The following is a 110,238-nucleotide window of genomic DNA, read 5'->3' on the forward strand; positions in this document are numbered from 1 at the left end:
GAGCGGGGGTCCGGGGGCGGAGCCCCCGAAAGGGTCCGGGCGAAGCCCGGGGAACGGAGGAAGGGCGGGTAGGGGACTCGCCCCGCAGGGCAACGACCCGCACCCGGCAGACGGCCCGCACCGCACCCGGCAGACGGTCCCGCACCGCATCCGGCACGGGACCGGCACCGGCACGGGACCCGCATCCGGCACGGGACCGGCACCGGCACGGGACCCGCACCGCACCCGGCACGGGACCGCGCCCGGCACGGGACCGCACCCGGCACGGGACCCGCACCCGGCACGGGACCGGCACCCGGTGCGGGAGCGGCCTACGGCGTGACCGCGTACGCCTCCGCACCCCACAGCGAGCACCCGTACCGCGTGGCCCGCTCATCGCACAGCACCCGCACGAACCGCGTCCCCGCCTCGTCCATCCGCACCGACTCGCGCCCGCCCGCGGACGCGACCACGGCCGCGGTCCGCCACGTCACGCCGTCGCCGGAGACCTGCACCCGGTAGGAGGAGGGGTACGCGTCCTGCCAGTGCAGCACCAGCTGCCCCAGCCGCACCGGTCCGGCCAGCTCGCCCTGCCACCACGCGCCGTCCTCCGGCAGGGAGGACCAGCGGGTGGCGGGGTCCGCGTCCGTCACCGCCGACGCGGGGAAGGCGGGGGTCTCGTCCCCCGAGGACGCGGCCGGACGCCCGGCCAGCAGGTCGGCGCCGCCCGTCCGCGGGAACGCCCGCACCGTGAGGGTGCGCGACTCGGTGCCGAAGGACACCGGCACCTCGTACACGCCCGGCGGCGTGCCCTCCGGCACCACGACCTCCACCGGCACGGTCAGCTTCCCGCCCCGCGGCACCGTCGTCCTGGCCGGCACCTTCACCTGGATCCCGTGCGGCGCCCGCGCGGTCATCGCGCCCTGCACCCCACCGGGCTTCAGCGCCGCCAGCTCCGCGGTGACCCGCTGCGCCGACCCGCCGATCTCCGCGTCCGCGCGCCCGCTGCCCGCCAGCTCGAAGCGGGCCGAAGGGTCGTCCGCGAACCACGGCACCACCTTGTGCACCGCCGGCGCCTCGCCCGCCCACACCAGCCGTATGGCGTCGGCGCGCAGCCCCGTGGCGTGCGCCTGCGTCCAGCCGCTCGGCGAGACGTCGCCCACCTTCCGCCAGCCCTCGCCCGGCACGTGCGCCTCGACGGCCGCGCCCCGGTCGCCGGCCGGCGCGTCCGCGCGGGGCCCGGTCATCACGGTGACCGCCTCGACCGGCCGTACGCCGCCCAACTGCACGGTGTACGAGCGGTCGTCCCGCGACACCGTGCCCACGGCCCGGCGGCTCGCGCCGGTCCACTCGTCGGCGGCCTCGGCCGCCTCGGCCAGGAACGGCCCCAGCACACCCTTGCCGACCACCGCGGAGGAGTCCGCCGCCCCGACGGCCTTGCGGGCCTCCGCCAGCGCCAGCTGCGCCTTCCAGGCCGCCGCGCCGTCGCCGTGCCCCTGGGCCCGCAGCAGGTCGACGGCCAGTTCGCCGGCCGCGCCGTACCGGGCCAGCTGTTCGATCCAGGGCCCCGCCTCGGTGCCGAGCGTGCCGTCCGCCGGACCGCGCAGCCGCTCGGGCGCCTCCCGCATCACCGTGAACGCCGCCCGCAGCCGGTCCGCGGCCCGGTCCTGGGCCGCCCGGTCCGCACCGCCGCGCGCCGCCCAGAACTCGGCGAGCAGCGGCCGCAGGTACGCGGACTCGTCGGCGCCCAGCACGGAGGACGCGGTGTTCCCGGCCAGCGCCCCGAGGGCCTCGCGCGCCCGCGCGTCCCCGCCCGCCAGCTCGTCCAGGGCCGCGGCCCAGGAGGCGCCGGCCTGGTACCCCCGTGGGTTCCATGCGTAGTCGGCCGCGGTGAACAGCGGTACGCGGGACAGCGCGGCCTGCTGCATCGCGTTGCCCAGCACCGCCGCCGAGCCGTTGGCCACCGCGGGCTCCCGGCCCTGGTAGGGGCCGAGGAAGAGCCGCTCGGGCGCGTAGTCGTTGACGGGGTAGTTGTCCATGGTGACCAGCGCGTGCCCGAAGACCGCGCGCGTCCCGGCCAGCTCCCGGCCCGTGATGGTGCGCGGCACCACGCCGACGCCGGTCCACGCGATCTCGACCCGCTCGTCCAGCGCCCGGGCCAGCGCGGTGCGGTACTTGGTGGCGCCGTCCTGGTAGAACTCCGTCGGCAGCAGCGACAGGGCCTCGGCGCCCGGGTGCCGCCGGGCCAGCTCCGAGGCGACCGTGTTCGCCAGGTCCGCGTGGGCCCGCGCCGCCGCCTCGGGCCCCTTGCCGTACCGCTCCCGGTCCGCCCGGCACTGCCACTCGGTGTAGCTGACGTCGGGGAACTGGAGCTGGAAGGCGCGTACGCCCAGGGCCCACATGGCGTCGAGCTTGTGCATCAGGGCCGCGCGGTCGTCCGCCGAGGACAGGCAGAGGTTCTGGCCGGGGGCCACCGCCCAGGCGAGGGTCACGTGGTTGGTCCTGGCCCGGGCGGCCAGGGCGTGGAAGTCCTCGCGCTGCTCCTCCGGGTACTCCTCGCGCCAGCGCGCGCCGCGGTACGGGTCGTCGCCGGGGGCGTAGAGGTAGCGGTTCTGCTTGGTGCGGCCCAGGAAGTCGAGCTGCGCCAGGCGCTGTTCGCGGGTCCACGGCTCGCCGTAGAAGCCCTCGGTGATGCCGCGGACGGCGGCCGCGGGCCAGTCGCGCACCAGGACGCCGGGCACCCTGCCGCCCGCGGGGACGAGCTGGCGCAGCGTCTGGGCGGCGTGGAAGAGCCCGTCGGGGCCGGTGCCGACGAGGGCCACGGTGTCCCGGCCCGCGTACGCGCCGACGGCGAGCCGGTAGCCGCCCGCCGGCAGGTCGGCGGCCTCGGTGGCGCCGAGCGCGCGCAGGGCCTGTTCGGCGTCGGGGCCCTGGAGGCGGAAGACGGTGCCGCCGGCGGGCAGCGGGGCGTCCGGAGCAGCCTCGTGCAGGGTCCGTACCCCGGCCGCGCGCAGCGCCGTACGGACGACCTCGACGGCGTACGGGTCGGTCCCGGCCGGTGTGACGAGCACGGCCTCGGCGCCCAGCGGCACGCCGGGACCGGAGGCGAGCAGGGACTGCGGGCGGGGCCAGAGCGCGGGCAACGCGGCGCCGCGGACGGGCGGCTGAGCGTCCGTCGGCCCGGCGGCGGGCCCGGTCACGGGTGTCGGAGCGGGGGCCGCCAGCGCCCCGGGCGCCGCGAGCAGCCCGCCCACGACGGCGATCGCGACGGCGGTGGTGCGCTTCCTGCCCCGGATCGGCACCCGGGCCTCCTTCGTGTCGAGACGGCCCCCCCGCTCGTACGAATGAGCCCGAGCCCACCACCCGTGCGGCTGAAGTGTCAACGCCCATGGCCGTTGTGACCGTTATGACCCGAGATCATTTCGCCGGAAGGCGCCTGGAGTGCAGGAATGCGCGGCGAAGGGCCGGGGTAGGCCCCCGATGTTCCGATTCGGCACGAAGGAGTGCGCACATGTCCGGAAGGACCCGTTCCAAACAGGCCCGAGCGGTTTCTGCCGCCCCTCTCCCGCACCTGCCGCGGCAGGGTTCCCTGCCGCCCCTCACGAGCGAGCCGCCGCTCGCCGACGCCGCACCACTCACCAGCGAGCCGCCGCTCGCGGAAGCAGCCCCTCTGACGAGCGAGCCCACCGCCCCCGGTGCGGCCTCGGACCAGGGGCCGACAGGGGTCTAGATGGGCCTTGCCCGGCTCGCCGCAGTCCATGGAGTAGCCACCTCCTACGAGCCCTCCGAGGGCGTCAGCGTCCCGGTCGCGGACGCCACCGTCGTCGCGGTGCTCGCGGCCCTGGGGGTCGACGCGTCGACCCCGGCCGCGGTCTCCGCCGCCCTCCGGGCCGCCGAGGACGAGGCCGCAGCCCGGCTGCTGCCGGCGACGCTGGTGTGGTGGTGGGCCGGGCCGCCGGTGCCGCTCCCGCGCGGGGTGCCGGGCGGGGTGCCGGGCGGGCCGGCCGCCCCGCCGCCCGCCCTGGCCGGGCTGCCGCCCGGCACGCGGATCCGGGTGGAGCTGGAAGACGGCGGTAGCGTCGAGTGGGCCGCGGGCACGTCCGCTGCGCAACCTCCCGCGAGCGCGAGCGCGTCCGCGTCCGCGTCCGCGGGCACCGACTCGGGTGCGGCCACGGGCGCGGCCACGGCCACGGCCGCGGGCTCGGCCACGGATGCGTACACGGGCACGGGAAGAGGCGCGGGCGGGCGTACAGGCGCGGCTGACGGCCCGTCCGGCGGGCCCGGCGCCGTGCCGCTCGGCGTGCACCGGGTACGGGTGGTCGCGCCCGACGGGCGGCAGGGCGGGGCCACGCTGGTCGTCGCGCCGGAGCGGGCGCCCGCGCCGCCGGAACGGGCGCACGGGCTCCTCGTACAGCTCTACTCCCTGCTCTCGCACCGCTCCTGGGGCATGGGGGACCTCGGCGACCTGGCGGAGCTCGCCGCCTGGGCGGGCCGCACGCACGGCGCCGGCTTCGTGCAGGTGAACCCGCTGCACGCGGCCGTGCCCGGCCGCCCGACCGACCCCTCGCCCTACCGCCCCTCCTCGCGCCGCTTCCCCGACCCCGTCCACTTGCGCGTGGAGGACGTCCCGGAGTACGAGCAGGCCGGCCCGGAACGGCGTGCCGCGCTGGCGGAGCTGTCCGCCCGCGCCGCCGTCCTGCGCCAGGAGGTGCTCGACAAGGGCGGCCTGATCGACCGTGACGCCGTCTGGGAGGTCAAGGCCGAGGCCCTGCGGGTGCTGTACGCCGTCCCGCGCGCCCCGGGCCGCGAGGCCGAGCACCGGGAGTTCCTCGCCGCCCAGGGCCGGGCCCTGGAGGACCACGCCCGCTGGAGCGCCCTGGCCGCCGCGCACGGGCCCGATCCGGCCGCCTGGCCGGACACCGCCCCGGAGGCCGAGGTGGCCTTCCACCGCTGGCTCGCCTGGCTGACGGACGGCCAGCTCGCCACCGCCCAGCGGGCCGCCCGGGAGGCGGGGATGCCGCTCGGCCTGGTGCACGACCTCGCGGTGGGCGTCCACCCCGAGGGCGCCGACGTGTGGGCGCGGCCCGGGGCCTTCGCCGCCGGGATGTCCGTGGGCGCGCCGCCGGACGCCTTCAACGCGCGGGGCCAGGACTGGGGCCTGCCCCCGTGGCGTCCGGACGCGCTGGCCGCCTCGGGGTACGCGCCCTACCGCGGGCTGCTGCGGGGGCTGCTGCGGCACGCGGGGGCGCTGCGCATCGACCACGTGATGGGCCTGTTCCGGCTCTGGTGGGTGCCGGGCGGGCGGCCGCCCACCGAAGGGACGTACGTCTCCTACGACGCCGAGGCGATGCTCGCCGTGCTGGTGCTGGAGGCACACCGGGCGGGGGCGGTGGTGATCGGCGAGGACCTGGGCACCGTGGAGCCGTCGGTGCGGGAGGCGCTGGCGCGCCGGGGCGTGCTGGGCACGTCCGTGCTGTGGTTCGAGCGGGACTGGTCCGGTGACGGCCTGCCGCTGGCGCCCGAGCGCTGGCGGGCGGACTGCCTGGCCACGGCCACCACCCACGACCTGCCGCCCACGGCGGCCCGGCTGACGGGGGAGCACGTGGAACTCCGCCACCGGCTGGGCCTGCTGACGCGCCCGCTGGCCGAGGAGCGGGCGGCCGACCGGGCCGAGACGGCCGAGTGGCTGGCCCTCCTGGACCGCCTCGGGCTCGGGGCGGACGACGAGGAGGCCGCCGTCCGGGCGCTGTACGGCTTCCTGCTGCGCACCCCGGCCCGGCTGGTCGGGGTCTGGCTGCCGGACGGGGTGGGGGACCGGCGCCCGCAGAACCTGCCGGGGACCTGGGACGAGTACCCGAACTGGCGGCTGCCGGTCGCCGACGCGTCCGGCCGGCCGCTCGCCCTGGAGGAGGTGGTGGCCTCGCCGCGGCTGAACGCGCTGATGAGAGCCTTGCGGGAGGGGGCGTGACCTCGTACGGCACCCCCGGGCGCGCGAGCCGATCGGGTGTTCGCTACTTTGGCACCGTGGACAAGAAGAACGCTCTGCGCGCCGGTGCCGTCGCGGCCGGCTCGACGCTGATGATGCTGCTCATGACGTCTCCCGCGCTCGCGCTGACGCGCGACGACGGTGACGACCCCGGCCCGGGCCTGAGCGTGGGTGAGACCCTCGGTCTGTTCGTGTTCACGCCCATCGTGCTGTTCCTGGTCATCGCGGGCCTCGTGATGGTCGGCGACAAGTCCCGCAAGCAGGCCAAGCAGGGCTGACCCCCACCCCCATTTCGCGCCGGGGCGTCCAGGCCCGTACGCACACGTCCGTGTGCAGGTACGGGCCGGGGCGCCCCGTTCCCGTTTCCGGGGGCCGTCGGCTCCCGCGGGGTCTACCCGGGCAGGCCGGCGAGCAGTTTGCGCAGCAGGCCGGTGAGGACCGCGGTCTCCTCGCGGTCGAGTCCGGCCAGGCAGGCGTGCTGGGTCTCCAGGCCGGCCACCACGGCGGCCTCGACGAGCTCGAAGCCCCGCTCGGTCAGCGTGACCTGGAGCGCGCGGCGGTCGGTGGGGTCGGGGCTGCGCGAGAGCAGCCCGGCCCGTTCCAGCTTGTCCAGGCGGCCGGTCATCCCGCCGGTGGTGAGCATCAGGGTGGCCGAGAGCTGCCGCGGCGAGAGGGTGTAGGGCTCGCCGGAGCGCCGTAGCGTCGCCAGCACGTCGAACTCCCCGCTCGAGATCCCGTGGCGGGCGTACGTCTTCTCCGCCGCGTCCGTGACGGCGCGGCTGATCCGGTGGATCCGGCCGAACACCCCCATGGGCGAGACGTCGAGCTCGGGGCGGACCGTGTGCCACTGCGCGCCGATGGCGTCGACGGCGTCCTGGGGCTCCGGCTGGTCGGGATGGGGGCTTTCGTCCATGCGCCGCAGTATCTCCCGGCCGCCCGTCCGCGCCCGGGCGGACCCGTCTCCAGATTTAGCTTGCTACTAAGTAACTGAGTGCTAAGGTATTTCCAGCGACCTGCTCGATCACCTCCACAGGGGAAGCCGAGGTCCCGCCATGAACCGCGCCGCCGTCGTCGCACTGACCGCTCTCGCCCCGGTCGCCTGGGGCAGCACCTACGCCGTCACCACCGAGTTCCTGCCGCCGGACCGGCCGCTCTTCACGGCCACCATGCGCGCCCTGCCCGCCGGCCTCGCCCTGCTGGCCGTCTCCCGCACCCTCCCCAAGGGCTCCTGGTGGTGGCGGTCCGCCGTCCTGGGCGCCCTCAACATCGGCGCCTTCTTCCCGCTCCTCTTCCTGGCCGCCTACCGCCTCCCCGGCGGTGTCGCCGCCGTCATCGGCTCCATCGGCCCGCTGTTCGTCGCCGGCCTCGCGGCGCTGCTGCTGGGCGAGCGGGCGACGACCCGGACCCTGCTGGCCGCCGTCGCCGCCGCACTGGGTGTGAGCATGGTCGTACTCAAGGCCGGAGCCGCGCTCGACCTGGTCGGCGTACTGGCCGGCGTCGCCTCCTCCGCCTCCATGGCCGCGGGCACCGTGATGACCAAGCGGTGGGGCCGCCCCGAGGGCGTCGGCCCGCTCGCGATGACCGGCTGGCAGCTCACCGCCGGCGGCCTGCTGATCCTGCCGGTGGCCGCGCTGTTCGAGGGCGCGCCGCCCGCGCTCGACGGCCGCGCCCTGGCCGGCTACGGCTACCTCGCCCTGGTCAACACCGCCGTCGGGTACTGGCTGTGGTTCCGCGGCATCGGGCGGCTCACCGCCACTTCCGTCACCCTGCTCGGCCCGCTCTCCCCGCTGACCGCCGCCGTGATCGGCTGGGCCGCCCTCGGCCAGGCCCTCTCGCCCGTCCAGCTGCTCGGCATGGCGGTCGCCTTCGGGGCCACCGTGGTGGGCCAGCTGCCGGCGCGGCGGCGGACCGGGGCGGTCGCCTCCCCGGTGGTCGCCCGCCACGAACCGTTCAGTTCAACTGAACAGAACGATCGAAAGTTTTCGATGGACCTGAGCAATGGCGGGATGCGACGGTAGGTCCACGAACCGACACGACACCCCAAGGGAGAAGGGAAGGCGAACCGTGGCCGTCATGGACCGCGTCCGCACCGCACCGCAGCAGGCCACCGGAACGAGGGGGGCCCGCACGAAGAAGGGGGCCGCCGGCCTCGGACTCCTCCTGGCCCTGGTGGCGACGGTCGTCTGGTCCGGCAGCTTCGTCGCCTCCCGCGGACTGGCCGACAGCGTCCCGCCCGTACAGGCCGCCTTCTGGCGGTGGCTCGTCGCCATCGCCGCCGTGGCGCCCTTCACGGCGCGGGAGGCCTGGCGGCAGCGGGCCCTGATCCGCGAACACCTCGGCTTCGTCACCCTCGCCGCCCTGCTCGGCGTCACCGTCTACAACACCCTGGTCAACCAGGCCGGCCTGACCACCGCCGCCTCCAACATGGGCATGATCATGGCCGCCTCCCCGGTGGTCATGGCCCTCTTCAGCAGGCTCGGCGGCGAGCGCCTCGGCGCCCGCCGCACCGCGGGACTCCTCGTCGCCGCGCTCGGCGTGCTGCTCCTGGTCGGCAAGGGCTCGCCCGGCATCGACCTCGCCGCCGGCGACCTCTGGATGTTCGGCGCCGCCCTGTCCTTCGCCTCCTACAGCGCCCTGGTCCGGCGCAAGCCCTCCGGGATCGGCGGCCCCGCCTTCCTGTTCGCCACCTTCGTGCTCGGCGCCCTGATGCTGGCCCCCGCGTACGCCGTCTCCGTCGCCGTCCAGGGCCCCTTCGACGCCACCCCCGGCACCGTCGGGCCGCTGCTGTACGTGGGCGTGTTCTCCTCCGCCCTCGCCTTCTTCGCCTGGAACAAGGCGATCGCGCTGGTCGGAGCCGCCCGCGCCGGCGTCGTGTACTACCTCCAGCCGGTCTGCGTCGCCGTCCTGTCCTTCGCCCTCCTCGGCGAGGCCACCGGCCCCCTCCAACTGCTGTGCATGGCGCTGATCCTGGGCGGCGTGACGCTGGGGGCGCGCAGGTAGGTTGCGCTCATGACCGAGTGGGACCTCAGGAAGCTCCGGATCCTGCGCACGCTCAGCGAGCGGGGGACGGTGACCGCGACGGCCGAGGCGCTGACGATGACGCCCTCGGCCGTTTCGCAGGCCCTGTCCGGGCTCGCGAAGCAGCTGGGGGTGACGCTGCTGGAGGCGCAGGGGCGCCGGGTGCGGCTCACGGACGCCGCGCACCTCGTACTCCGGCACACCGAGGCGGTGTTCGCGCAGCTGGAGCGGGCGGACGCCGAACTCGCCGGGTACGCGCACGGGGAGGCGGGCGAGGTCCGCGTCGCCGCCTTCTCCACCGCCGTACCGGCCCTCGTGGTCCCCGCAGTGGTGGCGCTGCGCCGCTCGCACCCCGCCCTGGAGGTGCGGGTACGGGAGTCCGAGGCGGCCGAGTCGTACGAGCTGCTCTCCTCCGGCGAGGTCGACCTCGCCCTCTCGCTCGCGGCCCACGCCCCCACCGCGGCCGACCCGCGCTTCACCCGCGTACCGCTGCTCGCCGACCCCCTGGACGTGGCGCTGCCGCCGGGCCACCCGCTCGCCGGGGCCGGGGAGCTGCGGCTGGCCGACCTGGCGGGGGACCCCTGGATCTTCGGCGGCAGCGGCCCCTGGTCCGAGATCACCCGCGCCGCCTGCGAAGCGGCCGGCTTCGTCCCGGAACAGGCCCACTCGGCGGCCGGCTGGACCGCGATCCTCGCCATGGTCGAGGCGGGCATGGGCGTCGCGCTGATCCCGCGCATGGCCGCCGCCCGCGCCGCCGCCGTCGCCGTCCGGCCCCTCCCGCACGACCGGCCGCTGCGGCACGTCATCGCCGCCACCCGCCGGGGCGCCGACTCCGCCCCCGCCCTCTCCCGCGTCCTGACGGCCCTCCGCGAGGCGGCCGCACCGGACGGACACCCCGGTGATTGACCCTCGACCTGGTGCAGGCCCCAGGGTTCCGGGTGTGGAGAGCGAGATGCGCACGATCGGCGAGATGGCCCGCGACGGCGGACTGGGCGTGAGCGCCCTGCGGTTCTACGACCGGGCCGGCGTGCTGGTCCCCGCCTGGGTCGATCCCGTGAGCGGCTACCGCTGGTACGGGCCAGAACAGCTCGACGAGGCCCGGCTGCTGGCCCGGCTGCGCGGGGCCGGCATGCCCCTGGCGGACGTCAGGCTCGTCCTGGCCGGCTGGTCCGGCACGGACTCCAGCGTCGTACGGGAGCTGCTGGAGGCCCATCTGCGGCGCCTCGAACGGGGCCTGGCCGACGCGCGCGCCGAGTTCTCCGCGGTCCGAGCACTGCTGGAGCACAGGGAGAACCCCATGACCGCACACCCCGCCACCCTCCGCCTTTCCGTCCCCGCGGCCGGCCTGGCCGCCGCGCTGGACGCCGTCCGGTTCGCGGCCGGCACCGACCCGGACCTGCCGGCGCTGGGCGGCGTCCTGTTCGACGCCGAGGGCGAGCACCTGCACGTGGTGGCCACCGACCGGTACCGGCTGGCCGTGGCCCGCACCGGCGCCACCGGCCACGACGGGCCCCGCAGGCAGACCGTCGTACCGTCCCCGCTCGTGGACGCGATGCGCTCGCTGCTGGGCGACGACGCCGCCGAGGCCCGGCTCACCGTGGACGGCGGCCGGGTGACCCTGGAGACGGGCGACCGCCAGACCTCCGGCCGCGCCCTGGCCCACGACTTCCCCGACTACCGCCGGCTGGTCAGCCTGCCCGAGGGACGCCGAGCGCTCGTCGACGTGCCGGCCTTCCGCGCGGCGCTGTCGGCCGGTCCGGTCCGGGCGGGGGACGGGGACGCGGGGCGGGACGTCAGCGTGCTCACGGTGTCGGACGGCGCGGTCGCCGTCTGCGCGGACGGGGACGACGAGCCGGAGCGGGTGGGGGTCGACCGGGACTTCCTGCTGGAGGCGCTGGCTGCCGGCGGCGCGGACCGGCTGGTCCTCGAACTCGGCGCCCCGACGGCCCCGGTGGCCGTCCGCCACCCCGGCGCCGAGCACCGCTTCTCCCTCCTGATGCCGGTCCGCCTGGACGGCTGATACCGGGTACCGGTCCCGTGCCGGGTGCGGTGCGGTGCGTTGCCGGTGGCGCGGGTCCCGTGCCGGGTGGGGTGCGTTGCCGGGGGCGCGGGTCCCGTGCCGGGTGCCGTTGCGTGCCGGGGGCGCGGGTACGTATGTCGGGTGCGGCGTGGTGGGGGTGCGGGCCGTTGCCGCTGCGCGGAGCCGTTTCCCCACCCCGCCCCTTTCCCGAAACCGGGGCTCCGCCCCGGACCCCGCGCCTCAAACGCCGGCGAGGCTGAATACAGCCCCTCCGGCGTTTGAGGAGCGGGGGTCCGGGGCGGAGCCCCCGAAGGGTCCGGGCGAAGCCCGGGAAACGGAGAAAGGGCGGGTAGGGGAACCAGCCCCGCAGGGCAACGCACCCGCACCCGGCCCCGACAGGCACCCGGCAGCGCACCGCACCGCACCCGGCACGGGACCGGCACCCGGCCCGTGCGGCGGCCCCGTCAGGACAGGGCGGCGGCCAGGTCGGCCAGGAAGGTGACGACCGCCGGAGGGCCGTCCAGGACGAGGTCCGCCCGCTCGGCCAGCTCGGCGACCTCCGCACTGCCGCTGCACACCAGCAGCCCCGGCAGCCCGTTCTGCCGCAGCTTCTCCACGGCGGAGAAGGCCGCGAGGTCACCCAGGTCGTCGCCCGCGTACAGCACGGCACCCGCGCCGGTCTCCGCGAGGTACTCGGCCAGGGCGACGCCCTTGTCCATGCCCGGCGGGCGGAGTTCCAGGACGGCCCGGCCGGGCTCCACGATCAGCCCGTGGCGCTGGGCCAGCTCGGCGAGCGGCTCCCGCAGGGTCTCGAAGGCGGCCTGCGGATCGGCGGCACGGCGCGTGTGGACCGCGACGGCCCGCCCCTTCTCCTCGATCCAGGTGCCCTGCCAGGCCCCGATCGCGTCGAGGAACCCTGGCAGCTCGGCCCGGACGGCCGCGACGCCCGGGTGCGGGGCGGGGGCGTGGACGGTGCCGGATATCGCGTCCCAGCGTTCGGCGCCGTAGTGGCCGAGCACGGTCAGGTGTTCCAGGCCGGGTACGCCGGCGAAGCCGCCGTACCGCACGGCGACGCCCGCCGGGCGGCCGGTGATCACGGCCACGGAGCCGACGCGGGGCGCGAGGGCCGACAGCGCGGGGACCGCACCGGGGTGGGCGCGGGCCTGGTCGGGGTCGGGGACGATCTCGGCGAGCGTCCCGTCGAAGTCGAGGGCGACGACCGACCGCTCCGGTGTGCGGAGCAGCGCGTCGAGCGCTTCGCGGCCTGCGGGAGTGGTGGGCGTGGGCATGCGGTGCGGTTGGCTCCCCATGGCCCCGACCCTACCGGCGCACGGCCCACGGTGCGGGGTGCTTCCGGTTAACCCCCGGGCTTTATCTCAGCGCTAAGGTACCGACTACAGTGCGGTCATGACCGACCACGTAGACCGCGTCATCGCGCAATGGGCCGAGCAGGCCCCCGACGCCGACGCCTCCCCCATGGGCGTCATCGGCCGGATCAAGCGGCTCTCCCACATCATCGACGCCGAGCTGCGCTCCACCTACGCGGCGCACGACCTCGACGCCTCCGCCTTCGACCTGCTGGCGACGCTCCGCAGGAGCCCGGCCCCGCACCAGCTCACCCCCGCGGAGCTCATGCGGGCCTCGATGGTGACCTCTGGGGCCATCACCCAGCGGCTGGACCGCCTGGAGGCGCGGGGGCTGATCGCCCGTACCCGCCGGGAGGCGGACGGACGGAGCTTCCACGTCTCGCTCACCCCGGCGGGTCTCGACCTGGTCGACCGGGCGCTGGTGGACAACTTCGCGACCCAGGACCGGCTGCTCAACGGCCTGGACCCGGAGCGGCGAGAGCGGCTCGCGGGCGACCTGCGGACGCTGCTGGAGACGCTCGGGGACACCGGCAGGGCTGTCGGCGTGCGCCGATAGTGTGGAGGTATGACGGAACACGAGCAGGCAGGGGCCGCGCTCTCGGAGCGCGAGGCCGCCGTGCTCGCGTACGAGGGGCGCAGCTGGCCGGGGCCGGGCGCCAAGGAGCGCGCCATACGCGAGGGCCTGGGCATCTCCCCGGTCCGGTACTACCAGCTGCTCAACGCCCTGCTGGACGACCCGCGGGCGCTCGCGCACGCGCCGGGCACGGTCAACCGGCTGCGCCGGATCCGGGAGGCCCGGCGCACCGCACGGCGCTAGCCGGGCCCTCCTGGTAGCCCAGCCCTCCAGGTAGCCGGACCCTGCCGGTGGCCCGGCCCTCCCGGTAGCCGGCCGCCCTCCCGCTAGCCGGACCCTCCCGGGAGCCGGGCCCAGGCACCCCCCCGAGGGCGCGGCGTCAGCGCTGCTGGTCCGCTGCGCGGGCGGCGCCGGCGATCTCCTCCAGCGTCCGGTCGGGGCTCTGGCCCTCGTCCATGGACTTGCCGATCTTCTGCTTGATGTCCTCGCTCACCGCGGGCCAGGACTTCTTGCCGGCCGGGTAGAGCCGGGAGTTGGGCAGGGCGCCGAGGAAGGTCTTCAGCCCGGCGTCGGCGCCGGTCGCGTCCTCCATGGCGCGGGAGCCGCTGGTGGTCACCGGCAGCAGGCCGTACGTGGAGGTGAACCTGGTGACGTTCTTCGCCTCGAAGAGGTAGTCGAGGAAGGCGCCGGCCTCCTTGGGCCGGCCGTTCTTGAAGGCCATCACCCAGTCGGCCACGCCCATCGTCGGCTCCTCCTCGCCGCGGGGCGTCGGCAGGGGCACCATGCCGAACTTCACGCCCTTGGCCGTGGCCTGCTTCATCAGCGCCGGGTGGCCGTTGAGCATGCCCACCTCGCCGTTGGAGAAGGCGTCGAAGGCGGCCTGGCGGTTGAGCTGCGAGGGCTTGACCGGGCCGGTCAGCCCCGCCTCGACCAGGTGCTCCTTCACCCAGTTCAGGGTCTTGACGTTCTCCGCCGAGTCGATGGCGTACGCCTCGTCGTTGTCGGTGTAGCCACCGCCGCCCGCCAGCAGCCACTGCATGGTCTCGGCCTGGGCCTCCTCGCGGCCCAGGGGCAGCGCGAAGGGGGTCTTGGCCTCGCCCTTGAGCTTCTTCGCGGCCGCCTCCAGCTCCGCCCACGTCTTGGGCGGCGCGGCTATGCCGGCCTTCTCGAAGAGGTCCTTGTTGTAGAAGAGCAGCCGGGTGCTGGAGACGAAGGGGATGCCGTACTGCACGCGCTTGACCTTGCCGGCGTCCGCGAGCGGGGCCAGGAAGTCGGCCTCGGTGGAGACGGCGAGCAGCTCGTCGGCGGTGTAGAGCTTGTCGTCGGCGGCGTAGTCGGCGTACGCGCCGATCTGCGCGACGTCGGGGGCCTCGCCGTTCTTGACCATCTCGGCGACCTTGGCGTCGACCTCCTCCCAGGAGTAGACGCTGACGTCGACCTTGATCCCGGGGTGCTCCGCGGTGAAGGCGGCGGCCAGCTCCTTCCAGTAGGCGGTGGAGCTGTTCTCGGAACTGTCTCCGTAGTCGGCCGCGACGACCTTGAGGGTCACGTCGTTGTCAGAGGAGAGGCCTCCGCAGCCGGCCAGCGTCACGGTCATGCACACAGCGGCGCCAAGGGCGGCCAGGCGGTTACGGGCCTTCACAGCGGTATCCCAACATCGTCGTTCCACTTGTACCCGTAAGGTCTACACCACTCTCACGCCACCTTTACAGGGAGGGGAGGGTCCCGGTCCTCGTTTGTATGGCGAGTCAACAATCCTCCCAGTGGACTAGACCTTTCCCTCTCCGACACGCGAGACTGTCCCCCGTGAAACCCGTGAAACACGTCATCGCCCTCGATGTGGGCGGCACCGGGATGAAGGCCGCCCTGGTCGGCGCGGACGGCACGCTGCTGCACGAGGCGCGCCGCGCCACCGGCCGCGAGCGGGGCCCCGAGGCCGTCGTCGAGTCGATCCTGGAGTTCGCCGCGGACCTGCGCGCGCTCGGCCGCGAGCGGTACGGCGAGAGCGCCGCGGCCGCCGGCGTCGCCGTGCCCGGCATCGTCGACGCCGAGAACGGCATCGCCGTGTACGCGGCGAACCTCGGCTGGCGCGACGTACCCATGCGGGAACTCCTCAGCGCCCGCCTCGGCGGCATCCCGGTCGCCCTGGGCCACGACGTCCGCACCGGCGGCCTCGCCGAGGGCCGCATCGGCGCCGGCCGCGGTGCCGACCGCTTCCTCTTCGTACCCCTCGGCACCGGCATCGCCGGCGCCATCGGCATCGGCGGCCGCATCGAGGCCGGTGCGCACGGCTACGCGGGCGAGATCGGCCACATCGTGGTCCGCCCCGGCGGCCCCGAGTGCGGCTGCGGCCAGCGCGGCTGCCTGGAGACCCTCGCCTCCGCCTCCGCCGTCACGCGCGCCTGGGCGGCCGCCGCCGGCGACCCCGAGGCCGACGCGGCGGACTGCGCCAAGGCCGTGGCCTCCGGCGACGCGCGCGCCCTCGCCGTCTGGGGCGAGGCCGTCGGCGCGCTCGCCGACGGGCTGGTCACCGCGCTCACCCTGCTGGACCCGCGCACGCTGATCATCGGTGGCGGGCTCGCGGAGGCCGGGGAAACCTTGTTCACACCGCTGAGGACGGCCGTGAAGGAGCGCGTGACGTTCCAGCGGCTGCCGCAGATCGTTCCGGCGGCCCTCGGGGACACCGCCGGATGCCTGGGCGCAGGCCTGCTCGCCTGGGATCTACTCGCCACGGAGGTATCCGCCTGATGGCCACAAGCGCAGTCAGCACCGTTCTCTCCGGCGCCAGAGTGGTGCTGCCGACCGGAACCGTCGAGAACGGCCGCGTGATCGTCGCCGGTGACCGGATCGCGGGGAGCGCCCCCGACGGCGCGCCGGTGCTCGACCTGTCCGGCCACTGGCTCGTGCCCGGCTTCGTCGACATGCACAACCACGGCGGCGGCGGCGCCTCCTTCACCTCCGGCACCGCGGAGGACGTCCTCACCGGCGTCCGCACCCACCGTGAGCACGGCACCACCACCCTGGTCGCCTCCACCGTCACCGAGGACCTCGACGAACTGGCCCGGCGCGCCTCCCTGCTGGCCGAGCTGGCCCAGCAGGGCGACATCGCGGGCATCCACTTCGAGGGCCCGTTCATCTCCCCCTGCCGCAAGGGCGCCCACACCGAGGGCCTGCTGCGCGCCCCCGACCCGGCCGAGGTGCGCAAGCTGATCGACGCCGCGCACGGGCAGGCGCGGATGGTCACGCTCGCCACCGAGCTGCCGGGCGGCCTGGACTCCGTACGGCTGCTGGCCGAGCACGGCGTGATCGCCGCGATCGGGCACACCGACGCCTCGTACGAGCAGACCGTCGAGGCCATCGACGCGGGCGCGACGGTCGCCACCCACCTCTTCAACGCGATGCCGGCGCTCGCCCACCGGGCACCGGGGCCGATCGCCGCGCTGCTGGAGGACGAGCGGGTCACCGTCGAGCTGATCAACGACGGCACGCACCTGCACCCGGCCACCGTGGAGCTGGCCTTCCACCACGCCGGCGCCCACCGGGTCGCGCTGATCACCGACGCGATGGACGCGGCCGGGTTCGGCGACGGCACGTACAAGCTGGGCCCGCTCGCGGTCGAGGTGAAGGACGGCGTCGCGCGGCTCGCGGAGGGCGGCTCGATCGCCGGCTCGACGCTCACGCTGGACACCGCGTTCAAGAGGTCGGTCACGATCGACGGACTCCCGGTGGAGTCGGTGGTGCAGGCCATCTCCGCGAACCCCGCGAAGCTGCTGGGGCTGTACGACCAGGTGGGCTCCCTGGAGCCGGGCAAGTACGCCGACCTGGTGGTTCTCGACGCGGCCTTCGAGCTGAAGGGCGTCATGCGGCGCGGCGAATGGGTGGTCAACCCGTCGGCATGACGGCCGGCTGACAGCTGTTCAGGCGCCATTCGGATGCGATTCGCCCCGGATTGGCCGCTGTCGGGAAAGGCGGGTGGCCCGCGCTCTGGGCCGCCCGCCATCCTTTTGGCATGATCCCGCCTCTGGGGGCTGTCTCTTGGGGGTGCCGCGCAATGATCCTTACCGTCACGCTGAACACGGCGCTCGACGTCACGTACCGCGTGCCGCGGCTGCGCGCGCACGCCTCGCACCGGGTCACGGACGTGTCCGAGCGGCCCGGCGGCAAGGGCGTCAACGTCGCCCGGGTGCTGGCCGCGCTGGGCCACGAGGTGACCGCGACCGGGTTCCTGGGCGGTCCCGTGGGCGCGGTGGTGCGGGAGGGGCTGGAGGGGTCGGCGGTGGCCGACGCCTTCGTGCCGTGCGCGGGCAACACCCGCCGGACCGTGGCGGTGGTCGACGAGACCACCGGCGACACCACGCAGTTCAACGAGGCCGGGCCCGTGATCACGCCCGCCGAGTGGAGCGCCTTCCTGGCCCGGTACGCCGACCTGGTCGACGACGCGCGGGCGGTGGCCCTGTGCGGCAGCCTCCCGCCGGGCCTGCCGGTGGGCGCGTACGCGGTGCTGGTCCGCACGGCGCGGGCCGCCGGCACGCCGGTCCTGCTGGACACCAGCGGGGAGGCCCTGCGCCGGGGCATCGCGGCGCGGCCGGAGCTGATCAAGCCGAACGCCTCCGAGCTGGCCGAGCTGACCGGCTCCCGGGACCCGCTGCCGGCCACCCTGGACGCCCGGCGCCGGGGCGCGCAGGCGGTGGTGACCTCACTGGGACCCGCCGGCCTCCTCGCCGCCACCCCCGAGGGCACCTGGCAGGCCGCCCCGCCGCGCACCCTCTCCGGCAACCCGACCGGCGCCGGCGACTCGGCGGTGGCGGGCCTCCTCTCGGCACTGGCCGAGAACCTGGACTGGCCCGCCCGCCTCACCCGGGCGGTAGCCCTCTCGGCAGCCACCGTCCACGCCGCGACGGCCGGCGAATTCCACCGCCCCACGTACGAAGCCGTTCTGACGGGCACGAAGGTGACGCCGGGTTAAGTCCGGGTACGACAGCGGCCCGGTCCCTCCGAGAGGGATCGGGCCGCGGCCTCAAGGCGTCTTGGCGGAGAGGGGTCAGCCCTGCTCCAACACCACCTGGTCGATGATCGCGTCGCAGGAGTTGCCCTGCTCGCAGGAGACCTTGATGGTGTTGGTGCCCTTGTTCAGGGTGATCACCGAGTAGGTGTTGGTCCAGCCCTTGTCCCAGGCGCCCGCCGGCGCGTTGGACCAGTTCTTCATGTTTATCGGACGGCTCTCCGGAGTGCCGTTGATCGTCAGGGTCGCGTTGGCGTCCGTACCGGGGACCGCGTAGAGCAGCCGCAGCTTGTACTTGCCCTCGTCCTTCACGTCCACGGTCCAGGTGAACGACGAGCCGACCGCGTTAAAGCCGCCGAGGTACTTGCCGTCGGCGGACCTGGCCCCCGGGACCGTGTTCTGCGGGGTCGCGCCGCCGGCCAGGGCCAGGCCCGTGCCCGAGGCGGCGTCGGCCTTCGGGAGGGTGCCGGTGTCATCGGAGTCCGAGTCACCGTCGTCCGACTTCGAGGGGCCCGGCGTCGCGGGGGCCTGGCTGACCTTGTCGCTGGGGCCGGCCTTGTCGCCCTTGTCCTTGCCCTTGTTGTCCGTGATCAGCGCCACACCGATGCCGATGACCACCGCGCCGACGACCGCCACCGCCGCGATCAGCAGACCGCGCCGGCTGGAGCCCCGGCGGGCCGGCTCGGGCGCGTAGTGCTGAGGCGGCTGCTGTCCGTAGCCGTTCTGCTGCGGGACGCCGTACCCGGCCTGGAGCGTCTCCGGCGCGGAGTAGTGCGGCTGCGGCTGCTGCTGCGGTACCTGGCGCGGGCCGCGGCGCTCGCCCACCGTCCGCACCTGGTTGTACGAGGTCCGCGGCACACCGGGCTGCGCACCGCCGGCCGGGCCCGGGTAGCCGTAACCGCCGCCCTGCGAGGGCGGAGTGGCACCGGCGGCCTGGCCGTCCGCGTAGAGGTAACCGAACGGGTCGTCGTCTTCGGGCGTGTTCGCGCCGTTGTTCGGGCCGTTGTTCGCGGGCGTCATCGCGGGTCCATCCTTTCGACCCACGGGAGCCTACCTCGAACAGGCGCTCTCCCGGGCGGCCGATGGCCTCAGCCGGCCCTCCGGTGGGCCTTGGAACGCGACCTTTTCTCGATGTACATCCGCTGGTCGGCCGAGCGCAGCACCTCGTCCGCCGACATTCCGCAGCTGGCCCACCCGATGCCGAAACTGGCGCCCACCCGCACCGCCCGCCCGTCCACGCGGATCGGCGGGATGATGGCGTTCCGCAGCCGGACGGCGAGATCGGCGGCGTCCGCGGCCCCGAGCCCGTCCGCCAGGACGACGAATTCGTCACCACCCAGCCGGGCGACGGTGTCACCGTCCCTGACGCCCGTGGTCAGGCGGCGTGCCACCTCGATGAGAACCGCGTCACCCGTGTGGTGCCCGAAGCGGTCGTTGATCGACTTGAAGCCGTCCAGGTCACAGAAGAGGACGGCCAGGCCCTTGGTGCCGTCGTCGATGTCCGTGGCCGGGGCGACCGTGTGCACGTGGTGGTCGTACGGGCCCGCGTCCGCGCCCCCGGGCAGGTCGAAGGGATCGGTGTAGCCGTCGGCCGGAAACCCGTGCTCACCTGCCGTCCCGTCCTCCGGGCGGCCCTCGAAGGCCGCGTCCAGCGCCTCGACCGCGCTCGCCCGCACCGACTGTGGCCTGCGGCACAGCCGCGCCCCGAGCCTGGCCCGCAGCTCGGCGCTGTTCGGCAGCCCGGTGAGGGAGTCGTGGCTGGCCCGGTGCGCGAGCTGGAGCTCGTGCCGCTTGCGTTCCTCGATGTCCTCGACGTGCGTGAGCAGGAAGCGCGGCCCGTCGGCGGCGTCCGCGACCACCGAGTTCCGCAGCGAGACCCAGACGTACGTGCCGTCGCGCCGCCCCAGCCGCAGCTCGGCCCGGCCGCCCTCGGCGGAGGTGCGCAGCAGCGTGCCGATGTCCTCGGGGTGGACCAGGTCGGAGAAGGAGTACCGGCGCAGTACGGAGGCGGGGCGGCCCAGCAGCCGGCACAGCGCGTCGTTCGTGCGCAGCAGGCGTCCGTGCTGGTCACCGCCCATCTCCGCGATGGCCATGCCGCTGGGCGCGTACTCGAAGGCCTGCCGGAACGACTCTTCGCTCGCCCGCAGCGCCTGCTGCTCCCGCTCCAGGCGCACCAGGGCCCGCTGCATGTTCGCGCGGAGCCGGGCGTTGCTGATCGCAATGGCCGCCTGGAAGGCGTACATCTGGAGCGCTTCGCGCCCCCACGCGCCCGGGCGGCGCCCGTTGCGCGGTCTGTCCACCGAAATGACACCCAGAAGTTCCCCGCCGGACGCGTACATGGGGGCGTAGAGGCGGTCCTCCGGGTGCCACTCGTCCTCGAAGCGCGGATCGGGGCCGTCCGTGTGCCACTGGGGCACGTCGTCCTCGATGAGCACCCAGCCCTCGGTGTGCGGGATGAACCGCAGGCCGTCCCAGGACTCGCCCATCGAGAGCCTGCGCTCCCAGGACGCGCGGGAGCCGACGCGACCGGTGATGAGGGCTTCGGCGGAGGGGTCACCTGCGAAGGCGGCGACGACCAGATCCCCGTCGGGGCGTACGAGGTTGACACAGGCGAGCTCGTAGCCGAGGCCCACGACGATGCCGTCCACGACGGTCTGCAGAGTGTCCGCCAGGCTCCGGGCCGTGTTCAGCTCGGCCACCACCTGGTGCAGCTGCCGCAGGGTCGCAAGACGGACGTACGGCTCCGACTCGGTCTCCATTGCTCGCTCTCCCCGAGACCTCGACAGCAACTCCAGGTTTGTCATCGGCGTTTCGTTGCGGTGTCCATTCCACTGAATCACAGTGAGCTGTTCCGCCGGTACACAGGGTCAACAAATCTTGCCCTCTGTGACTCAAGTCACATGAGATGAAGAAGGAGCTCCACCGGGGCTGGGAGCGCTCCCTGTCGTTTTCGTGAGCAAACGATACGCCGGGGGACCTAGGACGGGGCCGCGTCACGGCTCGGACCGACGCCCGATGTGCCGCGCGGGGGGCCGAGACTAGCGTCCTGAGGGTGCCCAAGACGAGCCCCTTGCCCCGCGCCACACCCGCCACCCCTCATGCTGAGGGGGTGAGCAATGACGAGTTCCGCGCCGCGATGTCCCGGCTGGCCGCGGGAGTGGTGCTGATCACCGCCCACGAGCCCCCGCTGACCGACGACGGCCCGCGCGGCGAGGACGTCGGGATGACGGCCACCGCCTTCATGTCCGTCTCCCTCGACCCGCCCCTGGTGCTGGTGAGCCTGCGCGAGGGCTCCCGGATGGACGACCTGCTGGCCGAACAGCCCCTCTGGGGAGCGTCGCTGCTCGCCGAGAGCCAGCGGCACATCGCCGGCCGGTTCGCGATGAAGGGCCGGATCAGCGACCGCCTGCTGTTCGAGGACATCGCGTACGTACGGGGGGACGCGTCCGGCGCTCCGCTGGTCGGCGGCGCACTGGCGACGCTGGAGTGCCGTACCGAGCAGCGGGTGACCGCCGGCGACCACACCCTCGTCATCGGGCGGGTCCTGACGGCGGCTCTGCCCTCCGCCGAGGGCCGGCCGCTCACCTACTTCCGCGGGCGGTACCGGCAGCTCGGCTCCTGACCACCGGTCAGGCGGCTCCGGGCGTACGGGCGGACCGACTCCGGACGTACCAGGGAGCCGGCTCACCAGTCCCTGCCGGACCGCCCCCGCTTCGTCTCCGCACGCGCCTTCTTCTCGCGCAGCCGGCGCTCGTTGATGCCGCGCGGAACCTTCGTCGCCCGGCGCGGCTTGGGCGGCGGCGCGGTGGCCTCCGCCAGCAGCGAGGCCAGCCGGACCATCGCCATCTCGCGGTTGCGCCACTGCGAGCGGTGCTCGGAGGCCCGTACGGAGAGCACCCCGCCCACCAGACGGCCGGCCAGCCGCTCCAGCGCCCGCTGCTTCCACACCTCCGGCAGCGCCTTGGTGGCGGCCACGTCGAAGAGCACCTCGGCGGCGGAGTCCGAGGTGTTGACGTGCTGCCCGCCGGGCCCCGAGGAACGCGAGAAACGCCACTGGAGCTCGGCCTCCGGCAGGAGGACGGAGCCGCGGATGACGTGAGGACCAGGCATGCCCCCATGATCCCGCCCCCGCCGCGCCCCGTCACGCGGTTTTGCCCCCGGGGAACCGGCCCGCCCCCTCCCCGCGTTATCCAGATCAGCGGTAGCTTGACCGACGCACGGTCATCGCACCGGCTCACAGGACGAGGAAAGGGACATCCCAATGGCAGTAAGCCTGTCCAAGGGCGGCAACGTCTCGCTGACGAAGGAGGCGCCCGGCCTGACCGCCGTCACCGTCGGCCTCGGGTGGGACGTCCGGACCACGACCGGTGTCGACTTCGACCTGGACGCCTCGGCAATCGCGGTGAACGCCATGGGCAAGGTCGTCTCGGACGGCCACTTCGTCTTCTTCAACAACAAGTCCACCCCGGACCAGACCATCGTCCACACCGGTGACAACCGCACCGGCGAGGGCGCCGGCGACGACGAGGCCATCAGCGTCAACCTGGCCGGCCTCAGCCCCGACGTCGACAAGATCGTCTTCCCGGTCTCCATCTACGACGCCGACTCGCGCGGCCAGAACTTCGGCCAGGTCCGCAACGCGTACATCCGCGTCGTGAACCAGGCCGGCGGCACCGAGATCGCCCGCTACGACCTCTCCGAGGACGCCGCCACCGAGACCGCGATGGTCTTCGGCGAGCTCTACCGCAACGGCGCCGAGTGGAAGTTCCGCGCCGTCGGCCAGGGTTACGCCTCCGGCCTCACCGGCATCGCCCAGGACTTCGGCGTCAACGTCTGATCCCGAACCGGACCGAAGCCCCCTCCGGCCGTCCCCGGAGGGGGCTTCGCGCTACCGTGCCCGGGTGATCCTCGAAACCTTCACCCCCGCGGACGGCGCACTGCCCGGCCCCGTCCTCGCCGAGGTCGCCGCCCTCTACGCGACCAACCGGGCCTTCTTCGAGCTCAGCGGCGACTTCCCGGACCCGGCGCGGATCACCGTCGAACAGGTCGCCCGCGCCCTGGCCGACGAACTCGCCGAAGAGAGCTCCGAGGTGCTGCTGGCCCGCTCCGGCGGCCGCCTCGTCGGCCTCGCCGCCACGCTGGCCCACCACCCGTCGGACGACGACCCCGACCCGTGGATCGGCCTGCTGCTCGTCGACGCCACCGTCCACCGCCAGGGGTACGGGCGCCGGCTGGCCGGCCTGGTCGAGGAGCGCTTCCGCGCGGCGGGCCGGGAGGCCGTGCGGCTGGCCGTACTGGAGAACAACCCCCGGGCCCTGGCCTTCTGGACGGCCCAGGGCTACGTGGAGATCCGGCGCGCGGAGGACCGTACGCTGCACCGCCCCTGCGTGGTGCTGCGCAAACCGCTGCGCTAGCCGCCGGGACACCCGTCGGCGGCAGGGCTCACTCCGCCGGCTTGCCGTCGCCGTACAGCCAGGTCTCCCAGATACCCGAGAGGTCCTTGCCGGTCTCCTCCTCCGCGTACGCCGTGAACTCCTTGGTGTCGGCGTTCCCGTGGCGGTGCGCCGCGGCCCAGCCGCGCACCAGCGCGGAGAAGGCCTCGTCCCCGACCTCCTGGCGGATCCGGTGCAGCACCATCGCGCCCCGGTAGTACACCGGGGAGTCCGAGATGTGCTCCGCGCCGGGCGGCTCGGCGGGCGGGAAGGCCCAGTAGGAGCCGTCCGCCTCGGGGTCGGCGTCGGTGTCCTCGTCGTAGAAGGTCCGGAACCGCTTCTCGGCGCTCGGGCCGCCGTGGTCCTCCGCCCACAGCCACTCGGCGTAGGTCGCGAAGCCCTCGTTCAGCCACATGTCGCGCCAGGACCGGGGCGAGACCGAGTTGCCGAACCACTGGTGGGCCATCTCGTGGACCAGCAGCTCGGTGTCCGGCGCGCCCGAGAAGATCGGGCGTGACTGGGTCTCCAGGGCGTATCCGAGCGTGCCGTCGTCCTCGACGATCGCGCCCGTGGCGGAGAAGGGGTACGGGCCGAAGCGGCGCGTGCCCCAGTCGACCACCTCGGGAATCCGCTTCAGCGCCGCGGCGCTGTCGGTGGCCTCCTCCGGCCGGACCGCCGTGAGGACGGGCAGGCCGGAGGCGGTGCGCGAGGCGGTGACGGTGTACTTCCCGACGGCGAGGGTCGCGAGGTAGCCGGCCATCGGCTCGGGGCTGTGCCAGCGGAAGACGGTGCTGCCGTCGCGCTCGGTACGGGACTTCAGCACGCCGTTGGAGACCGCCTCGTACCCCTTGGGCACGGCGATCTCGACGTCGTACGCGGCCTTGTCGGCGGGGTGGTGGTTGCCGGGGAACCAGGCCATGGAGCCCTGCGGCTCGCCCACCGCGACCGCGCCGTCGTCCGTCTCGATCCAGCCCTCCTCGGAGCCGTCCGGGTCCTCGATGGGCTGGGGCGTGCCGGAGTAGCGGACGACGGTGCGGAAGGTGCGGCCCTTCCTGAGCTCGTCGGAGGGGCGGACGGTCAGCTCCTGGCCGACCCGGTTGAACCGGGCGCCCTCGCCGTCGACCCGTACCGACTCGACCTCCATGCCCTCCAGGTCGAGGTTGAAGGCGCTGAGGTCCTGGCCGGCGGTGGCGGTGATCTCGGCGGTGCCGGAGAGCTCGCCGGTGCCGGGGGCGTAGTCCAGCTTGAGCCCGTAGTGGGTCACGTCGTACCCGCCGTTGCCCGCCTTCGGGAAGTACGGGTCGCGCAGGCCGGACGCGCCGGGGGTGCCCTCGACCGTGCCGCCCGTACACGCCGCGGTCAGCGCGAGCAGGGCGGCGGTGGCGGGGGCGGCACGTCGTAGATCCACGTCCTCGATCCTAAGCGGCCCCGGCGCCGCCCCCGGGAGTCCGGTCAGTCGTTCAGGGCCTCGACGCCGGCCTTGGCGAACTTCTCGTCCAGGTCACCGCTCGGGGCGCCGGCGACGCCGATGCCGGCGATGGGCGCGCCCTTGACCTGGACCGGGGCGCCGCCGCCCAGGAAGAGGGTGCCGGGGATGTCCTTCAGGTTCGGGGTCTGGGCGAGGCGGCCGGCCAGCACGGAGGTGGGGGCGTTCCAGGAGACCGCGGTGAAGGCCTTGCGGTGGGCGGACTCGTAGGACTGCGGGCCGGCTCCGTCGCCGCGGAGGGTGACCACGGTGTTGCCGTTGCGGTCGACGACCGCGACGGTCACGCGCTGGCCCTCCGCCTCGGCGGCGTCCAGGGCGGCCTGCGCGGCCTCGGCGGCGGCGTCGATGGACAGGTGGGTGCTGGTGACCAGGCCCTTGGGGTCGTCCTTCTTCTGCGCCGGGGCGGGGGCGGCGGTGGCGGTCATGGTGCCGAAGCCCACGGCGCCGACGACGACGGCCAGACCGGCCCCGGTGATGACGCGGTTACGAAGGTTCACGACTGCTCCTCTGCGGTGGTTGCGCTGTCCCTTCGATCCTGGCCCCGGGGGCGGGGGTGGCTGATCGACGTACCGGCTGCCGATGCGCTGCGCTCCGGCTGACAGGGGGGTCAACCGATCGGCTGATGCGGGGGGCTCCCGTGGGGGCCACGCTTGCCGGTAGGGGCCCCGGAGCCAAGGCCTCCGGCTCGGGGCCCCTCCGAAACCTCCCGCCCCGACGGGCACGGGTACGGGCTCCCGTACCGGAACGCGCACCACACCCGGGACGGGCTCCCGTGCCGGGTGCGGGGCCCGTGCCGGGTGCGGTGCGGACCGTTGCCGGGTTCGGGTCCGATGCCCTGCGGGGCTGGTCCCCTACCCGCCCTTCCTCCGTTCCCCGAGCTCCGCCCGGACCCCTTCGGGGGCTCCGCCCCCGGACCCCCGCTCCTCAAACGCCGGAGGGGCTGAACACAGCCTCGCCGGCGTTTGAGGCGCGGGGTCCGGGGCGGAGCCCCGGGGAGCCCAGCCCGCCCGGCGCTTGAGGGCGGGCGGGGTCCGGGGCGCAGCTCCGGGGAACGGAGGAAGGGCGGGTCGGGGGCTGGCTCCGCGCAGCGGCAACGGCCCGCACCTCGCACGGCCCGGCACCCGGTAAGGGGCCAGCAGCGCCAAGCCAACGCACCAGGCGCGGGAGCCGCACCGCACCCGGAACGCGAGCGGCACGGCACCGCACCCGGCACGGGACCCGCAGCGGCACGGGCGGCACCCCTCACCGCAGCACGACAACACGGCACCGCCCCCGGCACGGGAGCGGCACCGCACCGCACCCGGCACGGGAGCGGCACGATGGGGGCGTACCCCGTGGACGAGGAAGGCGCGATGGCACAGGCAGCAGCCACACAGCCCGCACAGAACGAGGGCACCCGCGCCCTCGCGGCAGTCATGCACGGGGCGTTCTTCGCACTGCTCGCCGCCTCCCTCGTCCGCTTCCTCATCCGCCACCCCGGCGAAGCCCGCACCCCCTGGATCATCGCCCTCAGCGTGACCCTCGCCCTGCTCTACGTCCTCGGCCCCGCACTCGGCGCCGCCCCCACCCTGCGCCGGCTCTGCTGGCTCGGGCTGGTGATCGCCACCTGGGTGGTGCTGGTCCTGCTCGCCCCCAGCTTCGCCTGGTGCGCCGTGCCGCTCTTCTACACCGCCCTGCGCACCCTCCCGCCCCGCGCGGCGATCGTGCTGGTGGCCCTGCTCACCACCCTCGTGGTGATCGCGCAGCTCCAGCTGGCCAACGGCCCGTTCGACCCGAACCTCCTGCTGGCCCCGCCGGCGGTGGCCGCCCTGGCCACCGCCGTGTTCCTGCACATGGAGCGCCAGGCGGAACGCCAGCGGGCCCTGATCGACGACCTGATCCGCACCCGCCGCGAGCTGGCCGCCACCGAGCGCCGCGAGGGCACGCTGGCCGAGCGGCAGCGGCTGTCGATGGAGATCCACGACACCCTGGCCCAGAACCTCTCCAGCCAGCAGATGCTCCTCCAGGCCGCCGACCGCACCTGGGACACGGACCCGGCCACGGCCCGCCGCCACGTCCGCACCGCCAACGAGATCGCCGCCCGGGGCCTGGCCGAGGCCCGGCGCCTGGTCCACGACCTCGCTCCGCCCGGCCTCGACGGCGGCGGCTCCCTCCCCGACGCCCTGCGGGCCCTGGACGCGGGCCCCGAGGTCACCGTCCGCTTCCACCTGGAGGGCACCCCCGTGCCGCTCCCGGAGCGGGCCCGGGCGGCGCTGCTACGCATCGCGCAGGGCGCGCTGGCGAACGTACGGGAGCACTCCGGCGCCCGTACCGCGGCCCTGACCCTGTCCTTCCTCGGCGACCAGGTGGTGCTGGACGTGGCCGACGACGGCCGGGGCCTGACCGCACCCGACCCGGCGCGGGCCGCGGACCCGGCCGACCCGACCCGCGGCCACGGCCTGCCCGCCATGCGCGCCCGGGTGAGCCAGCTCGGTGGCACCCTGACCGTGGAGTCCACACCCGGCGAAGGCACCGTGCTGTCCGCCTCGATCCCCCTGGAGCCCCGCCCATGACCACGATCCTGCTCTGCGACGACCACGTGGTGGTGCGCGCGGGCCTGCTCGCCCTCCTCGGCAGCGAGCCGGACATCGAGGTGCTGGGGGAGGCCGGCAGCGGCGAGGAGGCGGTCGCGCTCGCGGAGAAGCTCAGGCCGGACGTGGTGCTGATGGACCTCCAGCTCGGCGAGGGCATCGACGGCGTCGAGGCCACCCGGCGGATCACGGCGCTGCCGGGCCGCGCCCCGCACGTCCTGGTCCTCACGACGTACGACACGGACGCGGACATCACCCGGGCCATCGGCGCCGGCGCCACCGGCTACCTGCTGAAGGCCGAGCGGCCCGAAGAGCTGTTCGCGGCGATCCACGCGGCCGCCCAGGGCCGCACCACCCTCTCGCCGCCGGTGGCGAGCCGGGTGATGGCCGCGATGCGCGGCACCCGGCCCACGCTGACCGACCGAGAGCTGGACATCCTCGGGCAGCTCGCGCACGGACTGGGCAACCGGGAGATCGCCCGGGCGCTGTTCATCAGCGAGGCGACGGTCAAGACGCACCTCGGCCGGATCTACGACAAGCTCGGCGTCGACACCCGCGCGGGCGCGGTCGCCGTGGCCAAGGAACAGCGCCTGCTCCCCTGACGGACCGCCGGAATCCGGACAGGAAAGCATGCTCTCCGGACAGTTCCGCACCCCGTCAGCCATGTTCACGTCAAACCCCTCCCCGGTACGCGGGCTTCCGGGGCACGCTCCCTGCGCAAGCCACCCCACGGCTTCAGCGAAGGAGTCCGCGTGCCCCACACGTCCGCGCACCGCACCAGAGCCCTCGCCATCACCGCGACCGCCGCCCTGGCCGCGCTCGCGGCCCAGACCGCACCCGGCCTCGCGGCCCCCGCACCCGCCCGGCAGACCGCCGCCGCGCCGCACGCCCTCGCGGGCACCGGCCACAGCCAGTACAGCGGCACCGTCGCCCTGGGCACGTACTTCAACGGGCGCCTGTACGAACTGCACGACCCGAACCGCGGCGGCCAGAAGACGTACGACGCACGAGGCGGCACCAGCCTCGGCACCCTGTTCACCGACACCGACGACGTCTGGGGCACCGGCTCCGTCACCAACCGGCAGACCTCGGCGGTGGACGCCCACTACGGCGCCGCCACGACCTGGGACTTCTTCAAGACCACCTTCAACCGCCGGGGCGTGCGCAACGACGGCCGCGGCGTCGCCTCCCGCGTCCACGCGGGCAGCGGCAGCGGCAACGCCTGGTGGTCGGACTCCTGCGGCTGCATCAGCTACAGCGACAGCCCCGACGGCCGCCCGTACACCTCGCTCGACGTCGCCGGCCACGAGATCGCGCACGGCGTCACCTCCGCCACCGCCGGCCTGCTCTACTCCGGCGAGTCCGGCGGCCTCAACGAGGCCACCTCCGACATCTTCGCCAGCGCCATCGAGTTCTTCGCGGCCAACCCCACCGACGTGGGCGACTACCTCATCGGCGAACGCGTCACCGGCAGCGCGCTCCGCTCCCTGGACCGCCCCAGCCGCGACGGCCGCTCCCCGGACTACTGGTACTCCGGCATCGGCTCACTGGACCCGCACTACTCCTCCGGCCCCGCCGTCCACTTCTTCTACCTGCTGGCGGAGGGCAGCGGCGCCAAGGTGATCAACGGCGTCACCTACGACTCCCCCACCCACGACGGCTCGAAGCTGCTCGGCATAGGCCGCGACGCCGCCGTCCGCATCTGGTACCACGCCCTGACCACCGGAATGACGTCCTCGACCAACTACGCCAAGGCCCGCACCACAACCCTGGCGGCCGCGGCAGCCCTGTACGGCACGTCCTCCCCGCAATACGCAGCAGTGGGCGCAGCCTGGACCGCAGTCAACGTGCGCTAGCCACCACACGAGGGCCCCGAACTCACGGGCCGCGCGAGGACCAGGTACCGCGCGGCCCGTGACTCCATCCGCCCGCTCCCCACCCACCCACTCACTCACTCACCGCCGGTCCCTCCCGACCCCCTCCGGCCCCTCCCCATCCCGGCCGGTCGTGTGGTGTGTGGGGGAGGTGCTTGAGGCGTCGTGGCAGGCTGGTCCGGAGGCAGGCCCGGGCCTGGGGTGGCCGAAGGCCAGGGCGAAGCCCCAAAGCCCCAGGGGTGGGCCTGCCGCTGGGGGCACCTCCCAGCGGTAGCTGGGGGAGGCCTGCAGGCCACGACGGGTCAAGCACCGAGGGGACCCACACACCACACGACCGGGCACCCCGCACCACCGGCCCGGGGCACCACCCCTCCCCCAGGCCACCGCCCCTCGCCCCCCCGGCAGCACCGCCCCTCGCCGACGAGGCCCCGACCCGACCCCGGAAAGCCCTAAGCCACGCGAGGAAAGCGAGCCTGAAGGGTCCACACGTGGGGGTTGTCGGCCAGGCCCTCGTGCATGTCCGTCAGGTCCGCGATCACGTCGTGCAGGAAGTCCCGGGCCTCGCGCCGCAGCAGGCGGTGGGAGAAGGTCAGCGGGGGCTCCTCGGGCGCCATCCAGTCGGCCTCGACGTCGACCCAGCCGAAGCGCCGCTCGAAGAGCATCCGGTCGGTGGACTCGGTGAAGTCGAGTTCGGCGTACTGGCGGGCGGAGGACCGGCTGCCGCGCGGGTCCTGGTCGAGCTGCTCGACGATGTCGCAGAGCGCCCAGGCGAAGTCGAGCACCGGCACCCACCCCCATGCCGTGGACACCTCGCGGTCCTCCTTGGTGTCGGCGAGGTAGACGTCGCCGCAGAAGAGGTCGTGGCGCAGGGTGTGGACGTCCGCGGTCCGGTAGTCGGTCTGCGAGGGGTCGGGAAAGCGCGAGGAAAGGGAGTAGCCGATGTCGAGCACGCTCTCGATGGTGTCACGCCCCGAGGGGCCGTGGTGCCGGGGGAACGGCTGCCGGGCCACACAGCCGGCCCAGGCCCCAGGCCCGACCTGACCCGAAAGGCGGCCTACGCCTCCACCCGCACCCCCAGCTGCGCCGCGAACAGCGGAGCCAGCTGCACCAGCTGGACCGGACTGATCACCGCGCCGGCCAGCCGGTCCACGCCCCGGGCGATGTCCAGCTCGGCCGCCTCCCGGAGGTCCACGTCGGCCATCCGGGCCGCCGTGAAGTCGGCCCGCCGCAGTGTGCAATCCCGGAACTCGACCCGCCGCAGCTCCGCGCCCGCGAAATCGGCCTCCGCGAGCACACAGCCCTCGAAGACCACGTCGGTGAGCCGGGACTTCCGCAGGTTGAGGTAGTCGATCTTGCCGCCGCGCACCAGGACCCGCTCCAGCACCGCCCCGTGCAGCTGCGTGCCGCCCAGCCGCGCGTCCCGCACCTCCACGTCCCGCAGCAGCGCCCCGGCCAGGTCCGTGCCGACCCCGCGCACCCCCTCCAGCACCGAGTCCACGAAACGGGACCTGACGAGCGTGGTCTCGTCCAGCACGCACCGGCGCAGGGCGCAGTCCATGAACGTGGCGCCGTGTCCCTCCTCCCCCGAGAGGTCGGCGTCGGCGAACTCCAGCCCGTCGTAGTCCCCGTCAGGTTCCAGCCCGCCGCCGTACGGCCTCAGCACGGGCAGCACCACCTCGGACCGCCGCGCCGCCACGACCACCGGACCGTCCGCCTTCTCAGCGTTCTGAGCCGTCTGAGTTCTCTGAGCCTGAGCCGTCTGAGTTCTCTGAACCTGAGCCGTCTGAGTTCTCTGAACCTGAGCCGTCTGAGTTCTCTGAACCTGAGCCGTCTGAGTTCTCTGAGCCTTCCGCACCATCCACCCATCGTTCCGCACCCCACTGACAGCACCACCTGCCGAAGTCCCGCGCCCACCCCAGAAGGTCCCGAAAGAAATCTCCGCACCCGTGTCACATCCAAGCCGCCCCCACTGTCGTGTGTGCAAAGGACCCAGAACGCCCCCCAGGGAGAAACCCAATGCAGCAGCTCACCGTCATCGGCGGCGGATTCGCCGGACTGGTCGCCGCCATCAGCGCCGCCGAGGCGGGCGCCCGGGTACGGCTGTACGAGTCCCACCAGACCCTCGGCGGCCGGGGCCGCACCGCCGACGGTCCGTACCGCACCAACGAGGGACCGCACGCCTTCTACAAGAACGGCCCCCACTGGGCCTGGCTCAACCAGCGCGACCTCGTCGGCCCGCTGGCCCGGGTCCCCGCCCTGGACATGACCCGGCTCCGCCTGCACAGCGGCGGCAGGCTGCGCTCCGTCCCTCCCCTGGCCTCGCTCAGGCTGGCCCGGCGCCCGCTCGCCGACGCCCCCGTCGACCGCACCTTCCTCGACTGGGCGAGCTCGCTCATCGGCGAGCGCGACGCCCGCGCCACCGCCAACTCCCTCGCGGTCGCCCTCTTCCACCACGACATCGGGTCCCTCTCGGCGGCCTTCGTGCACGAGCGGCTCCAGCGGGTGCTGTCCTTCCCGCCCGAGGCCCAGTTCCCGCGGGGCGGCTGGCAGTCCGTCATCGACCGGATGGCCGCCCGGGCCCGCCGCCTCGGCGTGGTGATCGAGACCGGCACGCGGCTCACCGAGCTGCCGGCCGACGGCGGGCCGGTCGTCGTCGCGACCTCCCTCGCCGCCGCCCGCACCCTGCTGGGCGACCCCTCCCTCACCTGGGAGAGCGGCCGTACGGTCCTGCTCGACCTGGGGCTGCGCACCCGCCGCGGCGACGCCTGGGCCGTCTCGGACCTCGACGAACCGGCCTGGATCGAGCGCTTCACCGCCCAGGACCGCACCCTGGCCCCGGCCGGCGAGACCCTGCTCCAGGCACAGCTGCCGATCGGCCCCGACCAGGCCAAGGCGGTCGGCATCGAGCGCGCCGAGCGACTGCTCGACCTGGGCTTCCGGGGCTGGCGGGAGCGGGTCACCTGGCGGCGCGAGGCCGTGGCCACCGGCCGCACCGGCGCGGTGGACCTGCCGGGCACCACCTGGCGGGACCGGCCCGCCATCGCGCGGGGCAACGGCGTCTACCTGGCGGGCGACCAGGTCGCGGCACCCGGCGTGCTGGCCGAGGTGTCGTTCAACAGCGCCATCGAGGCCGTCTCACTGGCGATCCGCGACACCGGCCGCGCGGCCGCCGCCAGGGCCGCCCTTGACCTCGACCGCGCTTGAGGTTGTTGGCTCGTACCCGAAGCGCCCGAAGCGCCCGAAGCGCCTGGAGCACCCGGAGCACCCGGAGCACCCGGAGCACCCGGACCACCCGGGCAGGCACACCGGACCGAACCGTACGTACGAGCCAGGGAGTCCCCATGCACGCCATCCGCCTGCACGCCTTCGGCCCCGCCGACAACCTCGTCTACGAGAAGACCGAGGACCCGGTGCCAGGCCCCGGCCAGGTCCGCATCGCCGTCGAGGCCGCAGGCGTGCACCTGCTCGACACCGCCCTGCGCCTGGGGGACCGGGGCCCGCTGCCCGCCCTCCCCGAGCTGCCGACCGTGCCCGGCCGCGAGGTCGCGGGCACGGTCGAGTCGCTCGGCGAGGGCACCGACCCCGCCTGGCTCGGCAAGCGGGTGGTCGCCCACCTGGGCATGGTCCCCGGCGGGTACGCCGAACTGGCCGTCACCGACGCCGCCCGGCTGCACGAGATCCCCGCGAACCTGGACGCGGCCCGCGCCGTCGCGATGATCGGCACCGGCCGCACGGCCATGGGCATCCTCCAGTTCACCGAACTCGGCCCCGACTCGGTCGCGGTCGTCCCGGCCGCGGCCGGCGGCATCGGCACCCTGCTCGTCCAGTACGCGAAGAACGCCGGCGCCACGGTGATCGGCCTGGCCGGCGGACCGGCCAAGACCGCGGCCGTCGAGGCGAACGGAGCCGACCTGGCCGTGGACTACAACGTCCCCGACTGGCCCCTCCGCGTACGGGAGTTCCTCGGCGAGCGGCGGGCCACGGTCGTCTTCGACTCGGTCGGCGGCGAGCCCGGCCGAGCCGCCGTGGACCTCCTGGGCCCCGGCGGCCTGCACCTGGTCTTCGGCTGGTCGAGCGGCGGCCTTCACGAGGGCGGCCCGCTCACGTTCACGGAGGAGGAGCAGGCCGCGCGCGGGATCGTCTCGGAGCAGGTGTTGGGGCCGGTGATGCTGGGCAGGGCGGGCGGCGACAACCCCGTACGCGTCCTGGAGACCCGCGCCCTGGCCGAGGCGGCCGCGGGCCGGCTGACCCCGGCCGTCCAGCGCTTCCCCCTGGCCGGAGCGGCCGCCGCCCACCGGGCGCTGGAGGGACGCGCCACGATGGGCAAGGTGGTGCTGGTGCCGTGATCCGCCCCCGAGAAGGCCGACCCTCCCGGGCGTCCACACCCTGGACACCTAGGCTCGGGAACATGATCCGTACCGCAACCCCCGCCGACGTCCCCGCAATCCACGCGATGGTCCGTGAACTCGCGGAGTACGAGCGGGCCCTGGACGAGGCCCGCGCCACCGAGGAGCAGCTGCACGAGGCGCTCTTCGGCGAGCGGCCGGCCGCCTTCGCGCACATCGCCGAGACCGACGACGGCGAGGTCGCCGGCTTCGCGCTGTGGTTCCTCAACTTCTCCACCTGGCGCGGGGTGCACGGCATCTACCTGGAGGACCTGTACGTACGCCCGGAGCGGCGCGGCGGCGGCCACGGCAAGGCGCTGCTGACCGAGCTGGCCCGGATCTGCGTCGAGCGCGGCTACGAGCGGCTGGAGTGGTCGGTGCTCGACTGGAACACCCCGTCGATCGACTTCTACCGCTCGCTGGGCGCCCTCCCCCAGGACGAGTGGACGGTCTACCGCCTCACGGACGAGGCGCTGACGAAGCTCGGCTCCTGACCGGGCACCTGCCGCGGCCGCCCCTGGCCAGGCGGGCTGGGGGCGGTGGCGGGTGGGCCGGGTCGTCGGGTGCGGGTGGTGCCCGGCCCTGCGGCCGGGGGCCGTGGTCAACGGTGGGCCCGTGGACATGTCTTCTGGGGTGCGCCTCCCGGTATGCCCACTGCTTTAACCGGAATGGCGTCTACAGGCCTTCATGCGCCTGCCCGCATGCCGCCTCGTAGCCGGCTCATGCGTTCAGAGAAGCGTGGTTGCTGTTCGTGGGTGGCTGATGGAGGCTCCCGTGCGCCGGTGATCGCCCGCACCCATCGCGTGGGCGCACCTTCTGTGGTTGAGGTCCGAGACGGCAGCAACCATCGAAAACCGGTAGTCGTGAACACCAGCCACAGAAGGTGCGCCCAAACGAGACGGTCACGCGGTATCCGGTGCACGGGAGCCTCCATCAGCCCACCAGCCAGCTCAGCCACGCTTCTCTGACCGCATGGGCCGGCTGCAGAAGGTAGGACCGGGAGGCGCATGAAGGCCTGTAGGCGCACTGCCGGGCAGGCTTGGCTCGCTTCGGGGAGGCGCACCCCAGAAGACATGTCCACGGGCCCACCGTTGGCCACGGCCCCTGGCCGCCAGGCCAGGAACGGCCCGCACCACCTCCCAGCCCCCAGCCCCCCACCTCCCAGCCCCCGGCCCCCCGGCCCCAGCCGCCAGCCCCCCTACACGCGCCCCAACAGCGCCTCCGCCACCCATACCTGGCGGTCCGGCAGGCGGTCCTCGCCGTCCTCCACCTCCCACAGGAAGTTCTGCAGCACTCGTCCGAGGGTCCAGGCGCGGGCCCGGTCCCGGTCCAGGCCCAGCACCTCTGTCATCAGGTCGAAGCGGCGCAGGACCGCGGCCGGGTCCCAGCGGTTCACCAGGGCGGGCAGCAGCTCGAAGCCGGGGTCGCCGGCCAGTGGCTTCGGGTCGATGGCGAGCCAGGGTTCGCGCCCGCCGGCCAGCACGTTGTCGTAGTGCAGGTCCCAGTGCAGCAGCCGGTCCCCCGGCTCGCCGGCCACCTCCGCGAGGGCCGCCGCGCAGTCCCGCAGCAGCGCCCGCTCGCCGGGGTCGGCCAGCTCTGCCTCCGCCTCCGGTACGTCGTCCAGCATCCCGGCGGTGATGTCGCCGAGCCGCCGCAGCCCGGCCGGCGCCGGCCGGGCGGTCAGCCGGGCCAGCAGCTCCGCCAGGACCCGGGCCGCCTGGTCGGGGTCGGCCAGGGCGGACAGGTGCCGGCCCTCGTCGAGCCGCTCCAGGAGCATCGTGCCGGTGGCCGGATCCTCCGCGAGGAGCCGTACCGCCCCCTGCCCGTCCCACGCGCGCAGCGCCGCGGCCTCACCCGCCGTCTCCTCGTCCAGCAGCTGGAGCTTGAGCACGGCCCGTGCACCGTCGGCGGTGCGTGTCACGGGCAGCACGAGCGCGCACATCCCGTGCATCGGGGGCCCGTCGGGCCGCAGCCCCCACAGGTCCAGGAACCCGGCGGCGCGGCCGGGCAGGGCGGTCACGAAGGCGCGCCCGGCCTCGCCGTTGCACCCGACCTGGTTCTCGTACAGTTCGCGCGGCACCTGGACCGCCGGCCTGGCGGTCACTCGGCCCGCCCCGTGACGGCGACGGTCGCGCCCAGGCCGATCATGGCGAGGCCGCCGGTGCCGCCGACCGCCCGCATGCGGCGCGGCGAGCGGCCGAACCAGTCGCGCGCGGCCGAGGCGGCCAGTCCCCAGGTGACGTCGGTCAGCAGGGCCAGGAGGGTGCCGGCCAGGCCGAGGAGCAGCATCTGCGCGACCACGCCGCCGGCCTGCCGGTCGACGAACTGCGGCAGCATCGCGGAGAAGAAGACGATGCTCTTGGGGTTGGTCGCGCCCACCAGGAAGCCCTCCCGCACCTGCCGGGCGAAGCCCGTCTCCCGGGCGGCCGGGGCGTGCTCGGCGAGGGCGTGGGCGAGCGCGGCGCGGCGGCCCCAGTTGGCCCGTACGGCCTTCACGCCCAGCCACACGAGGTAGCCGGCGCCCGCGAGCTTCACGGCGGTGAACAGCAGCACGGAGCGCTCGACCAGCGTGCCCACGCCCAGCGCGACGGCGACGACGAGCAGGTAGCTGCCCAGCCAGTTGCCCAGCACCGAGGCGAGGGCGGCGCGGCGGCCGTGGGCCAGGGCCCGGCCGACGATGAACAGGACGCTGGGGCCGGGGATCACGACCAGGACGAAGGTGACCGCGCAGAACGCGAGGAGCTGATGGGGGTCGGCCATGCCCCGATCATGGCGCGACGGCCGGAGGACACGCCAGAAGCACCCCGCCCCCTCAGGCGATCCCGACGCCCCTCAGCGACTCGGCGAAGGCCTTCGCGTCGAACATCGACCGGTCCTGGACGCCCACGGGCTTGCCGTCGACGAGCACCAGCGGGGTGCCCTGTGCCCCGGTGGCCTCGAAGGCCTCCTCGGACCGCACCGCCCAGTCCCGGTACGTCATGTCGCGCACCGCACGGTCGAAGTCGGCGCCCCGCAGCCCCGGTACCTTCGCGGCGATCTCCAGCAGGCGGGCGTCCGTGAAGGCACCCTGCGGCTGGCTGGCGAAGACCGCCGCGTGGTACTCGGCGAACCTGCCCCGGTCCGCGATGGGGCTGGTCCGCACCTCGCCGTCCGGCCGCCCCTCCGCGGAGGTTCCGGTGCCCGGGCCGTCGCCGGAGGAGCAGGCCGCCGCCGTGCCGGCCAGCACCGCCACCGCGGCCGCCGCCGCCAGGCCCCGCGCGATGCGCGGGAGGCGGCCGGCCCTCCGTACGCCCTTCCCCATGACGACCATCGGGCAGATCCTCTCCAAAGCGGCAGAAAGCTACAGATCACCCCGACGCTAGCCGTGCCGCGCCCGCCCCTCGCACCGCCGAAGGGCCCGAGTCACGGGACAGAAGGCCCGCAAATCCCTACGCGGGCCCTACACCCTGCCCCTGGACCGCCCGCCGGAGACGGGTGTACCAACACCCCATGAGCAGCGCGACGATCAAGACGCCGGAGCCGGTCAACGGCGGGATCTCCTTCTGGTACGCCCAGGACGGCACGCCCCCGCCCCGGGAACCGCTCCCCGGCGACGCCACGGCGGACGTCTGCATCGTCGGCGGCGGCTACACGGGCCTGTGGACGGCGTACTACCTCAAGCAGGCCGCGCCCTTCCTGCGCGTCACCGTCCTGGAGCAGAAGTTCTGCGGCTACGGCGCCTCCGGCCGCAACGGCGGCTGGCTCTACAACGGCATCGCCGGCCGCGACCGCTACGCGAAGCTGCACGGCCACGAGGCCGCGGTCCGCCTCCAGAAGGCCATGAACGACACGGTCACCGAGGTCGTCGACACCGCGGCCAAGGAGGGCATCGAGGCGGACGTGCACCGCGGCGGCGTCCTGGAGGTGGCCTACACCCCCGCCCAGCTCGGCCGCCTCAAGGCCTTCCACGCCGCCGAACTCTCCTACGGCGAGGACGACCGCGAGCTGTACGGCGCCCGCGAGACCGCCGCGCGCATCCGGATCGCCGGCGCCGTCGGCTCCTCCTGGACCCCGCACGGCGCCCGCCTGCAGCCCGCCAGGCTCGCCAAGGGGCTGGCCGCGGCGTGCGAGCGGCTCGGCGTCGTGATCCACGAGTCGACCCCGGTCACCGAGATCGCCAAGGGCCGGGCGGTCACCCCCTACGGCACCGTCCGCGCGCCCTACGTGCTGCGCTGCACCGAGGGGTTCACCGCGAGCCTGAAGGGCCACAAGAGGTCCTGGCTGCCCATGAACTCATCGATGATCGTCACCGATCCGCTGCCCGACGCCGTGTGGGAGACCATCGGCTGGGAGGGCCGGGAGACCCTCGGCGACATGGCGCACGCCTACATGTACGCCCAGCGCACCGCCGACGGCCGGATCGCGGTCGGCGGGCGCGGGATCCCGTACCGCTTCGGCTCCCGCACCGACAACGACGGCCGCACCCAGCCGGCCACGATCGACGCCCTGCGCGAGATCCTGGTCCGCTTCTTCCCGCAGCTCTCGGGCACCGGCATCGCGCACGCCTGGTCGGGCGTGCTGGGCGTGCCGCGCGACTGGTGCGCCACGGTCACGCTGGACCGGGCCACCGGTCTGGGCTGGGCGGGCGGGTACGTCGGCTCGGGCGTCGCCACCGCGAACCTGGCCGCCCGTACGCTGCGCGACCTGGTCCAGCAGGACTCCGGCCAGTCCGGGCCCACCGACCTGACCACGCTCCCCTGGGTGAACCACCGGGTGCGGCGCTGGGAGCCGGAGCCCTTCCGCTGGGCCGGGGTGCACGCCCTGTACGCCGCCTACCGCACCGCGGACCGGCGGGAGGCCGCCACCCACAGCGCGGTGACGGCCCCCCTGGCCCGGCTGGCGGACCGGATCTCCGGACGCCACTGACCCCGTACGGCCCGCCTTACGGGGCGCCGTCCGGGATCACCTCCCGCTAGAAGAGCAGGTCCTTCGCGTTCCAGCCCGAGGCGACCTTCACCCGGGCGGCGAACGGCGCCTGCGCCTCGCCCGTGCCCTTCAGCAGCCACAGCGCCCCGGCACCGTCGCGCGCGAGCAGGTCCGCGCGGCCGTCGGAGTCGAGGTCGCCCGGCACGACCAGGGCCTGGTACCCGGTCCACGTGCCGGGGACCGCAAGCCGCCGCCCGAAGGGCGTGGCCGCCTTGCCCGTGCCCGGGTACAGCCAGGCCTTGCCCGAGGCGTCCTTCGCGAGCAGGTCGGCCTTGCCGTCACCGGTCAGGTCGGCGCCGCCGGCCAGGTGGCCGAGGCCCTTCCAGCCGGTGGCGACGCGGGCCCGGTCGGCGAAGGGCGCGGACGCCTTCCCCGTACCCGCGTACAGCCAGAGGCCGCCGGAGGCGTCCCGGGCCAGCAGGTCCGCCTTGCGGTCGCCGGTCAGGTCGCCGGCGCCGGCGATCAGGTCGTAGACGTTCCAGCCGCCGCCGACCTTCTTGCGCTCGTACAGGCCGCCGCCCTGCTCGCCCTCGACGTCGTAGAACCACAGCACGCCCGCGGCGTCCCGGCCGACGACCGGGCCGCCGGTGCCCTGGACGGTCATCGGCGCCAGCCGGGCGAGCGCGGTGTAGCGGCCCCAGTTCGAGTCGATGGTGTCCGCGCGCTCGAAGACGCGCGGGGCCCGGCCCGAGCCGACGTGGACGTTCAGGCTGCCGTCGGCCGCACGGCGCAGCAGCTGGTAGCGCTCGCGGACGGGCGTGCCGCCGGTGACGCCGAAGGTGCCCTGCGCGCCGGAGTCGCTCCAGCCGGCCGTGTACACGTTGTAGCTGGCGGAGGCGTCGATCTTCCACATGGGGCTCTTGGCCGCGGCCTTCAGCCGGTACGTGATCTTCACGTCGCCGGGCTTCACGTCACAGGTGAAGCCCTCCCAGTACAGCTCTCCGGTCCTGACCTCGCAGTTGCCCGCGCCGGCGCCGGCCTTGACGGAGACCAGGTCGACCTTCAGCTCGCCCGGGTCCCAGGCGCGGAACCCGCGGCCGGGGGCGAAGCCGACGCTCAGCCTGCCCTTGTCGATGGCGTGGACGTTCACCGTGTGGGTGACCGCGCCGCCCGCGGGCACGGCCGGCAGGGTCAGCCGCACCTTGTTCTTCTTGACGTGCTCGGCGGTGAGCACCCGGACGCTGTGCGCCTCGACCGTGCCCTTGACCGGCGAACTGCCGGACAGCTGGGCGGCCTTGACGGCCTTGTCGATGCTGGTGCCGCGGGGCGCGTAGGCCACGCCGAAGTGCAGCCGGGTGTCGTCCTTCACCGACTCGCCGGCCGTCACCGAGGGGCCGACGTACCCGTTGTCCTCGCTGGTCGGGCAGAGGAGGACGCCCTTGACGGTCGCCGAGGGGGTGCAGTCCAGGCCCGGCAGAACCGTCATCCCGGCGGGCAGGCCGCCCTGGGCCCAGGACGCGTCGGTCAGCGGCGCCTTCGACAGGGCGTACACGAGGGTGCCGTTCGGCGTGCCGGTCAGCAGGTCGGGCCGCAGGGCGGCGGCCGAGCCTTCGCCGGGCGGGATCACGTGGTCGAGGTAGGTGAAGGAGTAGTCGTCGTTCCCGGCGGCCAGGGCGGGGCCCGCGGTCACGACACCCGTCGCGACCAGGGCCGCCGAGCCCGTCAGAACACCCCCGAGAACACCGAGGCGCCGCGCGCCCCGGCTCATGAATCCGCGCATGTTCGCGCTCCACACATGAAGGCGGCAGTGTGCCTGCCGCGGCAACGCCATGTTCCCCGCATGACGCGCCGATCAAGACGGTGCCGAGGGGCCCCGGGTTGCTCGCCCCACCGCATTCGCGGGCATGGAGCGGGCATGACGGAGGCCCCCGGCCCGATCGGGCCGGGGGCCTCCCGCAAGAGCCGCCTGTCGGAATCGAACCGACGACCTCAAGATTACAAGTCAAGCGCTCTAGCCAACTGAGCTAAGGCGGCACGCCCGTGCAGTGTACCCAGGCCGCGGGACGGGTGGCGTTCGATATCTCACGTGCCCGGGGGTGCTGACAGGAGGCGGTCCGGGCAGGTAGCGTCGCCGGAGGTCCACCCAGGTGGACTAGACCCATCCTTCCTTTACTCGGATCGTCCGGCACGTTCCTGCCGGTGAAGGGACGCATCACCATGGCTTCCGTTACTTTCGACGGCGCGACCCGCCTGTACCCCGGCGCCGACAAGCCCGCCGTCGACGCGCTGAACCTCGAGATCGAGCACGGCGAGTTCCTCGTCCTCGTCGGCCCCTCCGGCTGTGGCAAGTCCACCTCCCTCCGCATGCTCGCGGGCCTGGAGGACGTCAACGGCGGAGCGATCCGCATCGGCGACAAGGACGTCACGCACCTGCCGCCGAAGGACCGCGACATCGCGATGGTCTTCCAGAACTACGCGCTGTACCCGCACATGACCGTCGCCGACAACATGGGCTTCGCGCTCAAGATCGCCGGCGAGGACAAGGCCACGATCCGCCGGAAGGTGGAGGACGCGGCGAAGATGCTGGACCTCACCCAGTACCTCGACCGCAAGCCGAAGGCGCTCTCCGGCGGCCAGCGCCAGCGCGTGGCCATGGGCCGCGCCATCGTCCGCAAGCCGCAGGTCTTCCTGATGGACGAGCCGCTGTCGAACCTCGACGCCAAGCTCCGCGTGTCGACCCGTACCCAGATCGCCGCACTCCAGCGCGACCTGGGCATCACCACCGTCTACGTCACCCACGACCAGGTCGAGGCCATGACCATGGGCGACCGGGTGGCCGTGCTCAAGGACGGTCTGCTCCAGCAGGTCGACACCCCGCGCAACATGTACGACCGCCCCGCGAACCTCTTCGTGGCCGGCTTCATCGGCTCCCCGGCCATGAACCTGGTCGAGGTCGCGATCACCGACGGCGGCGTGAAGTTCGGCGACAGCGTCGTCCCGGTCTCCCGCGAGGCCCTGGCCGGCGCCACCGACAAGGGCGACCGGACCGTCACGGTCGGCATCCGCCCCGAGCACTTCGACCTCGCCGACGAGGGCGGGCTGGCGGTCCGCGTCAACGTCGTCGAGGAGCTCGGCGCCGACGGCTACGTCTACGGCACCGCCGAGATCGGCGGCCACAGCACGGACCTGGTCGTCCGCGTGAACGGCCGCCGGGTCCCGGAGAAGGGCTCCACGGTCCACGTGGTCCCCCACGGCGGCGAGATCCACGTCTTCTCGACGTCCACGGGCGAGCGCCTCTCCGACTGACGCCGGCCGCCACACGGCCGCACCGAAGCGGCGGGCTCCCTCCCCGGGGACCCCGCCGCTTCGCCGTTCCCCCACCGGAACGCGGGCCCAGCCCACCGGCCGGCCCCGACGGCGTACGGGCACAGCCCGGGGCCCGGGCGGTCCAGGCGCAGCCCGGGACCGGCGCGAAGCCAGAGCCCCGGCGGACCCGGCCCGCGGCCGGGGTCCGGGGCACAGCCCGCGGCCGGGGTCCGGGGCACAGCCCGCGGCCGGGATCCGGGGCACAGCCCGGGGTCCGGGCCCGGCGTCCGGCCCGGGGTCCGGGGCGGAGCCCCGGGGAACGGTGGAAGGGCGGGTCGGGGGCACCTCCCAGCGGCAGCTGGGGAGGGACAGCCCCGCAGGGCAACGGCCCGCACCCGGTACCGGCCGGCACCCGCACGCGCACCCCGAACCCCGCACCGGCACCCGCACCGGCACCCGCACCGGCACCGGCACCCCCGCGCCCGGCACGGGCCCGGCACGGGCCCGGCACGGGACATTGCGCCACCCGGCCCCTTCCGGTCGCCGGAAGCCCGGCCCCCCGGCAGCGTGGGCCCCATGGCTCCGGTCCCCCTCCCGATCTGCGCCCCGCCCCCGCACCCGCGCCTCGCCGCACCGCCGCCGAGCCGCCTGCCGCTGCTCGCCGTGTGCCTCGCGTACACCGCGCTCCAGCTCCTGGCCGTCGTACCCGGCAGCCCCCTCGGCTGGGACGAGACCGTGTACGTCAGCCAGGTCAGCCCCCAGGCGCCGGCCGCCTTCTTCAGCGCGCCGCGTGCCCGCGGCATCACCCTCCTCGCCGCCCCGGTCACCCTGGTGACCACCGGCACCACCGCCCTGCACGTCTGGTTCGCGCTGCTCTCCGGCGCGGCCCTGTACCTCTCCTTCGCCGTCTGGCGCCCGCTGCTGCCCTCCCCCGTCGTCACCACCGCCGCCGGCCTCTTCGCCGGCCTGTGGGTGACGCTGCTCTACGGCCCCCAGGTCATGCCCAACCTGTGGGTGGCCTTCGGCGCCCTCGCCGCCGTCGGCTGCTTCCTCCGCTGCCTGCCCCGCCGGCCCGCCGACCCCCTGGCCGCCGTCGCCGGCCGCGCGTACGGGGCCGGCTCCGCGTACGCCCCCGGCTCCGCGTACCGCACCGACTACCCGCACGCCACCGACCTCCCGTACGGCACGGCCCGCGCCTACGCGACCGACCTCCCCTACGGCACCGCCCGCGCCTACGGCCCCCCGGCCGCCCGCACGGCCGGCGGCCGGGCCCGCCCGCTGGCCGGGCTCGCCGCCGCTGCCGCCCTGGTCGCGCTGATGCGCCCGGCCGACGCCCTCTGGCTGCTCCTCCCCCTCGCGGCCGTGGCCCTCTGGCGCCGCGCGCCCCTCGTCCTCGCCGTGCTCTGCGCGGGCCTGGCCGTCGGCGGCGCCGAGTGGGTGGTCGAGGCGTACCTCCGCTACGGCGGCCCCGCCGCCCGCCTGCACCGGGCCGGCGAGATCCAGGGCGGCTTCGGCTGGCACCCCGCGTTCGCCGACCAACTGCGGGCCCTCACCGACGGCCGCACCCTCTGCCGCCCCTGCGAAGGCGCCGTACGCCGTCCCTTGCTCGCCCTCTGGTGGCTGCTGCTGCCCGTCGCCACCGCGGCCGGGCTGTTCCTGGCCCGCCCACTGCGGCCGGCCCTCGCCGTGGCCACCGCGGCCGCCGCGTCGCTGGCCGTCCCGTACCTGCTGCTGCTCGGCTACGCCGCCCCGCGCTTCCTGCTGCCCGCCTACGCCCTGCTGTCCCTGCCCGTCGCGGCCGGGCTGGTGGCCGCCGCCCGCCCCTCCGCCGTGCGGCCCGACGCGGCAAGGCGCGCCGGCGCCCGCCCGGGCCGGGCGGCGGCACTCGCCCTCGCCCTGGCCCTCGCCGCCCACCTGGCCGTCCAGTTCGCCGTGCTCGACCGCGTCGCCGACCGGGCGCGGGAGAGCGGCGCGGCCTTCGAGCGCCTCAGGGCCGAACTGCGCCGCCACGGCGTCGTACCGCCCTGCGTCGTGACCGGGTACGAGGCGGTGCGGCTCGGCTACGCGCTGGGCTGCGCCTCCCGCCAAGTAGGCGGCCACGACGGGAGCATCGAACCCGCCGGCCTCCAATCGGCCGCCCTCTCCGGCCCGGTGGCGCTGCTCACCGCCGACGCCGGCCCGCCGCCCCCGTACGCGCGGGACTGGGACCCGGTGCCGCTGCCGCCCCTCCCCGGCACCCCGGAGCTCCGGGCCTTCCTGTCGCCCAGTACGACGAATACCCCGGCAGAACGGGCAATTTCGAGCCCCGTACGTCAACAGCCCATTCGAAAAGCCACGTCGAACCATCCCTCAACAGGGTGACTAAATGTCGCCAAATCTTCACCGAGCGCTACTCTCGCCCTCGTGACCCACACTGCCCGCCGTATCGGCCGATCCCTCGCCCTGGTCCTGCCCGTCGTCCTGGTCCTGTCCGGGACCCTCGCGGTCACCATGGTCCCCTGGGCCGACAACGCCCCGTCCCAGATCCTCACGGCCTCCGCCGAGAACGTCTCCGTGCCGGCCAAGTCCCGTGCGCCGCAGGACGTTCTGCGCGAGAAGCTCCTCGGCGAGCTCCAGGCCAAGAAGGACCCCGGGCTCGTCCTGACCCACCTCCAGCAGGAGGTCGACCGCAGGCCCTCGCTCGCCGAGTACTGCGGCGGGATCGCCCGCGCGCTGGGCCGCGCCGCCGTGAACATCTACGGCCCCACCAAGGCGCAGACGTACGCGCGCCCCGTGTGCGACACCTCCTTCGCCTCCGGCGTGGCCTCCTTCGGCTGAACCGGCCCCGTACGGACCTCCACACGGCGCCCTACACGGCGCCCCGCACAGCGTCCCGTACGGACCTCCGCACGGACCCCACGGCGGCAGCCGAGTCCGCCGCGCCCCCGGCACGGTGGCGGCCCGGGCCCCGAGCCCCCGGGCCGCCACGCCGCCGGCACCCGCCCCGCATAGGCTGCGGGGCATGACGGCAGACCCCTCAGCCACCAGCGCAGACACCGCGGCCGCGTTCCCCGCCGCCCCGACCCAGGCAGTCGTCCTGGCCGGCGGCCAGGGATCGCGGCTGCGCCCGTACACCGACGACCGCCCCAAGCCGATGGTCGAGATCCCCGGCACGGGGGTCCCGATCATCGGCCACCAGCTGGCCTGGCTGGCGTCCGAGGGCGTCACCGACGCCGTCGTCTCCTGCGGGCACCTCGCCGAGGTGCTCCAGGAGTGGCTCGCCGGGGCCGACCTCCCGCTCCGCGTGACCACCGTGGTCGAGACCGAGCCGCTGGGCCGCGGCGGCGGCCTCAAGTACGCGGCCGCGCACCTCCCGCACGCCGACCGGCCCTGGTACGCGACCAACGGCGACATCTGGACCCGCTTCTCGCTGCGCGAGATGGCCGCCTTCCACGAGGAGCGGGCCGCGACCGCGACCCTCGCGCTGGCCCGGCCGCGCATCCCCTGGGGCGCCGTGGAGACCAACGAGTTCGGGCACGTGCTGGACTTCATCGAGTCCCCGCCGTCGCCGTACCTGATCAACGCGGGCGTGTACGTGTTCTCGCCCGAATTCGCCTCCCTGCTGCCCGACCGCGGCGACCACGAGCGCACCACCTTCCCCCGGCTGGCCCGCGAACGCCGCCTGGCCGGCTTCCCGTTGCCCCAGGGCGCCTACTGGCGGGCGATCGACACCGCGAAGGACCTCACCGAGGCGGCGAAGGAACTCGCCTCCCAGCGGGGCGCGTAGCCGCCCCGGGGCGGCCGCCACAGCCTCCCGAGCGGCCCGGCCACGGCAACGCGAAGGGCCCGGCGCACACACCGTGCGCCGGGCCCTTCCGCGTGCCGTGCCGGGCCGGGATCAGCCCAGGAGGCCGCCGACCAGCCCGCCCCGCTGCTCCTGCGGCGGCTCGCTGCCGCCGCCACCGCTGCCGCCCGTGCTCGACCCGCCGGACGAGGTGGGACCGGCCGAGCTGGACGACGGCGTGCGCGGCGAGGTCTGGCGCGGCGACGACTCGGTACGGCCGGCGCCCTGGGTGGCCGTCGGCGACTGCGCGCCGGACGAGGCGGTCTCCCGTACCCGCTCCGGCTGCGTGCGCTCCGCCTTCGGCGCCTTGGTGGCCTCCGCAGACGGCTCACCGGTCTTCGCCGGCTTGCGGACCGCCTTGCGGGCCTTGCCGGGCTCGGTCGGGAGCGGGGACCCCGGCAGGTAGTTGCTCGGCGCGTCCTCCGGACCCGGCACGGTGACCACGGTGGTCGAGCGGACCGCGCCGCCCAGCAGGGAGCCGATCAGCAGCGTGAGGCCGACGACCAGGGTCGTCATGACCGCGCCGCGCCGCAGCACCCGGCGCCGCAGCTCACCCAGCCCGGCGCGCGGGCCGAGCGTGCGCCAGGCCTCGCCGGCCAGACGGCCGTCGAGCGAGTAGACCGGGGCACCGGCGATGATCAGCGGGCTCCAGGCGGCCAGGTAGATGATGTCCGGCGCGTCGTACGCCGGTACGGTCCGCCAGCTCACGGTCATCAGCAGGGCCGCCGACAGCAGCGTCCCGATGCAGGCCGCGAACCGCTGCCAGAGGCCGAAGACCGTGAGCACACCGACGATGACCTGGAGGAACGCCACGCTCAGCCCGGCGCCGACCGGGTGGGCCAGCGCGAAGTCCCGCAGCGGCTCGGCCAGTGCCCAGGGGTGCAGGGTGTGCAGCCAGGTGACCATGGAGCCGCGCTCGCCGCCGTCGAAGTACACGGGGTCGCACAGCTTGCCCATGCCGGCGTAGATCGAGATGAAGCCGAGGAACACCCGCAGCGGCAGCAGCACCACCCCGAGGTTCATCCGGCGGCCCGGGAAGTAGGCCTCCACGGCCGGGTCCACGGGGGCCCGGCGGGCGGCGCTGATCTCCGCCACGTCCTGGCCGTACGCGTCGGTGCGGCCGTAGTCGGCGGTGTACCCCGAGTCGTACGGCGCCCCGATGGGACGGCCGAAGTCCCGTACCGGTGTGAGGATCTGGGTGTCGTCGTCCAGGGCGGAGCGCTGGCCCACGACGGTCGGCGTCGGCATGGTGTCGTCGCCGAGCTCCACGCGCGGGATGACCTGGGTCGCGGCCCCTCCCCCCGCGTCCGCCCCGGCGCCCCACGAGGTGCGGGCCCCGGCCTCGCGCACGGCCTGGAGCAGCCCGCCGGTGGCCGCCCCGTCGCCGGGCCCGGCCTTTCCGCTCCACACGACGGGGGCCCGCCGCCGTGCGCCGGCGGCTGCACCGGCCACGGCGCCGGCACCGGCGGCGCCGAGGACGGGCATCCTGGCGGGGGCCGCGCCGGCCTTGGGCCGCCCCTTGGGGGCGAGCTGCACGCGGAAGCTGGCGTGGTTGACGATGACCTGCGCGGGGTCGCACGGCACCTTGACCATGCTCAGCGAGGGCTGGTCGTCGAACCTCGGCGTTCTGGTGTCCACACTCATCTAACCGAGTGATGAGTGTTTAGGACACTGCCTTGACAGCAGCGATATGTCCGAGACCCGTCAAGATCCGGCCACCTTGGCCCGCGACGAATCTTCGTTCGGCAACGAAGTGTCAATTGATGTGAGAATCATGGAAGTTGACCGGCGAATAATCCGGGGGGAAGCCGCCTTGACCAGTCCCGCCCAGCCACCTGGACGCGCACCGAACCAGCTCGTCTTCGACGACCTCACCGACTACCCGGTGATGGCCCAGGCCCTCGACAACCAGTGGCTGCCCGCGGCCCTCGCCGCCACCCGCCAGCGCACCGGGGCCGTCCCCGGCCCCTCGCCCGAGGCGGTGGCCACGGCCGCGGCCGAGCTGCGGCGCGCGCTGGTCAACAGCGGCACCCTGATCGTGAACCGTGCCTTCTTCCTCAACAACGAGGCGGTGTACGCCAACTACCTGCCGGACGCCGACGCCGCCGAGCGCACCGCCTTCATCCGGCTGCTCGACTCCCGCGTGCTGGTCCCGTACCTGTTCACGGAACGGGAACCCGCGGGCGAGTTCACCTGGGGGTACGACCGGTCCGTCCACCAGGCGTGGACCCGGCTGGTCTCGGACGAGGCCGACCCGGGCCTGGTCAGGTTCGACTGGGACGACGCCGCGAACCTCGACGTCGCCGACGGCGTCGGGGTGTTCTTCGCCGGCCAGATCTCCGGGCTGAAGAACCTCCAGCACCGGCAGCTCGCCCGCGACCTCGGCATAAGCGAGGAGCAGGCCCTGGCCATGAAGGAGGGCGTCCTCACCGACATCGCCGTGTGGGCCGCCCCCCGGAGCCGCGAGCAGATCACCCGCAACGCCATCTACAAGGAGTTCATCACCCGCCCCGGCACCGACCCGTACCTGAACCTGCTGCGCGAGGGCCCGCACGTGGTCCCCACGAAGCAGCTCGTCGACCTGGTCTACAACCTCGGCGTGCCGACCGTCGCCGGGGCGATCCCGCTGACCCCGCCCGACTCGCCCCTCCGCTCCACCCTCCAGGAGCTGCGGACGGACTCCCGGCCGCGCGCCGAGGACCCCGAGGCCATCGGGCACCTGCTGCGCGACGTGTTCGCCGACGCGCTGCACCGGGCGGTGGACGGCCCCAACTCGTACGCGGAGCTGTCCCTGGCCGACATCGTGCGCCTGCGCCGCGAGGAGGAGTGGCGCGGTTACGTCGACTCGCTCGACGGCTTCGTCCGCGGCGGGTTCCGGGCCGGACGGCTGCCCTCGCCCGAGGAGTTCGCCGCCGGCACCTCCGAAGTGGCCCGCCGGCACGCCCGGATGCTGCGGACGGCCCGCAAGACCAGCGGCAACGGCGGCGGGTTCACCCGCGAGCTCGCCGCCGTGCTCGTGCTGGAGTCCGCCGGCATCGCCCTGCAGGTCACGGGCGGCGAGGACGTGTCCCTGCTGTCCGGCGCGACGACCGTCCTCACGGCCGCGGCCGGGGTGCTGACCATGCGGGTCGAGTTCCGCGAGAAGGGCACGGGCGGAAGCCTGCTGCGCCGCCGCGGGGGTCTCGGCCACAGCCTGACATTGCCGGCCATGCGGCTGGGCAGCCTCAGGCGGGACTGGGAGACGATCCTGCGCACGTACCGGGCCGCGGGCGGGCGGATCGTCGAGGTGCCCTCCGGTACGGACGCCGCCGCGCGCCAGGCGGACCAGCAGCCGGAGGGCGCCGCATGAGAGCGGGAGGACCGGCATGACCGGAGGCACCGAGCGGTACGAGCGGCTGCGGGCGGAGCGGCCGGGGCTGTTCGCCAACCCGCCGGGCGGCATCGAGATCCTGACCGACCCCGCCGCGGTCGCCGCCGCCGGCGGGGTGCTGTGGGAGGACCAGTACCTCCTGCTGCTGCGCGACCCCGTGCGCTTCCCGGACGGGCGCGAGGGCACCTACCTGCGCGCCGTCGGGGCGGTGGCCGAGCCCGGCTGCGTGGTGCTGCCGATGCTGCCGGGGGGCCGGGTCGTGCTCATCGAGCACTTCCGGCACGCCACCCGCTCCTGGCACTGGGAGATCCCCCGGGGCATGGGCACGGCCGGGCTCGTGGACCGGGCCAACGCGGCGAAGGAGGTGGGCGAGGAGATCGGCGCCCGGGTGCTCTCGCTGACGCCGCTCGGGGAGGTCCACCCCGACAGCGGCATGGCGGCCGACCGGGTACGGCTGTTCGCGGCCCTGATCGACGGCGTCGGCGCGCTGGAGACGGGCGCCGGTATCCGGGACACCCGCGTCCTGTCCTTCGCGGAGGCGGAGGCCCTGGCGGGCGCCGGGGAGATCACCGACGCGTTCACCCTGACGACGCTGTACCGCGCCCGCCTGGCGGGCCTCGGCGAAGCCTGACCCTCGGGGGCGCTGCCCCCGAGACCCCCGCGCCTCAAACGCCGGCGAGGCTGGAAACCATCCTCGCCGACGTCTGAGGCGCGGGGTCCGGGGCGGAGCCCCGGTGAGCGGGAGAGGGCGGGTAGGGGAAGGCCCCGCAGGGCAACGGGGCCGGCACCGGACCCGCACCGCGCCCGGCACGGGCCCCCCGCCCCGGAAGGGTCAGCCCCGCTTGCGGGCGGCCTCGTACAGGACCACACCGGCGGCGACACCGGCGTTCAGCGACTCGGCCCCGCCCGGCATCGGGATGCGGACCAGGAAGTCGCAGGTCTCGCCGACCAGGCGGCCCAGACCCTTGCCCTCGCTGCCGACGACGATGACGACCGGCCCGGACAGCGCCTCCAGCTCCTGCACCTCGTGCTCGCCCTCGGCCGCCAGGCCGACGACCGTGATGCCGGCCTTCTTGTAGTCCTGCAGCGCACGGGTCAGGTTGGTGACGCGCGCGACCGGCGTACGGGCGGCGGTACCGGCCGACGTCTTCCACGCACCGGCGGTCATGCCGGCCGCACGCCGCTCGGGGATGACCACGCCGTGGCCGCCGAAGGCGGAGACGGAGCGGACGATCGCGCCCAGGTTGCGCGGGTCGGTGACGCCGTCCAGGGCCACGATCAGCGGGTCCTCGCCCGCGTCGTACGCCTCGGCGGTCAGGTCCTCCGGGTGCGCGTACTCGTACGGCGGGACCTGCAGCACCAGGCCCTGGTGGTTGAGCCCGCCGGTCATCCGGTCGAGCTCGGGGCGCGGGGCCTCCATCAGGTTGATGTTGCCGCGCTGCTGGGCGAGCGCGAGGGCCTCGCGGACGCGCTCGTCGTTGTCGATGAACTGCTGGACGTACAGGGTGGTCGCGGGCACTCCGTCGCGCAGCGCCTCGAAGACCGGGTTGCGGCCGACGACCATCTCGCTGGTGCCCTTGGGGCCGCCGCGGCGCGGGGCGGGGCGGCGCTTGGCCGCCTGCCGCGCCTTGGCGTTGGAGATGCGGAAGGCCTTGTGGCCCTTGCGGTCCTCGGCCTTGGGCGTGGGGCCCTTGCCCTCGAGGCCCTTGCGCCGCTGGCCACCGCTGCCGACCGTGGCGCCCTTCTTGTTGGACGTGCGGCGGTTCCTGCGCTGGCTGTTCCCGGCCATGACCTACCTGTTTCGTTTCTGCAGACGTGTGTACGTAATGAAGTGTGCCGCCCGGAGGCCCGGGCGGCACCTGTGGACGGCCCCGTGACCGGGCCCGCGGCCGCGGCTAGCGCTGACCGAGGCTCCAGCGGGGGCCGGCCGGGCTGTCCTCGATGACCAGGCCGGACTGGTTGAGCTGGTCGCGGATGGCGTCGGCGGTCGCCCAGTCCTTGCGGGCCCGGGCGGACTCGCGCTGCTCCAGGACCATGCGCACGAGGGTGTCGACGGCGCCGTGCAGGTCCTCGCCGCGCTCCGTCTCGCCCGCCCAGTGCGGGTCCAGCGGGTCGAGGCCCAGGACGCCGAGCATCGCACGCACCTCGGCGAGGCGGGCGACGGCGCCCTCCTTGTCGTCGGCGGCCAGCGCGCTGTTGCCCTGGCGGACGGTGGTGTGGACGATCGCGAGCGCCTGCGGGACGCCCAGGTCGTCGTCCATCGCCTCGGCGAAGGCCGGGGGCACCTCGTCGGCGGGCTCGACCACCTGTCCGGCCATCTCGGTCACCCGCTGGCAGAAGCCCTCGATCCGCGCGAACGCCGAATCGGCCTCGCGCAGCGCCTCCTCGCTGTACTCGATCATCGAGCGGTAGTGCGGGGTGCCCAGGTAGTAGCGCAGGACGACGGGACGCCAGTTCTTCAGCATCTCGGACACCAGCACCGAGTTGCCGAGGGACTTGGACATCTTCTCGCCGCTGAGCGTGACCCAGGCGTTGTGCACCCAGTACTTCGCGAACTCGTCGCCGTAGGCCTTGGCCTGGGCGATCTCGTTCTCGTGGTGCGGGAAGATCAGGTCGATGCCGCCGCCGTGGATGTCGAAGGCGGAGCCGAGGTACTTGTGGGCCATGGCCGAGCACTCCAGGTGCCAGCCGGGACGGCCGCGGCCCCACGGGGTCTCCCAGGAGGGCTCGCCCGGCTTGGCGGCCTTCCACATGGCGAAGTCGCGGGGGTCGCGCTTGCCCGTCTCGCCCTCGCCGGAGGGCTGGAGCAGGTTGTCCAGCTCCTGGTTGGACAGCTCCAGGTAGCCGGGGAAGGAGCGCACGTCGAAGTAGACGTTGCCGTCCGCCTCGTAGGCGTGGCCGCGCTCGATCAGGCCGCGCATCATCTCGACCATCTCGGTGACGTGGCCGGTGGCGCGGGGCTCGTAGGTGGGCGGGAGGCAGCCGAGGCCGTCGTAGCCGTCGTTGAAGGCGCGCTCGTTCTCGTACCCGATGGACCACCAGGGGCGGCCCTGGTCCGCCGACTTGGCGATGATCTTGTCGTCGATGTCCGTGACGTTCCGGATGAAGGTCACGTCGTAGCCGCGGTAGGTGAACCAGCGGCGCATGATGTCGAAGTTCAGGCCGGACCGGATGTGCCCGATGTGCGGGGCGGCCTGCACGGTCGCGCCACACAGGTAGATCGAGACACAGCCCGGCTTGAGCGGGGTGAAATCGCGGATCTGCCGGGCGCTGGTGTCGTACAGGCGAATAGTCACGGCATCAAGGGTAGTGCTCCTGCGGCAGTGCCCCGCGACCCTTTCGGGGCGCGGGGCGCGTTTGTTGCCGAAGTGCGGCCGGGATTCGTGGCGGACGCGGCGGGGAGTCAGCTCCCGCTCGTGCGGTACACCAGCGCGGTCGCGATGGCGGCGAGGCCCTCGGCTCGGCCGGTCAGGCCCAGGCCGTCGGTGGTGGTGCCGGAGACGGACACCGGCGCGCCGACCGCGGCGCCGAGCGCCTTCTGCGCCTCCTCGCGCCGCTTGCCGACCTTCGGCCGTACGCCGATGACCTGCACGGACACGTTCCCGATCTCGAAACCGGCGGCGCGCACGATACGGGCGGCCTCACCCAGAAGCGTGACACCGGAGGCGCCCGACCACTCGGGGCGGGAGGTGCCGAAGTGGGCGCCGAGGTCCCCGACGCCGGCCGCGGAGAACAGGGCGTCGCAGGCGGCGTGGGCGGCCACGTCGCCGTCGGAGTGCCCGGCGAGGCCGTAGCCCTCGTTCTCGGGGCCGTCCCAGAGCAGGCCGGCGCACCACAGCTCGCGGCCCTGCTCGAAGGCGTGGACGTCGGTGCCGATGCCGACGAGGGGGATCAGGGGCTGCTCAGTAGGCATCGGTGGCCCTCCTGCGGGCGAGTACGGCCTCGGCGAGGACGAGGTCCAGCGGGCGGGTCACCTTGAAGGCCTCCTCGTGCCCGGGCACGAGGACGACGGGCACGCCGAGCAGCTCGACGAGTCCGGCGTCGTCCGTGGCGCCCTCGCCGCTGACGGCGGTCTTCTCGTGGGCGCGCAGCAGGGTCTCGCGGTCGAAGCCCTGCGGGGTCTGCACGGCGCGCAGCCGGGAGCGCTCGGGGGTGGCGACGACCGGCTCGGGCTCGCCGCCGGTGCGCGGCTCGACCTCCTTGACGGTGTCGGCCAGGGGCAGCGCGGGCACGACGGCGGGGGCGCCGTCGCGGACGGCCTCGACGACGGAGTCGACGGTGTCGACGGGCACCAGGGGGCGGGCCGCGTCGTGGACCAGTACGGAGGTGACGTCCGCCGGGAGGGCCTCCAGGCCCAGGCGCACGGACTCCTGGCGGGTCTCGCCGCCGGGCACGACCACGAAGTCCGTGCGCTCGGGCAGGGCGTGCTCGTCGAGGAGGTGCCGCACCTCGGCCGCGCCGTCGGGCGGGGCCACCACGACGACGACGCCGACGGCGCGGGAGCGCGCCATGGCCCGTACGGCGTGGATCAGCATCGGGGTGCCGCCGAGGGTGCGCAGCGCCTTGGGGGCGCCGGGCCCCAGGCGTACGCCGCGGCCGGCCGCGGGGATCACCGCGGCGGTCCTCCCGCGGCTGCCGCCGGGGGTGTCCCCGTCGGTGGCGGGACGCGTTACGTCAGACATGCGTGGCTCCGGACAGTGACGTCGTCGTGACATCGGTGGGGCGGCCAGGTTTGTCGCCTCGGCCGACGTGGGTATGGCCTGAAGGTGCCGGGCACGATGCCCTGACCGGGGCCCCTTCCGTGACGACCGGTCAAGCTGGCTGCCCGGGCCCGGCACGCCAGGGAGAGACGTTTCAGGGAACACGCGGGGCGGCGGCGGGCGCACGCCCTGCGGTGAGAACGGGGTCGGACCCGGCTGCGCGGCCGGACCCGGCGAGGCCGGACCCAGAGCCGGCCTCGGTACGGGACCGGGAGCGGCGCCGGGTCGGACGCAGACATGCCGCAGCGCCCGGCGACAGAAGGACTGTCATCGGGCACCGCGGCACAACTGTCGCGTCAGGACGCAGGGACGCGTCAGGACGCGAGGACCTCGTCGAGGAGAGCCTCGGCCTTGTCCTCGTTGGTGTTCTCAGCGAGAGCCAGCTCGCTGACCAGGATCTGACGGGCCTTGGCGAGCATGCGCTTCTCGCCCGCCGACAGTCCGCGCTCGCGCTCGCGGCGCCACAGGTCGCGCACCACTTCGGCGACCTTGATGACATCGCCGGACGCGAGCTTCTCCAGGTTTGCCTTGTAGCGACGGGACCAGTTCGTCGGCTCTTCGGCGTACGGCGCACGCAGCACCTCGAAGACCCGGTCCAGCCCGTCCTGGCCGACCACATCGCGAACGCCGACGAACTCCGCATTGTCCGCGGGCACACGCACCGTCAGGTCGCCCTGGGCGACCTTGAGCACCAAGTAGGTCTTGTCCACGCCTTTGATCTGGCGAGTTTCGATGGCCTCGATCAGCGCGGCCCCGTGATGGGGATAGACCACGGTGTCGCCAACCTTGAACGTCATGTGACAGGTACCCCTTCCGTGGCTATCAAGAGTAACACGAGAACGGACTGTTCTGAATGGCGTTTCCGCAGGTCAGGGCATATCTCGGGGCTTGACAACACAGACGCGTACGTGCTGCGGAGGGCTTCCGGAGGGGGGTATTCGCAGGTCGGAGCGGCTGTGCGCACGAGGCGAAACGACCACGTTACACCTCCCGGGGGACCCGCACGAAGTGATGTACGTCCCGTTTTGCGTGGTTCGAAGCCGCGAAACGGAAGTACTCCGTTCGACTGGCGCACACCTGTCCCGGGGCCAATCCCGAATTGATCACGGGGGCCGCCGTGAAGCCGATCACGCTCCCGCTCCGGTGAAATGCCGGCCGGCGGAGGAAGACATCCGGAAGACGCCGCGGTAATTGATCACACGCGTTTTGTGAGCGCTATGTGAAGGCGCGCGGGAAAGGAAGATCGAGGACCGGGCCGGGAGGCGCTCCGCGCGGCGCGGAGGGTCGGGTGCGGACGCGGGGTGGCGGCTCGGTAACCTAAGGCCGCTGACACACCCTTAGGGCGGCTTTACCTGTCCAGGCAGAGCCCCCGTTCCGCCTAGACCGTCCTTACGTCCAAGGAGTTGCCGCCGCCGTGAGCCGCAGCCTTCGACGCGGCGCCCTTGCCGCCGCCGCCATCGTCCTCTCGATCGGATCGCTCGCCGCCTGCGGCGCGGGCAACGACGCGCAGACCCTGGAGATCAAGCCGGACAACGCCGCGGCCGAGAAGGGCGACATCCAGGTCCAGAACGCCCTGGTGATCACGCAGCCCGTGCGCGAGGCCAAGGGCCCGGCCGTCGTCTCCGCGACGCTCTTCAACAACGGCCAGGCCCCCCAGACCCTGGACGCCATCACCCTTCCGGGTGCCTCCGGCACCGTGAAGCTGAAGGCCGCCGAGGGCTCCGGCAAGATCGTCGTGCCCGCCCACGGCTCCATCATCCTGGGCGGCAAGGGCAACGCCTCTGCCGTGATCGAGAACGGCCGCGACGGCCTGGAGAACGGCGCCGCGCAGGAGGTCGTCTTCCAGTTCAGCCGGACCGGCGACATCGGCCTGGACGCGTTCGTCGTCCCGGCCACCGGCTACTTCGGCGAGTACGGCCCGTCCGAGCGCCCGGCCCTGCCGTCGCCGACCGCGTCGCCCACCCCGTCCGCCTCCGCCTCGGGCGAGGCCGGCCACGGCGGCCAGGCCACCCCCTCCGGCTCCGCCGGCACGCCGTCCGGCACCGCCGCCACCCCCTCGGGCTCGGCCTCGCACGGCACCGGTCACTGACGCACCGCCCCCACGGGCACGCGGAAGGGCCCCCACCCGGCAGCGGGTGGGGGCCCTTCCCCGTACGTACGTACGTACCGCCCCCGGCGCGGGTCACGCGCCGGGGGCGGCCTACGGCTCGAACTTGTAGCCCAGGCCGCGGACCGTGACCAGGTAGCGCGGGGCGCCCGGGTCCGGCTCGATCTTGGCGCGCAGGCGCTTCACGTGGACGTCGAGGGTCTTGGTGTCGCCGACGTAGTCCGCGCCCCACACCCGGTCGATCAGCTGCATGCGGGTCAGCACGCGGCCCGCGTTGCGCAGCAGCATCTCCAGGAGGTCGAACTCCTTCAGGGGCAGGTCGACCTTGGCCCCGCCGACCGTGACCACGTGGCGGTCGACGTCCATCCGGACCGGTCCGGCCTCCAGCGCGGCGGGGGTGACCTCCTCCGGCTCGCCGCGGCGGCGCAGCACCGCGCGGATGCGGGCGACCAGTTCCCGCGACGAGAAGGGCTTGGTGACGTAGTCGTCGGCTCCTATCTCCAGCCCGACGACCTTGTCGATCTCGCTGTCCTTGGCGGTGACCATGATGACCGGCACGTTCGAACGGCCCCGCAGCTGACGGCAGACCTCGGTGCCCGGCAGGCCGGGCAGCATCAGGTCGAGGAGGACGAGGTCGGCGCCGTTGCGCTCGAACTCGTCCAGGCCGTCGGGCCCGGTCGCGGCGATGGCGACCTCGAAGCCCTCCTTGCGGAGCATGTAGGAAAGGGCGTCGCTGAAGGATTCCTCATCCTCGACGACGAGCACTCGGGTCACGGAAGGACCTCCGGGGCAGGGATGGCTGTTACTTGGTGGGACTCGGTGCGGTGGTCGGCGGATGCCGGTCCGGCGGTCGGCCGCTTCGGTTCTGCCGCGGCCTCGGGCAGCCGCAGCGTGAAGGTGGAACCCTGGCCCTCGCTGCTCCACACCGTGACCTCGCCGCCGTGCGACGCGGCCACGTGCTTCACGATGGCGAGGCCCAGGCCCGTACCGCCCGTGGCGCGGGAACGGGCCGGGTCGACGCGGTAGAAGCGCTCGAAGATGCGCTCCCGGTCCTTCTCGGGGATGCCGATGCCCTGGTCGGTCACGGCGATCTCGATCAGGTCCCCGCCGGGCGCCGCGACGCGGCGGCCGGCTATGCCCACGCGGGTGCGGGCCGGGGAGTAGTTGACGGCGTTCTCGACGAGGTTGCCGAGGGCGGCGGCGAGCTGGCCGCGGTTGCCCCAGACCCGCAGGTCCGCGGTGCCGCCGGCGGCCATGGTGATCTGCTTGGTGGAGGCGGTGTGCCGGCAGCGGTCGATGGCCTCGGCGACCAGGGTGTCCACCCGGACCGGCTCGGCGTCCTCGAGCGGGTCGTCGTTCTGGACCCGGGAGAGGTCGATCAGCTCCTGGACGAGGTTGGTGAGGCGGGTGGCCTCGATCTGCATGCGGCCGGCGAACCGGATGACGGCCTCGGGGTCGTCCGAGGCGTCCATGACGGCCTCGGACAGCAGGGAGAGCGCTCCCACGGGGGTCTTCAGCTCGTGCGAGACGTTCGCGACGAAGTCGCGGCGCACCGCCTCGATGCGGCGGGCCTCCGTGAGGTCCTCGACCAGCAGCAGCACCAGGCGCGAGCCGAGCGGCGCCACCCGGGCGGAGACCGCCAGGGCCTCGCCGCGGCCGGTGCCGCGCCGGGGCAGGTCCAGCTCGACCTGCCGTATCTCTCCGTCCCTGCGGGTGTCGCGCGCCATGTGGAGCATCGGCTCGACGGCGAGCTTGCCGCCGCGCACCAGGCCCAGCGCGTACGCGGCCGAGCTGGCCTTCACCACGCTGTCACCCTCGTCGAGCACCACCGCCGAGGAGCGGAGCACCGAGAGCACGGTGTCCACGCCGGGCGGCAGCACCGCGTTGAGATCGGGGCGCATGGAGCTCCGCGTGGGGCGGGCCTGGTCGCGCTCGCTCCAGCGGAACGCCAGCATGGCGATGACACCGGTGCACAACCCGGCGATCGCTGCCGCTGCGGCGACCGCCGCGTTCACGTCCATGGATCCAGGTTAAGCAGGCACGACGACAGTTCCACAGCCGTTCGGGTGGCACCTCGAACAGTCGTCGCCCAGAGTTCACCGTGACGACCGTACTGATTCACTTGTGGTGCCGGAGTCCGACGCGTGGGCCGCGCACCGTGGGAGCGTGGGGGTCGAAGCGACACGAAACCCCCGGCCCCCGGCAGTAACGAAGAGAGGGACACCCATGCGGGACGCGTACCACGAGGAACTGGACTCGATCGGCGACGGCCTGGTCGAGATGGCCCGGCTCGTCGGTTCCGCGATCGGGCGGGCCACCACGGCCATGCTCGACGCCGACCTGAAGCTCGCCGAGAGCGTGATCGCCGCTGACCAGAAGATCGACGACCTCCAGCACGACCTGGAAGCCCGCGCCATCGCCCTGCTGGCCCGCCAGCAGCCCGTCGCCACCGACCTGCGCATCGTCGTGACGTCCCTGCGCATGAGTGCCGACCTGGAGCGCTCCGGCGACCTGGCGCAGCACGTGGCGAAGCTCGCCCGGCTGCGCTTCCCCGACACGGCGGTGCCGCGTGACCTGCACGCCACCATCCTGGAGATGGGCCAGCTGGCGCAGCGGCTGATGGCCAAGGCCGCCGAGGTGATCATCACCAAGGACGTCGACCTGGCGATGCAGCTGGAGACGGACGACGACGAGATGGACCAGCTGCACCGCACGCTGTTCCAGCACCTGATGGACGACCGCTGGAAGCACGGCATCGAGACGGCCGTGGACGTGACGCTGCTGGGCCGCTACTACGAGCGGTTCGCGGACCACGCCGTGTCCGTGGCCAAGCGCGTGGTGTACCTGGTGACGGGCGAGCACGCGGACGAGCTGCAGACGCCGGTCGAGGCCTCCTGAGCACGGCCGGGGCCGTCCTCGGCGGCTCCGGGCCACCACTGCGCCAGTGCGCCGTTGACGCGCCCTCGGGGCTGGGCATGAATGAGGCAGGGCAGTACGCGCGTACGCCTTCCTAGGAGGAACCATGGCCGATTCCCCCGTACCGATCACCCCCGAGCAGGAGCAGCAGCCGCCCGCCGCGCAGCCGCTCCGGCTCCCGCTGCTCGCGGCCTGCGGCTGCGGCTCGGGCTGCGGCTGCGGCTGCCAGTCCGGCGCGCCGTGCCAGTGCGGCGGCTGACCGGCGCACGTGCGCGACGAAGGGCCCTGTCCGGTTAACCCCGGATAGGGCCTTTTTGGTGCAAAAGCCCGGAAATCTTATTACCGGCACGGAGCGGTTGACAGCCGTCGAAAGTCGGGTCAAGGGTGAAGAGCATGACAAAGAGGACAAGAACGAGAAGAGTGGGCGCGGCAGTCGCCGCGGCCGCAGCAGCGTTCAGCCTCGGGCTCGGCGGCGCCTCCGCCGCCATGGCCGAGATCAAGCCGGTCGACACCTCGTGCTCGAACAAGGCCGGCCAGGAGCCCGGCGGCCAGCAGCCCAGCTGCAAGGGGGCCAGCCACACCCAGGAAACCGAGAACCAGAACCCGGCGGGCCACGCGCCCGGCGGCCACAACAAGTGACCTCACCTCACACGAAGAAGCCCGTCCCCACCGGGAACGGGCTTCTCGTGCGTCGGGGGGTCAGGGGGTCGCCGGCTTGGCCGGGGCGGCCGGGGCCATCGGCTGGGCGGCCGGCTTGGCCTCGGGCTTGGCCAGCAGCGAGTCGGCGGTGTCCTGGAGGGCCGCGACGTTGCCGTTGGACAGCACCACGTTCGGGTTGAGGACGCGGTCGAGGTGCACGGTCTCCGTCAGGTCGGAGACGTTGAGGTTGTCGAGGAGCGAGAGCAGCGGGGTGTCCGCGGCCTGGGCGGGAGCGGCGGCGCCGAAGAGCAGGGCGACGCCGGCGAGGGCGCCGGCCACGGAGTATCGGTTCAGCTTCATGCGCGGCAAACGCACGCCCCCGGCCCCCGGTAATCGGCGTCCGCCCCGCCTCCCCCGTTCGGCTCCGCCGTTCCCCCCGTCCGGCCCCGCGCACGGCCCAAGTACGAAAAAGCCCCCCACCCGACGGGTGAAACCGCCGGGTGAGAGGCCTCGGAACGCTTCCGGACTACTTCTTGCCCTGGTTCTTGACCGCTTCGATGGCGGCCGCGGCGGCCTCGGGGTCGAGGTAGGTGCCGCCCGGGTTGAGGGGCTTGAATTCGGCGTCCAGCTCGTAGGAGAGCGGGATGCCGGTCGGGATGTTCAGGCCCGCGATGTCGGCGTCGGAGATGCCGTCCAGGTGCTTGACCAGGGCGCGGAGCGAGTTGCCGTGGGCGGCGACCAGGACCGTGCGGCCGGCCAGCAGGTCCGGGACGATGCCGTCGTACCAGTACGGGAGCATGCGGACGACGACGTCCTTCAGGCACTCCGTCTTCGGGCGCAGCTCCGGCGGGATGGACGCGTAGCGCGGGTCCCCGGACTGGGAGAACTCGGTGCCGTCCTCAAGGGCCGGCGGCGGGGTGTCGTACGAGCGGCGCCACAGCATGAACTGCTCCTCGCCGAACTCGGCGAGGGTCTGGGCCTTGTCCTTGCCCTGGAGCGCACCGTAGTGGCGCTCGTTCAGACGCCAGGAGCGGTGGACCGGGATCCAGTGGCGGTCGGCGGACTCCAGGGCGAGCTGCGCGGTGCGGATCGCGCGCTTCTGGAGGGACGTGTGGACCACGTCGGGGAGCAGACCGGCGTCCTTGAGCAGCTCACCGCCGCGGACCGCCTCCTTCTCGCCCTTCTCGTTGAGGTTGACGTCCACCCAGCCGGTGAACAGGTTCTTCGCGTTCCACTCGCTCTCGCCGTGGCGGAGGAGGATCAGCTTGTACGGTGCGTCGGCCATGCGTACGAGCCTAATGGACGGCAGGAGGCCCTGCGCGCGCCGTCCAGGGGGCGGTCGGGACCGGTCCCGGGACGGGTCCGGGGACCGGTCCCGGGACCTTCGCCCGGCCATATCCCGGCCGAATTGAGTGGCGCTGGAATCCGGCTCTACGTAACGTGTCAGCGGTTGGATTGATGCTTACATCGCCGGGGGGATCCAGATGTCCGCTGCCTCGCTCAGGAGAGCCGTCCGCGAGAGCGTCGGCGGACTGCCGCGCGAGTTCTGGTGGCTCTGGACGAGCACGCTCGTCAACCGGCTCGGGGCCTTCGTCGCCACCTTCATGGCCTTGTACCTGACCCTGGAGCGGGGCTACTCGGCCTCCTTCGCGGGACTTGTGGCCGCTCTGCACGGGCTCGGCGGTGTGATCTCCTCCCTGGTGGCCGGGGTGATGACCGACCGCCTCGGGCGCCGGCCCACGATGCTGGCCGCCCAGGCCTCGACCGCGTTCTCCGTGGCCCTGCTGGGCTTCATGCAGCACCCGGCCGCCATCGCGGCCGTGGCACTGCTGGTCGGCATGGCCTCCAACGCCTCCCGCCCCGCGGTGCAGGCGATGATGGCCGACATCGTCCGCCCCGAGGACCGGGTGCGCGCCTTCGCGCTGAACTACTGGGCCATCAACCTCGGCTTCGCGGTGTCCGCCGCCGTCGCCGGCTTCGTCGCCGAGTACAGCTACCTGGCCGGCTTCCTCGGCGAGGCGGCGCTCACCCTCGTCTGCGCGGTGCTGGTCTTCCTGAAGCTGCCCGAGTCCCGCCCCGAGCGGACCGGCCGGGCGGCGGCCGCGGAGCCGGAGACCCGGCTCGGCACCGTGCTGCGGGACGGCCGGTTCATGGGTGTGGTCGGCCTGTCCTTCCTCATCTCCCTGGTGTTCACGCAGGGCTCGGTCGGCCTGCCGGTGGCCATGGGCTCGGCCGGCTTCACCCCCGGCGACTACGGCCTGGTCATCGCGGTCAACGGCTTCCTGATCGTCGCGCTGCAGATCCCGGTCACCCGGTTCATCGAGCACCGCGACCCGCAGCGGCTGCTGGTCCTCTCGGCGCTCCTCGCGGGGTACGGCTTCGGGCTCACCGCCTTCGCCGGGTCCATCGGGGCGTACGCGCTCACGGTGTGCGTGTGGACGCTGGCCGAGATCATCAACTCCCCGACGCAGATGAGCCTGGTCGTCCGCCTCTCCCCGGTGCACGGCCGGGGCCGCTACCAAGGCATGTACACGCTGAGCTGGGCGGTCGCGTCGCTGGTCGCGCCGCTGATGGCCGGGTACGTGATCGACCGCCTCGGCGCCGCGTGGCTGTGGGGCGGGACCGCGGTGCTGGGCACGGTGGCCGCGGCCGGGTACTGGGCGCTGATGCGCGGGCTGCCGGCGGGCGACGCGCAGGCGGTCGCGAAGGGCACGAGCACGGCCGCGGCCGACCGTGCGGACCTCGCGGCCGGTACGGAGAGCCGTACCGCCGTCTAGTCCGCCTTCGTGGGCTCCGTCGGGGAAGCGTCCCCGGCGGGGCCCTTCTCCGTGAGGTGCCGGAAGGCGTCCAGGTTGCGCGTGGACTCGCCGCGCGAGGTGCGCCATTCGTACTCGCGCTTGATGGCCGAGGCGAAGCCCAGCTCCAGCAGGGTGTTGAAGGAGCCGTCCGCGCCCTCCAGGACCGAGCCGAGGATACGGTCCAGCTCCTCGGGGGTGACCACGGCCAGCGGCAGCCGCCCGGCCAGGTAGACGTCGCCGAGGTGGTCGACCGCGTAGCTCACGCCGTACAGCCTGAGGTTGCGCTCCAGCAGCCAGCGGTGGACCCCGGCCTCGTTCTCGTCGGGGTGCCTGATGACGAAGGCGTTGACCGACAGCGAGTGCCGGCCGATCCGCAGCGAGCAGGTCGTGGACAGCTTCCGGGTGCCGGGGAGCTTGACGACGTACGAGCCCGGCTCGGGGTTCTCCCACTCCAGGCCGGCGTCGGCCAGGGTGCTCTCGATGGTCTGCGCGGCGGTCAGCGCGGGGTCAGCCATGGTGGGAGCGTACGCGACGGCGGTGATCATGCATCGCCGCGGTGTACACGTCCGCCGTGCCGGCCGCCGCCGTGTCCCAGCCGAAGAACCGCGCGTGCCGCGCCGCCTCGCGCCCCATCCGTTCGGACAGGCCGGGGTCGTCGGCGAAGCGCTTGAGCCGGTCGGCGTAGTCCACCGGGTCGTGCCCGGCCACGAGGAAGCCCGTCACCCCGTCGTTCACCGCCACCGGCAGTCCGCCGACGGCCGCGGCCAGCACCGGGGTGCCCGCCGCCTGGGCCTCGATGGCGACCAGCCCGAAGGACTCGCTGTGCGAGGGCATCACCAGCACGGAGGCGGCGCGGAACCAGTCGGCGAGCTGGTCCTGGCCGACCGGCGGGTGGAAGCGGACGAGGTCGGCGATGCCGAGCCTGGCCGCCAGCTTCTGCAGGCCCTCCGGCTTCGCCAGGCCGCTGCCGCTGGGCCCGCCGACCACCGGCACCAGCAGGCGGCGGCGCATGGCCGGCTCGCGGTCGACCAGCTCGGCCACGGCGCGCAGCAGCACGTCCGGGGCCTTGAGGGGCTGGATGCGGCCGGCGAAGAGGGGTATGAGTGCGTCCTGCGGCAGGCCGAGCCGCGCGCGGGCGGCGGCGCGGCCGTCGCCGGGGGTGAAGCGGTCGAGGTTGACGCCCGGGTGCACCACGGCCACCTTCGCCGGGTCCGCCTCGTAGTGGCGCACCAGCTCGTCGGCCTCCTCGTCGGTGTTCGCGATGAGGCGGTCGGCGGCGGCCACGATCTGGGTCTCGCCGATGACGCGGGCGGGGGGCTCGGGGGTGTCGCCCTCGGCCAGGGCGGCGTTCTTGACCTTGGCCATGGTGTGCATGGCGTGCACCAGGGGCACGCCCCAGCGCTCGGCGGCCAGCCAGCCGACGTGGCCGGACAGCCAGTAGTGGGAGTGGACCAGGTCGTAGTAGCCGGGGCGGTGGCCGGCCCAGGCCTGCATCACGCCGTGGGTGAAGGCGCAGAGCTGCGCCGGCAGCTCCTCCTTCTTCAGGCCTTCGTACGGTCCGGCGTCGACGTGGCGCACGAGCACGCCCGGCGCCAGCTCGACGACGGGCCGCAGTCCGCCGGAGGTGGCCCGGGTGAAGATCTCCACCTCGATGTTGATGGCGGCCAGGCGCCGGGCCAGCTCGACGATGTAGACGTTCATGCCGCCCGCGTCGCCGGTGCCCGGCTGGTGGAGCGGCGAGGTGTGCACGCTGAGCATGGCCACGCGGCGGGGCTTGCGGTGGTGGTTGCCGACCGGCAGCCGGAGCCGGGACGGGGGTGCGACCCCGAGGGCCGAGCGGTCGGGGGCGAGCCTGCCGCGGAACCGGGACACGTACTGGGTCACGTGGCGGTCCTCTCGCTCTGGGCATGACGGAAGGAGGGCCGGCCTGCGCCCTCCGTGGGTGCAACCCGCTCGGGGGCTCCCGCATTTCCACTTTGCAGACTTTTTATGGGCGGGGCGCGGCGGGGCGGCCCGCCACACCCGGCACGGGCTCCGCGGGGCGGCCCGCCGGGGCCCGGCACGAGCCGGTCCCACCTGCGCTTACCCTCGACCCATGGCCCCCCGCACCCCTCCCCCGAACCGACCCGTGGGCACGGTCACGCGCGGGACCACCAACCCGAACCGGCTGCGCCGCATGGACCGCTGGATCGCCGCCTCGCACGGGGCCGCCCTGCGCCGCGCCGACGCGCCCGTCGCCGTGGACCTCGGGTACGGGGCGGCGCCCTGGACCGCGGTGGAACTGCTGGCCCGGCTGCGGGAGGCGGCGCCCGCGGTACGGGTGGTGGGCATCGAGATCGAACCGGCGCGGGTGACGGGCGCGAAGCCGTACGAGCGGGACGGACTCGTCTTCCGGCACGGGGGGTTCGAGGTGCCGCTGGACGGCGGCGAGCGCCCGGCGCTGATCCGCGCGGCGAACGTCCTGCGCCAGTACGACGAGGAGCGGGTGGCGGAGGTCTGGGCGCGGCTGTGCGCCCGACTGGCCCCGGGCGGGCTGCTGGTGGAGGGGACCTGCGACGAGATCGGGCGACGGCACGTGTGGGTCGCGTTGGGGCCCGAGGGGGCGCGTACGGTGACCTTCGCGACCCGGCTGGGCTCCCTGGAGCGTCCTTCCGACCTGGCCGAGCGCTTGCCCAAGGCGCTGATCCACCGCAATGTTCCGGGGGAACCGGTGCACGCCTTCCTGCGTGACTTCGACCGGGCATGGGCCGCGGCCGCTCCGTACGCCTCGCTGGGCGCGCGGCAGCGGTGGATCCGTACGGCGCGCTCGCTGGCGGCAGACTGGCCGCTGGCGGACGGGCCGCGACGGTGGCGGCAGGGGGAGTTGACGGTGCGTTGGGAGGCGCTGCGGCCGGTGGGTTCGTAGACGGCCGGTGGGGGAAGCGTTGCGTCCGGTGGGTTCTCGGCGACACATTCTGCTGGGGGTGTCGGAATTCATCCGGGCATGGCACCATCCCCACTGGCGATGAGAAGTTACTGACGGTAAATCAGTTGTAGTTCCGAGGGGGGACTGTGAACCGACGGCGCGGAGCCAGCGCGCTCACACTCATCTGCGCCATGGCCGTCCTGTCGGCTCCCGGGCTCACGGGGCTCGCGTACGCCGCCCCGGCGCCCGAGCCGGGCAAGAAGTCCCTCGAAGAGGTCCGCAAGGAGATCGAGGACCTCTACCACAAGGCCGCCGCGGCGACCGACGCGTACAACCTGGCCGAGGGCGAGGCGAAGCGGCAGTCCGACCAGATCGTCGCGCTCGCCAACCAGATCGTGGCCGGGCAGCAGCGGATCGCCGACCTCAAGAACCGTGCCGGCGCCGCCGCCCGCGCCCAGTACCGCACGGGCGGCCTGCCGCCCGGCGCGCAGCTGGCGCTGAGCAACAGCCCCCGGCAGTTCCTCGACGGTGCGGACCGGCTGCGGCAGGGCGAGAAGGCCACGATGGGCGTGATCGCGGAACTCAACCGCACCCAGGACGACTTGACGCGGTACGCGGCCGAGGCGAGCGCGCACTGGCGGACCCTTGAGGCCAACCGCCTGAAGAAGGAGGCCGCGAAGAAGGAGATCGACTCCAAGATCGCGGCGGCCAAGGCGCTCGAGGACAAGCTGGAGGCGGAGGAGAAGGCACGCCTGCTCAAGCTGGAGCAGGAGCACGCCTACAAGGAACAGTCCAAGTGGCTGGAGTCCGGCGTCCTCAAGGAGATCAACGGCAAGGCCACGGAAGCGGGCAAGGCCGCGATCAAGTACGCGACCGCACAGATCGGGAAGCCGTACATCTGGGGCGCCGAGGGCCCGAAGGGCTACGACTGCTCCGGCCTGACCTCCGAGGCGTGGAAGGCCGCAGGCACGACGATCCCGCGCACCTCGCAGGAGCAGCTGCGGCTGCTGAAGAAGGTGCCGATCAAGGACATGCGGCCGGGCGACCTGATCATCTACTTCGACGACGCGAGCCACGTGGCCATGTACATCGGCGACGGCGCGATGGTGCACGCACCCCGCCCGGGGCGGCACGTGACGATCGCGGGCGCGGGCTCGATGCCGATCAAGGCGATCGTGCGGCCGGACGCGTAGCCACGGCAGGGCACCCCGGTCGTGGACCGGGGTGCCCCGCCCGTGAGGGCCGTGTGGGGACCCGGTGCGGAATCCGTATCGCCTGCTGGACCGGATCTCCGCAAGGGCGTGATGTTCGTCATCCCGGATCAGGACCTTTCCCCCGGGATACGGCATATGACGGTGGCCGTTCTCACTTCTCCATTGACGGTTCCGCCGCAGGTACCGCTATGGTCCCCGTCGGAACCCTCGGGGGGAGGGAAGGAACCAAGTCGATGCCCGTACCCGTACCGCGGCAGAGGGATGTCCCGGCCGCGGAGAGCGGTCAGGCCGGTCTGCCCACGCAAGCCCTCACCCTGCTCGTCATCGAGGACGACCCGTCGGGCGGCGTGACCGTACCCGAGATCCTCGACAGCGAGGGACAGCGCGTCCGTATCCGTACGGCACGCAACCTCACCGAGGCCGAACGGCTGCTCACGCCGGACGTGCACTGCATCCTGCTCGACCTGTGCCTGGCGGACCGCACCACCGCGCCCGCCGACGGCGCCCTCGCCACGCTGCGCGAGGTGCTGCGCCTCGCGCCGCGCCACGCCGTGCTCGTGCTCACCTCGGAGTCCGACGCGGAGCGGGCCGCCGAGGCCGTGCGCGTGGGTGCCCAGGACTACCTCTTCCGAAGCGAGTTGGACGGCCGGCTGCTGAGCCGGGCGATCCGGTACGCGGTCGAGCGCAAGCGCGCCGACATCGCGCAGTACAAGCTTGCAGAATCGAAACTGCGGGCCCAGGAGAACGCCCGGCTGGAGCGCGGCCTGCTGCCCACTCCCCTGCTCCAGGGCTCGGACCTGCGGTTCGCGGCGCGCTACCGCCCGGGCCGGAGCCGCGCGCTGCTCGGCGGCGACTTCTACGACACCGTCCGCACCCCGGACGGCACGGTGCACGCCATGATCGGCGACGTCTGCGGGCACGGCCCCGACGAGGCGGCGCTCGGCGTCGAGCTGCGGATCGCGTGGCGCGCGCTGACGCTGGCCGGGCTGTGCGGCGACGACCTGCTGGCCACGCTCCAGGAGGTGCTGGAGGTCGAGCGGGACAACGAGGAGATCTTCGCGACGCTCTGCACGGTCGACATCTCCCCGGACGGCCGCCGCGCCGGCCTGTGCCTGGCCGGCCACCCGGCCCCGCTGATCGCCCGGCCGGGCCGTCCCGCGCGGCTGCTGCCGTACGAGGACAGCGGCCCGGCGCTGGGCCTGCTGCCGCGCGCCCGCTGGCCGCGCAGGCAGGTCGAGCTGGGCGGCACGTGGAACCTGATGATGTACACCGACGGCCTGATCGAGGGCCGGATCGGCGAGGGCCGCGAGCGGCTGGGCCAGGACGGCATGGTCGAGATGATCAACCGGCACCTGCTGGACGGGCTCCGCGGCGAGGACCTGCTGGAGGCCGCCGTCACAGAGGCGCGGCGCCTCAACGGGGGCGAGCTGACGGACGACGTGGCGGTGGTGCTGCTGGACCGCTCGCCGGGGCGCCGCTGACGGACGCGGGGCGGTGCCGGGGAGCGGCGGGGTTCCGGGTGCCGGGGCGTCGTACCGGTCTGCCACCGGGCCGGCGGGTCCGGCGGGCGGCCCGGCGCCGTACCGCCGTACCGCCGTACCGTCGTGAGACCTAGCGGTTGCCGTTGTAGGGGCCGTACGGGCCGTCGCTGCTGCTGCCCCGGCGGCGCGGGCCGCCTCCGCCGCCGACCCGCTGGAGCGCGGGGCGCACGTCGACCATGAACACGATCGTGGCGACCAGGCCGGCGATCATGAGGAAGAGCATCCCCAGGAAGAAGTCGACGAGCACCGTGACGCCGAGGACGATCAGCCAGAACTTCTTGGTCTGCTTGTCGGCCGCACGGTAGGCGTCCTCCCGGGCCAGCGCCGCCAGGACGAAGGCCACGACGGCGAACACGAGCATGCCGACGTAGACCCACGAGAGGAGCGAGTCGAACCCTGCCATCAACATGCCGTCCACCGCCTACTGGGAAGCCCCACGGAAACCGTCTGACGCGGCCAAGGTACCCCGCGTACCCGGACAACGAACCGGACACCGCATCCGGTGCCCGGTTCATGGTGCGGATCCCGCCCGCTCGGACCCTGCCCTGCCGGGGGCTCAGCCCTCCTGGGAACCGGCCGCGCTCTTCTTGGCGGCCGTCTTGCGCGCCGGCGCCTTGCGGGCCGCCGCCGGCTTGGCCGGCTCCTCGGAGGCCGCCTCCTGCGCCTCGGGCCCGGCGGCCGGGGCCGGCGCCTCGACGACCTCGGCGATCTCGACGATCTCGTCGGCCACCTCGCCGCGCCAGGTGCGGACCGTCTGCTCGCCGTGCTCGGCGACCTTCTCGTACGTCTCACGCGCCTTGACGGCGTACTCGGCGGCCACGCCGACGCCGCGCAGGGCGAGGTCCTGCGCCTGCTCGCCCAGCTTCTTCAGGTCGGCGTCGAAGGAGCCGACCACCTCGGCGAACTTCGCCGTGACGGCGGCCTGGGCCTCCTTGGCCCGCTCCTGCACGGCCTTGGGGTCGGTGTTGCGCACGGCATCGATGCGGGCGGGGGCCTCGGCCCGCAGCTGCTCGATCAGGCCGGGCACCTTGCGGGCCTGCTGGACGGCGAGGTCGGCCGTACCGGCGGCGAAGTAGAGGGGGGTGGGGTCGGTGAGGGTCTTACGCAGGTCATCGGCGATGGCCATGGGTGGTCCTCCCGGATCACATGTGCTGGTTCGTGGTGTCGTCCGCGGCCGCGTTCTCCTTGCGGAACGACTCGTAGATCTGCAGAAGCACCTGCTTCTGGCGTTCGTTGATCGCCGGGTCCGCGAGGATCGCGGCGCGCGTCTCGACCTCGTCCGGATCGCGCTCGTCGAGGATCCCGGCCCGTACGTAGAGCGTCTCGGCGGAGATCCGCAGCGCCTTGGCGACCTGCTGCAGGACCTCGGCGCTGGGCTTGCGCAGCCCGCGCTCGATCTGGCTCAGGTACGGATTGGACACGCCCGCGGCATCGGCCAGCTGACGCAACGACAGCTGCGCCTGGCGCCGCTGCTCGCGCAAGTACTCGCCGAGGTTGCCGACATTGAGCGTTCCCATGAACCGGATCCTCCCCCACCTTGCTAACTTTTGCAAGCGGCTGCTTGCAAAAGTAGTCCTTCCGGGGGGCCGGGCCGCCTCCCCCGCCCGCGGGGCGACCGCCGGCGAGGAACCGGATTCGTGCAGTCACCGATTGATCGCTAAGGTGCCGGGTCACGACCGCACCCCGTTCGACCAACGGGCCGGTCAGGGCTCTGCCGCAGTGCGTGGCACCTCCACAACTGCCGTGCGTTCCCTGCCTGTCCGGGCCGTACGACGAAGGGGGCGGTACTCACGGGGGGGCACTCAGGCCCCGGCCCGACGGGTCAGGAGGAACAAGTGGCACAGCTCATCGCAGAGGTCTCGCGGACGTTCAACGAATTCCTGCTCTTGCCCAACCGGACGCGGACCGACTGCTCGGCCGCCACGGTGGACCTGAGCACTCCGCTGTCGCGGTACACGGCGGATGAGGCGCCGGCGGTCGAACTCCGGTCCCCGTTCACCTCCGCGATCATGCAGGCCGTCAGCACGCCCGACCTCGCGATCGCGCTCGCCCGCAACGGCGGTCTCAGCTTCCTGCACCACAACCAGCCCGTCGAGGACCAGGCCGCGGCGGTCCGCCGGGTGAAGAACGGCGCCGGCGCCGGACCTTCCGAGGGCGACGGACGCCACCCCGGCCGGCTCGTGGACGCCGCCGGCCGCCTGCGGGTCGGCGCGGGCATCAACACCCACGACTACCGGGAGCGCGTCCCGGCCCTCCTGGAGGCGGGCGTCGACGCACTGTGCTTCGACTCGTCCGACGGTTACAGCGACTGGCAGGCACAGGCTCTGACCTGGGTGAAGAAGCACCATCCTGAGATCCCGGTCGGGGGCGGCAACGTGGTCGACGGCGAGGCGTTCACCTTCCTCGCCGAGGCGGGGGCCGACTTCGTCAAGGTCGGGGTGGGCGGCGGCTCCATCTGCATCACCCGCGACCAGAAGGGCATCGGCCGCGGCCAGGCCAGCGCCGTCCTGGACGTCGCGGCGGCCCGGGACGCCTTCCGCGAGCGCACGGGCGCGTACGTGCCGATCTGCTCCGACGGCGGGCTGGTGCACGACTACCACGTCGCCCTGGCGCTGGCGATGGGCGCCGACTTCGTCATGATGGGACGTTTCTTCGCACGCTTCGACCAGGCGGCCGGCGCGAAGGTGGCCACCCGGGACGGCTTCGTGAAGGAGTACTGGGGCGAGGGCTCGAACCGGGCGCGCAACTGGCAGCGCTACGGCCAGGGGGGCCGGGAGCTGGTCTTCGAGGAGGGCGTGGACGGCTTCGTCCCGTACGCCGGCGACCTCACCGAAGGGCTGGCCCTGACCGTCGCCAAGCTCAGGACCACGATGGTCTCCTGCGGGTCCACCACCCTGCCGGAGTTCCGGTCCACCGCCCGCCTGACCCTCGTCTCGGACCAGAGCTTCCAGGAGAGCCACGCCAACGTCGACCTGCGGACCACCCCGGCAACGGCCTCCTGACCGGCCGCCGGCGGGCGGTTGACCTTGCCCCTGGGGCAGGGCGCAGGGTCGGTGGAGCCGGACGACGGGTCCGGCGCCAGGAGGCGCGTAACGGGGGCGTTGTCAGTGGGGGTTGGCACCATGGTCGTCATGAGCCACAACATCTCGTACTCCACCGCCGACAAGGCCGACGTCCTCGCGTTCCTGGGCAGCAAGGGCGACCTGACGCCGGACCAGCTGCGCCGGCTGGAGGGGATGCGCAGGGACGCGCGGGCGCAGCAGGCGGACCTGGACCGCCAGGGCGTCGACTGGGGGCTGTCCGTCCCGGACGCCCTGGAGCACCTGATAGCGGGGCACACCGACTCCGACGCCGACTGCGCGGGGAACGCGTACCACTCCGCCCTGCAGCACGTCATCGACCACAACGCCTCGGACCCGTACCAGCTGGGCACGTACTCCAAGCCGTCGACGTTCTTCGGCCTGGTGGACGACGAGATGCGGCGCCTGGGGGTGCCGGCGGACCTGCTGCCGCACGGGTTCCTGTACGACGGGCCGCCGGCGGACTTCCCGTTCATCCCGTGCTCGATGGACGGCTACCCGGCCATCGGGCACCTGCCGCTGGCGCGGGCCAAGGCGGCCGCGGACGCGTACCGCGCCGTGCTGGACCGGATGGACCCGGACTTCCGGTACGACGTGCAGGAGCTCGCCGAGAAGCTGGAGTTCGAGCACGGGGAGTGGGAGCGGGCCACCCGGGACATCGACTGGTACACGCAGGACACGCTCTTCTTCCGCCTGGTCTGAGCCCGGCGGGCGGGGGCCGGTCGCCCGGGAGCCGGGGGGCTCCCGGGCAACCGCCCGCCGCGGGTCAGTCGCGTCCCGGGACCACCGCCAGGTCCAGCGCCGCCAGCCGCTCGGGATCGGCCAGCACGTCGATGCTGGCGATCAGCCCGTCGGTGACGGTGAAGGCCATCACGGACAGGGGGTGGCCGTCGGCGGCGACCACGACGCCTGCGGCGCCGTTGACGAGCGCCGGGATGGCGAACGGCGCGAAGCGGCTGAAGCCGGTCGCCTGCCCGGCGACGACCTCGGCGCCCCGCACCGTCACCGTGTACCTGGTCCGGGCGATGCCGCCGTCGGACCGCAGCACGACGTCCGGGTGGAGTACGGAGACCAGCGCGCCGAAGTCCCCGTCGTGCGCGGCGGCGAAGAAGGCGTCGACCACCAACCGCTGGCGGGAGAGGTCGGGATCCGGCGCCGGGGCCTGGCCCTGCACCCGGCGCCGCGCCCGGCTGGCGAGCTGGCGGGTGGCCGCCGGCGTCTTCTCCAGCATCGGGGCGATCTCGTCGAAGGGCACGGCGAACATGTCGTGCAGCACGAAGGCGACCCGCTCGGCCGGCGCCAGCGACTCCAGCACCACCAGCATCGCCAGCCCCACGGAATCGGCGAGCAGGGCCTGCTTCTCCGGGTCGGCCCCGCTCTCCGCGGTCACCACCGGGTCCGGGATCCGCGACTCCAGCGGGTCCTCGCGCCGCTGCTCGCGCGAGCGCAGGGCGTTCAGGCAGACCCGGGCCACCACCGTGGTCAGCCAGCCGCCGATGTTCTCCACCGCACCGGTGTCCGCCCGGCTCGCCCTCAGCCATGCGTCCTGCACCGCGTCCTCGGCCTCGCCCACCGAGCCGAGCATCCGGTACGCCACCGCCCTCAGGTGTCCCCGGTGCTCCTCGAAAGCCGCCGTCAGCCAGGTCACGTCGTCCACGGCCCGCCCCTCCCCCCGCAGCCGGGCCGCGGCCGGTCCGCGCCCCCAACACCCCTGTTCTACAAGGCGGTACGGACGTCAGACCCGGCGGCCCACCACGACCGTCGCGCACCACTCCTCCGACTCCAGGACCGTGGTCTCCAGGCCGGCTCGCGCGAAGGCCCCGGCCGTGCCGGGTGCCTGGCGCCCGCTGGTCTCCACCAGCAGCCGGCCGCCGGGCGCCAGCCAGCGCGGGGCCTCCTCGGCCACCCGGCGCTGGAGGTCCATCCCGTCCGCACCGCCGTCCAGCGCCACCAGCGGCTCGTGCTCCCGCGCCTCCGGCGGCAACAGCCCGATCTCGTCGGTCGGTACGTACGGGGCGTTCGCCACCAGGATGTCCACCCGCCCCCGCAGCTCCCGCGGCAGCGGCTCGTACAGGTCCCCCTCGAAGACCTCGCCGCCCAGCGGAGCAACGTTTCGCCGCGCGTACCTGACCGCCTCCGGCGCGATGTCCGCCGCGTACAGCTCCGCCGTGGGCTCCAGCCGCGCCACCACCGCCGCGCCCACGGCGCCGACCCCGCAGCACAGGTCCAGGACCACCGCGCCCGGCGGAGCCGCCTCGCAGGCCAGCCCCACCAGGAACTCCGTGCGCCGGCGCGGTACGAACACCCCCGGCCCCACCGCCCAGCGCCGGCCGCAGAACTCGGCCCAGCCCACGACGTGTTCCAGCGGTTCCCCGGCCGTCCGCCGCCCGACCATCTCGGTGAGCGCCGCCGGCGTCGGGGCGGCGGAGACCAGCATCCGCGCCTCGTCCTCGGCGAAGACGCAGCCCGCCCCCCGCAGGGCGAGGACCACGGAGCCGTAGTCGTGCGGGTGCGCCGGCATTGCGTCTGACATGTGCTTTCTTTCGATCACGTGGTTCCGGCACACGGCCCGTCGGTGCCGCGGCCTCAGAAGATGTCCGGGCTCCACGGCCTGCGGGCCGTGCGGAACACCGCCTCGGCCAGCGCCGCGGCGCCCGGCGTCCGCTCCTCGATCCGGCCGAGCGTGGCCATCCGTACGGGCGAGGCGTCGCCGAGGTAGAGGGAGCTCAGCTCGGCCACGCCGAGGGCGAGGTCGGGCTCGTCGGTGGTGGGCGCGCACACGGCCCGCTCACCGGTGGCGTCGAGCCGGAAGCGGCCCCCGGCCAGGCCCGCCGGGTCGGCCACGTCCAGGACGAGGACGCCACGGCCCTCGTACGTCCGCGCCTCCAGCGCCGGTACGACGTCCAGCAGCCGCAGCCACAGCCAGTCCGCGCTGGTGACGACGGCCGCGGCGCGCTGGTTCGGCAGCACGCCGGTCAGCAGGTCGTCCGGCGCGCGGTAGCCCGTACGGACCTTGCGCACCCAGTCGACCGAGCAGAGGAAGTGCCAGAGCGCCCGCTCGGCGGCGGGGGTGGCGGCGATCAGGTCGCGCACCGTGAGCGTGTTGTCGGGGGTCTTGGCGTCGGTCCACTTGTCGTCGGCGTGGTAGACCGCGAAGCCCTCGGGCTCACCGTCCGCCGAGCGGTAGACGGCGTAGAAGGGCTCCTTGAACGGGTGGTGGCTGTTGCGTTCCAGGCCGGTCGCCAGGTTCCACCAGCGGTCGGAGCGGTCGGTGACACCGGGCTGCCGGGCGCGCAGCTTCTCGTGCACCACCGGACCGGCCTCGCGGGCCCCGGCCGCGTCGGTCAGGTCGATGCGGCCGCCGGCGAGCGAGACGGTGTGCCGCGGGTCGAGGCCGGTGCGCGGGACGTCGACCTCCCACTCCGCGAGGGAGGTCGCGACGCCGAAGCCGTACCGGCCGTAGATCGGGTACTCGGCGGCGATCAGGGTGGCGGCGACCTCGCCGCGCGCCTTGGCCGCCGTCAGGTCCGCCTCCATCATCCGGCTGAGCAGGCCCTGCCGGCGGTGGGTCGGGAGGACGACCACACCGGATACGGCCGTGGCAGTCACGGCGGCGCCGCCGGGCACGGTGAGCTGCTGGGCGAAGGACCGGAAGGACGCGACGCAGCGGCCGGTGTCCGTGTCGAAGGCGCCCTGGCAGCGGGAGAGGTCGGTGTACTTGACCTTCTGCTCGATGTCCTCGGCGGTGACGGCCGGCGGGGTGAGGAAGCCCGTCAGCGTCGTCTGCGTCCACTCCTCGACCTCGGGCTCGGTGATCGTGCGGATCTCAGCGCTCATTCCGGTCACGCTAGGCCGGGCGGTCCTGAACGTCACGCGAATTTCCCCGGCGCGCGGCGCGTGTTGGACGGGCCCGGCGAAACGGGCCGCGACGGGAAGGGCGGACGGCCCGACGCCGCCCGCCCTTCCCAGGCCCAGGCCCCGCCCGCAGGCCTCAAGCCGGCAGGCCTCAAGCCGGCAGGCCCCAAGCCGGCAGGCCCCAAGCCGGCAGGCCTCAGGCCAGCAGGTCGTCCACCTGTGCCTCGCCCTCCCGGTACCGCCGGGTGATCTCGGCGCTGCAGTCGTCCGCGGTGCGCTGGAGCGCCTGGCGGCGCCGGGAGACCTGCTGCTCGTACCGGACCAGCCGGCCGAGGCCCTCGTGCAGTTCCCCGTCGGTCCTGGCGTCCAGGTCCGAGAGCTCGACGTCCCCCAGCATCTCCGCCGCCAGCAGCCGGTACTCCTCGCCGTGCGGGGTGCCGAGCGTGACGTGCCGGGCGGAGGTGCCCCGGCTGGAGGGCGCGTCGGCGAGGATCTCCGAGAGCCGGTCCACGACGGGCGCCTCCGGGGCCACCGGCGCCTCGGGATCGGTACGCCGGGCCAGCTCGGCCCGCAGGATGTCGATGCGCCCCTGGAGCAGGCGGCGCACGTAACTCAGGTCCGCCTCGTCGCGCGTCGCCTCGCGGCGCAGCGTGCGCAGTTCGGGCAGCCGCAGCAGGCCCAGGTCGTGCCGGGGCACGTCCGGCAGCGTGCCGCAGCCGGGTCGCTCGCCGGTGCGCTGCACGGGCGGGCGCGCGGCCGTCGGAACGGGTCCAGAGGGCTGCCCGGCACCGGAAGAACTCATCACCATTGTTGTCCCCTCGCTTGGGCGCACGGCCTGCGTGCATCGTGCCACTGACCGTGGCCCCGGTGCAGGCGCACTCCACCCGATCGGCCCCAGACGGGTGCACGCCTGCTACACAAGTGGTATGCGAGCAGTGGTTCAGCGGGTCGACGGCGCGAGCGTCGTGGTGGCCGGAGAGACGGTGGGCGAGATCGTCGGCGAGGGACTGTGCGTCCTGGTCGGGGTCACGCACGAGGACACCCCGGAGAAGGCGGCGCAGCTGGCGCGCAAGCTCTGGTCGGTGCGGATCCTGGAAGGGGAGAAGTCCTGCTCGGACGTGAACGCGCCGCTGCTGGTGATCTCCCAGTTCACGCTCTACGGCGACGCCCGCAAGGGCCGCCGCCCCACCTGGAACGCGGCCGCGCCGGGTGACGTGGCGGAGCCGCTGGTCGACGAGGTGGTGGCGCGGCTGCGGGAGCTGGGCGCGACGGTGGAGACGGGCCGGTTCGGCGCGGACATGCGGGTCTCGCTGACGAACCACGGCCCGTTCACCGTACTGCTGGACGTCTGAGCGGGCGCCGGGGCGGCGTCACGGAGCGGCCCCGCCCGCTCTGCGCCGCGGCGCGGGGCGGGCGGGGCGGGGCCGGGCGGCGCTACGGCGCCACCACGACCTCCTGCGCGGCGGCCGTCGTGCCGGCCAGCAGCTCGGCGTCCACCGGGACGTTCCGCTTGACCAGCGCGAGGGCGATGGGCCCCAGCTCGTGGTGACGCACCGAGGTGGTGACGAAGCCGAGCTGGCGGCCCTCCTCGCCGTCCGACTTCAGCCGCACGGGCGTGCCGTGCGGCGGCAGCAGCACGTCGCTGCCGTCCAGGTGCAGGAAGACCAGGCGGCGCGGCGGCTTCCCCAGGTTGTGGACGCGCGCGACCGTCTCCTGGCCGCGGTAGCAGCCCTTCTGGAGGTGCACGGCCGTGCCGATCCAGCCCAGCTCGTGCGGGATGGTCCGGTGGTCGGTCTCCAGGCCCAGCCGCGGGCGGTGCGCCTCGACGCGCAGCGCCTCGTACGCCAGGAGGCCGGCGGCCGGCCCGTGCTCGCGGGCGAAGGACTCCAGCTCCGCGCGGGGCAGGAACACGTCCCGCCCGTGCGGGGTGTCGCGTACGACGTGCTCCTTGCCGGCCTCGACGGCCGACCCGGCGGGCAGGTGGACCACGGCGGTGTCGGCGGTCCGGTCCGCGACCTCGACGCGGTAGAAGAACTTCATCGACTCCAGGTAGGCGGTCAGCGCCTCCTGGGTGCCGGGCTCGACGTGGGCCCAGACGGTCTCGCCGTCGTCGACCAGGTAGAGCGCGTGCTCGATGTGCCCGTTGGCGGAGAGGATCAGCGCCTCGGTGGCCTGGCCGGCGGGCAGGTCGCTGACGTGCTGGGTGAGCAGCAGGTGCAGCCAGCTCAGCCGCTCGGGCCCGGAGACGGTGATGACGCCGCGGTGCGAGAGGTCCACGAATCCGCGGCCCTCGGCGAGGGCGCGCTGCTCGCGGAAGAGGTCTCCGTAGTGCGCGGCGACGCCTTCGTCGCGGCCCTCGGCGGGTACGGCACCGGGCAGGCTGAGGAGCGGGCTGGTCGTCATACGGCCAAGCCTACGACTGGGCCGCCTCGCGCTTCGCGGCGCAGTCGCGGCAGAGGCCGAAGATCGCGAAGTGCTTCATGTCGGTCTCGAAGCCGAAGGTGCCGCGCAGCTTCGCGGTGAAGTCGGCGGCGACCTCCAGGTCGGCCTCGATCACCTCGGTGCAGTCCCGGCAGACCAGGTGGATGTGGTGGTGGCGGTCGGCCAGGTGGTAGGTGGGGGCGCCGTGCCCGAGGTGCGCGTGGGAGACGAGCCCCAGCTCCTCCAGGAGCTCCAGCGTGCGGTAGACGGTGGAGATGTTCACGCCGGACGCGGTCTTGCGCACCTCGACGAGGATGTCGTCCGGGGTCGCGTGCTCGAGGGCGTCGACGGCTTCGAGGACAAGCTGGCGCTGCGGGGTCAGCCGGTAGCCGCGCTGCCGCAGATCGCTCTTCCAGTCGGTGCTCACCACGGGGCCAGTGTAAGCGCGCGGAAGGGGACCGCGGCGGGCCGCGGTCCCCTTCGCTTCAGCGTGCTCGGGCTCTTCCGGTCAGCGGAAGAACGCGATGCCGTCGTCCGGCATGTCCGGGAGGTTGCGGGCCATCTCGGCGACCTCTTCCGGGGTGACGACCTTCTTCAGCTGGGCCGACATGTACGGGCGCAGCTCGACGTCGGGGGTCGCCTTCTCGCCGACCCACATCAGGTCGCCGTTGACGTAGCCGTAGAGGCGCTTGCCGCCGCTGTACGGGCCGGAGGCCGCCGTACGGGCCACCGCGTCGGTGACCAGGTCGATCTGCGGCTTCTTGTCGGCCAGCTCGCCGTACCAGACCTCGACGACGCCCTGGTCGCGGACCATGACGATCTCGACCTTGCGGTCCTTGTCGATGCGCCAGTAGCCGGACTCCGACTCCAGGGGGCGGACCTTCTTGCCCTCGGCGTCGAGGACCCAGCTGTGCGAGGTGTACTCCAGGAAGTCCCGGCCGTCGTGGCTGAAGACGACCTCCTGGCCGAAGTTGCACTTCTCGTCGCCGGGGAAGTCGAAGACGCCCGCGCCTTCCCAGGTGCCGAGGAGGAACGCGAGGGGGACGAGGTCCGGCTTGAGGTCGGACGGGATCTGGATCATGAGCGGCTCAGGCGATCTGTGGGTGCGGAGAGGGGTTCCGGGGTGGTCAGCGCTGACCCTGGTACAGCTTCTTCACGGCCAGGCCGGTGAAGGCGAGAACGCCGACGCAGACCAGGACCAGCAGGGAGGTGAAGACTGCCTCAAGCACGGGGTGCTCCTCGGACGATTCGGTTGGTTCCCCGGCCGCACGGCCGGGGGGAGGGCCGGTCCCAGACTATCGGGCCGGGACCGGACCCTCTCTGTGAGGTGCGCTCCACCGTCACATCGGGGGACGGGGGGCGCGTACGGGGGCGGCGGGGTCAGCCGAGCAGCTGGTCCTGGAGTACGACCGTCTGGTGGAACGGGACCACCGGCACGCCGCCCTTGCGGGTCTGGGTGACGAGGGCCTGGACCTCGCCGGACTCGATGCAGGAGGCGCGGGTGTACGTGGGCCCTGCGGGGGCGGTCTCCCGGTAGACCGTGGCGGTGCCGTCGTTCCCCGGCCGGTCCTGGTTCGCCCTCACCTGCGTCCAGGCCACGTCCAGCTCCAGGCCTCCGACGCCGTTCAGCTTCATGAGCATGCCGCAGCGGCTCGCGGCGTCGACGAAGCCGGAGGACGGGAAGCGCAGCAGCCAGATCCGGGTGCGGCTGCCGTCGGGCATGGTCCAGCCGTGGGCCGCGACCTCGCGCAGACCGTTGTCCTTCAGCTCCTGACGCAGCTCGGCGCGGGGCTCTCCGGCGGCGAACTCCGCCGCGAAGCCGTCCGCCGTTGCCGTCAGCTTCTCCGGCGTGGCACCGGCGGGCGGGGGCAGCAGCAGCTTGCGGAGTTCCGCGTGGTGCAGGCCCTCCTTGTTGTCCTCGGCGTACGGCACCGGGGCGCCCGCGGGGAGCGCGGGCTTGGCGAGCCGGGGGTAGTCCCAGCGGCCGTCGTCAAGGGTTCCGAGGCCGGGTACGTCCGTACGCTCGCGCTCGGTGATCCCGTACGCCACTCCCGCGCCGACGGTGCCGAAGACCAGCACGGCGGCCGTCCAGCGCAGGACGGCCCGCAGCACGCGGCGGTCCCTCGGGGCGGCCGGGACCCCGGGCACGGCCGGCACCTCGGGCACGGGTGGCACCTCGGCGATGGCCGGCGCCTCGGCGATGGCCGGCGCCTCGACGATGGCCGGGGCCTCGGGCGCCGTCGGGGCCTCGGCAGTCACCGAAGCCTCGGCGGCCGGTTCGTTGGTCGTCGTCTGCTCGGTCACACGCGCTCCCCGGGGGACTTCAGGTGGTCGAGCTGCCGGCTCAGCAGCTCCACGGCGTCCTTCTTCGAGAAGGGGTTGCCGCCGTACGCCCGGAAGGACACGAGCGTGCCGGAGGTGTAGGCCGAGCAGATCAGGGACTCGACCTTCTCCTTGTGCTCCTTCGCCTCGACCACGGTCAGCGTGTAGCACTTGGCCTCGGGGTGGCCCGGCACCGCGGTCGCCTTCCGGCCGTCGGCCAGCAGCCTCAGCAGGGTCTTGGAGAAGTTGCCGAGCTGCTTGAGGCCCTTGCCCTCCGCCTGGGTGATCTCCACCTCGGCGGCCAGCGAGCCGTCCAGGTGGCGGAAACTGCGCCCGGCCATGCCGGTGAGCCTGAGCTTGTCCAGCTCCCGGTCGCGCTCCTTGCGCTGGCTCGCGCTGAGCCCGGCCGCGTCCTCCTTGATGCGGGCGACGGCGAGCTCGCCCGAGACCGTGTAGTCGTTGCCCTTCTCGCCCCGGTCCGGCCCGAGCTGGTACGGCACGTCGGCGGGCAGCAGCAGGCGGGACAGCGGGGTCGACGGCACGGTCGGGCGCACGGGCTCCTTCGCCTCGACGCCGGCCGGGTTCCAGTAGCGGGTCTGGGCGGTGCGGTCGGCCTCGTCGAGGCGGGCAGCGCCCCAGAAGCCACCGCCCACGAGCACGGCCAGGCCGAGGGCACCGGCGGCGGAGGCGAGTACGGTCCGGCGGTTCACAGGCGCTCCAGCTGCCGCTTGGCCAGCGAGATCAGGTCCCGCTCGGCGATCTTGCCCCGGTTGTCGCCGAGACGGATGTCGATGACGACGTTGCCGCGCCGGACGAGGGCCCGGGCGCTCCGGTAGGGCAGGTAACCGGGCTTGGTGTCGGCCTTCGAGTAGACCCAGGCCCTGCCGTTGTCCTCGGGCACGCCCGGCACGGGCTCGCCGGGGTTGTCCGCGTGCTCCTCGTCGCCCATGTACGCGGACTGGTCCTCCTGGTAGTCCTCGGCCGCGGCGTAGTCGCGGAACTGGACCAGACGGACCGTCACGAAGCGGTGGTCGCCCTCCTGCCACTCGGCCCTGGAGACCCGGCGCAGGTCGGCGCCGAGGTACTTCCTGAGCATCGAGGCCGGGTACTCGAAGTTCCCGGCGAAGACGTCGGCCGAGTCGTTGGCACGGAGCTTGTTCGTCGCGCCCTTGGGCGCCGGCACCAGCAGCTCCCGCAGGTCGTCCTCCGTCTTGTGCCAGCGGTTGGCGTTGACGGAGCGGGCCGTCGTGCCGGCCTCGGCCGGGCGGGGCTTCGGGTACTCCAGCCCCGGCTGGGCCAGCGGGGGCAGGGGGGTGGGCTCGCGGTCGTACTGGACGGCGTAGCCCGTGACGGTGCCGGCGAGGGCGCCGAGCACCGCGGCGGCGGCGATCAGGAGGGTGGTGCGGCCGCGGCGGCGCGGGCGTACGGCGGCGGCCGGCGCCGCTTCCGCTACGGACTCCGACTCCGCGGGCAGTTCGTTCGCTACCGGGAATTCCGGACGCACCGGCTCCGGTCCGACCTCCTCCCGTCTCCGCTGGTCAGGGATGGTCTGCTCTGGTTCCAAAGGGTCCCCCCACAGGACGTTGCGCCACAGGTTTCGTTACCTGTGCACACAGCAGACCACGGGGTGCCGAACAGAGTTGTACCGTTCCGGATCACGGTTTGATCTCCGGGGGGACGTTATTCGTCCCGCCGCCGCTTTCCGTCCAGTTCGTCCCACCACTCGTCGGACTGCGGGTCCCCGGAAGGGTCGTCCCACCAGCGGTCGTCGGGCCCGCGGCGGTTCGCGATCATCGCCGCGACCGGCGGGATCACCATCGCGACCACGCACATCCCCACCGCCGCCTCCACCGACCACAGCCGCACGAAGGCCCAGGCGGAGACGAAGAGGACGAGGCATCCGCCCATCATCAGGAAGTAGACGCGTCGGCGCCGGGCGTACATGTCTCCAGCGTACGGAAATCCCCCCGCACCGGAACGGCACGGGGGGAGCCTGCGACGGCGCGGAGGGCCGCACCCCGTCCAGTGGCGTCCAACCCCCTGGGGTGCGGCCCTCCGGCCTGTTCCGGTGACCGCGGGCGGTCAGCTCACGGTCAGACCGCGATCGCGACGTCCGTCACGCCGCCCTGCTCGACCACGACGACCTTGCGGTCGGCCTGGCTGCCGGGCACCAGCGCGCGCAGCGTCCACTCGCCGGTGGCGGCGTAGAAGCGGAACTGGCCGGTCGCCGAGGTCGGGACCTCCGCGGTGAACTCGCCGGTCGAGTCCAGCAGCCGGACGTAACCGCTGACGGGCTCGCCGTCCTTGGTCACCTGGCCCTGGATGGCGGTCTCACCGGGCTTCAGCGTCGCGAGGTCGGGCCCGCCGATCTGTGCTCCACACATGTTCTCTGTCCTGTCCTAGAGAGGTCGTACGAGGGCGTCGCGTGCCCGGATTACTTGTTGGCGCCGAGCTCGATCGGCACGCCGACGAGGGAGCCGTACTCGGTCCACGAGCCGTCGTAGTTCTTGACGTTCTCCTGGCCCAGGAGCTCGTGCAGGACGAACCAGGTCAGCGCGGAGCGCTCACCGATGCGGCAGTACGCGATGGTGTCCTTCGACAGGTCGACCTGCTCGTCCTCGTAGAGGGCCTTGAGCTCGTCGTCCGACTTGAAGGTGCCGTCGTCGTTGGCGTTCTTCGACCACGGGATGTTGCGGGCGCTCGGCACGTGGCCGGGGCGCTGCGACTGCTCCTGCGGGAGGTGGGCCGGGGCGAGCAGCTTGCCGCTGAACTCGTCGGGCGAGCGGACGTCTACCAGGTTCTGGGCGCCGATCGCGGCCACGACGTCGTCGCGGAAGGCGCGGATGGAGGTGTCCTGGGCCTGCGCCTTGTACTCGGTGGCCGGGCGGTTCGGGACCTCGGAGCCGTCGACCAGGTCGCGGGAGTCGAGCTCCCACTTCTTGCGGCCGCCGTCGAGGAGCTTGACGTCCTGGTGGCCGTACAGCTTGAAGTACCAGTAGGCGTAGGACGCGAACCAGTTGTTGTTGCCGCCGTAGAGGACGACCGTGTCGTCGTTGCCGATGCCCTTGGCGGAGAGGAGCTTCTCGAAGCCCTCCTGGTCCACGAAGTCGCGGCGGACCGGGTCCTGGAGGTCCTGCTTCCAGTCGATCCGGACGGCGTTGCGGATGTGGTTCTTGTCGTAGGCGGACGTGTCCTCGTCCACCTCGACGACGACGACCTTGGGGTCGTCCAGGTGGGCCTCGACCCAGTCGGCGTCGACGAGGACGTCGCTGCGGCTCATGATGATCTCCTCCGGGGCAGTGTGCGGCGGGCTGTGCGGGTGCTGCGGTGTGGTGCGTGCGCGGTTCCGGGTGCGCCCGGGCGTCCGCGGTCCGGCGGCGCGGGGAGGCGGGCCGGGGCGGGGCTGGCGTCGGGGGTGCGTGTCACGCGGGACGGCCGTCGTGTTCGTACGGCCGGGAGGGAGCTGCGCGCTTACGTGAAGCGCCGGTCGCTCACATCGATCGACAGAGCATGGCGGCGACGCGGCACAGGTCTACTGCCCGCCGCTTCGTGAGGTCCGCCTGTCGCTTCATGACAAGGGATCGTAGGGACGATCCGGGGCCCCTGTCACCGGCGTGTCATATATCGAGACGGGATCGTCCGGATTGCGGGATGGAGTACCGCTCCCGAAGCCGGCGGAAGCCCTGCGGGGTCTGGGCGGCAGGGCATCCATCTGCGGTTCGGACTTCGCCGTCTCACTATGCGGCCAAGGCCCGCTCGGGCGGGGCCTGAGCGGGCCTTGGGAGGGGGCCGGGTCCGGGTCCGGGGGCGCGCCTCGGCGAACGGCTCGGGGTGGTCCCCGGGGCGGGTCCGGTCAGCGGGCGCCGAGGTTCACGTCGGTGCCCTTCAGGACGGCCCGTACGCCCTCGCCGTCCGACGTGACGGAGGTCAGGCCGAGGCCCTTGGGCAGGGCGTCGACCGGCCGGTCGAAGTCGGTCTTCTTCCGGATCAGCTCCTCCAGGCCCGGGAAGCCCTCGCCCGGCACGTGCTCGGCCCGCACCCGCACGACGTTGCCCTTCACCAGGCTGACCGTGGAGGTCACGCTGCGGGAGAAGGTGCGGCCGAGGATCTCGACGGAGGCGGTCACCTTCACCTTGCCCGGCGCGCCCCCGTAGGCGACCGTCACACCGGTCTGCGAGGCCGCGGTCAGGTCGGCGTACGAGAGGAAGGCCTCGCCGTCGGCCCGGGCGGCGGTGCCGCCGTTGTAGTCGGCGCTCAGCTTCACGTCGTGGAAGCTCGCGTCGATCGAGGTGATGCGCACCCGGCGGCCGGCGGTGTCCGCCTCGATGCCGCGCAGGTGGGCGTCGACCTGTTCCAGCTCGTAGCCCACGACCTGGGTGAGGAAGGGGAAGCCCCTGATGTCCACGTCCGTGCTGCCCGCCAGGCCCTGGCTGAAGTGGACCCTGGCGGCCAGCTTGTCCTCCGCGTATCCGACGGCGAACCGGTCGACGGCGACCAGCAGGCCCGTCAGGACCACCCCGATGATCAGCAGTATCCGCAGTGCTCGCACGGTGTTGTTGCCCCCCATGTCTTTCCGTGCCGGATCGTGTGGGCGGCGCGGTCGGTGGTCCCGCCGCGCCGCTTCTCGCCTACCCCGTCCTCAGCCGACGACCCGCCCCACCAGGTAGACCGCCGGCGCGGCGGCGGCCAGCGGCAGCGCGACGCCCGCCGTCATGTGGACGAACTTCGACGGGTAGTCGTACGCGGCCACGCGCAGCCCGATCAGGGTGCACACGCCCGCCGCGAGGCCGACGAGCGCGCCGCCCGCGCCCACGGAGGTGAGCCCGCCGACGGCCAGGCCCGCGCCCGCCGCGGCCAGCAGCGAGACGGCCACGGAGGGGGCGGGGGGCAGCGGCAGGGCCCGCACCACGGCGGCCACGCCCACGGCGGCGGCGCCGGCGGTGACGGCGGCCGGGTCGGCGGCGAGGTAACCGGCGCAGACGATCGCGAGGGCGGCCGAGGCCACGCTCGCCATCAGCCCGTACACCCGCTCGTCCGGGTCGGCGTGGCTGCGGAGCTGGAGCACAAGGGTCAGCAGCACCCAGACCCCGAGGGTGCCGATGATCGCACCGGGCGCGTGGAGCTCGGCCACCGCCAGCACGGCGGCGTCGGCGACGAGGGCCCCGGCGAACGCGAGGGCGATGCCCTGACGGGCCGGCCACATGCCGTTGAGCCGGAACCAGCCCGCCGCGGTCAGGCCCTGGAGGGCCACCAGCGGGAGCAGCAGGGCGTACGCGCCGAACGCCGCGGCGAGTGCCATGAGGGCACCGAGGCCCGCCGTGAGCAGCGCGGACTGCGGGCCGGGGTCGATGATCGGCGACCGGCCCTCGGCCCGCGCCTGCCGGGGGTCGCGGACCCGGGTGTTCCCGAGGGTCACGGGCGAGGAGTACGCGGGCCCCCCGGGCCCGGCCTCCTCGACGGCCGTGGCGCCGGTGCCGCCGGTGCCGGTGCCGGTGCCGTGCGGCGCCGGGGCGTCGTCCCGGACCGGCGGGAGGTACGCGGTCGCCGCGGCGTCCGCGCCCTGCGGGGCCGGCTCGCCGTCGCGGACGGGCGGGAGGTAGGCCGTGGCCGCGGCGTCGGTGCCGTGCGGCGCCGGGGCGTCGTCCCGGACCGGCGGGAGGTACGCGGTCGCCGCGGCGTCGGTGCCGTAGGGGGCGGGGGCGTCGTCCCGCACGGGCGGGAGGTAGGCGGTGGCGGCGGCATCGGTGCCCTGCGGGGCGGAGCCGTACGAGGGGTCCGCGCCCAGCGGGGCCGGGGTGTACGAGGGGTCCGCGCCCTGCGGAGCCGGGGTGTACGAGGGGTCCGCGCCCTGCGGAGCCGGGGTGTACGAGGGGTCCGCGCCCTGCGGAGCCGGGGTGTACCCGGCGTCGCCGGAGAGGCGGGCGTACAGGTCGGCGCCCTCGGAGGACGGGGCGGGGCCCGCTCCGGTGCCGGCCTCGGGCCACACGGGTGAGGCTCCGGTGCCGGGCTCCTGCCACGACCCCGAGGGGGAAGCGGAGGAGCCGCCGGTCTCCGGCCACGGGCCCGCTGCGGTGCCGCGGTCGTCCGCGGCGGCCCAGGACGGGGTGCCGGGGGCCGGGGTGCCGGGGGCCGGGGTGTCGTACTGGCGGGCCCACGAAGGGGCCGCGGGCTCCGACGGGACGCCGGGCGCGCCCGTACCCGTACCGGCCTCGGGCCAGGCGGAAGCGGAGACTCCGGCGTCACCGGCGCCCGTACCGTCCCCGGGCCACGGGGAGGCTGCGCCCCCGGCCTGCCAGCCCTGGCCGGCCGGGGCGTCGGGCCACGGGGAACCCGCACCCGCACCCGAGCCCGCCTCGGGCCAGGCCGCGGCGGAACCCGTGCCGGCCGCCGGCCAGGCGGCGGAGGTGCCGGCCCCCGGCCACTCCTGCCCGGCTCCGGAGGCGTCCGGCCACGCCCGCCCGGGCGAGGACGAGGACGTCGGAGACGGCGACGGCGACGGCGAGGCGGCGGGAGCAGAAGACCCGGCAGCCGCCTGCGGCGGCACCGTCGGCTGGTAGGTGGTGTCCCAGGTCTCGGAGGACCAGGTCTGCGTGGCGTACGGGTCGGGATCCCCCGGCGCCGGCGAGGAGGAGGGGCGTTCGGTCATCTCGGCTCACCCTCCCGCGAACGGCGGAAGGACCTCGACGCTGCCGCCCTCGGTCAGCCGCACCGACTCGTGCGGACGCGTGCCCACCGGGGCGTCGTCCACCAGGAACGAGCAGCGCTTCAGCACCTGGACCAGCTCCCCGGGGTGCCGCTCGCGGGCCGCGTCCAGCGCCTCGGCCAGGGTCGCGGCCGCGTACGGCTCCTCCGCGATCCCGGCCGCGGCCTTGGCCGCCGCCCAGTAGCGGATGGTTCCCGCTGCCACAGCAGCTCCTTTCGTCGGGCCTCCATGATGCCGCCTCGTGCTGCGGCTACCTCACAGCCGTCGCGGCCAGCCAGTCCGCCAGCCGCGCGAGCAGGTCGTCGTCCACCGCGTTCTCGGCATGGCCCATGCCCGGCTCCACCCACAGCTCGGCCGGCCCGGCCGCGGCCAGCATGTGTCCGTGGTCGACCGGGAAGTAGGGGTCCCGGTCCCCGTGCACGATCAGTACGGGCGTCGGCGCGATCAGCGGCACCGACTCGTACGGGGCGAGCGGCACCGGCGACCAGCGCGCACCGGAGATCCGGGTGCCCAGCCCCGCCCGGGCCACCAGGCGCCCGGCCGGAGTGGTCACGACCCAGTGCAGCCGCCGCATCGGCGCGGTCCCGCGGTAGTACCAGCGCGCGGGCGCACTGACGGCGGCCACCGCGTCCGTACGTGCCTCCGTGCGCCCCCCTTGTCCCGCGGCCCCGAGCGCCGCGTGCCGGAGCACCACGGAGCCGCCCATCGAGAAGCCGACGGTCGCGACGCGGGGGTATCCGAGGGCCCTCGCCCAGGCCACCGCGGCGTCCAGGTCGAGCACCTCGCGGTCGCCCACGGTGGACCGTCCGCCGGACCTCCCGTGACCCCGGAAGGAGAACGTGATCACGCCCGCACGCTGGGCGAAGGCCGCCGCGGCCCGCCGCACGGCAGGCCGGTCGGCGGAGCCCGTGAAGCCGTGCGCGACCACGATCGCGACCGGGTGCGGACCCGCCGTTCCGGGGGCCTCCGAGGGCACCGCACAGGGCAGGTGGACCGCCTCGATCGGCACCCCGTCCGCCGTGCGGAGCGTGGTGCGGACCACAGGACCGGGTTCCGCTCGGCCCTCTCCAGCGGGATTCATGTGGGCTATTCTGCTGGGCAGAGGATCCGGGCAACGTTGCCCCCGGGTCCTTTTGTGCTTTCAGCACGTTGAACACAGCACGAACACCGGGATCGGGTGGAACCTTGGTTCATACCGCTTCCGGTGGCGGGCCCCAGGGCGCGGGGACCGCACCTCGTACGAAGCAGTGCCGCGAACGTCCTCGACGGGACCGAGGAGGAACCGACGTGATGGGCCAGCGAACCACGCACGACCGTCCGAACCGGGCAGGTGGTCGGCGATGAGCTCCCTCCTGCTGCTGACCAACGCCCTCCAGCCCTCGACCGAGGTGCTGCCCGCCCTCGGCCTGCTCCTGCACAGTGTCCGGGTGGCCCCCGCCGAGGGGCCCGCACTGGTGGACACCCCCGGCGCCGACGTGATCCTCATCGACGGCCGCCGGGACCTGCCGCAGGTGCGCTCCCTGTGCCAGCTGCTGCGCTCCACCGGACCCGGCTGTCCGCTGCTGCTGGTGGTGACCGAAGGGGGCCTCGCGGCCGTCACCGCCGACTGGGGCATCGACGACGTGCTCCTCGACACCGCGGGACCCGCCGAGGTCGAGGCGCGGCTGCGGCTGGCCATGGGCCGCCAGCAGATCGGCTCCGACGACTCCCCCATGGAGATCCGCAACGGCGACCTGTCGGTCGACGAGGCGACGTACTCCGCCAAGCTCAAGGGCCGGGTGCTGGACCTGACCTTCAAGGAGTTCGAGCTGCTGAAGTACCTCGCGCAGCACCCGGGACGCGTCTTCACCCGGGCCCAGCTGCTGCAGGAGGTGTGGGGGTACGACTACTTCGGCGGCACCCGGACGGTCGACGTGCACGTACGGCGGCTGCGCGCGAAGCTCGGCCCGGAGCACGAGTCGCTGATCGGCACCGTGCGCAACGTCGGCTACCGCTTCGTCGCCCCGGAGAAGGTGGAACGGGCGGCCGAGGAGGCCCGCAGCAAGGCCGCGGCGGACGCCGCGTCCGAGGCCGGAGCCCCTGTCGCCCGTTAGGAGTACGCGATCGTGATCGTCCGGTGGGCAGACTCCCTGCCCACGGGACGGTCACCCCGCGTAGAATTCGGCGCGTGGCCAAGGTGACGCGGGATGACGTAGCGCGACTGGCGGGTACTTCGACCGCGGTCGTGAGTTACGTCATCAACAACGGACCAAGGCCGGTCGCCCCGGCCACGCGCGAGCGTGTACTCGCCGCGATCAAGGAACTGGGGTACCGGCCCGACCGGGTCGCCCAGGCGATGGCCTCGCGGCGCACGGACCTCATAGGCATGATCGTCCCGGACGCCCGGCAGCCCTTCTTCGCCGAGATGGCACACGCGGTCGAGCAGGCCGCGGCCGAGCGCGGGAAGATGGTGCTCGTCGGCAACTCCGACTACCGCACCGAGCGCGAGGTCCACTACCTCCGGGCCTTCCTCGGGATGCGGGTCTCCGGCCTGATCCTGGTCAGCCAGGGCATGAGCGAGCAGGCCGCCAGCGAGATCGAGGCCTGGGACGCCCGGGTCGTGCTGCTGCACGAGCGGCCCGAGGCGATCGACGACGTGGCCGTGGTCACCGACGACATCGGCGGCGCCCAGCTCGCCACCCGCCACCTGCTGGAGCACGGCCACGAGTACGTGGCGTGCATCGGCGGCATCGAGAACACCCCCTCCGTCGGCGACCCGGTCGCCGACCACGTCGAGGGCTGGCGGCGGGCCATGCTGGAGTCCGGCCGGTCGGTCGAGGGCCGGCTCATCGAGGCCCCGTACAACCGCTACGACGCCTACCGCGTGGCGCTGGAGGTGCTGGCGCGCCCGGACCGGCCCACGGCGATCTTCTGCGCCACCGACGACCAGGCGATCGGCGTCCTGCGCGCGGCCCGCGAGCTGCGCATCGACGTCCCGGGCGAGCTGGCGGTCGCCGGCTTCGACGACGTCAAGGAGGCGGCGCTCACCGACCCGCCGCTGACCACCATCGCCTCCGACCGGCCGGCGATGGCCCGGGCGGCCGTCGACCTGGTGCTGGACGACGCGCTTCGGGTCGCCGGATCGCGGCGCGAGCGGCTGAAGCAGTTCCCGTCCGCGCTGGTGGTCCGGCGCTCCTGCGGCTGCGACCCGGTGGGCTGATCCGGCTCCCGCCGGACCCCCGCCGGGCGTCTTTACATCGGGCATACGACCTTCTGTCGGGCTTCTCAGCGCGCACTCAGGAAGCTCTCATGATCGGCGGCGAGAGTCGTGGCCATGACCGACAGCCACCGCCGCGAAGGCGAGTACCCGCAGCAGGAGAACCCGACCCAGCAGCAGCCGGTCTTCGGCGACGACGTCCAGCGCGGCCGTGAGCGGCCGGCCCACGAGACCCGGGCCGGCTCCGGCTACCCGCCGCCGCCGGCGTACGCGCCGGCCGCGCCGGGATGGTTCGAGGCCCATGCGCCGCAGGTGATCCGCGGCGAGACGGTCCCGCCGGCCGGTGAACACGGGAGCGGCGGGGCCGCGGGCCACGGTGGTGACGGGCACGGCGGCGCCGTACCCGGTGGCGACGTACTCGGCGGCGTGCACACGGGCAGCGGCCACGGCGGCTCCGGCTGGGGCACCGGCTGGAGCACTCCGGCGGCCGCGCCCGGCGAGGGTCCGGCACACGCCGCCCGCGCCAAGCGCCCGGTCGCGCTGCTGGCGGCGGTGGCCATGGCGGCCGCGCTGATCGGCGGCGGCACCGCGGTGGCGGTCCAGGAGTTCCTCACCGGCGGCGGGACCTCCGGCCCCGGTGTCCCGGGCACGAACGTCTCCCAGTCGAGCAACGGCACGGTCAGCGACGTCGCCCAGCAGGTGATGCCCTCCATCGTGGAGATCGGCGCGACCACCGGCTCGGGCAAGGCCACCGGCTCCGGAGTGATCATCACCTCCGACGGCGAGATCGTCACCAACAACCACGTGGTCGCCGGGGCGTCCGAGATCACCGTCCGGACCTCGGACGGCAAGACCTACAAGGCCAAGGTGCTCGGCACCGACCCCGACAAGGACCTCGCGCTGATCAAGCTCGAAGGGGCCGGCGGGCTGAGGGCCGCCAAGCTCGGCGACTCGTCCAAGGTGAACGTCGGCGACCAGGTCGTGGCCATCGGCTCCCCCGAGGGCCTGACCGGCACGGTCACCAGCGGCATCGTCTCCGCCCTGGACCGCGACGTCACGGTCGCCAAGTCCGAGGGGCAGAACGAACAGCAGCAGCAGTGGCAGCAGGGCGGCGGCTGGCCCTTCGAGTTCGGCGGGCGCCAGTTCAACGGCGATACCGGCTCGTCGAAGACCACGTACAAGGCCATCCAGACCGACGCCTCGCTCAACCCCGGCAACTCCGGCGGCGCGCTGATCAACATGAACGGCGAGATCATCGGCATCAACTCCGCGATCTACTCGCCCTCCACCGGCCAGTCGAGCGCCGGCAGCGTCGGCCTCGGCTTCGCCATCCCGGTGAACACCGTCAAGAAGGACCTCGACTCCCTGCGCGACGGCGGCAGCGGCGGCACCGGCGGCTCCGGCGGCCAGGAGCCCGGCCGCGGCTCCGACGGCGGCTCCGGCGGCGGCCTGTTCGGCACCGGCTTCTGACCGCGCCGTGTAAGTCTGGAGGCCCGGGACCCCCCGGGCCCCACCCTCTTGAGAAGGACCGGACCCGATGAACCCCGCCGACGGCGACCCGCAGCGCATCCTGATCGTCGACGACGAACCCGCCGTCCGCGAGGCCCTGCGCCGCAGCCTCGCCTTCGAGGGGTACGGCACGGAGACCGCCGTCGACGGGCTCGACGCCCTGGAGAAGGCCGCCGCGTACGAGCCCGACCTGATCGTGCTCGACATCCAGATGCCCCGGATGGACGGGCTGACCGCGGCCCGGCGACTGCGCGCCGCCGGCTCCACCACTCCCGTGCTGATGCTCACGGCCCGCGACACCGTCGGCGACCGGGTCACCGGACTCGACGCGGGCGCGGACGACTACCTGGTCAAGCCCTTCGAGCTGGACGAGCTGTTCGCCCGGATCCGTGCCCTGCTGCGGCGCAGCGCGTACGCCGCCCCGGCGGCCGGCGACGGGCAGCCGGAGGACGTGCTCTCCTTCGGCGACCTGCGGATGGACCTGGCCACGCGCGAGGTCACCAGGTCGGGGCGGCCGGTGGAGCTGACCCGCACCGAGTTCACGCTGCTGGAGATGTTCCTGGCCCACCCGCGGCAGGTGCTGACCCGGGAGCAGATCCTGAAGTCCGTGTGGGGCTTCGACTTCGAACCCAGCTCCAACTCCCTGGACGTGTACGTGATGTACCTGCGCCGCAAGACCGAGGCGGGCGGCGAGCCCCGCCTGGTCCACACCGTGCGGGGCGTCGGCTACGTGCTGCGCGCGGGCGACGGCGGGGGCGCCGAATGAGCCCGCTGCGCCGGATCCGGAGCTTCCGCGCGCTCCCGCTGCGCTCCCGGCTGGCCATCCTGGTGGCCGCCGCGGTGGCCTTCGCGGTGGCGGCGGTGGCGGCCGCGTGCTGGTTCATGGTGCGCGGCCAGCTCAGGACACAGCTGGACGAGTCGCTGAAGGCGATAGACCCCGACGCCGCGGCGCGGGCGGCCAACCAGGTCCTGTCCAGCCCGATCGGCTGCCGGCCGACCGCCCCCGCGGAGAGCGTCGGGGTCGGCGGCAACCTCAACGCAAGCGTCCAGCTGGTGCTGGCCGGCGGCTCGCACTGCTGGGTGGCCGGCCCGCAGACCCTGCCCGTGACCGCCGACGACCTCGCCGTGGCCCGGGGCGACCTGGCCTCCTCCCTGCACGACGTGACCACCGAGGCCGGCACCAAGCTCCGGGTCTACACCCAGCCGGCCACCACCACGCAGCCGAACGGCGCCCGCCAGCTCCTCGCCCTCTCGATCGCCAAGCCCCTGGCCGACATCGACAAGCCCCTCGGCACGCTGGCCTGGGTCCTGCTGGGCCTCGGCGGCATCGGCGTGGTCGGCGCCGGGGCGGCCGGCCTGTGGGTGGCCCGGACCGGGCTGCGTCCGGTGGACGAACTCACCGGTGCGGTCGAGCACATCGCCCGTACCGAGGACCTGACCGTCCGGATCCCCGACGAGGGCGAGGACGAGATCGCGCGGCTCTCGCGCTCCTTCAACTCCATGACGGCCGCCCTGGCCTCCTCCCGGGACCGGCAGGCGCAGCTGATCGCGGACGCCGGTCACGAGCTGCGCACGCCGCTGACCTCGCTGCGCACCAACGTCGAGCTGCTCGCCCGCAGCGAGGAGACCGGCCGGGCCATCCCGCCGGAGGACCGCAGGGAGCTGCTGGCCTCGGTGAAGGCGCAGATGACGGAGCTGGCCGCGCTGATCGGCGACCTCCAGGAGCTGTCCCGCCCCGACGCGGCGGCGCCCGGGCCGCTCCAGGTGGTGGGCCTGCACGACATCGCGGAGAGCGCGCTGTCGCGGGCCCGGCTGCGCGGCCCGGAGCTGGCGTACATGGCCGCGCTGGAGCCCTGGTACGTACGGGCCGAGCCGGCGGCACTGGAGCGGGCGGTGGTCAACGTGCTGGACAACGCGGTGAAGTTCAGCCCGTCCGGCGGCGCCGTGGAGGTGGAGCTGCACGGGGGCGAGCTGACCGTACGCGATCACGGTCCCGGCATCCCGGCGGACGAACTGCCGCACGTCTTCGACCGCTTCTGGCGGTCCCCGTCCGCCCGCGCCCTGCCGGGCAGCGGGCTGGGGCTGTCGATCGTGGCCCGTACGGTGCAGCAGGCGGGCGGCACGGTGGAGCTGCGGCCGGCGGAGCCGGGGACGGTCGCGGTGCTCCGGCTGCCGGGCGCCCCGACCCCGCCGCCGGAGGTGCCGGGGGCCTAGGGGGTGGCGAGGGCCCGCTCCTTCAGCGTCCGGAAGCGGTCGAGTACGGCCCGGTCGGCGGCGGTGAGCAGGCGGGCCTCGACAGCGTTCTGGACGGTGGCGACGACTCCCGCGAGGTCCGCGCCGGCCTCGCAGCGGGCGTCCGCCTCCGCCGTACGGATCTCCTCGGCGCCGAGCGCCCTGAGCTTCGCGGGGTCGTTGCCGGCCGCGGCCAGCCTGGCGTTCAGGACCTTGCGGGGTGCCTGGAGCCCGTCCTTCCCGTAGCCGGGGTACCCGGCCTCCGCCATGCAGGCGGCCCAGCGGGTGATCGCGGCGCGGTGGGCGGGATCGCGCTCGACGGCGCCCAGGACGTGGTTGGCCACGGCGTTGGCGCCCGCCTCCAGTTCCGGCCAGCCCTCCCCGTACACCAGGACGTCGGCGCGTGCGACGCAGCCGTCGGTGGAGTACGTGAGGCGGCCGCCGCGCGCCACGGTCCTGGCCGTCAGGTGCGCGGGGGTACCGGTGAGCGCCTCCTGCCAGGCGGGGTCGCCCGGCTGCTGCTCGGCGGGGCGGGGGTGCGCGGCCCGGTGGAGGACCTCGCCGACGATGCCGTAGCCGTCGGCCGCCGCACGCCGGGGGCCGACCAGGCCGTACGGGCTGGTCTCCTCGGCGCGGGCGGAGGAGGTCCGGGTCTGCCGCCGGTACGGCTTGCCCCTTTCGGCCATGCAGGCGGCGACGGCGTCCTCCTCGCGTGCGAAGAGGCGCACCGCGTCGGCGTGGGAGTACGCCGTGAGCCCGCCCAGCGGCCGGACGTCCGGGTCGGGTGAGGGGGCGGGGGCGGTGGGGCCGGGCCCGGCCGCCCCCGCGAGGGAGCAGCCGGGCACGGCCAGCACGGCGAACGCGGCGAGCGCGCCGAGCCGGGTCCGCCGGGCCGCGGCCGACCGGCTCACACGCACCAGTCGTTCGACGCGATATTCCGCTCGAAGATCGAGCCCCGCAGGTCGTAGAAGGCCGCGCCGCGGTTGAGGACCTGGCTGCTGCCGGACCAGTTGAGGCCGTTGTAGAGCTTCACGTTGCAGTTGTTGCCGTGGTTGTACGCCGACAGGGCGTTGTCGAACTTGGTGTACTGGAGCAGGTTGGCGTTGTCGTCGTAGACCTTCCCGGGCGTGCCCCCGCCGTTGATGTCGAGGTAGGCGCACAGCGCCCCCGCCGGGCAGTCGGACCAGCCGGCGCTCGCGGTCCCGGCTCCCGCCAGCACCCCGGTGACGGCGAGCGTGGCGCCGGCCAGGGCGATGCCCGCTCTCGTGAGTGACTTCTTCATCGTGTTCCCCTCCCGTGGTTCGGATGTGCCGGGGCCACCCTGGTGCGGCCGGCGGCGGCTCTGCCAGGTCGTGGGAGGGGTGTGGGAGGGGCGTGGGAGTCCCTGGGACGCGGGGGAGGCCGCTAGCTGGCGGCCCGCGCCGCGCGTCCCAGCGGGTCGGGAGGGATGAGGGGGCCCTGGTGGGGTGCCGTGCCGCGCCGGCCGGCCCGTACGAGCAGGGCGCCGACGGCGACTCCGGCGAGGAACGCGGTGGCCGCGAGGAGTTCGCGTACCGGCGCGGGTGCGGTGCCCGCGGGGACGGCGGGCCGGTCGGCCGCGGGCCGGGCGGTGTCACCGGCCTCCAGGCGGGCCCGGGCCCACAGGTCGAGCAGCTGGTTGGGCTCGTCGCCGAGCGCGGTGACGAGCTGCTCCACGACCTGGCGGGTGACGGGTTTCTTGCCGTTGAGGAAGCGCTCCCAGGAGGACCGGCTGTAGTGGGTGAGGGCGGCGAGCTTCTCGTAGCTCAGGCCCGCGCTCTCCTTCATCCGGCGCATCTCCCTGACGAGGCGGTCCTCCGCGGTGGTGGGCACGCTCATGGCTGGTCTCCTTGTTCGCACGCGAGGTGGGGGGCGGTGCAGGAGGCGGTGCTGAGGCTGTGCGTGGGGGTGGGGGTGCTGAGGGGAGTGGGGGGAGTTCGGCCGGGCGCGGTCAGCCGTTGTGGCGGAGCAGCGCGTCGACGAGGCCGGCGCGGGTGTTGGGGAAGTCCATGGGGACGATGCCGAGGCCGGTCCTGCCCGCCATCTCCGCGCCGTCGACGAAGGCGTGGACCTGGGGGTTGAGGCGGTCGGAGTTCCAGCGGGGCGGGAGCGCCGCGGCGGTGCTCGTGTAGTTCACGAAGAGCTTGCCGGGCTCCCGGACGGCCTTGCGGAAGTGGTCCTCGATGCGGGTGCGCTTGGCGAAGGGCTCCGCCATGTAGTCGTCCTGGATGTCGAAGACCTCGGAGTTGCCGTACCGGACGCCGGGCAGCCCGGCGTTGTCGGCGAGCAGGACGACCTTCCCGCGGGCGCCGCCGAGGTCCGGCAGCGCGGTGTCGAGGCGGAAGAGGGGGCGCCAGCCCCGCCGGTCGAGGTAGTCGTCGAAGACCGCCCGGAAGGTGGCGTCGCTCTCCTCGCTGTACTCCTGCTTCAGGCGCATCAGGACGGTCTCGCGGGGGTGCGCGACGAGGAAGTCCCGGCAGGCGACGAGGACGTCGCCGAACATCAGGTTCTGGTAGTACGCGCCGTGGTGGATCGCGAAGGAGCCGCCGGTGACGCGGCAGCGTACGTCGAGGAAGCGGATCCCGTACGACAGCTGCTCGGCGATCGTGGTGTTCTGGCAGGCCACGTAGAGGCCGCCGTACCGGGCCCCGGAGTCGTGGGTGCCGGGGATGGTCATCCGCCGGAGGGGCGTCGCGTCCGCGAGGGCACCCATCCAGTCCCGGGTCCCGGCGGCGGCCGCCGTACGGGTGCCCAGTGCCACCGAGGCACCGGCCGCCACTGCTCCGACAAGAAACGCGCGCCGATCCAGGCTCATGGCCCGCCCCCCTGGGTTCGCTGTCCCCGCAGTCGCGCGAATTATGGCGTGCTCACGTCACACAAGGAACAGGCCCCACTCGGCCACTCGATCTATACAGACGTATTGCACAAACGTCTTATACGCTCGTATAGTCGGAGTCGCCGGCAGCCCGCCGGCCCCGGAACCGCATCGAGGAGACCGTCATGAGCAGCGAGTTCACGCGTTCCACCCTGTCCGTCGGCGGCCGCACCCTGTCCTTCCTGGACAGCGGCGGCACGGGGCGGCCGCTCCTCGCGCTCCACGGCCACCTCTCCGAGGGCGCCTCCTTCACCGGACTCGCCGCCGCCCTGGGCCCCGGATGGCGCGTCATCGCCCCGGACCAGCGCGGCCACGGCGACTCCGACCGCGCCCCCGACTACACGCGCGCCGGCTACCTCGCCGACCTCCTCGCCCTGCTCGACCACCTCGGCCTCGACCGGGCCGTCGTCCTCGGGCACTCCCTCGGCGGCATCAACGCCTACCACCTCGCCGCCGCCCACCCCGGGCGCGTCGAAGCCCTGGTGAACGTGGACGCCCCGGTCGACCTCCCCGACCACGGCACCAGCCCGCTGGCCTTCGTCCTGGGCTTCCCGTACACCGCCCCCACCCGGGAGGAACTCGTCGCCGCCTGCGGCCCGCTGGGTCCCGCGGTCGCCCCGGCCCTGCGCCCGCTGCCCGACGGGAGCGGCTGGCGGCTGCCCTTCCACCCGCAGGACACGGTCGACTCCGAGAACCTGGTGCACGGCGACCACTGGGCGCAGTGGCTGTCGAGCGACTGCCCCGCCCTGCTCGTCCACGGCCTCAAGAGCCAGGCCCTGCCCACCGAGCAGGCCCTCGACATGGCCGCGCGGCGCCCGGGCACCGCGTACACCGCCCTGGAGACCGATCACTTCGTGCAGCTCCAGGACCCGGAGGGGTTCGCGGCAGCGGTGCGGGCCTTCCTCGACACCCTCTGAGGCGCGCGCCCGGGGGCGGTCTCGGGGGAGGCGCCGGCACCGGGGCGGACGCGGCCGGGAACGCCGGAGGGGGCGGCCGGCCGGTGTGGCCCGCCGCCCCCTCCGGGACGCGCTGTGCTGCGTACGCCTTGCCTGATTACTTGATGACGGTGATGCGGTCCGCGGCCGGGGGCGCCAGCGGGGCGGCCGCCGAGGAGTGCGCACCGAGGTAGGCGTTGAAGACGTCCAGGTCGGACGCGCCCACCAGCTTGTTCTTGTGCTCCTTCAGGACGGTGAAGCCGTCACCGCCGCCCGCGAGGAACTCGTTCATCGCGACGCGGTAGGTGCGCGCCGGGTCGATGGCCTGGCCGTTCAGCCTGACCGAGTCGACGACGATGCGGTCGGCACCCGTCTTGGTCATGTCGAGGGTGTAGGTGAAGCCCTTGGAGACCTGGAGGATCTTCGGGTTCGGGCCGTTGACCACGCCGGTGACCTGCTGCTGGAGCATCGTGACCAGCTGGGCGCCCGTCAGGTCCACGACGTTCATCATGTTGGTGAAGGGCTGGACCGTGAAGGCCTCGCCGAAGGTCACCACGCCGTCGCCCTCGGCCCCGGAGGCCTTGTACGCGAGGTCCGAGCGGATGCCGCCCGGGTTCATGACGGCCAGCTCCGCGCCGCCCTTGGCCGCCGGGGCCAGGGCCTCCAGCTGCGCGTCCGCGATCAGGTCGCCGAGCGGCTTCTCCGGCGCGCTCGAACCGCGGCCGTTGATGTCACCCGAGATGTAGCCGACCGGGCGGTTGGCGACCGGGGCGGCCAGCGCGTTCCAGCGCTGGATCAGCTCGGTCATGTCCGAGGCCTTGGGCTGGTCGCGGTTGACCACGTGGTTGGCCGACTTGACCGCGGTGCGGACGATGTCCTTGGTCGCGCGGTCGTAGGTCAGCGTGGTCTCGGTGAACAGGCGGCCGAGCGAGGCGGCCGAGGTGACCGTGCGCGGCTGGCCGGCCGGGTCGGGGATGGAGCAGGCGTAGGCCTGGTGGGTGTGGCCGGTGACCAGGGCGTCGACCTTCGGGTCGATGTTCTTGGCGATGTCCACGATCGCGCCCGAGATGCCGGCGCCGGCGCCCGGGGTGTTGCAGTCGTAGTTGTACGCGCCGGAGGCGGGCAGGCCGCCCTCGTGGATGAGCGCGACGATCGACTTCACGCCCTGCGCGTTGAGCTGCGCGGCGTACTTGTTGATCGTCTCGACCTCGTCGCCGAACTTCAGGCCCTTGACGCCCTCGGCGGTGACGACGTCCGGGGTGCCCTCCAGGGTCACGCCGATGAAGCCGATCTTGACGCCGTCCTTCTTCCACACCCAGGTGGGGGAGAGGAGCGGGCGCTTGGTCTTCTCGTCGGTCACGTTGGCGGCGAGGTACGGGAACTTCGCGCCCTCGAAGGTCTTGCCGTACTCGAAGCAGCCCTCGACCGCGTGGCAGCCGCCGTACTGCATGCGGCGCAGCTCGTTGCGGCCCTCGTCGAACTCGTGGTTGCCCACGCTGGTGACGTCGAGGCCGAACTTGTTCATCGCCTCGATGGTCGGCTCGTCGTGGAACAGGCCGGACAGCATCGGGCTGCCGCCGATCATGTCGCCGGCGGCCGCGGTGATGGTGTGGGACTTGCCCTCGCGCGCCTTGCGCAGGGAGGTCGCCAGGTACTCGACACCACCGGCGGGTATCGCCTTGGTCGTGCCGTCCGCCTGCAGCTCGGTGACGTTGCCGGAGGAGCCCTGCGGGGGCTCAAGGGTGCCGTGCAGGTCGTTGAGGGACAGCAGCTGCACGTCGACCAGCCGGTCGGACGCCGCGGTCGGGGCAGCCCCGGCGGGCAGCGCAGCCACGATGAGGGCGCCCGCCCCTGCCGTGACGGCGAGGGCGGCGGCGGTCAACCGGCGTGCCCGGCGGTGTCGTTGGGTGGTCGCTGTCATCAGTTCCCCTTCGAGGCAGCGTGCGATCGGGAGGTCAGGTGCGGAAATCGCGTCCGCAGCCTACGGTCAACGCGCGTAGCGCGACAGGGGGTGGCAGGTTACCGTTCAGTTGCGCTGCGGCGCAGGAGGACGAAACGGACCGGTGCGGGCGGACGCCTGGCCGGGGTTGCCCGGGGGGCGCGGGCCCGGCGCCGTACGCTCGACGTATGACTGACGCAGCAGCGGCGCTGGAGCCCGGACGGCAGATCCAGGAACTCGACGAACTGACGCAGGAACAGGCCGGAGCGGTCCTCGGCCTGATCGAGGAGGCCAGGCTCACCGACGGCACCACCGCCGTGTCGGAACAGGGCCGCCTCCAGCTCACCGGGGGCCGCCGCGAGGGCATCCGCCACTTCCTGCTCACCGAGCACGGCCGGCTCGCCGGGTACGCCCAACTGGAGGACACCGACCCGGTGGAGGCACCCGCCGCCGAGCTGGTCGTCCACCCCGCGCTGCGCGGCCGCGGCCACGGACGCGCCCTCGGCACCGCCCTCCTCGCCGCGTCCGGCAAGCGCATCCGGGTCTGGGCACACGGGGGCAAATCGGCCGCCCGGCACCTCGCCCAGGTCCTCGGCCTCACCCTCTTCCGCGAACTCCGGCAGCTGCGCCGCCCCTTGAACGACGGCGCGCCCATCCCCGAGCCGGTGCTCCCCGACGGCGTCACCGTCCGCACCTTCGTCCCGGGCCGGGACGACGAGGCGTGGCTCGCGGCGAACGCCGCCGCCTTCGCCCACCACCCCGAGCAGGGCGCGCTGACCCAGCGGGACCTGGACGACCGCAAGGCACAGCCCTGGTTCGACCCGAAGGGCTTCTTCCTCGCCGAGCGCGAGGGGCACCTCGTCGGCTTCCACTGGACCAAGGTCCACGCGGCGGAGCGGCTGGGCGAGGTCTACGTGGTCGGCGTGCTCCCCGGCGAGCAGGGCGGCGGCCTGGGCAAGGCCCTCACCGCCATCGGCCTGCACCACCTGGAGGACGCCGGCCTGCCGACGGCGATGCTCTACGTGGACGCGGACAACCCGGCCGCCCTCGCCGTGTACGAGCGCCTCGGCTTCCTGACGCACGAGGTGGACCTGATGTACCGCTCCGAGTCCTAGGACGCGTCGACGGGCCCGGCCGGCGGGAGCGCGGGGCAGGGCCGGGCCGGGGCCGTCGGCACGCTCCCGGGCCGGCACCGGGTGCCGGGTCCCGGGCCGGGTGCCGGGTGCGGGGTGCGGGCCGGGTGCCGGGTGCGGGCCGGTGCCGGGGAGCTTCCCGTACCGCCGAGGCGTCTCCCCCGTACCGCCACGAGGCCCTCCCGTGCCGCCGGCGAGCGGCCCGTACACCCGTTCAGGTGACGGGAAGGTCACGGGCTTGCCCCGCGGGTCCCCTGCAAGCCACACGCCATTAACCAGGCATTCAGACGCCCTTGCGACGCTCGCGCAATGCAGCCCGTCGCCGACCCGTCCAAGCGCAACGGACTCCGTCAACCGGCCGACCCCGTCGCACTGCGCCTCACCGCGCCCCCTTCCGACGCGCCTGTACTGCCGCGTGCGCGGAAGAATGGACGCATGAGCCAGCAGAGCAGCACAGAGGTCCCCGGCCAGCAGAGCCCCCAGGGGTCGGGTGCCAGGCACCCGCAGCCCTCCGTAGGGTCCATAGCCGCGCACCGGCCGCACACCGTCGCCGCGGTCGTGTCCGACCTGGAGCCGGACCTGGACGCGGATCTGGACGCCTACGACGAGGACGGCTCGGCCACCGAGCTGCCCACCGGCCGGTTCCTCGACCGCGAACGCAGCTGGCTCGCGTTCAACGAGCGCGTGCTGGAGCTGGCCGAGGACCCGGCGACCCCGCTCCTCGAACGGGCCAACTTCCTGGCCATCTTCGCCAGCAACCTGGACGAGTTCTTCATGGTCCGGGTGGCCGGCCTGAAGCGGCGCATCGCGACCGGCGTGGCCACCCGCTCCGCCTCCGGCCTCCAGCCCCGCGAGGTGCTGGAACTGATCTGGACCCGCTCCCGCGAGCTCATGGCCCGGCACGCCGCCTGCTACCAGCAGGACGTCGCCCCGGCGCTCGCCGAGGAGGGCATCCACCTGATCCGCTGGCCGGAGCTCACGGAGAAGGAGCAGGCCCGCCTGTTCACCCTCTTCCGGAACCAGATCTTCCCGGTGCTCACCCCGCTGGCCGTCGACCCCGCGCACCCCTTCCCGTACATCTCCGGCCTCTCCCTGAACCTGGCCGTCGTCGTGCGGAACCCGGTCAGCGGCCACCGCCACTTCGCCCGGGTCAAGGTGCCGCCGCTCCTCTCGCGCTTCCTGGAGGCCTCCCCGCAGCGCTACGTCCCGCTGGAGGACGTCATCGCCGCGCACCTGGAGGAGCTCTTCCCCGGCATGGAGGTGCTCGCGCACCACATGTTCCGGGTGACCCGCAACGAGGACCTGGAGGTCGAGGAGGACGACGCCGAGAACCTCCTCCAGGCCCTGGAGAAGGAGCTCATGCGGCGCCGCTTCGGCCCGCCCGTCCGCCTGGAGGTCGAGGAGTCCATCGACCCCGGCGTACTGGACCTGCTCGTCCAGGAGCTCAAGGTCAGCCCCGCGGAGGTCTACCCGCTGCCCGGCCCGCTCGACCTGACGGGCCTGTTCGGCATCGCCTCCCTCGACCGGCCCGAGCTGAAGTACCCGAAGTTCATCGCCGGCACCCACCGCGACCTGGCCGAGGTCGAGTCCGCCTCCGCGCCGGACATCTTCGCCGCGCTCCGCGAGCGGGACGTGCTGCTGCACCACCCCTACGACAGCTTCTCCACCTCCGTGCAGGCCTTCCTGGAGCAGGCCGCCGCGGACCCGGACGTGCTCGCCATCAAGCAGACGCTGTACCGCACCTCGGGCGACTCCCCGATAGTCGACGCCCTGATCGACGCGGCCGAGTCCGGCAAGCAGGTGCTCGTACTCGTCGAGATCAAGGCCCGCTTCGACGAGCAGGCCAACATCAAGTGGGCGCGCAAGCTGGAGGAGGCCGGCTGCCACGTCGTGTACGGCCTGGTCGGCCTGAAGACCCACTGCAAGCTGTCGCTCGTGGTCCGCCAGGAGGGCGAGCTGCTGCGCCGCTACTCGCACGTCGGCACCGGCAACTACCACCCCAAGACGGCCCGGCTCTACGAGGACCTCGGCCTGCTCACCGCCGACCCGCAGGTGGGCGCCGACCTCTCCGACCTCTTCAACCGGCTGTCCGGTTACTCGCGCCGCGAGACCTACCGCCGCCTGCTGGTCGCGCCGAAGTCGCTGCGCGACGGACTGATCTCCCGGATCAACAAGGAGGCGGCGCACCACCGCGCCGGCCGCCCCGCCTACGTCCGCATCAAGGTCAACTCGATCGTCGACGAGGCCCTGATCGACGCCCTCTACCGGGCCTCCCAGGCCGGCGTCCCGATCGACATCTGGGTCCGCGGCATCTGCGCCGTGCGCCCGGGCGTGGCCGGACTCTCGGAGAACATCCGGGTCCGCTCCGTACTCGGCCGTTTCCTGGAGCACTCCCGGGTCTTCGCCTTCGGCAACGGCGGCGAGCCCGAGGTCTGGTTCGGCAGCGCCGACATGATGCACCGCAACCTCGACCGCCGCATCGAGGCCCTGGTCCGGGTCACCGACCCGGCACACCGAGCGGCACTGGACCGGCTGCTGGAGACCGGCATGTCGGACGCCAGCTCCTCCTGGCACCTGGGCCCGGACGGGGACTGGACCCGGCACAGCACCGACGCGGACGGCATGCCGCTGCGGCACGTACAGGAGATGCTCATAGACGCCCGGAGGCGCCGGCGTGGCTCTGCAACACCATGACTCCAGCGCGGGGGACGTGCTCGGCTCCTACCTCCGCTCTCAGGCGACCTCCTTCCTGCGCGGACTGAGACTGCACGAGGAGAGCGGTGCCGACGCGGCCGAGGGGGTGGAGGCGGCCCGCGCGCTGCGGGCCGCGGCACGCCGGATCAGCGGTTCGCTGGCCACCTTCCGGCCGGTCACGGACTCCGCCTGGGCCGACGCCCTGCGCACGGAGCTGACCTGGCTGTCGGCGACGCTGGCCGACGAGCACGCGTACGCGGCCCGGCTCACCCGGCTGCTGGACGCGCTGCACCGGCTGTCGGGGGCCCCGGACGCGCCCGGCGTGCCGGGCCCGCGGGGAGCGGCGCGGGGGTCGCTCACCGTGGGTTCGGCGCGTGCCGCCGCGCTGCTGGAGCGGCAGCTGACCCTGGCCAGGACCAGGGCCCACTCGGCGACCCTGCACGCCCTGGGGTCCGCGCGGTTCCACGCGGTGGCCGACGCGGTGGCCGTGCTCGCCTCCGAGGTGCCGCTCGACGGGATCGCGGCGGCCGGGCGCACGGACGAGGTGCTGGTGCCGCTGTCGGCCCAGGTGGCGGACCGGCTGCAGGTCGCCGCGGGCGAGCTGCCGCTCGTACGGGCCGCCCACCCGTACAACGCGGAGGCGCTGGTCGACGACGAGACGCAGGACGCTCCCTGGCACCGGGTGCGCAGCCTGCTGCGGGTGCACCGGTACGCGCAGGAGGCGCTCGGTTCGGACGTCACGCTGCTGACGGCCGCCTGCACGGCGCTGGACCGGCACCGGGAGGCGGCGGAGGCGGCCGCGGCCTCGGCGCAGGCGGCGCGCACGCCCCGGATCGCCCCGGCGACGGCGTACGCGCTGGGCGTGCTGCACGCCGACCAGCGGCACGAGGTGGAGGCGGCGCGCTTCGACTTCCAGCGGGTCTGGCAGCCGGCCGGCTCGGCGTCCGCGGTGGTCACGTGACGTCCCGCGCCGGCCGCGCGAGGGCGGCCGCGCCGTGACGGCCGGGCGCCTCGTGAGGACGGGCACGCCGTGACGGACTGGCCGAAACCGCTGGTCGCCGCCGGGTGCGTGCTCTGGCGCCGGTCGGCCGCGGACGGCCGGCCCGAGCTGTGTCTGGTACACCGGCCGAAGTACGACGACTGGTCCTTCCCCAAGGGCAAGCTGAAGCGGGACGAGACCCCGGAGCGGGCGGCCCGGCGCGAGGTGCTGGAGGAGACCGGGTACGCGTGTGAGCTCGGCGCCCCGCTGCCGACCGCCCGGTACCTGGTCGAGGGGCGCCTGAAGACCGTGCACTACTGGGCCGCCGAGGCGCTGGAGGGCGGCTTCGTGCCCTCCCTGGAGGTGGACCGGCTGCTCTGGCTGCCGCCGTACGGGGCGCGGCTGCGCCTCACGCACCTGCGCGACCGGCCGCTGGTGGACGCCTTCCTGGCGGTGCTGGAGCGCTGAGCCGGGACGGGTGCGGGCGGTGAGCCGGGACGGGTGCGGGGGCTGGTCCGTACGGGTGTGGGCACTGGTCCGTACGGGTGAGGGGCTCCCCCGTAGCGGCACGGCGCACATGGCCGGAAACTGGCCCTTGGGGGTGTACGGCCGGCCGGTCGCGCCCCGTACATACACGTGCCGGGTGCATCCGCGCGCCCCGGCGCGCCGGGAGGCGGGGCCACACCGGGCCGTCCGCCATGGTTCACCGTCCGTTCACTCACCCCCGTTGGCCGCTTCACCTGATCTGCCTAATTTCGGCAGTGCACGGTGCGGGTCGCAGGCGAAGAGCCGGTGGCTACCGGGCAACCAGACGTAGTCCTCTTCGCACGCCGCCCCGTAACGAGACCGGCAGGCGGCTCCTGGAAGGAACACCCGAAAGTGAAGCTTCAGCGCAAGAACCGGCTTCGTGCCTCTGCCCTCGGGGCCCTCGTCGTGTCCGGCGCCCTGGCCCTCACGGCGTGCGGCTCCGACGACAACACCCCGAAGGACGGCGGCAGCAGCAAGGCCGCGGCCCCGACCGGCGACGCCTCGCAGTGCGCGGGCGCCAAGGGTCAGCTCCTGGCCTCCGGCTCCTCCGCGCAGAAGAACGCCATGGACCTGTGGGTGAACGGCTACATGGCCACCTGCGCCGGCGTCGAGGTCAACTACAAGTCCTCCTCCTCCGGTGAGGGCATCGTCGCCTTCAACCAGGGCACCGTCGGCTTCGCGGGCTCCGACTCGCCGCTGAAGCCCAAGGAGGTCGAGGAGTCGAAGAAGGTCTGCACCGGCGGCCAGGGCGTGAACCTCCCGATGGTCGGCGGCCCGATCGCCATCGGCTACAACGTCTCCGGCGTGGACAACCTGGTCCTCGACGCCCCCACCCTCGCGAAGATCTTCAACGACAAGATCAAGAAGTGGGACGACGAGGCGATCAAGAAGCTCAACCCGAACGCCAAGCTCCCCTCCACCGCCATCCAGGCCTTCCACCGCTCCGAGGACTCGGGCACCACCCAGAACCTCGGCAAGTACCTGTCGAAGACCGCCACCGCCGACTGGCCGTACGAGCCCGAGAAGAAGTGGCCGGCCCCGGGTGGCCAGGCCGCCTCCGGCTCCGCCGGTGTCGCCGCGCAGGTCAAGCAGGTCGACGGCGCGATCGGCTACTTCGAGCTCTCGTACGCCGCCTCGCAGGGCATCAAGACGGTCGACATCAACACCGGTGCGGCCGCCCCGGTGAAGGCCACCTCCGAGAACGCCTCGAAGGCCATCGCCGCCGCGAAGATCGAGGGCACGGGCAAGGACCTCGCCCTGAAGCTCGACTACGCCACCAAGGCCGAGGGCGCGTACCCGATCGTCCTGGTCACCTACGAGATCGTCTGCGACAAGGGCAACAAGGCCGAGACGCTCCCGACCGTCAAGTCCTTCCTGAACTACACGGCCAGCGACGCGGGCCAGAAGCTCCTCTCCGAGAAGGGCTACGCGCCGATCCCGGCCGAGATCAACGCGAAGGTCCGCGAGGTCATCTCCTCGCTGTCCTGAGCACGACTCCGGGGAGGGTCCGTCCCCGTCCGGACGGACCCCGCCCCGGAACCTCCGGTGCACCGCCGCCAGGGGGCCCAGCCCCCATCCAGACCGGAAAGATCATGGCTACTTTCACACCCACCCAGACAGACCAGGCTCCGCCGGTCTCCTCGAGCGGGTCCACCGGCCGGGCCGGTGACAAGATATTCGCGGGGCTCTCCAAGGGCTCCGGGATCCTGCTCCTGGTGATCATGGCGTCGATCGCCGTCTTCCTCACCTACCGCGCCGTCCTGGCCCTGTCGAAGAACGAGGGCAACTTCCTCACCACCTTCGACTGGAACGCCACGGGCGAGCCCCCTGTCTTCGGCATCGCGGTGCTCCTCTACGGCACCGTGGTCAGCTCCGTCATCGCGATGGTCATCGCGGTCCCGATCGCCGTCGGCATCGCGCTCTTCATCTCGCACTACGCGCCGCGCAAGCTGGCAAGTCCCCTCGCCTACGTCGTGGACCTGCTGGCCGCCGTGCCGTCGATCATCTACGGCATCTGGGGCGCCCTCTTCCTCGTCCCGTACCTGAACGGGCTCACGTCCTGGATGGACGAGTTCCTCGGCTGGACCTACGTCTTCGACAAGACCCAGGCGGGCGTCGACCGCTCCCTGTTCACCGTCGGCATCCTGCTCGCGATCATGATCCTGCCGATCGTGACCAGCGTCAGCCGCGAGGTCTTCCTCCAGGTCCCGCGCATGAACGAGGAGGCCGCCCTGGCCCTCGGCGCCACGCGCTGGGAGGTCATCCGGATGTCGGTGCTGCCCTTCGGCCGCTCCGGCGTCATCTCCGCCTCGATGCTCGGCCTCGGCCGCGCCCTCGGCGAGACGATGGCCGTCGCCACCGTCCTCTCCCCGAGCTTCCTGATCTCCGGCCACCTGCTGGACCCGGGCGGCGGCACGTTCGCCCAGAACATCGCCGCGAAGTTCGACGAGGCCAACGAGTACGGCCGTGACGCGCTGATCGCCTCCGGTCTCGTCCTCTTCCTCCTCACCCTGCTGGTCAACGGCGCCGCTCGCATGATCATCGCGCGCCGCAAGGAGTACTCGGGGGCGAACGCCTGATGAGCCACGCACTGCAGGACCAGCGGCCCGTACGCGGCCGCAAGTCCGCCGCCCCCACCAGCCTCACCCGAGGCGGCCTGCCCCGCTGGGCCCCCGCCGCCATCGCCGCCGTGTCCCTCGCGCTCGGCACCGGCATCGGCGCGGTCGCCGGCCTCGACAGCAAGATGCAGTGGGGCCTGATCGCCGCCGCGCTGTTCGTCGTGATCACGTACACGGCCAGCACGATCGTCGAGAACGCCCGCCAGGCCAAGGACCGCGTCGCGACCTCCGTCGTGTGGGTCTGCTTCGTCCTCGCCGTCGTCCCGCTGTTCTCCCTGATCTGGGTGACCATCGTCCGCGGCATCAAGGTGCTGGACGCCTACTTCCTGAGCCACTCGATGGCCGGCGTCGCCGGCATCGAGCCCGGCGGCGGCGTCTACCACGCCCTGCTCGGCACCATCGAGCAGGTGCTGCTGGCCACCGTGATCGCCGCCCCGATCGGCCTGCTGACCGCCGTCTACCTGGTCGAGTACGGCCGCGGCGCGCTCGCCCGGGCCGTGACCTTCTTCGTTGACGTCATGACCGGCATCCCCTCCATCGTCGCGGGTCTCTTCATCCTCACGACGTGGACGCTGATGCTGGAGCAGGGCCCCTCCGGCTTCGCCGGCTCGCTGGCCCTCTCGATCCTGATGATGCCCGTCGTCGTCCGCTCCACCGAGGAGATGCTCAAGCTCGTCCCGAACGAGCTGCGCGAGGCCTCCCTCGCCCTCGGCGTGCCGAAGTGGCGCACGATCCTCAAGGTCGTGCTCCCCACCGCCATCGGCGGCATCGCGACCGGCGTGATGCTGGCCGTCGCCCGCATCACCGGTGAGACCGCGCCGATCATGCTGCTGGTCTTCGGCTCGCAGCTGATCAACGGCAACCCCTTCGAAGGTGCCCAGTCCTCGCTCCCCCTCTACATCTGGGAGCAGTACAAGGTCGGCAGCGCCGACTCCTTCGACCGGGCCTGGGCCGCGGCACTCGTCCTGATCGCCTTCGTCATGATCCTCAACCTGGTGGCCCGCGGCATCGCCCGCTGGAAGGCCCCGAAGACCGGCCGCTGACCGGCCACGAAAGAAGCTCTGAACCCCATGGCCAAGCGAATCGACGTCTCCGGTCTCTCCGCCTTCTACGGCAACCACAAGGCCATCGACGACATCTCCATGACCGTCGAGCCCCGCTCCGTCACGGCCTTCATCGGCCCCTCCGGCTGCGGCAAGTCCACCTTCCTGCGCACCCTGAACCGCATGCACGAGGTCACCCCGGGCGGCCGCGTCGAGGGCAAGGTGCTGCTGGACGACGAGAACCTGTACGGCGCGGGCGTCGACCCGGTCGCCGTCCGCCGCACCGTCGGCATGGTCTTCCAGCGCCCGAACCCCTTCCCCACCATGTCGATCTTCGACAACGTGGCGGCGGGCCTGCGCCTGAACGGCAAGTTCAAGAAGAGCGAGCTCCAGGACATCGTCGAGCGCTCCCTCAAGGGCGCCAACCTCTGGAACGAGGTCAAGGACCGCCTGAACAAGCCCGGTTCCGGCCTCTCGGGCGGCCAGCAGCAGCGCCTGTGCATCGCCCGCGCCATCGCGGTCGAGCCCCAGGTCCTGCTGATGGACGAGCCCTGCTCCGCCCTCGACCCGATCTCCACCCTCGCCATCGAGGACCTGATCGGCGAGCTGAAGGAGCAGTTCACCATCGTCATCGTCACGCACAACATGCAGCAGGCCGCCCGCGTCTCCGACCGCACCGCGTTCTTCAACCTCGCGGCCGTCGGCCAGCCCGGCAAGCTCATCGAGATCGACGACACGGACCGGATCTTCTCCAACCCCTCCGTCCAGGCCACCGAGGACTACATCTCGGGCCGCTTCGGCTAGGAGGACCCGCGGCGCCGCCGCCGCGCGAGCCGTACGGCTCCCCCACACGTCCTGCGGTGCTGCATGGCGGTGCCACCGCAAGGCGAATCCGGGCCCGCCCCCTCACGGAGGGGGCGGGCCCACCCACGTTCCGGAGCCCCCTCACCCCTGTGACCCAGGTCACCACAACCATCGGGCGGGCACACCGGTCAACTCTCTGTCAGGAGCATGATCCACGGGGGGGGTTGTCTTGCACAGGAACACGTACGTCGTCCTGGCCGCGCTGTGCGCGGCGACCGTACTCGGCGCGACGGCACCGGCGACGGCATCCGGCACCGCGGCACACACCCCCACGGCCGCCTCCGCCGCGGCCGCCTCCGCCGCGGCTCCGAAGCCCGCTGCCGACTTCAACGGCGACGGCTACGGCGACATCGCCGTCTGGGCCCCGGACACCCCCGGCCCCCGCTCCGCGAACGGCGGTTACCTCGCGCCCGACGCCGGCGGCATCTCCGTCGTGTACGGCTCCCCCACCGGCCTCCGCCGGGACGGCGCCACCCTGCTGACCCAGAACACCCCCGGCATCCCCGGCGACCTCACGGCCGGCGCCCACTGGGGCAACCTGGCCGGCCGCGGCGAACTCGACGGCGACGGCCACACCGACCTGGTCGTCCGCACGCCCGAGGGCTACCTCGTCCTGTGGGGCTCCCCCCAGGGCATCACCGGAGCCTCCACCCTGGTCGCCGCCCCGGCCACGCTGCCCGCCCGCGGCACCCCGAGCACCGGCGTGGCCGTGGCAGACGTGACCGGCGACGGCACCGCCGACATCGTCGCCACCGGGTCCACCACCAAGAACGGCGTACGGACCTACGGCGTGCGCCTGCTGGCCGGCCCGGTCAGCCGCACCACCGCCAAGCCCGCCGCCGCCGGCTTCACCGGCACCGGCCTGCTGCACCCCACCGTCGTCCACGCCGGCGACATGACCGGCGACGGCGTCGCCGAAGTGGTCGCGACCACCAAGGACCCCGCGAAGCCGGCCGGCCTCGTCCTGCGCCACACCGGCGCCGGCCTCTTCCCCGTCGGCACCGCCACGGCCGGCCCCGGCGGAGCCTTCGGCGACCTGAACAACGACGGCCACCCCGACTTCGTCGGCGGCGACGGCGGCGCGCTGAGCGGCTCGGCGCCCCGCTCCGGCGGCCGCATCTCCGTCACGTACGGCGGCCCGCAGGGGGTCAGCAGCACGCTGCCCGCCCGCGAGTTCTCCCAGGACAGCCCGGGCGTACCGGGCGTGGACCAGCCGTACGACCGGTTCGGCCAGTCCCTCGCCGTGACCGACACCGACCGCGACGGGTACGCCGACATCGTGATCGGCGCCGCGGGCGAGGACCCCTCGGGCCAGGG

At 73.6% G+C, this 110,238-nt stretch carries 107 protein-coding genes and 1 tRNA gene (1 of these 108 only partly in view); 54 read left to right on the plus strand and 54 right to left on the minus strand.

Annotated elements, in window-relative coordinates; all coding sequences use genetic code 11:
• Positions 1 to 311: 311 nt before the first annotated feature.
• Positions 312 to 3,281: a beta-N-acetylglucosaminidase domain-containing protein gene (locus tag ACIQUQ_RS30375; RefSeq protein ID WP_403982320.1), complete on the minus strand. Its 2,970-nt coding sequence runs from the start codon at positions 3,279 to 3,281 to the stop codon at positions 312 to 314.
• A 209-nt stretch (positions 3,282 to 3,490) separates the two neighbouring features.
• Between ACIQUQ_RS30375 and ACIQUQ_RS30380 the strand changes: the two genes are divergently transcribed.
• From ACIQUQ_RS30380 to ACIQUQ_RS30390, 3 genes are read left to right on the plus strand one after another with little or no spacing between them, the layout of a single operon-like run.
• Entirely contained in the window at positions 3,491 to 3,709 is a 219-nt protein-coding gene (locus ACIQUQ_RS30380; protein ID WP_403982322.1) for a hypothetical protein, read from the plus strand.
• Complete coding sequence (locus ACIQUQ_RS30385) at positions 3,710 to 5,947, plus strand: 4-alpha-glucanotransferase (RefSeq protein ID WP_403982325.1); 2,238 nt, start codon at positions 3,710 to 3,712, stop codon at positions 5,945 to 5,947. It abuts the gene before it with no gap.
• A 56-nt stretch (positions 5,948 to 6,003) separates the two neighbouring features.
• A complete protein-coding gene (locus ACIQUQ_RS30390; protein WP_403982327.1) occupies positions 6,004 to 6,243 on the plus strand; it encodes a hypothetical protein in 240 nt (79 codons plus the stop codon).
• Between the two features lie 113 nt (positions 6,244 to 6,356).
• Here the strand turns inward: ACIQUQ_RS30390 and ACIQUQ_RS30395 are convergent, their stop codons facing one another.
• Entirely contained in the window at positions 6,357 to 6,878 is a 522-nt protein-coding gene (locus ACIQUQ_RS30395) for a MarR family winged helix-turn-helix transcriptional regulator (RefSeq protein WP_403982330.1), read from the minus strand.
• Between the two features lie 139 nt (positions 6,879 to 7,017).
• On the opposite strand from ACIQUQ_RS30395, the gene ACIQUQ_RS30400 reads away from it, so the two are divergent.
• Genes ACIQUQ_RS30400 through ACIQUQ_RS30415 form a run of 4 tightly spaced genes read left to right on the plus strand, consistent with a single transcriptional unit; the run spans position 7,018 to position 11,003 of the window.
• Positions 7,018 to 7,983 (plus strand): EamA family transporter, encoded by a 966-nt coding sequence (locus tag ACIQUQ_RS30400; RefSeq protein ID WP_403982333.1) that lies wholly within the window; start codon positions 7,018 to 7,020, stop codon positions 7,981 to 7,983.
• A gap of 55 nt (positions 7,984 to 8,038) precedes the next feature.
• The gene (locus ACIQUQ_RS30405) at positions 8,039 to 8,965 is read left to right on the plus strand and encodes a DMT family transporter (protein ID WP_403982578.1); all 927 of its coding nucleotides are present in this window, start codon (positions 8,039 to 8,041) and stop codon (positions 8,963 to 8,965) included.
• 9 nt (positions 8,966 to 8,974) lie between these two features.
• Positions 8,975 to 9,889 (plus strand): LysR family transcriptional regulator, encoded by a 915-nt coding sequence (locus ACIQUQ_RS30410; protein ID WP_403982336.1) that lies wholly within the window; start codon positions 8,975 to 8,977, stop codon positions 9,887 to 9,889.
• 46 nt (positions 9,890 to 9,935) lie between these two features.
• Positions 9,936 to 11,003: a MerR family transcriptional regulator gene (locus ACIQUQ_RS30415; RefSeq protein WP_403982339.1), complete on the plus strand. Its 1,068-nt coding sequence runs from the start codon at positions 9,936 to 9,938 to the stop codon at positions 11,001 to 11,003.
• Between the two features lie 464 nt (positions 11,004 to 11,467).
• On the opposite strand, the gene otsB is transcribed toward ACIQUQ_RS30415, so the two are convergent.
• Positions 11,468 to 12,313, minus strand: coding sequence for a trehalose-phosphatase (gene otsB / locus ACIQUQ_RS30420; RefSeq protein ID WP_403982341.1), 846 nt, complete (start codon positions 12,311 to 12,313; stop codon positions 11,468 to 11,470).
• Positions 12,314 to 12,410: 97 nt separating this feature from the next.
• On the opposite strand from otsB, the gene ACIQUQ_RS30425 reads away from it, so the two are divergent.
• Positions 12,411 to 12,926 carry a MarR family winged helix-turn-helix transcriptional regulator gene (locus tag ACIQUQ_RS30425; RefSeq protein ID WP_403982343.1) on the plus strand — a complete coding sequence of 172 codons (516 nt, stop codon included), beginning with the start codon at positions 12,411 to 12,413 and terminating at the stop codon, positions 12,924 to 12,926.
• Positions 12,927 to 12,935: 9 nt separating this feature from the next.
• Complete coding sequence (locus ACIQUQ_RS30430; RefSeq protein WP_403982345.1) at positions 12,936 to 13,187, plus strand: DUF3263 domain-containing protein; 252 nt, start codon at positions 12,936 to 12,938, stop codon at positions 13,185 to 13,187.
• 136 nt (positions 13,188 to 13,323) lie between these two features.
• Here ACIQUQ_RS30430 and ACIQUQ_RS30435 read toward each other — a convergent pair whose 3' ends face one another.
• Positions 13,324 to 14,541 (minus strand): extracellular solute-binding protein, encoded by a 1,218-nt coding sequence (locus ACIQUQ_RS30435; protein ID WP_403982348.1) that lies wholly within the window; start codon positions 14,539 to 14,541, stop codon positions 13,324 to 13,326.
• Between the two features lie 218 nt (positions 14,542 to 14,759).
• Here ACIQUQ_RS30435 and ACIQUQ_RS30440 point away from each other — a divergent pair, with 218 nt between their 5' ends.
• The 3 genes from ACIQUQ_RS30440 (at position 14,760) to ACIQUQ_RS30450 (ending at position 17,910) form a co-directional block, all read left to right on the plus strand.
• Positions 14,760 to 15,692 carry an ROK family protein gene (locus ACIQUQ_RS30440; RefSeq protein ID WP_403982580.1) on the plus strand — a complete coding sequence of 311 codons (933 nt, stop codon included), beginning with the start codon at positions 14,760 to 14,762 and terminating at the stop codon, positions 15,690 to 15,692.
• The gene (gene nagA, locus ACIQUQ_RS30445) at positions 15,692 to 16,843 is read left to right on the plus strand and encodes an N-acetylglucosamine-6-phosphate deacetylase (protein WP_403982351.1); all 1,152 of its coding nucleotides are present in this window, start codon (positions 15,692 to 15,694) and stop codon (positions 16,841 to 16,843) included. Before ACIQUQ_RS30440 ends, nagA begins: the two co-directional genes overlap by 1 nt.
• A 152-nt stretch (positions 16,844 to 16,995) precedes the next feature.
• A complete protein-coding gene (locus ACIQUQ_RS30450) occupies positions 16,996 to 17,910 on the plus strand; it encodes a 1-phosphofructokinase family hexose kinase (protein WP_403982354.1) in 915 nt (304 codons plus the stop codon).
• 75 nt (positions 17,911 to 17,985) lie between these two features.
• Here ACIQUQ_RS30450 and ACIQUQ_RS30455 read toward each other — a convergent pair whose 3' ends face one another.
• Positions 17,986 to 18,966, minus strand: coding sequence for a CBM35 domain-containing protein (locus ACIQUQ_RS30455; RefSeq protein ID WP_403982357.1), 981 nt, complete (start codon positions 18,964 to 18,966; stop codon positions 17,986 to 17,988).
• A gap of 68 nt (positions 18,967 to 19,034) precedes the next feature.
• On the minus strand, positions 19,035 to 20,705 hold the full coding sequence (cdgB, locus tag ACIQUQ_RS30460) for a diguanylate cyclase CdgB (RefSeq protein ID WP_403982359.1): 1,671 nt from the start codon (positions 20,703 to 20,705) through the stop codon (positions 19,035 to 19,037).
• Positions 20,706 to 21,082: 377 nt separating this feature from the next.
• On the opposite strand from cdgB, the gene ACIQUQ_RS30465 reads away from it, so the two are divergent.
• A complete protein-coding gene (locus tag ACIQUQ_RS30465; protein ID WP_403982582.1) occupies positions 21,083 to 21,568 on the plus strand; it encodes a flavin reductase family protein in 486 nt (161 codons plus the stop codon).
• Between the two features lie 62 nt (positions 21,569 to 21,630).
• Here the strand turns inward: ACIQUQ_RS30465 and arfB are convergent, their stop codons facing one another.
• Positions 21,631 to 22,056, minus strand: a complete 426-nt coding sequence (gene arfB, locus ACIQUQ_RS30470) for an alternative ribosome rescue aminoacyl-tRNA hydrolase ArfB (RefSeq protein ID WP_403982362.1) — start codon at positions 22,054 to 22,056, stop codon at positions 21,631 to 21,633.
• 151 nt (positions 22,057 to 22,207) lie between these two features.
• On the opposite strand from arfB, the gene ACIQUQ_RS30475 reads away from it, so the two are divergent.
• Together ACIQUQ_RS30475 and ACIQUQ_RS30480 are read left to right on the plus strand one after the other, a co-directional pair.
• Positions 22,208 to 22,783 (plus strand): TerD family protein, encoded by a 576-nt coding sequence (locus ACIQUQ_RS30475; protein WP_403982365.1) that lies wholly within the window; start codon positions 22,208 to 22,210, stop codon positions 22,781 to 22,783.
• A 64-nt stretch (positions 22,784 to 22,847) separates the two neighbouring features.
• Complete coding sequence (locus tag ACIQUQ_RS30480; protein ID WP_403982367.1) at positions 22,848 to 23,360, plus strand: GNAT family N-acetyltransferase; 513 nt, start codon at positions 22,848 to 22,850, stop codon at positions 23,358 to 23,360.
• Between the two features lie 28 nt (positions 23,361 to 23,388).
• On the opposite strand, the gene ACIQUQ_RS30485 is transcribed toward ACIQUQ_RS30480, so the two are convergent.
• The gene (locus tag ACIQUQ_RS30485) at positions 23,389 to 24,786 is read right to left on the minus strand and encodes a M1 family metallopeptidase (RefSeq protein WP_403982370.1); all 1,398 of its coding nucleotides are present in this window, start codon (positions 24,784 to 24,786) and stop codon (positions 23,389 to 23,391) included.
• 44 nt (positions 24,787 to 24,830) lie between these two features.
• The gene (locus ACIQUQ_RS30490) at positions 24,831 to 25,361 is read right to left on the minus strand and encodes a heme-binding protein (RefSeq protein ID WP_403982372.1); all 531 of its coding nucleotides are present in this window, start codon (positions 25,359 to 25,361) and stop codon (positions 24,831 to 24,833) included.
• Between the two features lie 855 nt (positions 25,362 to 26,216).
• On the opposite strand from ACIQUQ_RS30490, the gene ACIQUQ_RS30495 reads away from it, so the two are divergent.
• The 3 genes from ACIQUQ_RS30495 to ACIQUQ_RS30505 all read left to right on the plus strand — a co-directional run bounded on the left by ACIQUQ_RS30495 (position 26,217) and on the right by ACIQUQ_RS30505 (position 29,290).
• Complete coding sequence (locus ACIQUQ_RS30495; RefSeq protein WP_403982375.1) at positions 26,217 to 27,416, plus strand: sensor histidine kinase; 1,200 nt, start codon at positions 26,217 to 26,219, stop codon at positions 27,414 to 27,416.
• Entirely contained in the window at positions 27,413 to 28,036 is a 624-nt protein-coding gene (locus ACIQUQ_RS30500; RefSeq protein ID WP_403982377.1) for a response regulator, read from the plus strand. The genes ACIQUQ_RS30495 and ACIQUQ_RS30500 overlap by 4 nt, the downstream gene beginning before the upstream one ends.
• A 150-nt stretch (positions 28,037 to 28,186) precedes the next feature.
• Positions 28,187 to 29,290 carry a M4 family metallopeptidase gene (locus tag ACIQUQ_RS30505; protein WP_403982380.1) on the plus strand — a complete coding sequence of 368 codons (1,104 nt, stop codon included), beginning with the start codon at positions 28,187 to 28,189 and terminating at the stop codon, positions 29,288 to 29,290.
• 467 nt (positions 29,291 to 29,757) lie between these two features.
• On the opposite strand, the gene ACIQUQ_RS30510 is transcribed toward ACIQUQ_RS30505, so the two are convergent.
• Both ACIQUQ_RS30510 and ACIQUQ_RS30515 read right to left on the minus strand, forming a co-directional pair.
• Positions 29,758 to 30,258, minus strand: coding sequence for a hypothetical protein (locus ACIQUQ_RS30510; protein WP_403982382.1), 501 nt, complete (start codon positions 30,256 to 30,258; stop codon positions 29,758 to 29,760).
• Positions 30,259 to 30,362: 104 nt separating this feature from the next.
• Positions 30,363 to 31,010, minus strand: coding sequence for a pentapeptide repeat-containing protein (locus tag ACIQUQ_RS30515; protein WP_403982385.1), 648 nt, complete (start codon positions 31,008 to 31,010; stop codon positions 30,363 to 30,365).
• A gap of 314 nt (positions 31,011 to 31,324) precedes the next feature.
• Here ACIQUQ_RS30515 and ACIQUQ_RS30520 point away from each other — a divergent pair, with 314 nt between their 5' ends.
• From ACIQUQ_RS30520 to ACIQUQ_RS30530, 3 genes are all read left to right on the plus strand, one after another.
• On the plus strand, positions 31,325 to 32,512 hold the full coding sequence (locus ACIQUQ_RS30520) for an FAD-dependent oxidoreductase (RefSeq protein ID WP_403982388.1): 1,188 nt from the start codon (positions 31,325 to 31,327) through the stop codon (positions 32,510 to 32,512).
• A 137-nt stretch (positions 32,513 to 32,649) separates the two neighbouring features.
• Complete coding sequence (locus ACIQUQ_RS30525; RefSeq protein WP_403982390.1) at positions 32,650 to 33,654, plus strand: zinc-binding dehydrogenase; 1,005 nt, start codon at positions 32,650 to 32,652, stop codon at positions 33,652 to 33,654.
• A gap of 62 nt (positions 33,655 to 33,716) precedes the next feature.
• The gene (locus ACIQUQ_RS30530; RefSeq protein WP_403982392.1) at positions 33,717 to 34,187 is read left to right on the plus strand and encodes a GNAT family N-acetyltransferase; all 471 of its coding nucleotides are present in this window, start codon (positions 33,717 to 33,719) and stop codon (positions 34,185 to 34,187) included.
• Positions 34,188 to 34,891: 704 nt separating this feature from the next.
• Here ACIQUQ_RS30530 and ACIQUQ_RS30535 read toward each other — a convergent pair.
• From ACIQUQ_RS30535 to ACIQUQ_RS30545, 3 genes are read right to left on the minus strand one after another with little or no spacing between them, the layout of a single operon-like run.
• Positions 34,892 to 35,797, minus strand: coding sequence for an aminoglycoside phosphotransferase family protein (locus ACIQUQ_RS30535; protein WP_403982395.1), 906 nt, complete (start codon positions 35,795 to 35,797; stop codon positions 34,892 to 34,894).
• Positions 35,794 to 36,453: a LysE family translocator gene (locus ACIQUQ_RS30540; RefSeq protein ID WP_403982397.1), complete on the minus strand. Its 660-nt coding sequence runs from the start codon at positions 36,451 to 36,453 to the stop codon at positions 35,794 to 35,796. The genes ACIQUQ_RS30535 and ACIQUQ_RS30540 overlap by 4 nt, the downstream gene beginning before the upstream one ends.
• A gap of 52 nt (positions 36,454 to 36,505) precedes the next feature.
• Positions 36,506 to 37,003 carry a DsbA family protein gene (locus ACIQUQ_RS30545; protein WP_403982400.1) on the minus strand — a complete coding sequence of 166 codons (498 nt, stop codon included), beginning with the start codon at positions 37,001 to 37,003 and terminating at the stop codon, positions 36,506 to 36,508.
• Between the two features lie 179 nt (positions 37,004 to 37,182).
• Here ACIQUQ_RS30545 and ACIQUQ_RS30550 point away from each other — a divergent pair, with 179 nt between their 5' ends.
• A complete protein-coding gene (locus ACIQUQ_RS30550) occupies positions 37,183 to 38,598 on the plus strand; it encodes an NAD(P)/FAD-dependent oxidoreductase (RefSeq protein WP_403982403.1) in 1,416 nt (471 codons plus the stop codon).
• Positions 38,599 to 38,644: 46 nt separating this feature from the next.
• On the opposite strand, the gene ACIQUQ_RS30555 is transcribed toward ACIQUQ_RS30550, so the two are convergent.
• The gene (locus ACIQUQ_RS30555) at positions 38,645 to 40,378 is read right to left on the minus strand and encodes an FG-GAP repeat domain-containing protein (RefSeq protein ID WP_403982405.1); all 1,734 of its coding nucleotides are present in this window, start codon (positions 40,376 to 40,378) and stop codon (positions 38,645 to 38,647) included.
• 180 nt (positions 40,379 to 40,558) lie between these two features.
• Positions 40,559 to 40,632 (minus strand) — tRNA-Thr (locus tag ACIQUQ_RS30560).
• 183 nt (positions 40,633 to 40,815) lie between these two features.
• Between ACIQUQ_RS30560 and ACIQUQ_RS30565 the strand changes: the two genes are divergently transcribed.
• The 4 genes from ACIQUQ_RS30565 (at position 40,816) to ACIQUQ_RS30580 (ending at position 45,670) form a co-directional block, all read left to right on the plus strand.
• Entirely contained in the window at positions 40,816 to 41,904 is a 1,089-nt protein-coding gene (locus ACIQUQ_RS30565; RefSeq protein ID WP_403982408.1) for an ABC transporter ATP-binding protein, read from the plus strand.
• Positions 41,905 to 42,480: 576 nt separating this feature from the next.
• Entirely contained in the window at positions 42,481 to 44,265 is a 1,785-nt protein-coding gene (locus ACIQUQ_RS30570; protein WP_403982411.1) for a hypothetical protein, read from the plus strand.
• Positions 44,266 to 44,307: 42 nt separating this feature from the next.
• Positions 44,308 to 44,721: a hypothetical protein gene (locus tag ACIQUQ_RS30575; RefSeq protein ID WP_399939106.1), complete on the plus strand. Its 414-nt coding sequence runs from the start codon at positions 44,308 to 44,310 to the stop codon at positions 44,719 to 44,721.
• Between the two features lie 184 nt (positions 44,722 to 44,905).
• The gene (locus tag ACIQUQ_RS30580; protein WP_403982414.1) at positions 44,906 to 45,670 is read left to right on the plus strand and encodes an NDP-sugar synthase; all 765 of its coding nucleotides are present in this window, start codon (positions 44,906 to 44,908) and stop codon (positions 45,668 to 45,670) included.
• Between the two features lie 111 nt (positions 45,671 to 45,781).
• Here the strand turns inward: ACIQUQ_RS30580 and ACIQUQ_RS30585 are convergent, their stop codons facing one another.
• Positions 45,782 to 47,371: a DoxX family protein gene (locus tag ACIQUQ_RS30585; RefSeq protein WP_403982416.1), complete on the minus strand. Its 1,590-nt coding sequence runs from the start codon at positions 47,369 to 47,371 to the stop codon at positions 45,782 to 45,784.
• A 169-nt stretch (positions 47,372 to 47,540) separates the two neighbouring features.
• Here ACIQUQ_RS30585 and ACIQUQ_RS30590 point away from each other — a divergent pair, with 169 nt between their 5' ends.
• Positions 47,541 to 49,076, plus strand: coding sequence for a hypothetical protein (locus ACIQUQ_RS30590; protein WP_403982419.1), 1,536 nt, complete (start codon positions 47,541 to 47,543; stop codon positions 49,074 to 49,076).
• 16 nt (positions 49,077 to 49,092) lie between these two features.
• A complete protein-coding gene (locus tag ACIQUQ_RS30595) occupies positions 49,093 to 49,728 on the plus strand; it encodes an NUDIX hydrolase (RefSeq protein ID WP_403982421.1) in 636 nt (211 codons plus the stop codon).
• Positions 49,729 to 49,929: 201 nt separating this feature from the next.
• On the opposite strand, the gene rlmB is transcribed toward ACIQUQ_RS30595, so the two are convergent.
• From rlmB to ACIQUQ_RS30620, 5 genes are all read right to left on the minus strand, one after another.
• Positions 49,930 to 50,886 (minus strand): 23S rRNA (guanosine(2251)-2'-O)-methyltransferase RlmB, encoded by a 957-nt coding sequence (gene rlmB / locus ACIQUQ_RS30600; protein WP_403658238.1) that lies wholly within the window; start codon positions 50,884 to 50,886, stop codon positions 49,930 to 49,932.
• A gap of 106 nt (positions 50,887 to 50,992) precedes the next feature.
• Positions 50,993 to 52,393, minus strand: a complete 1,401-nt coding sequence (gene cysS / locus ACIQUQ_RS30605; protein ID WP_403982424.1) for a cysteine--tRNA ligase — start codon at positions 52,391 to 52,393, stop codon at positions 50,993 to 50,995.
• 107 nt (positions 52,394 to 52,500) lie between these two features.
• Complete coding sequence (ispF, locus tag ACIQUQ_RS30610) at positions 52,501 to 53,010, minus strand: 2-C-methyl-D-erythritol 2,4-cyclodiphosphate synthase (protein ID WP_403658232.1); 510 nt, start codon at positions 53,008 to 53,010, stop codon at positions 52,501 to 52,503.
• Positions 53,000 to 53,779 carry a 2-C-methyl-D-erythritol 4-phosphate cytidylyltransferase gene (gene ispD, locus ACIQUQ_RS30615; RefSeq protein ID WP_403982426.1) on the minus strand — a complete coding sequence of 260 codons (780 nt, stop codon included), beginning with the start codon at positions 53,777 to 53,779 and terminating at the stop codon, positions 53,000 to 53,002. The genes ispF and ispD overlap by 11 nt, the downstream gene beginning before the upstream one ends.
• 392 nt (positions 53,780 to 54,171) lie before the next feature.
• The gene (locus ACIQUQ_RS30620; RefSeq protein WP_003953493.1) at positions 54,172 to 54,654 is read right to left on the minus strand and encodes a CarD family transcriptional regulator; all 483 of its coding nucleotides are present in this window, start codon (positions 54,652 to 54,654) and stop codon (positions 54,172 to 54,174) included.
• 617 nt (positions 54,655 to 55,271) lie between these two features.
• On the opposite strand from ACIQUQ_RS30620, the gene ACIQUQ_RS30625 reads away from it, so the two are divergent.
• Positions 55,272 to 55,946 carry a DUF461 domain-containing protein gene (locus tag ACIQUQ_RS30625; RefSeq protein WP_403982429.1) on the plus strand — a complete coding sequence of 225 codons (675 nt, stop codon included), beginning with the start codon at positions 55,272 to 55,274 and terminating at the stop codon, positions 55,944 to 55,946.
• A 111-nt stretch (positions 55,947 to 56,057) separates the two neighbouring features.
• On the opposite strand, the gene ACIQUQ_RS30630 is transcribed toward ACIQUQ_RS30625, so the two are convergent.
• Both ACIQUQ_RS30630 and ACIQUQ_RS30635 read right to left on the minus strand, forming a co-directional pair.
• Positions 56,058 to 56,738 carry a response regulator transcription factor gene (locus ACIQUQ_RS30630; RefSeq protein ID WP_042813788.1) on the minus strand — a complete coding sequence of 227 codons (681 nt, stop codon included), beginning with the start codon at positions 56,736 to 56,738 and terminating at the stop codon, positions 56,058 to 56,060.
• A complete protein-coding gene (locus ACIQUQ_RS30635) occupies positions 56,735 to 57,985 on the minus strand; it encodes a sensor histidine kinase (protein ID WP_403658224.1) in 1,251 nt (416 codons plus the stop codon). The genes ACIQUQ_RS30630 and ACIQUQ_RS30635 overlap by 4 nt, the downstream gene beginning before the upstream one ends.
• A gap of 205 nt (positions 57,986 to 58,190) precedes the next feature.
• On the opposite strand from ACIQUQ_RS30635, the gene phoU reads away from it, so the two are divergent.
• The 3 genes from phoU (at position 58,191) to ACIQUQ_RS30650 (ending at position 59,519) form a co-directional block, all read left to right on the plus strand.
• Complete coding sequence (gene phoU / locus ACIQUQ_RS30640; RefSeq protein ID WP_399939077.1) at positions 58,191 to 58,862, plus strand: phosphate signaling complex protein PhoU; 672 nt, start codon at positions 58,191 to 58,193, stop codon at positions 58,860 to 58,862.
• Positions 58,863 to 58,986: 124 nt separating this feature from the next.
• Complete coding sequence (locus ACIQUQ_RS30645) at positions 58,987 to 59,139, plus strand: hypothetical protein (RefSeq protein ID WP_399939075.1); 153 nt, start codon at positions 58,987 to 58,989, stop codon at positions 59,137 to 59,139.
• A 134-nt stretch (positions 59,140 to 59,273) separates the two neighbouring features.
• The gene (locus tag ACIQUQ_RS30650; RefSeq protein ID WP_403982431.1) at positions 59,274 to 59,519 is read left to right on the plus strand and encodes a hypothetical protein; all 246 of its coding nucleotides are present in this window, start codon (positions 59,274 to 59,276) and stop codon (positions 59,517 to 59,519) included.
• Between the two features lie 60 nt (positions 59,520 to 59,579).
• On the opposite strand, the gene ACIQUQ_RS30655 is transcribed toward ACIQUQ_RS30650, so the two are convergent.
• Together ACIQUQ_RS30655 and ACIQUQ_RS30660 are read right to left on the minus strand one after the other, a co-directional pair.
• Positions 59,580 to 59,879 carry a hypothetical protein gene (locus ACIQUQ_RS30655; protein WP_403982433.1) on the minus strand — a complete coding sequence of 100 codons (300 nt, stop codon included), beginning with the start codon at positions 59,877 to 59,879 and terminating at the stop codon, positions 59,580 to 59,582.
• Positions 59,880 to 60,045: 166 nt separating this feature from the next.
• The gene (locus tag ACIQUQ_RS30660; protein WP_403982435.1) at positions 60,046 to 60,804 is read right to left on the minus strand and encodes a phosphoglyceromutase; all 759 of its coding nucleotides are present in this window, start codon (positions 60,802 to 60,804) and stop codon (positions 60,046 to 60,048) included.
• A gap of 199 nt (positions 60,805 to 61,003) precedes the next feature.
• On the opposite strand from ACIQUQ_RS30660, the gene ACIQUQ_RS30665 reads away from it, so the two are divergent.
• Positions 61,004 to 62,296, plus strand: a complete 1,293-nt coding sequence (locus ACIQUQ_RS30665; RefSeq protein ID WP_403982437.1) for an MDR family MFS transporter — start codon at positions 61,004 to 61,006, stop codon at positions 62,294 to 62,296.
• On the opposite strand, the gene ACIQUQ_RS30670 is transcribed toward ACIQUQ_RS30665, so the two are convergent.
• Positions 62,293 to 62,832, minus strand: a complete 540-nt coding sequence (locus tag ACIQUQ_RS30670; protein ID WP_403982439.1) for a YbjN domain-containing protein — start codon at positions 62,830 to 62,832, stop codon at positions 62,293 to 62,295. The two genes, ACIQUQ_RS30665 and ACIQUQ_RS30670, sit on opposite strands and share 4 nt — an antisense overlap.
• Positions 62,825 to 64,201 (minus strand): D-inositol-3-phosphate glycosyltransferase, encoded by a 1,377-nt coding sequence (gene mshA / locus ACIQUQ_RS30675; protein WP_403982441.1) that lies wholly within the window; start codon positions 64,199 to 64,201, stop codon positions 62,825 to 62,827. The genes ACIQUQ_RS30670 and mshA overlap by 8 nt, the downstream gene beginning before the upstream one ends.
• A gap of 211 nt (positions 64,202 to 64,412) precedes the next feature.
• Here mshA and ACIQUQ_RS30680 point away from each other — a divergent pair, with 211 nt between their 5' ends.
• From ACIQUQ_RS30680 to ACIQUQ_RS30690, 3 genes are all read left to right on the plus strand, one after another.
• Positions 64,413 to 65,222, plus strand: coding sequence for a class I SAM-dependent methyltransferase (locus tag ACIQUQ_RS30680; RefSeq protein ID WP_399939063.1), 810 nt, complete (start codon positions 64,413 to 64,415; stop codon positions 65,220 to 65,222).
• Positions 65,223 to 65,413: 191 nt separating this feature from the next.
• Positions 65,414 to 66,415, plus strand: a complete 1,002-nt coding sequence (locus tag ACIQUQ_RS30685; protein WP_403982443.1) for an NlpC/P60 family protein — start codon at positions 65,414 to 65,416, stop codon at positions 66,413 to 66,415.
• Between the two features lie 254 nt (positions 66,416 to 66,669).
• On the plus strand, positions 66,670 to 67,917 hold the full coding sequence (locus ACIQUQ_RS30690; RefSeq protein WP_403982445.1) for a SpoIIE family protein phosphatase: 1,248 nt from the start codon (positions 66,670 to 66,672) through the stop codon (positions 67,915 to 67,917).
• A 130-nt stretch (positions 67,918 to 68,047) separates the two neighbouring features.
• Here the strand turns inward: ACIQUQ_RS30690 and ACIQUQ_RS30695 are convergent, their stop codons facing one another.
• The 3 genes from ACIQUQ_RS30695 to ACIQUQ_RS30705 form a co-directional block, all read right to left on the minus strand.
• Positions 68,048 to 68,386 (minus strand): DUF2516 family protein, encoded by a 339-nt coding sequence (locus tag ACIQUQ_RS30695; protein WP_403982447.1) that lies wholly within the window; start codon positions 68,384 to 68,386, stop codon positions 68,048 to 68,050.
• 147 nt (positions 68,387 to 68,533) lie between these two features.
• Positions 68,534 to 69,103 (minus strand): hypothetical protein, encoded by a 570-nt coding sequence (locus tag ACIQUQ_RS30700; protein WP_403982449.1) that lies wholly within the window; start codon positions 69,101 to 69,103, stop codon positions 68,534 to 68,536.
• Positions 69,104 to 69,119: 16 nt separating this feature from the next.
• A complete protein-coding gene (locus tag ACIQUQ_RS30705; protein WP_399939052.1) occupies positions 69,120 to 69,494 on the minus strand; it encodes a helix-turn-helix domain-containing protein in 375 nt (124 codons plus the stop codon).
• A 318-nt stretch (positions 69,495 to 69,812) separates the two neighbouring features.
• On the opposite strand from ACIQUQ_RS30705, the gene ACIQUQ_RS30710 reads away from it, so the two are divergent.
• Entirely contained in the window at positions 69,813 to 70,979 is a 1,167-nt protein-coding gene (locus ACIQUQ_RS30710) for an IMP dehydrogenase (RefSeq protein WP_403982451.1), read from the plus strand.
• A 129-nt stretch (positions 70,980 to 71,108) separates the two neighbouring features.
• Positions 71,109 to 71,759 (plus strand): hypothetical protein, encoded by a 651-nt coding sequence (locus ACIQUQ_RS30715; RefSeq protein WP_403982454.1) that lies wholly within the window; start codon positions 71,109 to 71,111, stop codon positions 71,757 to 71,759.
• Positions 71,760 to 71,823: 64 nt separating this feature from the next.
• Here the strand turns inward: ACIQUQ_RS30715 and sigJ are convergent, their stop codons facing one another.
• The 4 genes from sigJ to ACIQUQ_RS30735 form a co-directional block, all read right to left on the minus strand.
• Positions 71,824 to 72,714: an RNA polymerase sigma factor SigJ gene (sigJ, locus tag ACIQUQ_RS30720; protein WP_403982456.1), complete on the minus strand. Its 891-nt coding sequence runs from the start codon at positions 72,712 to 72,714 to the stop codon at positions 71,824 to 71,826.
• A gap of 78 nt (positions 72,715 to 72,792) precedes the next feature.
• Positions 72,793 to 73,590 (minus strand): putative protein N(5)-glutamine methyltransferase, encoded by a 798-nt coding sequence (locus ACIQUQ_RS30725; RefSeq protein ID WP_403982458.1) that lies wholly within the window; start codon positions 73,588 to 73,590, stop codon positions 72,793 to 72,795.
• 53 nt (positions 73,591 to 73,643) lie between these two features.
• Positions 73,644 to 74,894 carry a GNAT family N-acetyltransferase gene (locus ACIQUQ_RS30730; RefSeq protein ID WP_403982460.1) on the minus strand — a complete coding sequence of 417 codons (1,251 nt, stop codon included), beginning with the start codon at positions 74,892 to 74,894 and terminating at the stop codon, positions 73,644 to 73,646.
• Between the two features lie 214 nt (positions 74,895 to 75,108).
• Positions 75,109 to 75,714 (minus strand): ABC transporter substrate-binding protein, encoded by a 606-nt coding sequence (locus tag ACIQUQ_RS30735; RefSeq protein WP_403982462.1) that lies wholly within the window; start codon positions 75,712 to 75,714, stop codon positions 75,109 to 75,111.
• Between the two features lie 124 nt (positions 75,715 to 75,838).
• On the opposite strand from ACIQUQ_RS30735, the gene dtd reads away from it, so the two are divergent.
• Complete coding sequence (gene dtd, locus ACIQUQ_RS30740; RefSeq protein WP_403982464.1) at positions 75,839 to 76,264, plus strand: D-aminoacyl-tRNA deacylase; 426 nt, start codon at positions 75,839 to 75,841, stop codon at positions 76,262 to 76,264.
• Positions 76,265 to 76,346: 82 nt separating this feature from the next.
• On the opposite strand, the gene ACIQUQ_RS30745 is transcribed toward dtd, so the two are convergent.
• The 14 genes from ACIQUQ_RS30745 to ACIQUQ_RS30810 all read right to left on the minus strand — a co-directional run bounded on the left by ACIQUQ_RS30745 (position 76,347) and on the right by ACIQUQ_RS30810 (position 87,439).
• A complete protein-coding gene (locus tag ACIQUQ_RS30745; protein ID WP_403982466.1) occupies positions 76,347 to 77,315 on the minus strand; it encodes a YgfZ/GcvT domain-containing protein in 969 nt (322 codons plus the stop codon).
• A gap of 10 nt (positions 77,316 to 77,325) precedes the next feature.
• The gene (locus ACIQUQ_RS30750; RefSeq protein WP_403982468.1) at positions 77,326 to 77,763 is read right to left on the minus strand and encodes a Fur family transcriptional regulator; all 438 of its coding nucleotides are present in this window, start codon (positions 77,761 to 77,763) and stop codon (positions 77,326 to 77,328) included.
• A gap of 78 nt (positions 77,764 to 77,841) precedes the next feature.
• Positions 77,842 to 78,414, minus strand: coding sequence for an FABP family protein (locus tag ACIQUQ_RS30755; RefSeq protein ID WP_403982470.1), 573 nt, complete (start codon positions 78,412 to 78,414; stop codon positions 77,842 to 77,844).
• 299 nt (positions 78,415 to 78,713) lie between these two features.
• Entirely contained in the window at positions 78,714 to 79,637 is a 924-nt protein-coding gene (locus ACIQUQ_RS30760) for a hypothetical protein (protein WP_403982472.1), read from the minus strand.
• Positions 79,634 to 80,365: a hypothetical protein gene (locus ACIQUQ_RS30765; protein WP_403982474.1), complete on the minus strand. Its 732-nt coding sequence runs from the start codon at positions 80,363 to 80,365 to the stop codon at positions 79,634 to 79,636. The genes ACIQUQ_RS30760 and ACIQUQ_RS30765 overlap by 4 nt, the downstream gene beginning before the upstream one ends.
• Positions 80,362 to 81,159 (minus strand): hypothetical protein, encoded by a 798-nt coding sequence (locus tag ACIQUQ_RS30770; RefSeq protein ID WP_403982476.1) that lies wholly within the window; start codon positions 81,157 to 81,159, stop codon positions 80,362 to 80,364. Before ACIQUQ_RS30770 ends, ACIQUQ_RS30765 begins: the two co-directional genes overlap by 4 nt.
• Before the next feature lie 176 nt (positions 81,160 to 81,335).
• Positions 81,336 to 81,599, minus strand: coding sequence for a DUF3099 domain-containing protein (locus ACIQUQ_RS30775; RefSeq protein ID WP_399939014.1), 264 nt, complete (start codon positions 81,597 to 81,599; stop codon positions 81,336 to 81,338).
• Between the two features lie 149 nt (positions 81,600 to 81,748).
• Complete coding sequence (locus ACIQUQ_RS30780; protein ID WP_399939012.1) at positions 81,749 to 82,039, minus strand: DUF1416 domain-containing protein; 291 nt, start codon at positions 82,037 to 82,039, stop codon at positions 81,749 to 81,751.
• A 50-nt stretch (positions 82,040 to 82,089) separates the two neighbouring features.
• Positions 82,090 to 82,935, minus strand: a complete 846-nt coding sequence (locus ACIQUQ_RS30785; protein ID WP_399939009.1) for a sulfurtransferase — start codon at positions 82,933 to 82,935, stop codon at positions 82,090 to 82,092.
• A gap of 211 nt (positions 82,936 to 83,146) precedes the next feature.
• Positions 83,147 to 83,227 (minus strand): putative leader peptide, encoded by an 81-nt coding sequence (locus ACIQUQ_RS30790; protein ID WP_365035947.1) that lies wholly within the window; start codon positions 83,225 to 83,227, stop codon positions 83,147 to 83,149.
• A 281-nt stretch (positions 83,228 to 83,508) separates the two neighbouring features.
• Positions 83,509 to 84,204: a DUF2993 domain-containing protein gene (locus ACIQUQ_RS30795; RefSeq protein WP_399940478.1), complete on the minus strand. Its 696-nt coding sequence runs from the start codon at positions 84,202 to 84,204 to the stop codon at positions 83,509 to 83,511.
• 90 nt (positions 84,205 to 84,294) lie between these two features.
• On the minus strand, positions 84,295 to 86,301 hold the full coding sequence (locus tag ACIQUQ_RS30800; protein WP_403982481.1) for a hypothetical protein: 2,007 nt from the start codon (positions 86,299 to 86,301) through the stop codon (positions 84,295 to 84,297).
• 6 nt (positions 86,302 to 86,307) lie between these two features.
• Entirely contained in the window at positions 86,308 to 86,562 is a 255-nt protein-coding gene (locus ACIQUQ_RS30805; protein ID WP_399939003.1) for a MoaD/ThiS family protein, read from the minus strand.
• A 46-nt stretch (positions 86,563 to 86,608) separates the two neighbouring features.
• Positions 86,609 to 87,439: an alpha/beta hydrolase family protein gene (locus ACIQUQ_RS30810; RefSeq protein ID WP_403982484.1), complete on the minus strand. Its 831-nt coding sequence runs from the start codon at positions 87,437 to 87,439 to the stop codon at positions 86,609 to 86,611.
• Positions 87,440 to 87,698: 259 nt separating this feature from the next.
• Between ACIQUQ_RS30810 and ACIQUQ_RS30815 the strand changes: the two genes are divergently transcribed.
• The 5 genes from ACIQUQ_RS30815 to ACIQUQ_RS30835 all read left to right on the plus strand — a co-directional run bounded on the left by ACIQUQ_RS30815 (position 87,699) and on the right by ACIQUQ_RS30835 (position 93,277).
• The gene (locus ACIQUQ_RS30815) at positions 87,699 to 88,451 is read left to right on the plus strand and encodes a winged-helix domain-containing protein (RefSeq protein WP_399938997.1); all 753 of its coding nucleotides are present in this window, start codon (positions 87,699 to 87,701) and stop codon (positions 88,449 to 88,451) included.
• A 74-nt stretch (positions 88,452 to 88,525) separates the two neighbouring features.
• Positions 88,526 to 89,557, plus strand: a complete 1,032-nt coding sequence (locus tag ACIQUQ_RS30820; RefSeq protein WP_403658151.1) for a LacI family DNA-binding transcriptional regulator — start codon at positions 88,526 to 88,528, stop codon at positions 89,555 to 89,557.
• Positions 89,558 to 89,671: 114 nt separating this feature from the next.
• Positions 89,672 to 91,024: a S1C family serine protease gene (locus ACIQUQ_RS30825; RefSeq protein ID WP_403982488.1), complete on the plus strand. Its 1,353-nt coding sequence runs from the start codon at positions 89,672 to 89,674 to the stop codon at positions 91,022 to 91,024.
• Positions 91,025 to 91,091: 67 nt separating this feature from the next.
• Positions 91,092 to 91,829, plus strand: coding sequence for a response regulator transcription factor (locus tag ACIQUQ_RS30830; RefSeq protein ID WP_403982491.1), 738 nt, complete (start codon positions 91,092 to 91,094; stop codon positions 91,827 to 91,829).
• Positions 91,826 to 93,277, plus strand: coding sequence for an ATP-binding protein (locus ACIQUQ_RS30835; protein WP_403982494.1), 1,452 nt, complete (start codon positions 91,826 to 91,828; stop codon positions 93,275 to 93,277). Before ACIQUQ_RS30830 ends, ACIQUQ_RS30835 begins: the two co-directional genes overlap by 4 nt.
• Here the strand turns inward: ACIQUQ_RS30835 and ACIQUQ_RS30840 are convergent.
• The 4 genes from ACIQUQ_RS30840 to ACIQUQ_RS30855 form a co-directional block, all read right to left on the minus strand.
• Positions 93,274 to 94,206 carry a hypothetical protein gene (locus ACIQUQ_RS30840; RefSeq protein ID WP_403982496.1) on the minus strand — a complete coding sequence of 311 codons (933 nt, stop codon included), beginning with the start codon at positions 94,204 to 94,206 and terminating at the stop codon, positions 93,274 to 93,276. The genes ACIQUQ_RS30835 and ACIQUQ_RS30840 overlap by 4 nt on opposite strands.
• Positions 94,203 to 94,577: a peptidase inhibitor family I36 protein gene (locus tag ACIQUQ_RS30845; protein WP_403982499.1), complete on the minus strand. Its 375-nt coding sequence runs from the start codon at positions 94,575 to 94,577 to the stop codon at positions 94,203 to 94,205. The genes ACIQUQ_RS30840 and ACIQUQ_RS30845 overlap by 4 nt, the downstream gene beginning before the upstream one ends.
• Before the next feature lie 122 nt (positions 94,578 to 94,699).
• Entirely contained in the window at positions 94,700 to 95,152 is a 453-nt protein-coding gene (locus ACIQUQ_RS30850) for a helix-turn-helix domain-containing protein (RefSeq protein WP_403982501.1), read from the minus strand.
• A gap of 112 nt (positions 95,153 to 95,264) precedes the next feature.
• Positions 95,265 to 96,128, minus strand: coding sequence for a phosphatidylinositol-specific phospholipase C (locus tag ACIQUQ_RS30855; RefSeq protein ID WP_403982503.1), 864 nt, complete (start codon positions 96,126 to 96,128; stop codon positions 95,265 to 95,267).
• 185 nt (positions 96,129 to 96,313) lie between these two features.
• Here ACIQUQ_RS30855 and ACIQUQ_RS30860 point away from each other — a divergent pair, with 185 nt between their 5' ends.
• The gene (locus ACIQUQ_RS30860) at positions 96,314 to 97,105 is read left to right on the plus strand and encodes an alpha/beta fold hydrolase (RefSeq protein ID WP_403982506.1); all 792 of its coding nucleotides are present in this window, start codon (positions 96,314 to 96,316) and stop codon (positions 97,103 to 97,105) included.
• 136 nt (positions 97,106 to 97,241) lie between these two features.
• Here the strand turns inward: ACIQUQ_RS30860 and ACIQUQ_RS30865 are convergent, their stop codons facing one another.
• Complete coding sequence (locus ACIQUQ_RS30865; protein WP_403982509.1) at positions 97,242 to 99,044, minus strand: bifunctional metallophosphatase/5'-nucleotidase; 1,803 nt, start codon at positions 99,042 to 99,044, stop codon at positions 97,242 to 97,244.
• Positions 99,045 to 99,250: 206 nt separating this feature from the next.
• On the opposite strand from ACIQUQ_RS30865, the gene mshD reads away from it, so the two are divergent.
• The 9 genes from mshD to ACIQUQ_RS30910 all read left to right on the plus strand — a co-directional run.
• Positions 99,251 to 100,177: a mycothiol synthase gene (mshD, locus tag ACIQUQ_RS30870; RefSeq protein ID WP_403982512.1), complete on the plus strand. Its 927-nt coding sequence runs from the start codon at positions 99,251 to 99,253 to the stop codon at positions 100,175 to 100,177.
• Between the two features lie 453 nt (positions 100,178 to 100,630).
• Positions 100,631 to 102,889, plus strand: coding sequence for an RNA degradosome polyphosphate kinase (locus tag ACIQUQ_RS30875; protein WP_403982515.1), 2,259 nt, complete (start codon positions 100,631 to 100,633; stop codon positions 102,887 to 102,889).
• On the plus strand, positions 102,870 to 103,850 hold the full coding sequence (locus ACIQUQ_RS30880) for a CHAD domain-containing protein (RefSeq protein ID WP_403982517.1): 981 nt from the start codon (positions 102,870 to 102,872) through the stop codon (positions 103,848 to 103,850). Before ACIQUQ_RS30875 ends, ACIQUQ_RS30880 begins: the two co-directional genes overlap by 20 nt.
• Before the next feature lie 69 nt (positions 103,851 to 103,919).
• A complete protein-coding gene (locus ACIQUQ_RS30885) occupies positions 103,920 to 104,336 on the plus strand; it encodes an NUDIX hydrolase (RefSeq protein WP_403982520.1) in 417 nt (138 codons plus the stop codon).
• Positions 104,337 to 104,747: 411 nt separating this feature from the next.
• Entirely contained in the window at positions 104,748 to 105,884 is a 1,137-nt protein-coding gene (pstS, locus tag ACIQUQ_RS30890; protein ID WP_403982523.1) for a phosphate ABC transporter substrate-binding protein PstS, read from the plus strand.
• Positions 105,885 to 105,988: 104 nt separating this feature from the next.
• Positions 105,989 to 106,975 (plus strand): phosphate ABC transporter permease subunit PstC, encoded by a 987-nt coding sequence (gene pstC / locus ACIQUQ_RS30895; protein WP_403982526.1) that lies wholly within the window; start codon positions 105,989 to 105,991, stop codon positions 106,973 to 106,975.
• The gene (gene pstA, locus ACIQUQ_RS30900) at positions 106,975 to 108,057 is read left to right on the plus strand and encodes a phosphate ABC transporter permease PstA (protein WP_403982529.1); all 1,083 of its coding nucleotides are present in this window, start codon (positions 106,975 to 106,977) and stop codon (positions 108,055 to 108,057) included. Before pstC ends, pstA begins: the two co-directional genes overlap by 1 nt.
• A 27-nt stretch (positions 108,058 to 108,084) precedes the next feature.
• On the plus strand, positions 108,085 to 108,861 hold the full coding sequence (gene pstB, locus ACIQUQ_RS30905; RefSeq protein WP_399938957.1) for a phosphate ABC transporter ATP-binding protein PstB: 777 nt from the start codon (positions 108,085 to 108,087) through the stop codon (positions 108,859 to 108,861).
• Between the two features lie 229 nt (positions 108,862 to 109,090).
• On the plus strand, positions 109,091 to 110,238 hold the 5' portion of the coding sequence (locus tag ACIQUQ_RS30910; RefSeq protein WP_403982531.1) for an FG-GAP and VCBS repeat-containing protein. 331 nt of this gene lie beyond the right edge of the window; 1,148 of the gene's 1,479 nt are visible here — the first part of the coding sequence; it begins with the start codon at positions 109,091 to 109,093; its stop codon lies off the right edge, out of view.

The organism is Streptomyces sp. NPDC101118 (assembly GCF_044759445.1).
Lineage (GTDB): Bacteria > Actinomycetota > Actinomycetes > Streptomycetales > Streptomycetaceae > Streptomyces.

Bases quoted from the DNA above. Each gene is read 5' to 3' on its own strand.
- ACIQUQ_RS30670 (WP_403982439.1), bottom strand. From the start codon at position 62,832: ATGGCTGACCCCGCGCTGACCGCCGCGCAGACCATCGAGAGCACCCTG.
- pstA (WP_403982529.1), top strand. From the start codon at position 106,975: ATGAGCCACGCACTGCAGGACCAGCGGCCCGTACGCGGCCGCAAGTCC.
- ACIQUQ_RS30655 (WP_403982433.1), bottom strand. From the start codon at position 59,879: ATGAAGCTGAACCGATACTCCGTGGCCGGCGCCCTCGCCGGCGTCGCC.
- ACIQUQ_RS30425 (WP_403982343.1), top strand. From the start codon at position 12,411: ATGACCGACCACGTAGACCGCGTCATCGCGCAATGGGCCGAGCAGGCC.
- ACIQUQ_RS30585 (WP_403982416.1), bottom strand. From the start codon at position 47,371: ATGAGTGTGGACACCAGAACGCCGAGGTTCGACGACCAGCCCTCGCTG.
- ACIQUQ_RS30645 (WP_399939075.1), top strand. From the start codon at position 58,987: ATGGCCGATTCCCCCGTACCGATCACCCCCGAGCAGGAGCAGCAGCCG.
- phoU (WP_399939077.1), top strand. From the start codon at position 58,191: ATGCGGGACGCGTACCACGAGGAACTGGACTCGATCGGCGACGGCCTG.
- ACIQUQ_RS30855 (WP_403982503.1), bottom strand. From the start codon at position 96,128: ATGAGCCTGGATCGGCGCGCGTTTCTTGTCGGAGCAGTGGCGGCCGGT.
- ACIQUQ_RS30845 (WP_403982499.1), bottom strand. From the start codon at position 94,577: ATGAAGAAGTCACTCACGAGAGCGGGCATCGCCCTGGCCGGCGCCACG.
- ACIQUQ_RS30680 (WP_399939063.1), top strand. From the start codon at position 64,413: ATGGCCCCCCGCACCCCTCCCCCGAACCGACCCGTGGGCACGGTCACG.
- ACIQUQ_RS30850 (WP_403982501.1), bottom strand. From the start codon at position 95,152: ATGAGCGTGCCCACCACCGCGGAGGACCGCCTCGTCAGGGAGATGCGC.
- ACIQUQ_RS30555 (WP_403982405.1), bottom strand. From the start codon at position 40,378: ATGCGCGGATTCATGAGCCGGGGCGCGCGGCGCCTCGGTGTTCTCGGG.
- ispF (WP_403658232.1), bottom strand. From the start codon at position 53,010: ATGCCTACTGAGCAGCCCCTGATCCCCCTCGTCGGCATCGGCACCGAC.
- pstB (WP_399938957.1), top strand. From the start codon at position 108,085: ATGGCCAAGCGAATCGACGTCTCCGGTCTCTCCGCCTTCTACGGCAAC.
- ACIQUQ_RS30700 (WP_403982449.1), bottom strand. From the start codon at position 69,103: ATGGCCATCGCCGATGACCTGCGTAAGACCCTCACCGACCCCACCCCC.
- dtd (WP_403982464.1), top strand. From the start codon at position 75,839: ATGCGAGCAGTGGTTCAGCGGGTCGACGGCGCGAGCGTCGTGGTGGCC.
- ACIQUQ_RS30520 (WP_403982388.1), top strand. From the start codon at position 31,325: ATGCAGCAGCTCACCGTCATCGGCGGCGGATTCGCCGGACTGGTCGCC.
- ACIQUQ_RS30660 (WP_403982435.1), bottom strand. From the start codon at position 60,804: ATGGCCGACGCACCGTACAAGCTGATCCTCCTCCGCCACGGCGAGAGC.
- ACIQUQ_RS30455 (WP_403982357.1), bottom strand. From the start codon at position 18,966: ATGACGCCCGCGAACAACGGCCCGAACAACGGCGCGAACACGCCCGAA.
- ACIQUQ_RS30435 (WP_403982348.1), bottom strand. From the start codon at position 14,541: ATGACCGTGACGCTGGCCGGCTGCGGAGGCCTCTCCTCTGACAACGAC.
- ACIQUQ_RS30745 (WP_403982466.1), bottom strand. From the start codon at position 77,315: ATGACGACCAGCCCGCTCCTCAGCCTGCCCGGTGCCGTACCCGCCGAG.
- ACIQUQ_RS30530 (WP_403982392.1), top strand. From the start codon at position 33,717: ATGATCCGTACCGCAACCCCCGCCGACGTCCCCGCAATCCACGCGATG.
- ACIQUQ_RS30665 (WP_403982437.1), top strand. From the start codon at position 61,004: ATGTCCGCTGCCTCGCTCAGGAGAGCCGTCCGCGAGAGCGTCGGCGGA.
- ACIQUQ_RS30635 (WP_403658224.1), bottom strand. From the start codon at position 57,985: ATGGACGTGAACGCGGCGGTCGCCGCAGCGGCAGCGATCGCCGGGTTG.
- ACIQUQ_RS30545 (WP_403982400.1), bottom strand. From the start codon at position 37,003: ATGGTCGTCATGGGGAAGGGCGTACGGAGGGCCGGCCGCCTCCCGCGC.
- ACIQUQ_RS30580 (WP_403982414.1), top strand. From the start codon at position 44,906: ATGACGGCAGACCCCTCAGCCACCAGCGCAGACACCGCGGCCGCGTTC.
- rlmB (WP_403658238.1), bottom strand. From the start codon at position 50,886: ATGGCCGGGAACAGCCAGCGCAGGAACCGCCGCACGTCCAACAAGAAG.
- ACIQUQ_RS30725 (WP_403982458.1), bottom strand. From the start codon at position 73,590: ATGTCAGACGCAATGCCGGCGCACCCGCACGACTACGGCTCCGTGGTC.
- ACIQUQ_RS30385 (WP_403982325.1), top strand. From the start codon at position 3,710: ATGGGCCTTGCCCGGCTCGCCGCAGTCCATGGAGTAGCCACCTCCTAC.
- ispD (WP_403982426.1), bottom strand. From the start codon at position 53,779: ATGTCTGACGTAACGCGTCCCGCCACCGACGGGGACACCCCCGGCGGC.
- ACIQUQ_RS30790 (WP_365035947.1), bottom strand. From the start codon at position 83,227: ATGAAGCGACAGGCGGACCTCACGAAGCGGCGGGCAGTAGACCTGTGC.
- ACIQUQ_RS30475 (WP_403982365.1), top strand. From the start codon at position 22,208: ATGGCAGTAAGCCTGTCCAAGGGCGGCAACGTCTCGCTGACGAAGGAG.
- ACIQUQ_RS30835 (WP_403982494.1), top strand. From the start codon at position 91,826: ATGAGCCCGCTGCGCCGGATCCGGAGCTTCCGCGCGCTCCCGCTGCGC.
- ACIQUQ_RS30400 (WP_403982333.1), top strand. From the start codon at position 7,018: ATGAACCGCGCCGCCGTCGTCGCACTGACCGCTCTCGCCCCGGTCGCC.
- ACIQUQ_RS30500 (WP_403982377.1), top strand. From the start codon at position 27,413: ATGACCACGATCCTGCTCTGCGACGACCACGTGGTGGTGCGCGCGGGC.
- ACIQUQ_RS30415 (WP_403982339.1), top strand. From the start codon at position 9,936: ATGCGCACGATCGGCGAGATGGCCCGCGACGGCGGACTGGGCGTGAGC.
- ACIQUQ_RS30730 (WP_403982460.1), bottom strand. From the start codon at position 74,894: ATGAGCGCTGAGATCCGCACGATCACCGAGCCCGAGGTCGAGGAGTGG.
- pstC (WP_403982526.1), top strand. From the start codon at position 105,989: ATGGCTACTTTCACACCCACCCAGACAGACCAGGCTCCGCCGGTCTCC.
- cdgB (WP_403982359.1), bottom strand. From the start codon at position 20,705: ATGGAGACCGAGTCGGAGCCGTACGTCCGTCTTGCGACCCTGCGGCAG.
- ACIQUQ_RS30715 (WP_403982454.1), top strand. From the start codon at position 71,109: ATGAGCCACAACATCTCGTACTCCACCGCCGACAAGGCCGACGTCCTC.
- ACIQUQ_RS30595 (WP_403982421.1), top strand. From the start codon at position 49,093: ATGACCGGAGGCACCGAGCGGTACGAGCGGCTGCGGGCGGAGCGGCCG.
- ACIQUQ_RS30550 (WP_403982403.1), top strand. From the start codon at position 37,183: ATGAGCAGCGCGACGATCAAGACGCCGGAGCCGGTCAACGGCGGGATC.
- ACIQUQ_RS30570 (WP_403982411.1), top strand. From the start codon at position 42,481: ATGGCTCCGGTCCCCCTCCCGATCTGCGCCCCGCCCCCGCACCCGCGC.
- ACIQUQ_RS30380 (WP_403982322.1), top strand. From the start codon at position 3,491: ATGTCCGGAAGGACCCGTTCCAAACAGGCCCGAGCGGTTTCTGCCGCC.
- ACIQUQ_RS30395 (WP_403982330.1), bottom strand. From the start codon at position 6,878: ATGGACGAAAGCCCCCATCCCGACCAGCCGGAGCCCCAGGACGCCGTC.
- mshD (WP_403982512.1), top strand. From the start codon at position 99,251: ATGACTGACGCAGCAGCGGCGCTGGAGCCCGGACGGCAGATCCAGGAA.
- ACIQUQ_RS30800 (WP_403982481.1), bottom strand. From the start codon at position 86,301: ATGACCGAACGCCCCTCCTCCTCGCCGGCGCCGGGGGATCCCGACCCG.
- ACIQUQ_RS30620 (WP_003953493.1), bottom strand. From the start codon at position 54,654: ATGACGTTCAAGGTTGGCGACACCGTGGTCTATCCCCATCACGGGGCC.
- ACIQUQ_RS30875 (WP_403982515.1), top strand. From the start codon at position 100,631: ATGAGCCAGCAGAGCAGCACAGAGGTCCCCGGCCAGCAGAGCCCCCAG.
- ACIQUQ_RS30775 (WP_399939014.1), bottom strand. From the start codon at position 81,599: ATGTACGCCCGGCGCCGACGCGTCTACTTCCTGATGATGGGCGGATGC.
- ACIQUQ_RS30785 (WP_399939009.1), bottom strand. From the start codon at position 82,935: ATGAGCCGCAGCGACGTCCTCGTCGACGCCGACTGGGTCGAGGCCCAC.
- ACIQUQ_RS30860 (WP_403982506.1), top strand. From the start codon at position 96,314: ATGAGCAGCGAGTTCACGCGTTCCACCCTGTCCGTCGGCGGCCGCACC.
- ACIQUQ_RS30735 (WP_403982462.1), bottom strand. From the start codon at position 75,714: ATGAGTTCTTCCGGTGCCGGGCAGCCCTCTGGACCCGTTCCGACGGCC.
- ACIQUQ_RS30410 (WP_403982336.1), top strand. From the start codon at position 8,975: ATGACCGAGTGGGACCTCAGGAAGCTCCGGATCCTGCGCACGCTCAGC.
- ACIQUQ_RS30690 (WP_403982445.1), top strand. From the start codon at position 66,670: ATGCCCGTACCCGTACCGCGGCAGAGGGATGTCCCGGCCGCGGAGAGC.
- ACIQUQ_RS30650 (WP_403982431.1), top strand. From the start codon at position 59,274: ATGACAAAGAGGACAAGAACGAGAAGAGTGGGCGCGGCAGTCGCCGCG.
- ACIQUQ_RS30405 (WP_403982578.1), top strand. From the start codon at position 8,039: ATGGACCGCGTCCGCACCGCACCGCAGCAGGCCACCGGAACGAGGGGG.
- ACIQUQ_RS30815 (WP_399938997.1), top strand. From the start codon at position 87,699: ATGAGCTCCCTCCTGCTGCTGACCAACGCCCTCCAGCCCTCGACCGAG.
- arfB (WP_403982362.1), bottom strand. From the start codon at position 22,056: ATGCCTGGTCCTCACGTCATCCGCGGCTCCGTCCTCCTGCCGGAGGCC.
- ACIQUQ_RS30755 (WP_403982470.1), bottom strand. From the start codon at position 78,414: ATGATCCAGATCCCGTCCGACCTCAAGCCGGACCTCGTCCCCCTCGCG.
- ACIQUQ_RS30525 (WP_403982390.1), top strand. From the start codon at position 32,650: ATGCACGCCATCCGCCTGCACGCCTTCGGCCCCGCCGACAACCTCGTC.
- ACIQUQ_RS30695 (WP_403982447.1), bottom strand. From the start codon at position 68,386: ATGTTGATGGCAGGGTTCGACTCGCTCCTCTCGTGGGTCTACGTCGGC.
- nagA (WP_403982351.1), top strand. From the start codon at position 15,692: ATGGCCACAAGCGCAGTCAGCACCGTTCTCTCCGGCGCCAGAGTGGTG.
- ACIQUQ_RS30705 (WP_399939052.1), bottom strand. From the start codon at position 69,494: ATGGGAACGCTCAATGTCGGCAACCTCGGCGAGTACTTGCGCGAGCAG.
- ACIQUQ_RS30685 (WP_403982443.1), top strand. From the start codon at position 65,414: ATGGCCGTCCTGTCGGCTCCCGGGCTCACGGGGCTCGCGTACGCCGCC.
- ACIQUQ_RS30830 (WP_403982491.1), top strand. From the start codon at position 91,092: ATGAACCCCGCCGACGGCGACCCGCAGCGCATCCTGATCGTCGACGAC.
- ACIQUQ_RS30865 (WP_403982509.1), bottom strand. From the start codon at position 99,044: ATGACAGCGACCACCCAACGACACCGCCGGGCACGCCGGTTGACCGCC.
- ACIQUQ_RS30565 (WP_403982408.1), top strand. From the start codon at position 40,816: ATGGCTTCCGTTACTTTCGACGGCGCGACCCGCCTGTACCCCGGCGCC.
- ACIQUQ_RS30780 (WP_399939012.1), bottom strand. From the start codon at position 82,039: ATGTGTGGAGCACAGATCGGCGGGCCCGACCTCGCGACGCTGAAGCCC.
- ACIQUQ_RS30825 (WP_403982488.1), top strand. From the start codon at position 89,672: ATGACCGACAGCCACCGCCGCGAAGGCGAGTACCCGCAGCAGGAGAAC.
- ACIQUQ_RS30540 (WP_403982397.1), bottom strand. From the start codon at position 36,453: ATGGCCGACCCCCATCAGCTCCTCGCGTTCTGCGCGGTCACCTTCGTC.
- ACIQUQ_RS30450 (WP_403982354.1), top strand. From the start codon at position 16,996: ATGATCCTTACCGTCACGCTGAACACGGCGCTCGACGTCACGTACCGC.
- otsB (WP_403982341.1), bottom strand. From the start codon at position 12,313: ATGGGGAGCCAACCGCACCGCATGCCCACGCCCACCACTCCCGCAGGC.
- ACIQUQ_RS30810 (WP_403982484.1), bottom strand. From the start codon at position 87,439: ATGAATCCCGCTGGAGAGGGCCGAGCGGAACCCGGTCCTGTGGTCCGC.
- ACIQUQ_RS30430 (WP_403982345.1), top strand. From the start codon at position 12,936: ATGACGGAACACGAGCAGGCAGGGGCCGCGCTCTCGGAGCGCGAGGCC.
- ACIQUQ_RS30495 (WP_403982375.1), top strand. From the start codon at position 26,217: ATGGCACAGGCAGCAGCCACACAGCCCGCACAGAACGAGGGCACCCGC.
- ACIQUQ_RS30465 (WP_403982582.1), top strand. From the start codon at position 21,083: ATGTCCCGGCTGGCCGCGGGAGTGGTGCTGATCACCGCCCACGAGCCC.